This is a genomic window from Xylophilus ampelinus (genome assembly GCF_003217575.1).
GTDB classification, from domain to species: Bacteria; Pseudomonadota; Gammaproteobacteria; order Burkholderiales; family Burkholderiaceae_C; genus Xylophilus; species Xylophilus ampelinus.
The window spans coordinates 57,386-150,107 of sequence record NZ_QJTC01000006.1 but is presented as its reverse complement, the minus strand read 5'-3'; the positions used below and the strand labels follow the sequence as shown (position 1 = coordinate 150,107).

General features: G+C 68.3%; 77 protein-coding genes and 3 pseudogenes (1 of these 80 only partly in view). 45 read left to right on the top strand and 35 right to left on the bottom strand.

Going from position 1 to position 92,722, the window contains the following annotated elements; genetic code table 11:
* Positions 1–91 precede the first annotated feature (91 nt).
* The 9 genes from DFQ15_RS06285 to DFQ15_RS06245 all read right to left on the bottom strand — a co-directional run bounded on the left by DFQ15_RS06285 (position 92) and on the right by DFQ15_RS06245 (position 10,779).
* Positions 92–943, bottom strand: coding sequence for an enoyl-CoA hydratase family protein (locus DFQ15_RS06285; RefSeq protein WP_110465151.1), 852 nt, complete (start codon positions 941–943; stop codon positions 92–94).
* Positions 940–1,569, bottom strand: coding sequence for a MarR family winged helix-turn-helix transcriptional regulator (locus DFQ15_RS06280; RefSeq protein ID WP_110465150.1), 630 nt, complete (start codon positions 1,567–1,569; stop codon positions 940–942). Before DFQ15_RS06280 ends, DFQ15_RS06285 begins: the two co-directional genes overlap by 4 nt.
* Positions 1,569–2,342: an SDR family NAD(P)-dependent oxidoreductase gene (locus DFQ15_RS06275; protein ID WP_199399823.1), complete on the bottom strand. Its 774-nt coding sequence runs from the start codon at positions 2,340–2,342 to the stop codon at positions 1,569–1,571. Before DFQ15_RS06275 ends, DFQ15_RS06280 begins: the two co-directional genes overlap by 1 nt.
* A 150-nt stretch (positions 2,343–2,492) precedes the next feature.
* Positions 2,493–4,790 (bottom strand): bifunctional salicylyl-CoA 5-hydroxylase/oxidoreductase, encoded by a 2,298-nt coding sequence (locus DFQ15_RS06270; RefSeq protein WP_110465149.1) that lies wholly within the window; start codon positions 4,788–4,790, stop codon positions 2,493–2,495.
* Between the two features lie 59 nt (positions 4,791–4,849).
* The gene (gene rmuC / locus DFQ15_RS06265; protein ID WP_110465148.1) at positions 4,850–6,280 is read right to left on the bottom strand and encodes a DNA recombination protein RmuC; all 1,431 of its coding nucleotides are present in this window, start codon (positions 6,278–6,280) and stop codon (positions 4,850–4,852) included.
* Positions 6,274–7,272 carry a 2-hydroxyacid dehydrogenase gene (locus DFQ15_RS06260; protein WP_110465147.1) on the bottom strand — a complete coding sequence of 333 codons (999 nt, stop codon included), beginning with the start codon at positions 7,270–7,272 and terminating at the stop codon, positions 6,274–6,276. Before DFQ15_RS06260 ends, rmuC begins: the two co-directional genes overlap by 7 nt.
* A gap of 19 nt (positions 7,273–7,291) precedes the next feature.
* Positions 7,292–8,704, bottom strand: a complete 1,413-nt coding sequence (locus DFQ15_RS06255; RefSeq protein WP_110465146.1) for a sodium:proton antiporter — start codon at positions 8,702–8,704, stop codon at positions 7,292–7,294.
* A gap of 71 nt (positions 8,705–8,775) precedes the next feature.
* Positions 8,776–9,984, bottom strand: coding sequence for a nicotinate phosphoribosyltransferase (gene pncB / locus DFQ15_RS06250; protein WP_110465164.1), 1,209 nt, complete (start codon positions 9,982–9,984; stop codon positions 8,776–8,778).
* A gap of 366 nt (positions 9,985–10,350) precedes the next feature.
* Positions 10,351–10,779, bottom strand: a complete 429-nt coding sequence (locus DFQ15_RS06245) for a GNAT family N-acetyltransferase (RefSeq protein ID WP_374941009.1) — start codon at positions 10,777–10,779, stop codon at positions 10,351–10,353.
* Between the two features lie 249 nt (positions 10,780–11,028).
* Between DFQ15_RS06245 and pilV the strand changes: the two genes are divergently transcribed.
* The 16 genes from pilV to tolA all read left to right on the top strand — a co-directional run bounded on the left by pilV (position 11,029) and on the right by tolA (position 26,852).
* The gene (gene pilV / locus DFQ15_RS06240) at positions 11,029–11,640 is read left to right on the top strand and encodes a type IV pilus modification protein PilV (protein WP_110465144.1); all 612 of its coding nucleotides are present in this window, start codon (positions 11,029–11,031) and stop codon (positions 11,638–11,640) included.
* Complete coding sequence (locus DFQ15_RS06235; protein WP_324998170.1) at positions 11,637–12,653, top strand: PilW family protein; 1,017 nt, start codon at positions 11,637–11,639, stop codon at positions 12,651–12,653. Before pilV ends, DFQ15_RS06235 begins: the two co-directional genes overlap by 4 nt.
* Positions 12,650–13,300: a pilus assembly PilX family protein gene (locus tag DFQ15_RS06230; RefSeq protein ID WP_233504304.1), complete on the top strand. Its 651-nt coding sequence runs from the start codon at positions 12,650–12,652 to the stop codon at positions 13,298–13,300. The genes DFQ15_RS06235 and DFQ15_RS06230 overlap by 4 nt, the downstream gene beginning before the upstream one ends.
* A gap of 17 nt (positions 13,301–13,317) precedes the next feature.
* The gene (locus tag DFQ15_RS06225) at positions 13,318–17,850 is read left to right on the top strand and encodes a pilus assembly protein (protein ID WP_146228663.1); all 4,533 of its coding nucleotides are present in this window, start codon (positions 13,318–13,320) and stop codon (positions 17,848–17,850) included.
* 6 nt (positions 17,851–17,856) lie between these two features.
* Positions 17,857–18,333, top strand: a complete 477-nt coding sequence (locus DFQ15_RS06220) for a type IV pilin protein (RefSeq protein ID WP_110465141.1) — start codon at positions 17,857–17,859, stop codon at positions 18,331–18,333.
* Entirely contained in the window at positions 18,321–18,914 is a 594-nt protein-coding gene (locus tag DFQ15_RS06215) for a GspH/FimT family pseudopilin (RefSeq protein WP_110465140.1), read from the top strand. Before DFQ15_RS06220 ends, DFQ15_RS06215 begins: the two co-directional genes overlap by 13 nt.
* Positions 18,898–20,004, top strand: coding sequence for a bifunctional diaminohydroxyphosphoribosylaminopyrimidine deaminase/5-amino-6-(5-phosphoribosylamino)uracil reductase RibD (gene ribD / locus DFQ15_RS06210; protein ID WP_110465139.1), 1,107 nt, complete (start codon positions 18,898–18,900; stop codon positions 20,002–20,004). The genes DFQ15_RS06215 and ribD overlap by 17 nt, the downstream gene beginning before the upstream one ends.
* A 75-nt stretch (positions 20,005–20,079) precedes the next feature.
* Complete coding sequence (locus DFQ15_RS06205; protein WP_110465138.1) at positions 20,080–20,817, top strand: riboflavin synthase; 738 nt, start codon at positions 20,080–20,082, stop codon at positions 20,815–20,817.
* On the top strand, positions 20,814–21,932 hold the full coding sequence (gene ribBA / locus DFQ15_RS06200) for a bifunctional 3,4-dihydroxy-2-butanone-4-phosphate synthase/GTP cyclohydrolase II (RefSeq protein ID WP_110465137.1): 1,119 nt from the start codon (positions 20,814–20,816) through the stop codon (positions 21,930–21,932). Before DFQ15_RS06205 ends, ribBA begins: the two co-directional genes overlap by 4 nt.
* A 5-nt stretch (positions 21,933–21,937) precedes the next feature.
* Positions 21,938–22,402 (top strand): 6,7-dimethyl-8-ribityllumazine synthase, encoded by a 465-nt coding sequence (gene ribH / locus DFQ15_RS06195; RefSeq protein WP_110465136.1) that lies wholly within the window; start codon positions 21,938–21,940, stop codon positions 22,400–22,402.
* Entirely contained in the window at positions 22,399–22,956 is a 558-nt protein-coding gene (nusB, locus tag DFQ15_RS06190) for a transcription antitermination factor NusB (protein ID WP_110465135.1), read from the top strand. The genes ribH and nusB overlap by 4 nt, the downstream gene beginning before the upstream one ends.
* Positions 22,953–24,149, top strand: a complete 1,197-nt coding sequence (locus DFQ15_RS06185; RefSeq protein ID WP_374941007.1) for a pyridoxal phosphate-dependent aminotransferase — start codon at positions 22,953–22,955, stop codon at positions 24,147–24,149. Before nusB ends, DFQ15_RS06185 begins: the two co-directional genes overlap by 4 nt.
* 20 nt (positions 24,150–24,169) lie before the next feature.
* Positions 24,170–24,589, top strand: a complete 420-nt coding sequence (locus DFQ15_RS06180) for a YbgC/FadM family acyl-CoA thioesterase (protein ID WP_110465134.1) — start codon at positions 24,170–24,172, stop codon at positions 24,587–24,589.
* On the top strand, positions 24,586–25,281 hold the full coding sequence (tolQ, locus tag DFQ15_RS06175) for a protein TolQ (protein ID WP_110465133.1): 696 nt from the start codon (positions 24,586–24,588) through the stop codon (positions 25,279–25,281). The genes DFQ15_RS06180 and tolQ overlap by 4 nt, the downstream gene beginning before the upstream one ends.
* 24 nt (positions 25,282–25,305) lie before the next feature.
* Complete coding sequence (locus DFQ15_RS06170) at positions 25,306–25,755, top strand: biopolymer transporter ExbD (protein ID WP_110465132.1); 450 nt, start codon at positions 25,306–25,308, stop codon at positions 25,753–25,755.
* 41 nt (positions 25,756–25,796) lie between these two features.
* Positions 25,797–26,852 carry a cell envelope integrity protein TolA gene (tolA, locus tag DFQ15_RS06165; RefSeq protein WP_199399825.1) on the top strand — a complete coding sequence of 352 codons (1,056 nt, stop codon included), beginning with the start codon at positions 25,797–25,799 and terminating at the stop codon, positions 26,850–26,852.
* A gap of 162 nt (positions 26,853–27,014) precedes the next feature.
* Here tolA and acnB read toward each other — a convergent pair whose 3' ends face one another.
* The 5 genes and pseudogenes from acnB to DFQ15_RS06140 all read right to left on the bottom strand — a co-directional run bounded on the left by acnB (position 27,015) and on the right by DFQ15_RS06140 (position 32,727).
* Positions 27,015–29,612 carry a bifunctional aconitate hydratase 2/2-methylisocitrate dehydratase gene (gene acnB, locus DFQ15_RS06160; RefSeq protein WP_110465130.1) on the bottom strand — a complete coding sequence of 866 codons (2,598 nt, stop codon included), beginning with the start codon at positions 29,610–29,612 and terminating at the stop codon, positions 27,015–27,017.
* 69 nt (positions 29,613–29,681) lie between these two features.
* Complete coding sequence (locus tag DFQ15_RS06155; protein WP_110465129.1) at positions 29,682–30,305, bottom strand: hypothetical protein; 624 nt, start codon at positions 30,303–30,305, stop codon at positions 29,682–29,684.
* Positions 30,306–30,378: 73 nt separating this feature from the next.
* Entirely contained in the window at positions 30,379–31,392 is a 1,014-nt protein-coding gene (locus tag DFQ15_RS06150) for an HpcH/HpaI aldolase/citrate lyase family protein (protein ID WP_110465128.1), read from the bottom strand.
* A 128-nt stretch (positions 31,393–31,520) separates the two neighbouring features.
* Positions 31,521–31,694, bottom strand: a pseudogene (locus tag DFQ15_RS18185) (trans-aconitate 2-methyltransferase); the annotation flags it as partial.
* 46 nt (positions 31,695–31,740) lie between these two features.
* Positions 31,741–32,727 carry a malate dehydrogenase gene (locus tag DFQ15_RS06140; RefSeq protein WP_110465126.1) on the bottom strand — a complete coding sequence of 329 codons (987 nt, stop codon included), beginning with the start codon at positions 32,725–32,727 and terminating at the stop codon, positions 31,741–31,743.
* A gap of 255 nt (positions 32,728–32,982) precedes the next feature.
* Between DFQ15_RS06140 and DFQ15_RS06135 the strand changes: the two genes are divergently transcribed.
* The 11 genes and pseudogenes from DFQ15_RS06135 (at position 32,983) to DFQ15_RS06090 (ending at position 42,747) form a co-directional block, all read left to right on the top strand.
* Positions 32,983–33,777 carry a GntR family transcriptional regulator gene (locus DFQ15_RS06135; protein WP_110465125.1) on the top strand — a complete coding sequence of 265 codons (795 nt, stop codon included), beginning with the start codon at positions 32,983–32,985 and terminating at the stop codon, positions 33,775–33,777.
* Between the two features lie 140 nt (positions 33,778–33,917).
* Positions 33,918–34,352, top strand: a complete 435-nt coding sequence (sdhC, locus tag DFQ15_RS06130; protein WP_110465124.1) for a succinate dehydrogenase, cytochrome b556 subunit — start codon at positions 33,918–33,920, stop codon at positions 34,350–34,352.
* A gap of 15 nt (positions 34,353–34,367) precedes the next feature.
* Positions 34,368–34,733, top strand: a complete 366-nt coding sequence (gene sdhD, locus DFQ15_RS06125) for a succinate dehydrogenase, hydrophobic membrane anchor protein (protein ID WP_110465123.1) — start codon at positions 34,368–34,370, stop codon at positions 34,731–34,733.
* A gap of 5 nt (positions 34,734–34,738) precedes the next feature.
* On the top strand, positions 34,739–36,547 hold the full coding sequence (sdhA, locus tag DFQ15_RS06120) for a succinate dehydrogenase flavoprotein subunit (protein WP_110465122.1): 1,809 nt from the start codon (positions 34,739–34,741) through the stop codon (positions 36,545–36,547).
* Positions 36,548–36,583: 36 nt separating this feature from the next.
* Complete coding sequence (locus DFQ15_RS06115; RefSeq protein WP_110465121.1) at positions 36,584–37,288, top strand: succinate dehydrogenase iron-sulfur subunit; 705 nt, start codon at positions 36,584–36,586, stop codon at positions 37,286–37,288.
* Positions 37,288–37,548 (top strand): annotated as a pseudogene (locus DFQ15_RS17710) (FAD assembly factor SdhE); the annotation flags it as partial. The gene DFQ15_RS06115 and the pseudogene DFQ15_RS17710, both read left to right, overlap by 1 nt.
* Before the next feature lie 105 nt (positions 37,549–37,653).
* A complete protein-coding gene (locus DFQ15_RS06110; protein WP_233504310.1) occupies positions 37,654–38,964 on the top strand; it encodes a citrate synthase in 1,311 nt (436 codons plus the stop codon).
* Positions 38,965–39,306: 342 nt separating this feature from the next.
* Entirely contained in the window at positions 39,307–40,428 is a 1,122-nt protein-coding gene (locus tag DFQ15_RS06105) for an S-(hydroxymethyl)glutathione dehydrogenase/class III alcohol dehydrogenase (protein ID WP_110465119.1), read from the top strand.
* A complete protein-coding gene (locus DFQ15_RS06100; RefSeq protein ID WP_110465118.1) occupies positions 40,421–41,335 on the top strand; it encodes an alpha/beta fold hydrolase in 915 nt (304 codons plus the stop codon). The genes DFQ15_RS06105 and DFQ15_RS06100 overlap by 8 nt, the downstream gene beginning before the upstream one ends.
* The gene (fghA, locus tag DFQ15_RS06095; protein ID WP_110465117.1) at positions 41,332–42,213 is read left to right on the top strand and encodes an S-formylglutathione hydrolase; all 882 of its coding nucleotides are present in this window, start codon (positions 41,332–41,334) and stop codon (positions 42,211–42,213) included. The genes DFQ15_RS06100 and fghA overlap by 4 nt, the downstream gene beginning before the upstream one ends.
* Positions 42,214–42,270: 57 nt before the next feature.
* A complete protein-coding gene (locus tag DFQ15_RS06090) occupies positions 42,271–42,747 on the top strand; it encodes a ribonuclease HI family protein (protein WP_259292618.1) in 477 nt (158 codons plus the stop codon).
* Positions 42,748–42,999: 252 nt separating this feature from the next.
* Here DFQ15_RS06090 and DFQ15_RS06085 read toward each other — a convergent pair whose 3' ends face one another.
* The 9 genes from DFQ15_RS06085 to DFQ15_RS06055 form a co-directional block, all read right to left on the bottom strand.
* A complete protein-coding gene (locus tag DFQ15_RS06085) occupies positions 43,000–44,088 on the bottom strand; it encodes a PA0069 family radical SAM protein (RefSeq protein WP_110465115.1) in 1,089 nt (362 codons plus the stop codon).
* A gap of 131 nt (positions 44,089–44,219) precedes the next feature.
* Positions 44,220–44,702: a hypothetical protein gene (locus DFQ15_RS17000; RefSeq protein WP_146228662.1), complete on the bottom strand. Its 483-nt coding sequence runs from the start codon at positions 44,700–44,702 to the stop codon at positions 44,220–44,222.
* 149 nt (positions 44,703–44,851) lie between these two features.
* On the bottom strand, positions 44,852–45,079 hold the full coding sequence (locus tag DFQ15_RS16995) for a hypothetical protein (RefSeq protein WP_146228661.1): 228 nt from the start codon (positions 45,077–45,079) through the stop codon (positions 44,852–44,854).
* A 488-nt stretch (positions 45,080–45,567) separates the two neighbouring features.
* The gene (locus DFQ15_RS06080; protein ID WP_110465114.1) at positions 45,568–46,758 is read right to left on the bottom strand and encodes a multidrug effflux MFS transporter; all 1,191 of its coding nucleotides are present in this window, start codon (positions 46,756–46,758) and stop codon (positions 45,568–45,570) included.
* Between the two features lie 82 nt (positions 46,759–46,840).
* A complete protein-coding gene (locus tag DFQ15_RS06075; protein ID WP_110465113.1) occupies positions 46,841–47,794 on the bottom strand; it encodes an NAD(P)H-dependent flavin oxidoreductase in 954 nt (317 codons plus the stop codon).
* 81 nt (positions 47,795–47,875) lie between these two features.
* The gene (locus tag DFQ15_RS06070; protein ID WP_110465112.1) at positions 47,876–49,696 is read right to left on the bottom strand and encodes an acyl-CoA dehydrogenase; all 1,821 of its coding nucleotides are present in this window, start codon (positions 49,694–49,696) and stop codon (positions 47,876–47,878) included.
* 111 nt (positions 49,697–49,807) lie between these two features.
* Positions 49,808–50,752 (bottom strand): electron transfer flavoprotein subunit alpha/FixB family protein, encoded by a 945-nt coding sequence (locus tag DFQ15_RS06065; protein WP_110465111.1) that lies wholly within the window; start codon positions 50,750–50,752, stop codon positions 49,808–49,810.
* Between the two features lie 17 nt (positions 50,753–50,769).
* On the bottom strand, positions 50,770–51,519 hold the full coding sequence (locus DFQ15_RS06060; RefSeq protein ID WP_110465110.1) for an electron transfer flavoprotein subunit beta/FixA family protein: 750 nt from the start codon (positions 51,517–51,519) through the stop codon (positions 50,770–50,772).
* Between the two features lie 253 nt (positions 51,520–51,772).
* On the bottom strand, positions 51,773–52,726 hold the full coding sequence (locus tag DFQ15_RS06055; RefSeq protein WP_110465109.1) for a histone deacetylase family protein: 954 nt from the start codon (positions 52,724–52,726) through the stop codon (positions 51,773–51,775).
* 47 nt (positions 52,727–52,773) lie between these two features.
* Between DFQ15_RS06055 and DFQ15_RS06050 the strand changes: the two genes are divergently transcribed.
* From DFQ15_RS06050 to DFQ15_RS06015, 8 genes and pseudogenes are all read left to right on the top strand, one after another.
* Positions 52,774–53,694, top strand: coding sequence for an AAA family ATPase (locus tag DFQ15_RS06050; RefSeq protein WP_110465108.1), 921 nt, complete (start codon positions 52,774–52,776; stop codon positions 53,692–53,694).
* A 7-nt stretch (positions 53,695–53,701) separates the two neighbouring features.
* A complete protein-coding gene (locus DFQ15_RS06045) occupies positions 53,702–54,670 on the top strand; it encodes a DUF58 domain-containing protein (protein ID WP_110465107.1) in 969 nt (322 codons plus the stop codon).
* The gene (locus tag DFQ15_RS06040) at positions 54,664–56,769 is read left to right on the top strand and encodes a transglutaminase family protein (RefSeq protein ID WP_110465106.1); all 2,106 of its coding nucleotides are present in this window, start codon (positions 54,664–54,666) and stop codon (positions 56,767–56,769) included. Before DFQ15_RS06045 ends, DFQ15_RS06040 begins: the two co-directional genes overlap by 7 nt.
* A gap of 245 nt (positions 56,770–57,014) precedes the next feature.
* Positions 57,015–57,950, top strand: a complete 936-nt coding sequence (gene mltB, locus DFQ15_RS06035) for a lytic murein transglycosylase B (protein WP_110465161.1) — start codon at positions 57,015–57,017, stop codon at positions 57,948–57,950.
* Between the two features lie 119 nt (positions 57,951–58,069).
* Entirely contained in the window at positions 58,070–58,840 is a 771-nt protein-coding gene (msrA, locus tag DFQ15_RS06030) for a peptide-methionine (S)-S-oxide reductase MsrA (protein ID WP_110465105.1), read from the top strand.
* Between the two features lie 106 nt (positions 58,841–58,946).
* Entirely contained in the window at positions 58,947–59,174 is a 228-nt protein-coding gene (locus DFQ15_RS06025) for a hypothetical protein (RefSeq protein ID WP_110465104.1), read from the top strand.
* 275 nt (positions 59,175–59,449) lie between these two features.
* Positions 59,450–60,791: pseudogene (locus DFQ15_RS06020) on the top strand (DEAD/DEAH box helicase).
* Positions 60,792–60,941: 150 nt separating this feature from the next.
* Positions 60,942–62,729 carry a disease resistance family protein gene (locus tag DFQ15_RS06015; RefSeq protein ID WP_146228660.1) on the top strand — a complete coding sequence of 596 codons (1,788 nt, stop codon included), beginning with the start codon at positions 60,942–60,944 and terminating at the stop codon, positions 62,727–62,729.
* A gap of 81 nt (positions 62,730–62,810) precedes the next feature.
* Here the strand turns inward: DFQ15_RS06015 and DFQ15_RS06010 are convergent, their stop codons facing one another.
* Positions 62,811–65,039, bottom strand: a complete 2,229-nt coding sequence (locus tag DFQ15_RS06010) for a penicillin-binding protein 1A (RefSeq protein WP_110465160.1) — start codon at positions 65,037–65,039, stop codon at positions 62,811–62,813.
* Between the two features lie 236 nt (positions 65,040–65,275).
* On the opposite strand from DFQ15_RS06010, the gene DFQ15_RS06005 reads away from it, so the two are divergent.
* From DFQ15_RS06005 to DFQ15_RS05985, 6 genes are all read left to right on the top strand, one after another.
* Positions 65,276–66,508, top strand: a complete 1,233-nt coding sequence (locus tag DFQ15_RS06005) for an MFS transporter (RefSeq protein WP_199399822.1) — start codon at positions 65,276–65,278, stop codon at positions 66,506–66,508.
* Positions 66,481–66,978, top strand: a complete 498-nt coding sequence (locus DFQ15_RS17530; protein WP_199399821.1) for a hypothetical protein — start codon at positions 66,481–66,483, stop codon at positions 66,976–66,978. The genes DFQ15_RS06005 and DFQ15_RS17530 overlap by 28 nt, the downstream gene beginning before the upstream one ends.
* Positions 66,975–68,387, top strand: coding sequence for an HlyD family secretion protein (locus DFQ15_RS06000; protein ID WP_267896148.1), 1,413 nt, complete (start codon positions 66,975–66,977; stop codon positions 68,385–68,387). Before DFQ15_RS17530 ends, DFQ15_RS06000 begins: the two co-directional genes overlap by 4 nt.
* Positions 68,384–69,955, top strand: coding sequence for an efflux transporter outer membrane subunit (locus DFQ15_RS05995; RefSeq protein ID WP_110465102.1), 1,572 nt, complete (start codon positions 68,384–68,386; stop codon positions 69,953–69,955). Before DFQ15_RS06000 ends, DFQ15_RS05995 begins: the two co-directional genes overlap by 4 nt.
* Positions 69,952–70,341 carry a DoxX family protein gene (locus DFQ15_RS05990; protein ID WP_110465101.1) on the top strand — a complete coding sequence of 130 codons (390 nt, stop codon included), beginning with the start codon at positions 69,952–69,954 and terminating at the stop codon, positions 70,339–70,341. The genes DFQ15_RS05995 and DFQ15_RS05990 overlap by 4 nt, the downstream gene beginning before the upstream one ends.
* A 367-nt stretch (positions 70,342–70,708) precedes the next feature.
* The gene (locus DFQ15_RS05985) at positions 70,709–74,824 is read left to right on the top strand and encodes a non-ribosomal peptide synthetase (RefSeq protein WP_158529011.1); all 4,116 of its coding nucleotides are present in this window, start codon (positions 70,709–70,711) and stop codon (positions 74,822–74,824) included.
* A 109-nt stretch (positions 74,825–74,933) separates the two neighbouring features.
* On the opposite strand, the gene DFQ15_RS05980 is transcribed toward DFQ15_RS05985, so the two are convergent.
* Both DFQ15_RS05980 and DFQ15_RS05975 read right to left on the bottom strand, forming a co-directional pair.
* Positions 74,934–76,427 (bottom strand): GGDEF domain-containing protein, encoded by a 1,494-nt coding sequence (locus tag DFQ15_RS05980; protein WP_158529010.1) that lies wholly within the window; start codon positions 76,425–76,427, stop codon positions 74,934–74,936.
* Between the two features lie 141 nt (positions 76,428–76,568).
* Positions 76,569–77,744 (bottom strand): aminotransferase-like domain-containing protein, encoded by a 1,176-nt coding sequence (locus DFQ15_RS05975; RefSeq protein ID WP_110465158.1) that lies wholly within the window; start codon positions 77,742–77,744, stop codon positions 76,569–76,571.
* Positions 77,745–77,925: 181 nt separating this feature from the next.
* Here DFQ15_RS05975 and DFQ15_RS05970 point away from each other — a divergent pair, with 181 nt between their 5' ends.
* Positions 77,926–79,170 carry a sensor domain-containing diguanylate cyclase gene (locus DFQ15_RS05970; protein ID WP_110465098.1) on the top strand — a complete coding sequence of 415 codons (1,245 nt, stop codon included), beginning with the start codon at positions 77,926–77,928 and terminating at the stop codon, positions 79,168–79,170.
* Positions 79,171–79,337: 167 nt separating this feature from the next.
* Here DFQ15_RS05970 and DFQ15_RS05965 read toward each other — a convergent pair whose 3' ends face one another.
* From DFQ15_RS05965 to DFQ15_RS05950, 4 genes are read right to left on the bottom strand one after another with little or no spacing between them, the layout of a single operon-like run.
* Complete coding sequence (locus tag DFQ15_RS05965) at positions 79,338–80,057, bottom strand: amino acid ABC transporter permease (RefSeq protein ID WP_110465097.1); 720 nt, start codon at positions 80,055–80,057, stop codon at positions 79,338–79,340.
* The gene (locus DFQ15_RS05960; RefSeq protein ID WP_110465096.1) at positions 80,054–80,749 is read right to left on the bottom strand and encodes an amino acid ABC transporter permease; all 696 of its coding nucleotides are present in this window, start codon (positions 80,747–80,749) and stop codon (positions 80,054–80,056) included. The genes DFQ15_RS05965 and DFQ15_RS05960 overlap by 4 nt, the downstream gene beginning before the upstream one ends.
* Positions 80,750–80,803: 54 nt before the next feature.
* Positions 80,804–81,634 (bottom strand): transporter substrate-binding domain-containing protein, encoded by an 831-nt coding sequence (locus DFQ15_RS05955; protein WP_110465095.1) that lies wholly within the window; start codon positions 81,632–81,634, stop codon positions 80,804–80,806.
* The gene (locus DFQ15_RS05950) at positions 81,631–82,602 is read right to left on the bottom strand and encodes a prephenate dehydrogenase (RefSeq protein ID WP_158529009.1); all 972 of its coding nucleotides are present in this window, start codon (positions 82,600–82,602) and stop codon (positions 81,631–81,633) included. The genes DFQ15_RS05955 and DFQ15_RS05950 overlap by 4 nt, the downstream gene beginning before the upstream one ends.
* A 77-nt stretch (positions 82,603–82,679) precedes the next feature.
* Between DFQ15_RS05950 and DFQ15_RS05945 the strand changes: the two genes are divergently transcribed.
* Positions 82,680–83,573 (top strand): LysR family transcriptional regulator, encoded by an 894-nt coding sequence (locus tag DFQ15_RS05945; protein ID WP_110465093.1) that lies wholly within the window; start codon positions 82,680–82,682, stop codon positions 83,571–83,573.
* On the opposite strand, the gene DFQ15_RS05940 is transcribed toward DFQ15_RS05945, so the two are convergent.
* Complete coding sequence (locus DFQ15_RS05940) at positions 83,570–85,696, bottom strand: prolyl oligopeptidase family serine peptidase (protein ID WP_110465092.1); 2,127 nt, start codon at positions 85,694–85,696, stop codon at positions 83,570–83,572. The genes DFQ15_RS05945 and DFQ15_RS05940 overlap by 4 nt on opposite strands.
* A 167-nt stretch (positions 85,697–85,863) precedes the next feature.
* Here DFQ15_RS05940 and nth point away from each other — a divergent pair, with 167 nt between their 5' ends.
* Entirely contained in the window at positions 85,864–86,508 is a 645-nt protein-coding gene (gene nth, locus DFQ15_RS05935) for an endonuclease III (protein WP_110465091.1), read from the top strand.
* A gap of 216 nt (positions 86,509–86,724) precedes the next feature.
* Positions 86,725–88,119: a GntP family permease gene (locus DFQ15_RS05930; protein ID WP_110465090.1), complete on the top strand. Its 1,395-nt coding sequence runs from the start codon at positions 86,725–86,727 to the stop codon at positions 88,117–88,119.
* Positions 88,120–88,378: 259 nt separating this feature from the next.
* Here the strand turns inward: DFQ15_RS05930 and cobT are convergent, their stop codons facing one another.
* From cobT to DFQ15_RS05910, 4 genes are all read right to left on the bottom strand, one after another.
* A complete protein-coding gene (gene cobT / locus DFQ15_RS05925) occupies positions 88,379–89,470 on the bottom strand; it encodes a nicotinate-nucleotide--dimethylbenzimidazole phosphoribosyltransferase (RefSeq protein ID WP_110465089.1) in 1,092 nt (363 codons plus the stop codon).
* A complete protein-coding gene (locus DFQ15_RS05920) occupies positions 89,467–90,951 on the bottom strand; it encodes a cobyric acid synthase (protein ID WP_110465088.1) in 1,485 nt (494 codons plus the stop codon). The genes cobT and DFQ15_RS05920 overlap by 4 nt, the downstream gene beginning before the upstream one ends.
* 70 nt (positions 90,952–91,021) lie before the next feature.
* The gene (locus DFQ15_RS05915) at positions 91,022–91,870 is read right to left on the bottom strand and encodes an NYN domain-containing protein (protein WP_110465087.1); all 849 of its coding nucleotides are present in this window, start codon (positions 91,868–91,870) and stop codon (positions 91,022–91,024) included.
* 107 nt (positions 91,871–91,977) lie between these two features.
* Positions 91,978–92,722: the 3' portion of an aminotransferase class I/II-fold pyridoxal phosphate-dependent enzyme gene (locus tag DFQ15_RS05910; protein ID WP_110465086.1), read on the bottom strand. It continues 281 nt past the right edge of the window; 745 of the gene's 1,026 nt are visible here — the last part of the coding sequence; its start codon lies beyond the right edge, outside the window; its stop codon occupies positions 91,978–91,980.

The following is a 92,722-nucleotide window of genomic DNA, read 5'->3' as shown; positions in this document are numbered from 1 at the left end:
CCTGATCTGGTCATCTTTGTAGTTTCCTGGACTTGGAAACTCATGGATAACCATTCGTCAACTTAGTTCGGCTTATTTTTGAGACACCACACTAGTTCCCCTCGAACACCGGCCGCAGCTTGTCCACGAAAGCGCGGTAGGCCCGCTCGAAGTCGCCGGTCAGCATGCAAAGCGCCTGGGCCTGGGCTTCTGACTCGATCGCCTGATCGACCGTCATCGCCCATTCCTGGTGCAGCATCGTCTTGGTGATGCCGTTGGCGAAGGTGGGGCCGGCGGCGATGTGCTGCGCCAGCTTCTGCGCCTCGGCCGTCAGCGCGTCGGGCTCGAACACACGGTTGAGGAAACCCCAGCGCTCGGCTTCGTCGCCGGGCAGGGAGCGGCCGGTGTAGAGCAGTTCCGACGCGCGGCCCTGGCCCACGATGCGCGGCAGGATGGCGCAGGCGCCCATGTCGCAGCCGGCCAGGCCCACGCGGTTGAACAAGAACGCTGTCTTGCTGCGGGCCGTGCCCAGCCGCAGGTCCGAGGCCATCGCCAGGATCGCGCCGGCACCGGCGCAGACGCCGTCGATGGAAGCGATGATGGGCTGCGGGCAGTGCCGCATCTCCGACACCAGCGCGCCGGTCATGCGGGTGAACATCAGCAGCTCGGGCGCCTTCAGCGCCACCAGCGGACCGATGATCTCGTGCACGTCGCCGCCCGAGCAGAAGTTGCCGCCGGCGCCCTGCAGCACCACCACGCGAACGTCGGTCGCGTAGCGCAGGCGGTGGAACAGGTCGCGCAGCTCGGCGTACGAGTCGAAGGTGAGCGGGTTCTTGCGCTCGGGCCGGTTCAAGGTGACGGTGCCGACGCCGCCCTCCACCTGCCACAGGAAATGGGTGGCGGCGTAGTCGGCCAGCGTCTGGCGGTTGCCGGCGACGAGGGCCGGGTCGATGCGGTCGGTCATGGGGCGGGTCTCCTGCGGGAGGATGCGGTCTTCTTCTTGGCTGCGGTGGCAGCGGTGGCGGTGGTCGGTGCGGCGGCGGGCTCTGCCGCGAGATCGGCCTGGTGCTGCGCCAAGTGCACCCGCAGCCGGCCGAGCTGGCCGTAGAGCAGATCCTTGTCGCCGGTGCCCAGGCCCCGGAACATGGCGGTGAGCCAGGTCTCGTGCTCGGCGGCCATCGCGGCGAATTCGGTGCGGCCCTTGGGCGTGAGCGCCACGCGCCAGGAGCGGCGGTCTTCCGGGTCGTCCACCCGGGTGACCAGGCCTTCCTTTTCCAGCTGGTCGGTCAGGCCGGTGATGTTGCCGCCGGTGACCATCAGGTAGCGCGAGAGCGCGTTCATCCGCAGCCCGTCGGGATGGCGCTCCAGCTGGGCCAGGTAGTCGAAGCGCGGCAGCGTGGTGGCGAAACGCGCCCGCAGGTGCTGGCGGATCTGCTGCTCGATCTGGGTGCTGCAAGCCAGCAGGCGCAGCCAGATCTTCAGGTCGATATGGTCGTCGGCGACGGCGCGCGCCTCGTGGCCGATGCGCTCGTCGTCGAGCACCGGGACCAGCTGCAGTTTCGTGGCGTTCACCGGGGAATTGCGGGCCATCACATCACCTCGCCGCCGGAGACGGAAATCGACTGGCCGGTGACCGCCGCCGCGCCGTCGCCGCAGAGCCAGGCCACCGTGTCGGCCACCTCGGCGGGCGACACCAGCCGGCCCTGCGGGTTGCCGCGCACGAACTCGGCCTGCGCCTCGGCCGTGCTGCGGCCGGTCTTGGACGCGACGCGGGCCACGCTGTCGCGCACGATGTCGGTGTCGGTGTAGCCGGGGCAGACCGCGTTGACGGTGATGCCCTTGGCCGCCAGTTCGAGCGCCAGCGAGCGGGTCAGGCCGATCACGCCGTGCTTGGCCGCGGCATAGGCGGCCACGTAGGCGTAGCCGCGCAAGCCCGCCGTGCTCGCGACGTTGACGATACGGCCCGCGCCCGCTGCGAGCAGGCCGGGCAACGCTGCCTGGATGCAGGTGAAGGTGCCGGTCAGGTTCACCGCCAGCATGCGCTGCCAGTGGGCCGCGTCCATCCGGTGGAAGGGCACGCTCTCGGCCTGCCCCGCGTTGTTGACCAGGATCGCGACCGGGCCGGCCGTGGCCCGCGCGGTGGCGAAGGCCTGGGCCACGCTGTCGGCGGAGGTGATGTCGCAGGCGACCGGCAACGCCCGTGCCGATGCCGGCAGCCGCGCGGCCAGCGCCTGCAGGGTGTCGAGGTTGCGGCCCAGCAGCGTGAGCACCGCGCCCTCGGCCGCCAGCCGCTCGGCGATGGCCGCGCCGATGCCGCGCGCCGCGCCGGTGATGACCGCGTGGCGGCCTTGAAGAGAAGCCATCGCTATCCGCCTTTTAGATATAGGGCAAGGTGCGTGCATGCGCACCGGCATCTACCAGGGGCACCGTGGAACCGGCTTTGCCGGGCCACCGGTGCCGCCCCCTGCAAGGGGGTAGGCGAAGACACGCAGTGCGCAGCCTGGGGGTGTGCGTCATCCTCTGCGCTCCAGGTTGCGCTCCAGCTGCACCTTGCCGGCCTGGTACTGCCTGGGCCAGGCCACGTCGAACCAGCCGATGCGCGCCGCCTCGTTCAGCGTCCAGGCCGGGTTGGCCAGGTGCGGGCGGGCCACCGCGCAGAGGTCGGCCCGGCCGGCGGCTACGATGCTGTTGACATGGTCGGCCTCGGAGATCGCGCCGACCGCGATGGTCGCGATGCCCGCCTCGTTGCGCACCCGGTCGGAGAACGGCGTCTGGAACATGCGGCCGTAGACCGGCTTCTCCTTCTTGCTGACCTGGCCCGACGAGCAGTCGATCATGTCGGCGCCGGCCGCCTTGAAGGCGCGGGCGATCCGCACCGCGTCGTCGGGCGTGATGCCGCCCGCGACCCAGTCGTGCGCCGAGATGCGGACCGACATCGGCTTTTGCTCCGGCCAGGCGGCGCGCATCGCAGCGAACACTTCCAAGGGGTAGCGCAGCCGGTTCTCCAGCGAGCCGCCGTAGTCGTCGGTGCGCTGGTTGGTCAGCGGCGAGATGAAGCTGCTGAACAGGTAGCCGTGCGCGCAGTGGAACTCCAGCCAGTCGAAGCCGGCCTCGTCGGCCCAGCGGGTCGACTGCACGAACTCGGCCTGCACCCGGTCCATGTCCTCGCGGGTCATGGCGTGCGACCAGTCGCTCACGCCGTCGAGGTACTGCTGCGGCGAGGCGGACAGCAACCGCCAGCGGTCCGCCTCGGGCAGCGGCTGGTCGATGCCGTCCCAGGCTAGGCGCGTCGCGCCCTTGGCGCCGGCGTGGCCGAGCTGGAGCGCCATCTTGGCGGTGCCGTTGGCATGCGCGAAATCGACGATGCGCTTCCAGCCGTCGCGCTGGGCCACGTTCCACAGGCCCGGGCAGCCGGGCGTGATGCGGGCGTCGGGCGAGGGACAGGTCATCTCGGCGAAGACCAGGCCCGCGCCGCCCATGGCACGGGCGCCCAGGTGCATCAGGTGGAAGTCGGCCGGCAGGCCGTCGACGCAGGAGTACTGCGCCATCGGCGAGACGACGACGCGGTTCTTCAGCGTCACGCCGCGCAGGGTGAAGGGGGTGAACATCGGCGGCACCGCGCGCTGGGTGGCGCCGCGCTGCAGGCCGGCGCGCTGGGCGATCCAGTCCTCGTAGCGCTCCACATAAGCCTTGTCGCGCAGCCGCAGGTTCTCGTGGCTGATGCGCTGGCTGCGGGTCAGCAGCGAATAGGCGAACTGCTCGGGCGGCAGGCTGGCGTAGCGGTCGACGTTCTCGAACCACTCGGTCGAGTTGCGGGCCGCGTTCTGGATGCGCAGCACCTCGATGCTGCGCACCGCTTCGTAGTCGGCCAGCGCGGCCGTCAGGTCGCCCGGCTGGCGGCCGATGCAGCGGGCCAGCTCGATCGCATCCTCCAGCGCCAGCTTGGTGCCCGAGCCGATCGAGAAGTGCGCGGTGTGGGCCGCGTCGCCCATCAGCACCACCGGCGCGTGGCCGTTGTGGTGCACCCAGTGCCGGCAAACCACGCGCGGGAAGCGGATCCACTGGGCCGAGCCGCGCAGATGGGCGGCGTTGGAGATCAGCGGGTGGCCGTCGAGCTGGTCGGCGAAGAGCTGCTCGCAGAAGGCGATCGCGTCTTCCTTCTCCATCGTCTCCAGGCCGGCGGCGCGCCACACGTCCTCGGGCGCTTCGACGATGAAGGTCGAGGTGCTGTCGTCGAAGCGGTAGGCATGGGCCTGGAACCAGCCGTGCTCGGTCTTGGCGAAGGCGAAGGTGAAGGCGTCGAACAGCTTGTGGGTGCCGAGCCAGACGAAGCGGCACAGCCGCAGGTCTATGTCGGGCTGGTAGGTGGCGGCGTACTTGGCGCGGATGCGGCTGTTGAGGCCGTCGGCGGCGATGACCAGGTCGGCGTCGGCATAGGCGGTGTCGTCCTGCACGTCGGTCTCGAAGACGAGTTCCACGCCCAGCTGCTCGCAGCGCGCCTGCAGGATGTTGAGCAGGCGCTTCCTGCCGATACCGCAGAAGCCGTGGCCGCCCGAGCGCACGCTGTGGCCCTGGATATGCACCTCGATGTCGTCCCAGTGGTTGAACGCGTCGAGGATCTGCGCCGCGGTGACCGGGTCGGCCGCCTGCAGGTTGCCCAGCGTCTGGTCGGAGAACACCACGCCCCAGCCGAAGGTGTCGTAGGGCCGGTTGCGCTCCACCACCCGGATCTCGTGCCCCGGGTTCTGCAGCTTCATCAGGAGCGCGAAATACAGGCCCGAAGGGCCTCCACCGATACAGACGATCTTCATGGCCGACGGTCCTCCAGGGACGGGGAAAACCGCCAATCTACGGACAATTAGTTTAGGTGTCAACCAATTGGCGTCTTGCCGCGGCCGGCCGCGGCAGGCGGTATACCGGATATCGGCGGGTCTTCGTCGGGCACGGCGTCGGCGGCGCCCATCGGCAGCAGGCCCTGGGCCTGCGGCTCGGGCAGCGCCTCGACATCGCGCAGCGCGCGGCGCATCACGTTGCTCCGGGTCTGGGCGCGGTCGAGCGTGTTGAGCACCGTCTGGGTCTGCTCCTTCACCTTGGAGAGCACGTCGCCGAACTTCTGGAACTCGGTCTTGACGGCTCCCAGCACCTGCCACACCTCGCTGCTGCGACGCTCCAGCGCCAGGGTGCGAAAGCCCATATGCAGCGAGTTGAGCATCGCCAGCAGCGTGGTCGGCCCCGCCAGGGTGATGCGGTGTTCGCGCTGCAGCGCCTCGACCAGCCCGGGCCGGCGCAGCACCTCGGCGAAGAGCCCTTCGGTGGGCAGGAACAGGATCGCGAAATCGGTGGTGTGCGGCGGCTCGACGTACTTCTCGGCGATACCGCGCGCCTCCAGCCGGATGCGCGTCTCCAGGCCGCGCGCTGCCGCATCGGCCGCCACCGGGTCGGCGCGCTGCTGGGCGTCGAGCAGGCGGGCGTAGTCCTCGTTGGGAAACTTGGCGTCGATCGGCAGCCACACCGGCACGCCGTCGGCACCGCGCCCCGGCAACCGGATCGCGAAATCGACGGTGTTGCGGCTGCCGGGCCGGGTCGCCACCTGCGCGGCGTACTGGTCGACCGACAGCACCTGCTCCAACAGCGAGGCCAGCTGCGCCTCGCCGAAGATGCCGCGGGTCTTGACGTTGGTCAGCAGGTGCTTGAGATCGCCCACGCCCTGGGCCAGCGTCTGCATCTCGCCCAGGCCCTTGTGCACCTGCTCCAGCCGGTCGGCCACCTGGCGGAAGCTCTCGCCCAGGCGGGCCTCCAGCGTGGCCTGCAGCTTCTCGTCGACGGTGTGGCGCATCTCGTCCAACTTGGCGGCGTTGCTGGCCTGCAGCTGGGCCAGCTGCGCCTCGAGCGTTGCGCGCACCTCGGCCATGCGGCGCGCATTGGCTTCTGAGACGCCCTGCAGCTGAGTGCTGAGCGTGTCGGCCAGCGTCTTCTGCAGCAGGGAGAGCTGCTGGGCGAAGGCGTCCATCTGCGCACTCTGGGTGCGGCCGGCCTCGGCCCCCTGGCGGGTCAGCGTCTGGGTGAAGGTGGCGAAGGCCTGGGCCAGCTCTTGGCGCGACTGGCGGAACTGGTCGGACAGCTCCTGCCGCAGGGCCCGCTCGCTGCGCTCGGCCCGGGCGTTGGCGGCGTCGATCGTATCGTGGATGTCGCTGCCGTCGCCACCGGGGCGGCGCAGCAGCAGGACCAGCAGCATCGCGACCGTGGCTGCGCCCGCTGCCAGCAGGGCCCAGGCGGCCAGGTTCAGTTCTCCGTTCAACATTGCGGATCAGCCTTCGGGCGGAGCAAGGTGTTCACCGGCGTCAGCGGCCCGCGGCCGTCGAAGAAGGCGATCAGGTTGTCGGCCGCCAGCGCGGCCATCGCGCGGCGGGTGCCGGTGGTGGCGCTGGCGATGTGGGGGGTGAGCACCACGTTCCGCAGCGCCAGCAGATCGGGGTGCACCGTGGGCTCGCCCTCGAACACGTCGAGCCCCGCGGCGGCGATGCGGCCTTCGCGCAAGGCCGCGGCCAGCGCCACGTCGCAGACGATGCCGCCGCGGGCGATGTTGACCAGGGTGGCGGTCGGCTTCATCTGCGCCAGCTCGGCCGCGCCGATGGCATGGTGCGACGCGGCGCTGTAGGGCAGCACCAGCACCAGATGGTCGGCGGTCTTCAGCAGCGCGTCCTTGCCGACGTAGCGGGCCCCGCACTCGGCCTCCAGCGCGGGCGAGAGCTGCGAGCGGTTGTGATAGACCACGTTCATGCCGAAGCCGTGCGCGCCGCGTTTGGCGATGCCCTGCCCGATGCGCCCCATGCCCAGGATGCCGAGGGTGCTGCCGTGCACCTCGGCGCCGGAGAACATGTCGTAGCGCCAGCGCTTCCACTCCCCCCGACGCAGGAAATGCTCGCTCTCGGTGATGCGCCGGGCGGTGGCCATCAGCAGGGCGAAGCCGAAGTCGGCGGTGGTGTCGGTCAGCACGTCGGGCGCGTTGGTGCCCTGCACGCCGGCGGCGGTCATCGCATCGACGTCGAAGTTGTCGTAGCCCACCGCCATGTTGGCGCAGATGCGCAGCGCAGCGCAGTCGGCCAGCAGCGCCGCGTCGATCCGCTCGCTGCCGGTGGTAAGCACGCCGTGTTTGCCCTGCAGGCGCGCCTTGAGGGCGGCGGCGTCCCAGACCGCGTCGGACTGGTTGTGCTCCACCTCGAAGTGCTGCTGGAGCCGTTCGATGGTCTCGGGAAACAGTGCGCGGGACACGAGGATGGCGGGTTTGGACATGAGGTGATCTCCTTGTGCGTTACGCGTACCAAATGACCGTGACCAGGGCGAAGAGCGGCAGCAGGACGGCGCACGACCAGCCCATGTAGCCGAAAAAGCCGGGCATGCGGATGCCGCGACTCTCGGCGATCGCCTTGACCATCAGGTTGGGCGCGTTGCCGATATAGGTGACGGCGCCCATGAAGACCGCGCCGGCCGAGATGGCGGCCAGCGTCGGCGCCAGCGCGGTCATCAGCACGGCCGGGTCGCCGCCGGCGGTGTTGAAGAACACCAGGTAGGTCGGCGCGTTGTCGAGAAAGGAGCTGAGCACGCCGGTCGCCCAGAAGTACATCGCCGGGCTTGGCGTGCCGTCGGCCCGGGTGACCGCGGCCATCACCGCGCCGAAGGGTCCTTCGGCGCCGGCGCGCAGCATCGCGATCACCGGCACGATGGTCAGGAAGATGCCGGCGAAGAGCTTGGCCACCTCGGCCATCGGCGCCCAGTCGAAGCGGTTGTCGGCGTGCACCCGGGCCGGCGTGATCCCCAACGAGACGAGCGCCACCACCACCAGCCCGGCGTCGCGCAGCAGCCCCGGCAGCCCCACCGGCGTGCCGAACACGTCGAACACCACCGGCGACTTCCAGGCGCCACTCATCAGCACCAGCCCGACGACGGCCGCCAGCAGGCCCAGGTTGGCGCCGCCGTCGATGCCCAGGCGCCCGGTGTCGGGCGTCGGGTCGTGCGGCAGCACGCCTTCGCGGCGATGGAACCAGCGGTCGACCGCATGGTGCAGCGCCAGCAGCACCGCCACCACGAACAGCGTCTGCCCGCCGATGTGCCGCAGCGTCCAGAAGAAATCGACCCCCTTCAGAAAACCCAGGAACAGCGGCGGATCGCCCAGCGGGGTGAGCGCCCCGCCGGCGTTGGAGACGATGAAGATGAAGAACACGATGCCGTGCACCCGATGGCGCCGGTCGTCGTTGGCCCGGACGAAGGGCCGCAGCAGCAGCATCGACGCGCCGGTGGTCCCCATGATGCTGGCCAGCACCGCGCCGAGGGCCAGGATACCGGTGTTGAGCGCCGGGCTGCCGCGCAGGTTGCCGCGGATGTGGATGCCGCCCGCCACGGTGAAGAGCGCGGTCAGCAGCAGGATGAAGGGGATGTACTCGGCCACCAGCGCATGCACCAGCTGCACGCCCGCCGCCGACAGGCCGAAGACGGCCGCGAACGGCACCAAGAACAGCAGCGCCCAGCCGGCCGACACCTTGCCGAAGTGGCGGTGCCAGAAGCCGGGTGCCGCCAGCGGCACCAGCGCGATCGACAGGAGCAGCGCGGCGAAGGGCGCGGCCCACCAGAGCGAGAACGCGGTGCCGTCGACTTCGGCCGCCGAAGCCGCGCCGGGCCCCGCAAGACCAGCGCAGGCCGTCCCCAGCGCCCGCGCGCCGAATTTCAAGCAAAAAATGCCTGCAGCCGGCGCCGCACGCCGATCAGCCGCTATCGAAAACGTAGCATCGGCCACACCGGTCAGGCGACTGCCAAGTCGGGCTCGGGGATCTCGAACACCTGGCGCAGGTAGGCCAGGTACTTCTCGTCGTCGCACATGCCCTTGCCCGGCGTGTCGGAGATCTTGGCCACCGGCTGGCCGTTGCAGCGCACCATCTTGATGACGATCTGCAGCGGCACGTGGTCGGGCGGGTCGCCCAGGTCGTTGGTCAGGTTGGTGCCGATGCCGAAGGCCAGCTGGCAGCGGCCGCGGAACTGCTGGTAGAGCGCGATGGTGCGCGGCACCGTGAGACCGTCGCTGAAGATCAGCACCTTGGTGTGCGGATCGACCCGGTTCTGGCGGTAGTGCTCGATCAGCCGCTCGCCCCAGGCGAACGGATCGCCGCTGTCGTGGCGCGCGCCGTCGAAGAGCTTGCAGAAGTACATGTCGAAGTCGCGCAGGAAGGCGCTCATGCCGTAGACATCCGACAGCGCGATGCCCAGGTCGCCGCGGTATTCCCTGGCCCAGGTCTCGAAGCCGAAGACCTGGCTGTCGCGCAGCCGCGGGCCGAGGGCCTGGCAGGCCTGCAGGTATTCGTGGGCCATGGTGCCGAGCGGCGTGATGCCCAGCTGCATCGCGAGCAATACGTTGCTGGTGCCGGCCAATTGGCCCTGCGGCCCGGTGCCGAGCCGCTCGGCCAGCGTGCGCAGCAGCTCGCCGTGCCAGGCGCGGCTGAAGCGGCGGCGGGTGCCGTAGTCGGCGATCTTGAGCGTCTCCAGGTCGGTGCCCTGCAGCTGGGCGATCTTGGTGGCCAGCCGCTGCCGGCCGCCCTCCAGGCCGGCACCCGGGCGGGTGTTGCGGAAATAGACCTCGTTGACGATCGCCAGCACCGGGATTTCGAACAGGATGGTGTGCAGCCACGGGCCTTCGATCGAAATATCGATCTCGCCCGAGGGCAGCTCGGTGATGCTGATGTTTCTGGCGTTGAGCTGGAACAGGCCCAGGAAATCGACGAAGTCGCTCTTGATGAAACGCATCGAGCGCAAGTAGTCCAGCTCGGCCTCGGTGAAGCGCAGGCTGCACAGGCTCTCGACCTCGCGCCGGATCTCGTCGGCATACGGGGCCAGGGCGACGCCCGGGTTGCGGCACTTGAAGCGGTACTCGGCATGCGCCCCCGGGAACTGGTGCAGCACCACCTGCATCATCGTGAACTTGTACAGATCGGTGTCGAGCAGGCTGGCGATGATCATGGGCAGGTCGGCCGGTGCGCCGAGCGGAGGGGCGAAGCATTCCATTCTGGCATCGAAGCAGACGACACTAGCCGACAGGGCGCGGGCAGCACCGTCTCGATGATCCAGGTCGGTGGAGGCCGGCATGGGCTGGTTCCGCTGCACCGAGGGCTTCGTCCTGAACGACCAGCCGACCGACATCTCGTAGACGTGGCGCACCTGCACCGGCACCTGCGGACGAGCCGGGCCGGGGTGACGGGGTTCTGGCGCATGTCGGGAGGTTTCCTGTCGAGAAGGCCCCCCCGGCGACAGCCCGACCGCTACAAATTCAATAGCTGCAGGTCGGCAGGGGGCGCCAGCTGCGGATACTTTTTCTCTCGAAAATGGTTAGACGACGTTGCGCTTCATGCGGATCTCTTCCAGCCGTTTCACGCCTACGAGGGCCGTGCGCAGCGTGGTCATCTCGCGCTTGAAGCCGGCGAGTTCGAAGAAGCGGAGAGCGCGCTCGTCGCGCAGCTGGACCCACGCCGTGACCTGCGTGCAGCCTTCGTCCTCGAGACCTTCGCGGGCGGCGTCCCACAGGGCCAAGCCGACGCCCTGGCCCTGGTGCCGGGGCAGCACATGCAGCGCCCAGATTTCACCGACGGTGGGCCTGGTCTTGGGATCGCGGGAGCGGTCGAAGCCGACGAAACCGACAAGTTCGCCGTCGTCGTCCGCTACCTGGATCTGCGGCTCCCCGAGTTCGATGGCCTCCTGCCAGAAACGCACTTGGCGCGGCGCCATCGGCTGGTCGGACTCCAAATGCTGGTGGTGGATGGAAGCGACGGCGGCGGCGTCGGAAAGCTCGGCAGGACGGATCGTGGACACGGGATGGACAGACGGAAAAAGTAACAAAAAGCCCCGTTCGCACGACACGCGAAGGCAAGGCACGGAATGTATGGCAACACACCGTCCCGCTGCACGGATATCCACGCGGGACAGGCGGCACAGGTTGCGGTGCAATGCAGGACGACAATTGAGATTATCTTCTGTCGTGCCCCCTGACGCCGTATTACAGCCCCTCCTATGCTCCATTCACCTACGCGTAGACACGCCGCCGGCTTTTCACTGGTCGAGGTTCTGATTTCGGTCGTGATCCTGTCCTTTGGCCTGCTGGGCATGGTCGGCCTCCAGGCGACCTCGTTGCAGGCCAACCGCGAAGCACGTCTGCAGGCCAGCGGTTCCGAGCTGGCCCGCGAAATGGGTGAACTGATGCGCGGCAATGCCGACGCGTTCTTCGATCCCGTTACGAAGGTTTCCCTGGGTACATCGCCTTACTATTTCACCGCATCATCTCCCACACTCACTGCACCCGCTCCCTCCACATGTCTCAACGTGGGCGGCACACCGTGCGTCAACTCTACCGCTATCGCCAATGCGGAAATTACGGATTGGCTGGCGCGCGTCAAAGACGAATTGCCCGGCGCGCGTGTAGAAATATGCTTAGACAGCACCCCATTTTCCGGAAGCGGCACGCCTGTCTGGGGATGCAGTGCGGCTAACGGCCTGCCCACTGTCAAGATCGGCTGGACACGCAATTCCTTCAAGCGTGCCAGTGTTCAGGACTCGGGGCAGTCCTTCGATTTCGCCTCTACCCCGGGCGTCGTATTCACGGTAGACATCGGTCTAGACAAATGATGCAACAGCCCTCCGCTTTACGCCGTTCGCGCGGCATGACCTTGATCGAATTAATGGTCGCCATGTCGATCGGCCTGGTGATTGCCCTTGCCGCCATGGCGGCGCTCAGCGTCGCTCGCCGCGGCTTCACGACGGTCGATTCTGCTTCCCAGCTGCGTGACAATGCCAGGTACACCCGGGACATACTCAACCGGTTGATCGTGCAGGCAGGGTTCGTGGGTGTCAAGTACTCCACGCTATCGCGCAAAAACGATGCGAACCTGGATCCGAATCCTCCGCCCAATATCTATGGCTTCAACAATGCAAAACCGGATGTCTCGAATGGCTTGACCGCATCCACCGCGAGCGGCGTCGTCAACAACAGCGACGTTCTCATCCTGCGTTATCAGGCCGAAGTCGGGGTGCCAACAGCGTCCGGTGCAGCCGTGGTGGATCAGAGCATGGTTACCTGCTCGGGTGACACCCCCGGAGCCGCCCCATCGAACCGAGACAACCGTATGGTCAGCATCCTCTATGTGGGTACTGGCAGCAGCGGGGAACCGGCGCTGATGTGCAACGACGCCAACGACGACAGCGCGTCCATCACGAAGCCGGGTCAACCGTTGGTGGAAGGCGTCGAAAGCTTCCAGGTGCTCTACGGCATCGATGGCGTCACACCGGGCGCTCCCACTCCCAAAACCGTCACGGTGGGCGGCGTAACCATGCCCAACAAGCCCAACATCGCCGACCGTTACCTCCGTGCCGACCAGCTGACGGTCACCAGCGGTACCCCGGCATCCAACCAGATCGAAACCTACAACAACTGGCGGCGGGTGCGAAGCATACGGCTGGGCATAGTTTTGCGCGGCGCCCCCAACTCCGCGCAAGAGTCCAGCACCCCTGCCATGAATCCCTTCGGCGCAGCCGCCAACTTGGGCGACAACGCCACCATCCTGCCTGCCGGCACCGATGGCCGGCTGCGTCAAAGCATCACGTTCACCGTGCATCTGCGGAATTACCAAGACCTGATATGAATACAGAAACTTCTCTGCTTTTGCCGGCACGGTTTCCCATGAATCGGAAAGGCGCCAGTCCTAGCGGCGAAACCGGCATGTCCTTAATCATCGTTCTGATGATTCTAGTCGTGGTTTCACTCATCGGTATCAACGCAGCGCAGATATCCACATTGGCCGAGCGCACGACCCGCAACGACCGCTATACCCAGATCGCATGGGAAAGCGCAGAGTCAGGCTTGGTCGATGCCGAATTCGATATGCGCAACACCCGACAGAATATTTTCGGCATTTCGGGTCAGACTCCTACCGACATTACAAAATTTCAGACAGGCTGTGGGACCAGTGGTGATTCAGAGGGGTTATGCCAGTTGCCCGCTTTAGTGACGGATAAACCTGCGTGGCTCACGGTGGACCTGTCCGCAGCAACCAATACCATCACCTTCGGCGGACAGACTGGCAGAAGTTTTCCCTCGGGCAGCGGCGCTCAGCCTTATAAAAACCCCAACTATCTGATTGAAGCCATTCCTGACAACGGCGACGGCAATAGAGACCGCTCCGAGAAAATGCGGGGATATGTATTTCGGGTGACCTCTATGGGGTTTGGTCCCGGCAGCGCCCTCAGACCGGCGAATCAAGCCGTGGTCCAGATGATATTCCGAAATTAAATTTTAGGTTTTGAACCATGAATACCGTATCTTTCGACCAACAATCCCTAGGCCACCACGCCACTGTACGTCTGCTATTATCTCCGATTCGCCGCTTCCGCTGGCTGATAGCCATGTCAGTCCTGGTCTTTTGTGCGCTGTATTCGCTTTTTGCTAATAGCCAAGCATTCATCGCCTATAAAACGGTTTCATTATCCTCGGTACCGCTCTATGCAACCGCCGCTGGCGACAAGCCTACTATGGCACTGGCATTATCGGTAGAGTACCCGACGGTTGGTGCCCAATACGTACGGGACGACGGAATCGCCAACAATCCGCTTGATGCGACATATTCAAATCTCAAAGACTACCTTGGATATTACGATGCAGAGAGCTGTTACAACTACAACGACACCCCCACCGAATCGCCTGCTGCTGGCCAGACTACTGCGGATTACAAGCGTTTTGACCGTGTGGGCGTTGCATCGAGCCATCGGTGCACGGACGGATTCAGTGGGAACTTTCTGAACTGGGCGTCCAACTCCGCAGTGGATATGCTCAGGCTATCCCTTTCCGGAGGAGATCGCTACATTGATAATGCGAACCTGACCGTTCTTCAACGTGCCGTCCTCCCCAATGGCGATCCTATTTGCATGTGGAACAGCACTAATTTTCCCGCCAAGCAACTCCAAAAAGACGGAGGGGGGGCCGGGCAATATTGGGGTGCGGTACCTCGGGCCATGGTAACGGCGGCCAACGGAAGCGACATCTGGATTGCCAATACGTTGAATCAGATTTATTTCGGCACATCTAACACCGGCGACTGCAATAACACCGGCGCCTATAATTTATCAGTAAAACCACCCCCCGGACCTATACAACCCACCATCACGGCAAACCCTTATTCCACACCGGCAAACGCACTTACAACTTTTGGTGGCACCTATTGTGCCGACGAGAACGGAACGTGTGCATTTACCGGTAGAAAAGAAGTGCTATACGGAGCATATAACGCAAGCACTCGCACAGGCGGATGGCTAACTTATGTTGCAGACAATGGCGCTAGCTGTTCCAACGCCACCGTCAATCAAGACCCTATTTATGGCCTTGCAAAAAAATGCTATGTCAGGCCATTTACGGGCACGCTTCCCGTACAAGCTAACGGCTTGAATTCCGACGGCTTCTTCTATGCACGCGTCAGTGTCTGCAACTCTGACAGTTCGGGGCAATTGCTGGACATCCGCGATTATGGCACAGACGCTGACGGCAAGCGCCCTTATTGCACGCGATATCCTTCGGGCTCCTATAAACCAACCGGTGTCATTCAAAAATATAGCGAGCAAATTCGCCTCGCGGCATTCGGTTATCTCTTGGACCAAACCGCAAGCTACAACAACGGACGCTACGGCGGCGTATTGCGTGCCCCGATGAAATATGTGGGCCAGAAAACCTTCGACATCTACGGGCAAGAGAATACCGTGGCGGGCGGCAACCCTAATGCGGAATGGGACGTCACAACGGGTATTTTCAACAGCAACCCGGACAATGACGGCACCCAAACTCCTAACATCAGCGGTGTTATCAACTATCTCAATAAATTCGGCCGTACCGGTCCTGTTCCAGGGCGCTACAAGATATACGACCCACTCGGCGAGCTATACTACGAAAGTCTGCGTTATCTACAAGGGCTGGACCCTAGTCCCGACGCGGTCGCCGGGGCGAATATGAGCACAGCGACAGGTAAAAGCTATCTTGACGGTTTCCCTGCCTATACCAAATGGACAGGCACAACTACCACTTCCAATCTGGATCCATACAAGGATCGCAGCTCGGCAGGTGATTATTCTTGCCTGCGGAGCAATATCGTGGTGATCGGAGATATACATACCCACGACGGCAACCGATTTCCTGCCTCCAATCCTGCTAAGAATATTGTAAGTGCTACGGATTGGCGAACCGTCGTTCAAAATTTCGAACGAAACATCACCTCATCCTATATCGACGGCCAAGGGGCGCTGCAGAGCACGGGCAACCCGAACGGCGCCAACAATGCGGTACCGCGCGCTTCTGCAACCAGTGCGATCATGGGCGCCGCTTATTGGGCACATACCCACGATATCCGCAGTACCTCGTGGACCGATCAGCCCGACAAACAAAGACCCGGCTTACGGGTTAAAACCTTCACATTCGATGTGAACGAGTACGCCGAGTCATCAAACCGCAACAATCGTCGCTATAGCAACCAACTTTTCATGGCCGCCAAATATGGCGGTTTCCAAGCAGATCCTTCCAACCTCAATGCGGCTCCATACAACATCAAAGGCAATCCATTTCTGCAGCAAGATGGCCTCAATGAAAATAATGTTTGGCAAAATCCAAACCAACCGGGAGAAGCGGCTTCTTATTACCTGCAGAGCGATGCAAAGCGTGTTCTGAGCGCTTTCGATGCAATCTTCGGCCAAGCCGCGCAAAATGCGCGCAGTATTGCCGGCAATGCATCCCAAGGCAAGAATTTGACTACCGATGGAGGTTTCACCTACCAAGGCTCATTCGATTCCTCCGACTGGTCTGGTGATTTGCAGGCGTACCAGATCACGCTCAATGACGAAAATAAGGTCACAACCTCCTCAACTGCCACTTGGTCGGCGTCAGAGCGGCTGCTATCCCTCGGCGCTAGTGCTGCAACATCGCGCAACATCGTGGTCGGCAACAAGGGTCCTGCGCCGGCAAGCCAAGCATCCAATTTTGCTGTAGGGGCCATTGAGGCTTCGTTGAAAGTAGACCTTGGCAAGCTCTCACCGCTTTCGACTCCCGATATGCTGGCCGATCAGCGGCTGGCGTATTTGCGAGGTGATCGATCCTTGGAGACCACCACTTTCAGAGTGCGTAAAAGGATTTTGGGAGATATTATCAACTCCGGCGTTTCTTATTCAGGCGCTCCAGTCACCAATATTGCGACACCGGGCTATGCCGATTTTTACAACAATAACAAAAGCCGCGTTCCAACCGTTTTTGTAGGGGCGAACGACGGCATGCTGCATGCTTTCAATGCGACCGTCAACCAGCCGGATTCGGGTAAGGAGCTTTTTGCATACATTCCGAGCTGGATGGGTCCGAAGCTGGCAGCCTTGACTTCCAAAACCTACAATGCGAATCATCAAAGCTATGTCGATGGAAGCTCTGTTGTTGCCGAGGCGCAAGTGGGCTCCGCAGGCGCTGCATCCGACTTTAAAACGATACTCGTAGGCAGTACCGGTGCAGGCGGGCGGGGGGTGTTCGCGCTGGATGTCACGAACCCATCGGCGTTCTCCACTGCCAATGTAATGTGGGAATTCACGGGTTTGAATGATCCTGATATGGGCTATGTTGTCGGCAAGCCGCAGATCCTCAAACTCCAGACTAATGCGATCGCAAGCACGCCTGTCTACAAGTACTTTGCAGCAGTTGCAAGCGGAGTTAACAATTCGCTCGCCGATGGTACGAATCTCGCCAATGCCACTGGTGCACCCGCGCTGTTTTTGTTGGATATCAGCAAGCCGGTCGGCACCGCGTGGGCCCTGAACTCCAATTACTTCAAAATCAGCTTGCCGATACCCTCCTCCACCCAGTGGACGACGACTGCACCGGGGCTTTTGAATTTCAGTCCGGTGTTGGATCGATTCGGCGCAGTTTCGTCGATTTTCATGGGTGATCTTCTAGGCAATCTTTGGAAGCTGAACTTTAAGAAACTCAATCTTCAGGGCAGTTCCGACTGGACAATGTCGAAACTCTCCGCCTATGTAAAAAATGCTGCATCGGTCAATACGCCAATTCCGCTCTTTATTGCTACAGATGCTTCAGGTCTCACACAGCCGATAACCGTGGCACCACGGCTGTTTTCTGGTGAGGGCGATGACATCACCTACGTCGCATTCGGCACAGGAAAGTATCTGGAATTCAGCGATCGATCTTCGGCAGCCCAACAATCAGTTTATGCGGTCTTAGACGACCCCAGTAGCAACACCGTGGACAACACGACAAGTGCTATAGCGGGTCGCGGTCGCCTGCAGGTCGGCGTTGTGGATACGTTAGGTAAAACCGTCAACGTTTCGGCTTTCCGGTGGGGGCGGCCGGCTAGCGACGGCGATACCGCTAGGCGTGCAGGTTTCTATTTCGATTTTCCGACGACAGGTGAGCGTCAGGCCAGCGATGGCCTGGTGTTTGGCGACAACTTCGTGTTTGGAAGTTTAATTCCGAGTGCAGTAGGCAGCCAGAACACCTGTGGGGCGGATGAAGGGAGCGGCAAACTTTGGAGTGTCAACATAGACAAAGGCAATGGCAGTTATACTCGCTCTACTGTTGGCTTGCTGGGCACACCTACGCTGCAAATTATTCCTAATTCCTCTAATTCCTCTAATTCCACCTCCGGTTTGACGCAAAAAGACAACACGGGCAGGCAAACGCGTACCGTGGCCGCCCATGCCAACGGAAATGGATCATTGGGAATCATGGGGGGAGGAGACATGAAAATGGATATAACCGTCGGACGCCTCAGCTGGCGTCAAATCAACAACTACCAGAACCTGAAATAAATCGCCATGGCTTACCACCGAGAATCTTCCCGTGGTTTCACATTGATCGAAGTGATGATTGTTGTAGCAATCATCGCCATCCTCGCCAGTATTGCCTATCCATCCTATGCGGAGTCGGTGCGCAAAGGCCGGCGCGCGCAGGCACGTTCTGCACTGGTAGAGCTTATGCAGCAACAGGAGCGATACATGACCCAGCGCAATACATACATGGTATTTTCAACTGCAGCCGCAGCAGCTGTAGCCGGCGCGACTTTCAAAGTGTATTCCGGTGACAGCCCGACCAACCCGGCATATTCTCTTACGGCAAATGTCTGCCCGGTCGACAGTAATGGCAATCAACCGGATGCCACCGTTTGCATCAAGCTGATAGCAAGGCCCAACACACCTGATCCCAAATTAACCGAAATAAATCTTACAAGCACTGGCATCAAGGATTGCATCTTGAATGCCGGCTTTACGGACAAGAAAATATGCTGGCCTTAACTATCCGGCCCCATCGCCCGGCGGGCCTCACACTGATTGAGGTAATGGTGGCGCTTGCTATCGTGGCGATCTTGGGCCTGGTGGCGGTGCCCAGCTTTGTCGCTTACCAGCGCAATTCGGAACTAAGCAGTGCAGCGAACTCGCTTTTATCGGCAGTCACCATGGCACGTTCGGAAGCAATGAAGCGCAATCTCAAGGTTCTAGTGGTTCCCTTTTCGGAAAACTCATGGGCATCGGGTTGGAAGGTCTTCGCCGATAACAATAAGGACGGCACGTTTAGCCTCGGCGATGACGTCATCGCTCAGCGCGATGCGCTCTTACCCAGCTATTTCGCCACGCCGGTGGGCACTAACAATGCGGCAGCTGGCACTCCAGGCGGACCTTATCTCATGTTCGACGGTTCGGGTTATGCCGCCAATCGAGGAGCGGGATCCGTCTACAACCTGTCGATCCAGTTTTCAAGAACGGACGATACCTCTCCTCGACAGAAGCGATTCCTTATCGTTGCAGTCACGGGCAGAGCCAGGGTATGCACGCCTACTGTTGCTAACGACGCTCTGTGCAATGCCAGCAATTTATAATACAGCGCCGCAGGCACTGGTCCAAGCGCTCTCGCTTGCTGCCGCTTCCCCCTGGCCCGGCAGCGGTCGCGCGCGAAATGGGTGCGTGGTCGTGGCGAAGAACGGCACCGTTGCGGGAACTGGCTCGACAGGTTTTATGGATCGGTCCTCTGCCGAAATCCAGGCACTGAATGAATGCCTAGGCATTGCGGGCTCTGCTTTGGGTGCTACCGCTTATATCTTGGTGGAACCAGAATCCGATGAGGTCTGCGGTGCATTGGTTGGCGCCGGCGTCAAGCGGGTGGTTGTATCACTCGAGCATCCTGAGCCTTCGCTGGCAGGCCACGGTATTGCAAGACTACGAGCTGCAGGCGTCGAGGTTCAGGTAGGTGTCGGTGCTCGCGAAGCACGGCAACTGAACCTGGGACTTATTAGCCGGCTGAAACGTTTACGTCCCTGGGTGCGGTTGAAGACCGCTATTTCTCTGGATGGTACTACTGCACTATGCAATGGTAGCAGCCAGTGGATTACGGCCCAGGCGGCCCGTGCCGATGTCCATACCTGGCGCGCGCAGGCATGCGCGGTGATCACCGGCGTGGGAACGGTGCACGCTGACGATCCATGCTTGGATGTTCGGTTGGAGCCGTCCACCCGCCAGCCTGTTCTGGTGATTGTGGACAGCCGGCTGGAAACGCCCGTGGCTGCAACATTGTTTGGCGTCCAAAACCGCAGTGTTTGGATCTATGCGGCCACAGCCGACGCCGCTTCCAGAATAGCGCTGGAACGGCGCGGAGCTACCGTCACCTTGATGCCGGACCGTCGCGGAAAAGTCGACCTCGCCGCCATGTTGCAGCACCTGGCATCGCGTGGCATCAACGACATCCACGTAGAGGCGGGCGCAAAACTAAATGGATCATTGGTTCACGAAGCCCTCGTAGACGAATTCCTCGTCTATGTAGCACCGAAACTGGTGGGCGAAGGCAGGCCCTTGGCCGCCTTTGGTCCTCTGGCCGATCTGACACAGGCAACGCAACTTGCGTTCCGGTCGGTCGACCTGATTGGAGAAGACCTTCGGATTTTGGCGCGCGTGGTAGGCACAGACAATTTTTGAAACCATATGGCACGCACAGCGCGTGCCGACGTCCTGTCATCGGAAGAGATACCCAATCCCTGCGAAAATATCCGGATGTTCACCGGAATCATCACTGGCGTGGGGCGCATAGGCGCCGTGGAAGACCTGGGCAGCGCGTCGCAGCCGCGACAGCAGTTCGGCAAGCGTCTGACGCTGGAAGCCCCGCCGGGCTACCTGGACGACGTGGGGCTCGGCGACAGCATCGCGCTGAACGGCGCCTGCATGACGGTCACCGGCTTCGATACTGCGGCGGGCCGGTTCACGATCGACATCTCGGCGGAATCGCTCGACAAGACGGCGGGGCTCGACGGCGTCGGCATGCCGATCAACCTCGAAAAAGCGCTGCGCGCCCACGACCGCCTCGGCGGCCACATCGTGTCGGGGCATGTGGACGGGATCGGCACGGTGCTGCGTTTCGCGCCCGTCGGCGAAAGCCACGATCTGCAGATCGAGGCGCCGGCGCTCCTGGCGCGCTACCTGGCCTACAAGGGCTCGATCGCGGTCAACGGGGTGAGTCTTACCGTCAACCGGGTGGACGACGTGGCCGACGGCACAGCCGTGGTGCACATCAACCTGATCCCGCACACGGTACAGAATACGGCCCTGCACGCGCTGCGGGCCGGCAGCGCGGTCAACCTCGAGATCGACACGGTAGCGCGCTATGTGGAGCGCATGCTATCGGTGGCCGCACTGCCCGCCGCGGTTCCTGTGGTCGCTGTGACATCGGGGCTCGCGGCCGCCGCTCCTTCACCTTCTACTTGCCTCCAGGCCCCGGGCCTGTCTCCCGCATGAGTGCCCTGCACCCCGTTTCCGTCTCGCCCGTAGAGGAGATCGTCGCCGAGCTGCGCGCCGGCCGCATCGTCATCCTGGTGGACGAGGAAGACCGCGAGAACGAGGGCGACCTCGTCATCGCGGCCGATCATGTCAGCGCCGAATCGATCAACTTCATGGCCCGGCATGCGCGCGGGCTGATCTGCCTGACGCTCTCACGCGACATATGCGAGCGGCTGCAGCTGGCGCCGATGGTGGCGCGCAACGGCACCAAACACGGGACTGCCTTCACCGTGTCGATCGAGGCGGCCGAGGGGGTGACCACCGGCATCTCCGCTGCCGACCGGGCCCGCACGGTGCAAGCCGCGGTGGCGCGCGATGCGCAGGCCAGCGACCTGGTGCAGCCCGGCCACATCTTTCCGCTGCAGGCGGTCGACGGCGGCGTGCTGATGCGTGCCGGCCATACCGAGGCCGGCTGCGACCTGGCCGCGATGGCCGGTTGCAGCCCCGCATCGGTCATCTGCGAGGTGATGAACGACAACGGCACGATGGCGCGCCTGCCCGACCTGCAGATCTTCGCGGCGCAGCACGGGCTGAAGATCGGCACCATCGCCGACCTGATCGAACACCGCAGCCGCCACGACTCGCTGGTCGAAAAGATCGGCAGCCGCACGCTCACCACCACGGCGGGACCTTTCACCGCCAATGCGTTTCGCGACAGGCCGAGCCGGGGCGTGCATCTGGCCCTGGTGCGCGGCGAATGGTCGCCCGACGACGTGGTACCGGCCCGGGTGCACGAGCCGCTGTCGGTACTCGACGCGCTGGAGGTCGACCGCAACATGCACAGCTGGACGCTCGACGCCAGCCTGCGCCATGTAGCCGCCGAAGGCCGCGGCGTGGTGGTGCTGCTGAACTGCGGCGAAAGCGCGGCCGACCTGCTCGCGCAGTTCGAGGGCACCGCCCGCGCCGCCCAGGCACCCGAGCGCGGCCGCATGGACCTGCGCGCCTACGGCATCGGCGCGCAAATACTGCGCGAATGCGGCGTGCGCCGGATGAATTTGCTCGGCGCGCCGCGCCGCATGCCCAGCATGACGGGCTACGGCCTGGAGCTGGTCGGTTATCTCCAGAAGGACTGAACAAGATGTTGGGTGCAGACAAAGGCCGGGGTGCGCATGCCGACGGCCGCAAGCTTTCGATCGGCATCGTGCAGGCCCGCTTCAACGCCGGCATCACCGATGCGCTGGCCGCGGCGTGCCGGGCCGAGCTGGTCGCGCTGGGCGTGGCCGAGAAGAACATCGAGCACGTCCTGGTACCGGGCGCGCTCGAAGTACCGCTGGCCCTGCAGGCGATGGCCGCCGCCGGCCGGCACGACGCGCTGGTCGCGCTGGGCTGCATCATCCGCGGCGAGACCTACCACTTCGAACTGGTGGCCAACGAATCGGGCGCGGGTGTGACCCGCGTGTCGCTGGACCACCGCCTGCCGATCGCCAATGCGATCCTCACCACCGAAAACTTCGAACAGGCCGTGGCGCGCCAGACCGAAAAGGGTCGCGATGCGGCGCGGGTCGCCGTCGAGATGGCGAACCTGCTGGACACACTGACATGACCGAAGAAAAAGCCATCCCCGCCGTCGATGCCACTGCGGCCCCCGCTGCGCCGACCAAGAAGCTCGGCACCACCAGCACCGGCGCCCGCAAGGCGTCCGCCAAGCCGCCGCGCAGCCGGTCGCGCGAGTTCGCGCTGCAGGCCCTCTACCAATACCTGGTGGGCCACAACGAACCCGCCGCGATCGACCACTTCACCCGCGACCTGTCGGGCTTCCACAAGGCCGACGCGGTGCACTACGACGCCCTACTGCACGGCTGCATCGCCGACGTGGACCTGCAGAACGGCCTGATCGAGCCGCTGCTCGACCGCAAGCTGACCGAGCTGTCGCCGATCGAGCACGCGGTGATGTGGATCGGTGTCTACGAGTTCCGCAACTGCCTCGACGTGCCGTGGCGGGTGGTGATCAACGAGTGCATCGAGCTGGCCAAAGAGTTCGGCGGCACCGACGGCCACAGGTACGTCAACGGCGTGCTGAACGGCCTGGCGCCGTCCCTGCGCGCCGCCGAGGTCGCGGCCGATCGTTCGCGCAACGGCGGTACCGCCTCCGCATGAGCGGGCCGCTGCGAATCGCCCGCCGCGCCGAGAAGATCGAGCCCTTCTACGTGATGGAAGTGGCCAAGGCCGCGGTGGAGCGCGCCCGCGCCGTGGCCGACAGCGCGCAGCCGATGATCTTCCTCAACATCGGCGAGCCGGACTTCACCGCGCCGCCGCGGGTGCGGGAAGCGGCCGCCCGTGCGGTGCAGGCCGGCACGACCCAGTACACCCCGGCGATGGGCCTGCCCGCGCTGCGTGAGCGCATATCGCACTGGTACGCCGAGCGCTTCGGCATCGAGGTACCGGCACGCCGCATCGCCGTGACGGCCGGCGCCTCGGCCGCCCTGCAGCTCGCCTGCCTGGCGCTGGTGGATGTCGGCGACGAGGTGCTGATGCCCGATCCCAGCTACCCGTGCAACCGGCATTTCGTGAGCGTCGCCGAAGGCACGGCGGTGATGGTGCCGACAACCGCCGCGGACCGGTTCCAGCTCAACGCCGCGCAGGTCGAGGCCGCGTGGACGGGGCGCAGCCGCGGCGTGCTGCTGGCCTCGCCCTCCAACCCCACCGGCACCTCGATCCACCCCGACGAGCTGCGCCGCATCCATGCAGCGGTGCAGGCCCGCGACGGCGTCACCATCGTCGACGAGATCTACCTGGGCCTGAGCTACGACGCCACCTTCGGCCAGTCGGCCCTGGCGCTGGGCGACGACATCGTCAGCATCAACAGCTTCAGCAAGTACTTCCACATGACCGGCTGGCGGCTCGGTTGGCTGGTGGTGCCGGATGCGCTGGTGCCGGTGGTGGAGCGGCTGGCCCAGAACCTCTTCATCTGCGCCAGCGCCGTGGCCCAGCATGCGGCGCTCGCCTGCTTCGAGCCCGACAGCATCGCCGAGTACGAACGCCGCCGGGCCGAATTCAAGGCGCGCCGCGATTTCTTCATCCCGGCGCTGGCCGCCGCCGGCCTGCCGGTGGCGGTGATGCCCGACGGCGCCTTCTACGCCTGGGCCGACTGCACCGATGCCTGCAAGCGCCTGGGCGTGGCCGACAGCTGGGAGCTGGCCTTCGCCCTGATGGACCACGCGGGCATCGCGGTCACGCCGGGCCGCGACTTCGGCAGCGCCGGCACCGCGCAGCACATCCGCTTCTCCACCGCCAGCTCGATGGCGCATCTGCAGGAAGCGGCGGCGCGGCTGCAGGCGCTGCTGGCGTAGTACCTGCACCGCGCATCGCCATGGCCTTCTCGTTTCCGATCCGGGTCTACTGGGAAGACACCGATGCCGGCGGCATCGTCTTCTATGCGAACTACCTGAAGTTCTTCGAGCGTGCCCGCACCGAATGGCTGCGCTCGCTCGGCCACGGCCAGCAGCGGCTGCGCGGCGTCACCGGCGGCATGTTCGTGGTGCTGGAGACGCAGGTGCGCTACCGGCAGCCGGCGCGGCTCGACGACGAACTCCTTGTAACAGCGCACCTGCAGGACCACCGCGGCGCGTCGCTGACAATCGCCCAGCAAGCCTTCTGCACCACGATGGCCCACGGTGCCGACGCGCCGACGCTGCTGTGCGAAGGAACCATTCGCATCGGCTGGGTCGAAACCTCTACACTGCGGCCCGCGCGTATTCCGCCGCAACTCCTGGAAGTCCTCAAGAAATGAACCAACAAGACATGTCCATCCTGCACCTGGTACTCAATGCCAGCTGGGTGGTGCAGGCCGTGATGCTGCTGCTGATGGGCGTCTCGATCGCCAGCTGGGCGGCGATCTTCCGCAAGCTCTTCGCGCTGCGCCGCATCAAGGCGCTCAACGAGGATTTCGAGCGCGAGTTCTGGTCGGGCACCAGCCTGAACGACCTGTTCGCCGCCGCCGCGTCCAACGCCAAGAACGCCGGTCCGATGGAACGCATCTTCGCGAGCGGCATGCGCGAGTACCAGAAGCTGCGCGAGCGCCGCGTGGCCGACACCGGCACCCTGCTCGACGGCGCGCGCCGCGCGATGCGGGCCAGCTTCCAGCGCGAGATGGACACCGTCGAATCCAGCCTGTCGTTCATGGCGACCGTCGGTTCGGTGTCCCCCTACGTCGGCCTGTTCGGCACCGTGTGGGGCATCATGCATGCGTTCACCGGCCTGTCGGCGATGGCCCAGGTCACCCTCAGCACCGTGGCCCCCGGCATCGCCGAGGCGCTGGTGGCCACCGCCATCGGCCTTTTCGCCGCGATTCCCGCGGTCGTGGCCTACAACCGGTTCGCGCGCGACATCGACCGCGTCTCGATCCACCAGGAGACCTTCATCGAGGAGTTCTCCAACATCCTGCAGCGCAATCTCGGCGCGCAATCGGCGTCGGGCCACTAGGCCCCGCGCCCCGAAGGAAATACGATGCCCGCCATGGCTTCCCGCGGCCGCGGCCGCCGCACCATCAACGAGATCAACATGGTGCCCTTCATCGACGTGATGCTGGTGCTGCTGATCATCTTCATGGTCACCGCGCCCCTGATCACGCCGAGCACCGTCGACCTGCCCTCGATCGGCAAGGCGAACAAGCAACCCGACCGGGTGATCCAGATCGTGGTCGGCAAGGACGAGACCCTGCAGATCAAGACCGCCGACCGCACCGCGCCGACCACGATGCGCGACGTGGCCAACGCGGTGCGCCAGGCCGATGCCACCGCCACGACGGCGACCGCCGCCGCGGCCGGCAGCGCGACCAGCGCGGTAGTCATCAGCGCCGACCGCAGCGTGAAATACGAGACGGTGGTGAAGGTGATGGACACGCTGCAGCGCGCGGGCGTCCAGCGCGTAGGCCTGTCGGTGCAGCTGGCGCCCTGAGCGGCGCACCGCACGGCCCCGGCACCCGACGACATTCCATGCTGCACCCCTCCCCCGAACGCAACCCCTTCGCCCCGCCGGAACCCGACGGCACCCCGCGCGCCGTGGGCCTGGCGGTGCTGGCCCACCTGGCGCTGCTCGCCGCCCTGACCTGGGGCGTGAACTGGAAGACTGCGTCCGACAGCCCGGCCGTCGAGGCGGAACTGTGGTCGGCCGTGCCGAAGCAGGCCGCGCCGCGCGCCGTCGAGACGCCGGTGCCGCCCGCGCCACCGCCGGTCCCGCGGCCGCCGGCGCCCGAGCCGCCGCCACCGGCTCCTCCACCGCCGCCCGCCCCGGATCCCGCGCCCGCGCCGCCGCCCGACACCCGCGACGCCGACATCGCGATGCAACGCCAGAAGGAACTGCGCGAGAAGGAGAAGGAGCGCCAGCTCCAGCTGGAACAGGCCCGGCAGCAGAAGCTCAAGGAACAGCAGCTGAGGGCCGAGAAGGACAAGGCCGAAAAGCTCGCCAAGGACAAGGAGGCCCGTGAGAAGCAGGCCCAGCTCGACAAGCAGAAGGAGCAGGAGCGGCTGCAGGACGAGAAGCGCGAGAAGATCGAGAAAGCCGAAAAGGAAAAGGCCGACAAGGAAAAAGCCGAGAAGCTCGCGAGGGAAAAGGACGCCCGCGAGAAGCAGGCCCAGCAGGACAAGGCGAAGCAGGCCAAGGCCGAAGCGCAGGCCAATGCCCAGCGCGAAGCCGACCGACAGGCCAACCTGAAGCGGCTGCAGGGCATAGCGGGCGCCACCGGCGGCGCCACGGCCACCGGCTCCGACCTGCGCTCCTCCGGCCCCTCGGGCGGCTATGCCGGCCGGGTGGCGGCCAAAGTCAAGCCCAACATCGTCTTCGCCGACGACGGCCCGGGCAACCCGCGGGCCGAGGTCGAGGTGCGGGCCGCGCCCGACGGCACCATCGTCGGCCGCCGGCTCAGCAAGTCGAGCGGCAACCCCGCCTGGGACGACGCGGTGCTCAAGGCGATCGACAAGACCGATACGCTGCCGAAGGACATCGACGGCCGGGTGCCCTCCTCGCTCCTGCTGGTGTTCCGGCCAAAGGACTGATCCTCAGCCATTTTCTGAATAAAAAGGGGCTGTAGCCGGCGATCCACGCGGACCTATAGCTATCATTTTTGTAGTGAACATGAAAAAAGCCCGCTGGCGTCGCCAGCGGGCTTTTCGCCTGGTGCCCGGCGCCGGGCGCCTGTGCGCCCGGCAGCTGCCCGGTCAGGCCGGCACGGTGGCGGCGGCTTCCTGGAAGGAGGCGATCTTGTCGAAGTTCAGGTACTGGTAGACCTGGCTGCTGTTGGCGTCGAGCACGCCCATGTCGGCCATGTACTCTTGCTTGGTCGGGATCCGGCCCAGCTTGGAGCAGATCGCCGCCAGTTCGGCCGAGCCCAGGTACACGTTGGTGTTCTTGCCCAGGCGGTTCGGGAAGTTGCGGGTGCTGGTCGACATGACCGTCGCGCCTTCGCGCACTTGTGCCTGGTTGCCCATGCACAGCGAGCAGCCGGGCATCTCGGTCCGCGCGCCGGCGGTGCCGAAGACGCCGTAGTGACCTTCGTCGCTGAGCTTCTGCGCATCCATCTTGGTAGGCGGCGCGATCCACAGCTTGACCGGCATGTCGCGCTTGCCTTCGAGCAGCTTGGAGGCTGCGCGGAAGTGGCCGATGTTGGTCATGCACGATCCGATGAAGACCTCGTCGATGTGCGCGCCGGCCACGTCCGACAGCGTCTTCACGTCGTCGGGGTCGTTCGGGCAGGCCACGATCGGCTCGTGGATGTCGGCCAGGTCGATTTCGATGACCGCGGCGTACTCGGCGTCGGCATCGCCTTCGAGCAGCTGCGGGTTCTTCAGCCAGGCTTCCTGGGCGGCGATCCGGCGGCCCAGGGTGCGGGCGTCGGCATAGCCCTCGGAGATCATCCAGCGCATCAGGGTGATGTTGCTGTTGATGTACTCGATGATCGGCTCCTTGTTGAGCTTGACCGAGCAGCCGGCGGCCGAGCGCTCGGCCGAGGCGTCGGACAGCTCGAACGCCTGTTCCACCTTCAGGTCGGGCAGGCCCTCGATCTCGAGGATGCGGCCCGAGAAGATGTTCTTCTTGCCCTTCTTTTCGACGGTCAGCAGGCCGGCCTTGATCGCGTACAGGGGAATCGCGTTGACCAGGTCGCGCAGCGTCACGCCGGGCCGCATCTTCTCGCCCTTGAAGCGCACCAGCACCGATTCGGGCATGTCGAGCGGCATCACGCCGGTGGCGGCCGCGAAGGCCACCAGGCCGGAGCCGGCGGGAAACGAAATCCCGATCGGGAACCGGGTGTGGCTGTCGCCGCCGGTGCCGACGGTGTCGGGCAGCAGGAAGCGGTTGAGCCAGCTGTGGATCACGCCGTCGCCCGGGCGCAGGCTGATGCCGCCCCGGGTGCTGATGAACTCGGGCAGTTCGTGGTGGGTCTTGACGTCGACCGGCTTCGGGTACGCCGCGGTGTGGCAAAACGACTGCATCACCAGGTCGGCCGAGAAGCCCAGGCAGGCCAGGTCCTTCAGCTCGTCACGGGTCATCGGGCCGGTGGTGTCCTGGCTGCCGACCGAGGTCATGCGCGGCTCGCAGTAAGTGCCCGGGCGCACGCCCCGGCCTTCGGCCAGGCCGCAGGCGCGGCCGACCATCTTCTGTGCGAGCGAGAAGCCCTTGCCGCTGTCGGCAGGGTCGTGCGGCAGGCGAAACAGGGTCGAGGGCGGCAGGCCGAGCGCTTCGCGCGCCTTGGCGGTCAGGCCGCGGCCGATGATCAGCGGGATGCGGCCGCCGGCGCGCACTTCGTCGAACAGCACGTCGCTCTTGACGGTGAATTCGGCGACGACCTGGCCGTCCTTGAGCGCCTTGCCTTCGTAGGGGCGCAGTTCGATCACGTCGCCCATGTTCATCTGGCTCACGTCGAGCTCGATCGGCAGTGCGCCGGCGTCCTCCATCGTGTTGTAGAAGATCGGGGCGATCTTGTTGCCCAGGGTGACGCCGCCGAAGCGCTTGTTCGGCACATAGGGGATGTCTTCGCCGGTGAACCACAGCACCGAGTTGGTGGCCGACTTGCGGCTGGAGCCGGTGCCGACCACGTCGCCCACGTAGGCCACCAGGTTGCCGCGGGCGCGCAGGTCCTCGATGAACTTGATCGGGCCGCGCTTGCCGTCTTCCTCGGGCGTGATGCCGTCGCGCTTGTTCTTCAGCATGGCCAGGGCGTGCAGCGGAATGTCGGGGCGACTCCAGGCGTCGGGGGCGGGCGACAGGTCGTCGGTGTTGGTCTCGCCGGTGACCTTGAAGATGCTGACCGTCAGGCTCTGCGGCACCTCGGGGCGGCTGGTGAACCATTCGGCGTCGGCCCAGCTCTGCAGCACGGCCTTGGCGTGCGCGTTGCCGGCGTCGGCCTTTTCCTTGACGTCGTGGAACTGGTCGAACATCAGCAGCGTCTTCTTCAGGCCTTCGGCCGCGGCGGGTGCCACCTCCGCGTCGCCCAGCAGGTCGATCAGCGGGCCGATGTTGTAGCCGCCGAGCATGGTGCCCAGCAGTTGCGTCGCCTGGACGCGGCTGATCAGCGCGGTCTTCTCGGTACCGTGGGCCACGGCGGCGAGGTAGCTGGCCTTGACCTTGGCCGCGTCGTCCACGCCGGCCGGCACCCGGTGCGTCAGCAGGTCGAGCAGGCCGTCGGCGTCGGCGGCGTCGGCGGCGTCGGCGTGCTTGATGCGCTCGATCAGGTCGGCGGTCTGCTGTGCCGACAGGGGCAGCGGCGGGATGCCGAGCGCCGCACGCTCGGCAACATGGTCACGGTAGGCTTGCAACATGCTGGTTTTCTCCGGGGGTTTGATTTTTCGAAGCGGGCCGCGCGTGGGCGGCCCGTCGGTGGATTTCGCTTACTTGGCGGCTTCCGCGCCGTCGGTCCTGGCCGGCTCCGCGGGGTCGAGCAGGCTGCGCTGCGGGCGCTTCTTCATCTCTTCGGCCATCGCGGTCTGCTGCGGGCTCTGGCATTCGTCGGCCAGGCGCTCGCCCAGCTTCTGGCTCATCAGCATCGACTTGTTGCCCAGTTGCAGCCACATCGCGCCGGCGCGCGGGTCTTCCAGACGGATCGCGCCGGTGCGGCTGTCGACCGGGTGCATCCGGTAGCGGACCTTGGCGGTGCGCACGGTGAAGAAGCCCGGCTTATTGGCATCGGGCGTGATCTCGACGTTGGCGCCCAGCTCGCATTTGATCGGGCCGGAATGCACGCGCTGCGCCACGGCCAAGTCGGCCTCGGACAGGGTCACGTTGGTGTCTTCGCTGACCGGGGTGACTTCTTCCACGGCCTTGGCGGCGGAGCGGGCGATCTTCGGACGTGGTTTCGGCTTGACCTTGCGGGCCGCGGCGTCGGCCGTTGCGGCAGGCTTGGCCGCCACCTTGGCGGGCGCGGCGGCTTTGGGCCTGGTGTCGGCGGCCTGGGCCAGGGCGATGCCGGGGGCCGCCAGGGCGACCAGGGTGCAAGCGATGAGGGTGTTCTTCATGGGGTTTCCAGAGATGGCGGGTGGTGGGAAATGCGGGGCGGGATGAAAGACGAAGTGGGTGGAGAGACAGGGATCAGGCGACCCCGCCGGGCGTGGCCACGAACCAGGGCCGCGCCTCGGCGGGGAGTGTCGCGCCGGTGCGGTGGGCACGCTCCAGCAGTTGCCAGAAATGGCGATAGCTGGCGCGGTCGTGCAGATGGCCCGCGAAGCTCACAGGCGCCCAGTCGGCTCGCTGGGCCGCCAGCATGATGCGGACGGCGGTGTCGACTTCGCGCGCATCGGGCGCGAAGGCTTCGAGGATCGGACGGATCTGCGCCGGATGGATGCTCCACATCCGGGTGTAGCCGAATTCGCCGGCGGCCCGCCGTACCGCGCGGCGCAGGGCGTCGGCATCGCCGAACTCGGTCACCACGCAATGCGACGGCACCTTGCCGGCGGCGTGCGCAGCGGAGGCGATCGCCAGCTTGGCCCGCACCACCAGCGGATGGGTGAACTGGCCGGCGGCGCCCATGCCGTCGGCCGGAATCGCCCCGGCGTGGGACGACACGAAATCCATCAGTCCGAAACTGAGCGATTGCACCTGCGGATGGGCCGCGATGTCGAAGGCACGGTGCACCGCGCCGGGCGATTCGATCAGCACCTGCAGCGGCAGGCCGGCCGCACCGGCGGCATCCAGAGCCCGCGCCGCACGGTCCACGTCGGCGACGGACTCGACCTTGGGCAGCATGGCATGCACCAGCCGGTGCCCGGCGCGGCCCACGATGGCCGCCACGTCGGCGTCGAACGCCGGGTGGTCCACCGCATGCACCCGCACCGCCACGCGGGCGCCGACATCGGCCGCGAGCGCCAGGCCGGCTACGAGGTCGGCATGCTCGGCCTCGCCGCCCACCGGTGCGCCGTCTTCGCAGTCGAGGGTCACGTCGAAGGGACAGACGCCGAACTCGGCGGTCATCTCGGCCTGCAGCTGCAGGCTCTTCTGCATACGCTTCTCGACGCCGCTGTAGTGGTCGCACACCGGCAGCGCCACGGCACCGGCCTGCGCACCGAGCAGCACCTGCCGGGGATGGGACGCGGGCACTGCGCTCATGCAGCGCGCTGGGCGACGAGGAACATGCGCGGGAAGGCGAGCAGGCGCTGTCCATCCGCACGCACCGGGCAGGCGGCATCGATGCGCCGGGTGTACGCGGCCAAGTGGCCGGACCGCAGGTCCGGCGGAAGGCGGGCGGCGGGAAAGCGGCGCACCAGCAACTCGGTCGAATTGCCGGGCCCGCAGCCGAGATCGACGACGCGGCGCGGCGCCTCCAGCGGCACACGCGCCAGCAGTTCGGCGGCCCTGCGGGTGCGCTCGTCCTCGAACTGCCGGTAGAGCAGGGGATTCCAGTCGCTCATGTCGAAGGGATGCTTTTGGTGCCGCGTCGAAACAACCCGGACCGGTTTACAGCAGGTGCTTGACGCCGGCCTGCTCGTCTTCCAGTTCCTTGAGCGTCTTGTCGATCCGCTCCTGGCTGAAGGCGTCGATCTCCAGGCCTTCGACTATTCTGTACTTGCCGCCGTCGGTGGTGACCGGGAATCCGAAGATCACGTCCTTCGGAATGCCGTACTCGCCGTTGGACGCAATACCCATCGTGACCCACTTGCCCTGCGAGCCCAGCGCCCAGTCGCGCATGTGGTCGATGGCGGCGTTGGCGGCCGACGCGGCCGACGACAGGCCACGGGCTTCGATGATCGCGGCGCCGCGCTTGCCGACGGTCGGCAGGAAGGTGTCGGCATTCCAGACCTGGTCGTTGATCAGGTCCTTGACCGCCTTGCCGCCGGTGGTGGCGAAGCGGTAGTCGGCGTACATCGTGGGCGAGTGGTTGCCCCAGACGGTCAGCTTCTCGATGTCGCCGACCTTGGTGCCGGTCTTGGCCGCGATCTGGCTGGCGGCGCGGTTGTGGTCCAGGCGCAGCATGGCGGTGAAATTCTCGCGCGGCAGGCTCGGGGCGCTCTTCATCGCGATGTAGGCATTGGTGTTGGCCGGGTTGCCCACCACCAGCACTTTGACATTGCGGCTCGCGACCTGGTCGAGGGCCTTGCCCTGGGCGGTGAATATCTGGGCGTTGGCGGCCAGCAGGTCGGCGCGCTCCATGCCGGGGCCGCGTGGGCGGGCACCGACCAGCAGGGCATAGTCGGCATCCTTGAAGGCGACCAGCGGATCGCCGGTGGGCACCACGCCGGCCAGCAGCGGGAACGCGCAGTCTTCCAGTTCCATGATCACGCCCTTGAGCGCCTTCTGGGCCTTCTCGTCCGGGATCTCCAACAGTTGCAGGACGACGGGCTGGTCCTTGCCGAGCATTTCGCCGGAAGCGATGCGAAACAGTAGGGCATAGCCGATTTGGCCTGCGGCGCCGGTGACGGCTACCCGGACGGGGGTCTTGCTCATGAGGGAAAGCTCCTGGATAGGGGATGAAAACGGTGCCCTGCCGCCTGTGTCCGCTCACGCCTCTTCGTCGATTCCAAGATCTGTCTCGGGTGCCGCGTGGCCGGCCAGGACAACTCGCGAGTGTACTGCCGTTTCCCGAACACCGGTCAATTTGTCTTATGTCTTATATAAGATATGATCGGGCGTGTCGCACGCCCCCGCATCGCGCCGGCGCGCTCCCACGGCGCGCATGGTCAGAGCCCACATTTTCCGCCCATGCATTCCCTCTCGCCGAACGCCGCTACCGCCGTGCCCGAGCCTGCGCCGCCGCAGGCCGGCACTCCCGCGTTCAGCCCGCTCTATCAGCAGATCAAGGGCCTGATTCTGCAGAGGCTGCAGGCGGGCGACTGGAAACCGGCCGAGGCGATCCCGAGCGAGATCGAGCTGGCCGCCCGCTTCCGGGTCAGCCAGGGCACGGTGCGCAAGGCGATCGACGAACTCGCGGCCGAGAACTTGGTGGTGCGTCGCCAGGGCAAGGGCACCTTCGTCGCCACCCATTCCGAGCGCCAGGTGCGCTACCGCTTTCTCAAGCTGGTGCCCGACCGCTCCAGCGACGGCTCGCCCGAGCCGGTGCAGGCCGACCGCAAGGTGCTCGACTGCAAGCGCATCCGCTCCTCGGCCGAGATCGCCCGCACCCTGCGCCTGAAGGCCGGGGAGCCGGTATTGCAGGCGCGGCGCATACTGTCGTTTTCGGGCGTGCCGACGATCTTCGAAGAACTGTGGTTGCCCGGCCAGCCCTTCAAGGGCCTGACGGCGGTCCGCATGGAGGAGCACCGCGGCCCGACCTATGCGCTGTTCGAGCTGGAATTCGGTGTCCGCATGGTGCGGGCGTCGGAGAAGCTGCGGGCGGTCGCGGCCACCGCCGAACAGGCCGGACTGCTGCAAGTGCCGCAGGGCAGTCCGCTTTTGAGCGTCGAGCGGCTGGCCTTCACCTACAACGACACGCCGATGGAACTGCGCCGCGGCCTGTACCGAACCGAGGGCTACCACTACCGCAACGACCTGAGTTGAGCCGGTCCGCACCCAGCCGCTTTTGCCGCGGAACTGTCAGGTTCCGCAAGCGTGGTCTTCGGGTGTAGTGCATTGCAATAGAATTTTGGGCTGTCTGCACCTGCCGGACGACGGACCCGATACCTCCACGAAAGCCCCCCATGCCAGAGCTAGCCAAGAAGCGGCCCGAGTTCCGCAATATCAATGCGTTCACCGATCTCACGACCTACCGGCTGCCCGCCGCGGGCTGGGTTTCGATCCTGCACCGCGTCAGCGGCGTGATCATGTTCGTGCTGATGCCGTTCATCATCTGGATGTTCGACGCGTCGGTGTCTTCGGAAATCTCGTTCGCCCGCTTCAAGCTGGCCTTCAACATGGGTGTGGGCTACGTGCCCGGTTTCTTCTTCAAGCTGGTGGCGCTGGCCCTGATCTGGGCGTACCTGCACCATTTCATCGCTGGCGTCCGCCACCTGTGGATGGACGTCGACCACCACGCGGTGGAAAAGACGAAAGGCGCCAATACCGCCGTCGCCGTACTGGTCCTGAGCCTCGGCCTCACGCTGGTGCTGGGCGCCAAGCTGTTCGGCCTGTACTGATCCAGGAGCACAAGAATGTCTGTCAACTATGGCTCCAAGCGCGTCGTCGTCGGTGCGCACTACGGTCTTCGCGACTGGATCGCCCAGCGCGCCACCGCGATCATCATGGCCCTCTTCACCGTCGTGGTGCTGGCCCAGGTCCTGCTGACCCGCGGCCCGATCGGCTACGACCGCTGGGCGGGCATCTTCTCGGCCCAGTGGATGAAGGTGCTGACCTTCGTCGTGATCGTCGCCCTGCTCTACCACGTGTGGATCGGCATGCGCGACGTGCTGATGGACTACGTCAAGCCCGTGGTGCTGCGCCTCGTCCTGCAAATCTTTTCCATCGCCTGGCTGGTCGGCTGTGCCGGCTGGGGCATCCAGGTGCTCTGGAGGCTCTAAGAAAAATGACCTACTCCACGAAAAACATCACCAAGCGCAAATTCGACGTCGTGATCGTCGGTGCCGGCGGTTCCGGCATGCGCGCATCGCTGCAACTGGCGCGTGCCGGCCTCAACGTCGCGGTGCTCTCCAAGGTCTTCCCGACCCGCTCGCACACCGTCGCGGCGCAGGGCGGCGTGGGCGCGTCGCTCGGCAACATGAGCGAGGACAACTGGCACTACCACTTCTACGACACGATCAAGGGTTCCGACTGGCTCGGCGACCAGGACGCGATCGAGTTCATGTGCCGTGAAGCGCCCAAGGTGGTCTACGAGCTGGAGCACTTCGGCATGCCGTTCGACCGCAACCCCGACGGCACGATCTACCAGCGACCGTTCGGCGGCCACACCGCCAACTACGGCGAGAAGCCGGTGCAGCGCGCCTGCGCCGCGGCAGACCGCACCGGCCACGCGATGCTTCACACGCTCTACCAGAAGAACGTCGAGTCGCACACCCAGTTCTTCGTCGAATGGATGGCACTCGACTTGATCCGCGACGACGACGGCGACGTGGTCGGCGTGACCGCGCTCGAGATGGAAACCGGCGACCTGCACATCCTGCAGGCCAAGACCGTGCTGCTGGCCACCGGCGGCGCGGGCCGCATCTTCCAGGCATCGACCAACGCCTTCATCAACACCGGCGACGGCCTGGGCATGGCGGCACGCGCCGGCATCCCGCTGCAGGACATGGAGTTCTGGCAGTTCCACCCGACCGGCGTGGCCGGCGCCGGCGTACTGTTGACCGAAGGCTGCCGAGGCGAAGGCGCGATCCTGCTCAACAGCAACGGCGAACGCTTCATGGAGCGCTACGCGCCCACCCTGAAGGATCTGGCGCCGCGCGACTTCGTCTCGCGCTGCATGGACCAGGAGATCAAGGAAGGCCGGGGCTGCGGTCCGAACAAGGACTACATCCTGCTCAAGCTCGACCACCTGGGCGCCGAGACGATCCGCAAGCGCCTGCCCTCGGTCGAGGAGATCGGGCACAACTTCGCCAACGTCGACATCACCCGCGAGCCGATCCCGGTGGTGCCCACCATCCACTACCAGATGGGCGGCATCCCGACCAACATCAACGGCCAGGTCGTCGTCCAGAACGCGGCCAACGAGAGCGAGGTCGTCAACGGCCTGTACGCGGTGGGCGAATGCTCCTGCGTCAGCGTGCACGGCGCCAACCGCCTGGGCACCAACTCGCTGCTCGACCTGCTGGTGTTCGGCCGCGCGGCCGGCAACCACATCGTCCAGTACAACGACAAGTTGAAGGAGCACAAGGACCTGCCTGCCACCTCGGCCGACCGCACCCTGGCGCGCCTGAACCAGCTCGAGGCATCCACCGACGGCGAATACGCCCAGGACGTGGCGGCCGAGATCCGCGCCAGCATGCAGCAGCACGCCGGCGTGTTCCGCCAGCAGGTCAGCATGGACGAAGGCGTGACCAAGATCGCCGCGCTGCGTGACCGGGTGGCGGGCATCACGCTCAAGGACAAGTCGAAGGTGTTCAACACCGCACGCATCGAGGCGCTGGAAGTCGACAACCTGATCGAGGTGGCCCAGGCCACGATGGTATCGGCGGCGGCCCGCCACGAATGCCGCGGCGCCCACACGGTCGACGACTACGAGCGCCCGGCCGACGACGCGGAGTTCCCGCTCGGCCGCAACGACGCCGAGTGGATGAAGCACACTCTGTGGCACAGCGCGACCAACAGCCTGGCCTACAAGCCGGTCCGCATGAAGCCGCTGACCGTCGATACCGTGCCGCCCAAGGTCCGGACGTTCTGAACGCCCGGCCCCAGAACAAACCTGCGAGAAGACAACATGCAAAAGCGCACATTCAACATCTACCGCTACGATCCGGACAAGGATTCCAGGCCCTACATGCAGACCATCGAGATCGAACTCGACGGCAACGAACGCATGCTTCTGGACGCCCTGATCAAGCTGAAGGCGGTCGACCCGACCATCGCCTTCCGCCGCTCGTGCCGCGAAGGCGTCTGCGGCTCGGACGCGATGAACATCAACGGCAAGAACGGCCTGGCCTGCCTGACGAATCTTCGCACCCTGAAAGACCCGATCGTCATCAAGCCCCTGCCCGGCCTGCCGGTCATCCGCGACGTGATCGTGGACATGACCAACTTCTTCACCCAGTACCACTCGATCAAGCCTTACCTGGTCAACGACACGCCGCCGCCCACCAAGGAACGGCTGCAGTCGCCCGAGGAGCGCGAGGAACTCGACGGCCTGTACGAATGCATACTGTGCGCGAGCTGCTCGACCAGCTGCCCGAGCTTTTGGTGGAACCCCGACAAGTTCGTCGGCCCCGCCGGCCTGCTGCAGGCCTACCGCTTCATCGCCGACAGCCGCGACGAGGACACCGGCGCCCGCCTCGACAACCTCGAGGACCCGTACCGCCTGTTCCGCTGCCACACCATCATGAACTGCGTCGACGTGTGCCCGAAGGGACTCAACCCCACCAAGGCGATCGGCAAGATCAAGGAACTCCTGGTTCGCAGGACGGTGTGATGCAGACGACGGCGGACGACGCATTGCTCGACGAGCGGGCCCTCAGCAAGCTGCACTGGCGCTGCCGGCGGGGCCTGCTGGAAAACGACCTGCTCATCGAGCGCTTCTTCGCTCGCCACGAGCAGACGATCACGGTGCGGCAGGCGCGCGGCCTGGGGCTGCTGATGGACCTGTCGGACCACGACCTGCTCGACCTGGTGCTGCGCCGCAAGAATCCCGAGGGCGCGCCGGCCGAGGCGCCCGAGGCACGCGAGGTGCTGGACATGTTGAGAGTCCGATCGGCCTCCCCGCCCCTTGCAGACCACCGATTTCAACGAGACGCTCCGAACGGGATTCCCGCAACGGGCACCAACCAAGGAAAGCACATGAAGCTAGCGGACAACAAAGCCACCCTGTCGTTCAGCAACGGCAGCCCGAGCGTGGAGCTTCCGGTTTACCAGGGCAGCATCGGCCCGGAGGTCGTCGACATCCGCAAGCTCTATGCGCAGACGGGCATGTTCACCTACGACCCGGGCTTTCTTTCCACGGCGGCGTGCCAGTCGGGCATCACCTACATCGACGGCGACAAGGGCGAGCTGCTCTACCGCGGCTACCCGATCGAGCAGCTGGCGCAGAACTGCGACTACCTCGAGACCTCGCACTTGTTGCTCTACGGCGAACTGCCGGACGCCGAGAAGAAGGCCGACTTCGAGAGGCTCGTGACCAACCACACGATGGTCAACGAGCAGATGCAGTTCTTCCTGCGGGGCTTCCGACGCGACGCGCATCCGATGGCGGTCATGACCGGCCTGGTGGGCGGCCTTTCGGCCTTCTACCACGACAGCACCGACATCAACAACCCAGAGCACCGCGAGATCTCGGCGATCCGCCTGATCGCCAAGATGCCGACGCTGGTCGCCATGGCCTACAAGTACGGCATCGGCCAGCCTTACATGTATCCGCGCAACGAACTCAGCTACGCCGGCAACTTCCTGCACATGATGTTCGCCACGCCGTGCGAGGAATACAAGGTCAGCCCGGTGCTCGAGAAAGCCCTGGACCGCATCTTCATCCTGCACGCCGACCACGAGCAGAACGCCTCCACCTCCACCGTGCGCCTGTGCGGCTCGTCGGGCACCAATCCGTTCGCGGCCATCGCGGCCGGCGTGGCCTGCCTCTGGGGTCCGGCCCACGGCGGCGCCAACGAGGCGGCGCTCAACATGCTCTACGACATTCAGAAGGCGGGCGGCGTCGAGAAGATCGGCGAGTTCATCAAGCAGGTCAAGGACAAGAACTCCGGCGTCAAACTGATGGGCTTCGGTCACCGGGTCTACAAAAACTACGACCCGCGCGCCAAGCTGATGCAGGAGACCTGCAAGGAAGTGCTGGGCGAGCTGGGCCTGGAAAACGATCCGCTCTTCAAGCTGGCCATGGCCCTCGAGAAGATCGCCCTGGAGGACGACTACTTCGTGCAGCGCAAGCTCTACCCGAACGTCGACTTCTACTCGGGCATCGTGCAGCGCGCGATCGGCATCCCGGTGCCACTGTTCACCGCCGTGTTCGCCCTGGCGCGCACCGTCGGCTGGATCGCCCAGCTCAACGAGATGATCGGCGACCCCGAGTACAAGATCGGCCGTCCGCGCCAGCTCTTCGTCGGCTCCGAGCGCCGCGACGTGCAGCCGCTCGACAAGCGCTGATCCTGCTGCGGCTTTCGGGCCGCATGCACCGAGGCCCGCCGCGTGCGGGCCTTTTCGTTTCCGGATGCATCGCCACGCGGCGAAGGCGACAAGCCCGCTTGCTACACATTCAATAGCTAGAGGCCGGCGCAGTAAGCCGGCTACAGGCACATTTCGCTTGTAATTCCGGCCTCGTCTGGCCTGTGCTGGCAGAAGGCGACCGCCTACCGAACTTCCCCACCGGGAAATCCGCCGCGCGCGTCGGGATAAGCTGGTGGCCGCTACGATGGGCTTCTGCACCGAACGCCCGCCAGCGTGCTCCGCTGCCACCCGCACCTCATTCCACTCCACCCCGTACTTCCCATGAAAACCAAAGCCGCCGTCGCCTGGCAATCGGGCCAGCCCCTGACCATCGAAACCGTGGACCTCGACGGACCGCGCTTCGGCGAAGTGCTGGTGGAACTCAAGGCCACCGGCATCTGCCATACCGACTACTACACCCTGTCGGGCGCCGATCCCGAGGGCATCTTCCCGGCGATCCTGGGACACGAAGGCGCGGGCATCGTGGTCGACGTCGGCCCTGGCGTGACCACGCTCAAGAAGGGCGACCACGTCATTCCGCTCTACACGCCGGAGTGCCGGCAGTGCAAGTTTTGCCTGTCCCGCAAGACCAACCTGTGCCAGCTGATCCGCGGCACCCAGGGCAAGGGCCTGATGCCCGACGCCACCAGCCGCTTCAGCCTTGCGGCCAATCCGATCTTCCACTACATGGGCACCAGCACCTTCAGCAACTACACGGTGGCGCCCGAGATTTCGCTGGCCAAGATCCGCGAGGACGCGCCCTTCGACAAGGTCTGCTACATCGGCTGCGGTGTCACCACCGGCATCGGCGCGGTGCTGTTCACCGCGCAGGTGGAAGCCGGCGCCAACGTGGTCGTCTTCGGTCTGGGCGGCATCGGCCTGAACGTGGTCCAGGGCGCCAAGATGGTGGGTGCCGACAAGATCATCGGCGTAGACCTGAACCCCGAGCGCGAGGCGATGGCCCGCCAGTTCGGCATGACCCACTTCCTGAATCCGAAGGACATCGAGGCGGCCGGCGGCAACATCGTCGAGGCGATCCAGCAACTGACCGACGGCGGCGCCGACTACAGCTTCGAATGCATAGGCAACACGAAGGTGATGCGCCAGGCGCTGGAGTGCACCCACAAGGGCTGGGGCCGCAGCATCATCATCGGCGTGGCCGAGGCCGGTGCCGAGATCAGCACGCGACCGTTCCAGCTGGTCACCGGCCGCAAGTGGGAAGGCTCGGCCTTCGGCGGCGCCCGCGGCCGCACCGACGTGCCGAAGATCGTCGACTGGTACATGGAAGGCAAGATCAGCATCGACCCGCTCATCACCCACACCATGCCGCTCGAGGACATCAACAAGGGCTTCGACCTGATGAAGCGCGGCGAATCGATCCGCGGCGTTGTTCTGTATGACTGAAAGCCTGGGCACCCTGCGCCGGGTGCGGGCCGGCGTGCTGGACGTCGCCTTCCATGAGAGCGGCCCGGCCGACGGCACGCCGGTCGTGCTGCTGCACGGCTTTCCGTACGACGTGCAAGCCTACGCCGAGGTGGCGCCCCTGCTGGCCGCCCGAGGCTGCCGGGTGGCGGTGCCCTACCTGCGCGGCTGCGGCCCGACGCGGTTCGTCGACGCGGCCACGCCCCGCTCGGGCGAGCAGGCGGCCCTGGGCCAGGACCTGCTGGCCCTGCTCGACGCGCTGGCGATGCCCCGCGCGGTGCTGGCCGGCTACGACTGGGGCGGCCGCGCCGCCTGCATCGTGGCGGCCCTGCAGCCCGAGCGCTGCGCCGCCCTGGTCTCCTGCAACAGCTACAACCTGCAGCACATCGCCAGCGCGCTGGAGCCGGCCGCGCCCGAGCAGGAAGCGCGGCTCTGGTACCAGTACTACTTCCACGGCGACCGCGGCCGCGCCGGCCTGCAAGCCCATCGCGCGGCGCTCTGCCAGCTGCTCTGGCGGATGTGGTCGCCCACCTGGGCCTTCGACGACGCGACCTTCGCGCGCAGCGCGGCGTCGTTCGACAACCCCGATTTCGTGTCGGTGGTGATCCACTCGTACCGCCACCGCTACGGCCTGGTCGCGGGCGACCCGGCCTGCGCCGCCACCGAGGCCCTGCTGGCGCAGCAGCCCGCCATCGGCGTGCCCACCATCACGCTCGACGGTGCCGACGACGGCGTGATGGCCCTCGGCGGCACCGCCGACCACGGCCACCATTTCACCGGCCCGCGCGAGCACCGCGTCGTGCCCGGTGCCGGCCATAACCTTCCGCAGGAAAAGCCGCAGGCGTTCGCCGACGCGGTGGCCGACCTGCTGCACGGCTTGCGTCCATGACCGACACCACCGACACCGGCACCGCCGCCTTCACCCTGCGCTCGGCGCACCGCTGCTTCGACGGCACCCAGAGCTTCTACGAGCACGCCTCCGGCACCGTCGGCCTGCCGATGCGCTTCTCGGTCTTCCTGCCGCCGGCGGCGCGGCACGGGCCTGTGCCCGCGGTGGTCTACCTGGCCGGCCTGACCTGCAACGAAGAGACTTTCCCCACCAAGGCCGGTGCCCAGCGCCGTGCCGCCGAACTGGGCCTGGCCCTGATCGCGCCCGACACCAGCCCGCGCGGCGCCCAGGTGCCGGGCGAGGCCGACAGCTGGGATTTCGGCGTCGGCGCAGGCTTCTACCTGGATGCGACCGAAGCGCCGTGGGCCTTTCATTGGCGGATGGAGAGCTACCTGCTCGACGAGCTGCTGCCGCTGCTGCAGGCCGCGCTGCCGATGGCGGCCGACAAGCTGGGCATCTTCGGCCATTCGATGGGCGGCCATGGCGCGCTGACGCTGGCGCTGCGGCACCCGGGCCGCTTCCGCTCGGTATCCGCCTTCGCCCCCATCGCCGCGCCCACCCAATGCGCCTGGGGCGAGAAGGCCTTCGTCGGCTACCTGGGCGCCGACCGCAGCACCTGGGCCGCGCACGACGCCAGCGCGCTGATGCAGGGGCTGTCGGTGGCACCGTACCCGCAGGGCATCCTGGTGGACCAGGGCCTGGACGACAAATTCCTGCACCAGCAGCAGTTGCGCCCCGAGCTGTTCGAGGTCGCCTGCGCCCAGGTCGCGCAACCGCTGACGCTGCGCCGACACGCGGGGTACGACCACGGCTACTACTTCGTCTCGACCTTCGTCGACGACCACCTGGCGCACCACGCGGCGACGCTCTGCGGCTGAGCGGTGGCGGCACCCGCGGCCGACCCGGCCGGCCTGCGAACGCCTTCGACGGCCATCGTGTCTCACGACACGGCGGCGGTACACCCAGCGGGCGCCCCGCTCTGGTGGACCCTCCACTGCGACGGCAGCGCGATGCCCAACCCCGGCCGGATGGGCCTGGGCGCGGTGCTGGTCGCGCCCGACGGCGAGCGGCACACTCTCTCGCGCCTGGCACCCGGCACCGGCTGCAACAATGAAGCCGAGCTGCGCGCCTTGATCGCCGCGCTGGACGAAGCCCGCGCCCATGGTGCCACGGCCGTGCGCATCCACACCGACAGTGGCACCGTGGTGGCGCACCTGGGGCCTGCGGCTCCCGCCCCCATCGCGCACCTGGCAGACGCGTTCGCCGACGCCCGCACGCGCCTCGCCGCCTTCGCCCCGGCCGACCTGCGTTGGATTCCCTGCCACCGCAACGCGGAGGCGGATGCACTGGCACGCGCCGCACTGGGTCTGCCGCCCCGGTCGGTCGCCGTGGCGCGCAAGCGAAGACGCTGAGGGCGGATGCCGGGCAGCATGCAGCGCGCGCCGGGCGCCGCCGGCATCACCCGCGCCCTGTCGCACAGCGAAGGCTGGCTGCTGCGGACGCGGCGCGCCATCATGGGCCGCGTGCTGGCTCTGCCGGCGGTGCGCATCGCGCGGGACAGCCGTAGGATCGGCAGCCGATTCGCTATTTTTTTAATAGTTGACGGCCGGCGTTCCGCAAAGGCTTACGGATTAGCGGGCCGACATCTGCGGGCCGCAGCGTCATCAGAACAGGCTGCCCTGCCCTTGCGGCCCCGGCGGGCGAAACTGCTGGATGTCCAGCGCGATGCGCTGGCGGCTGAAGCCAAGCCGGTGGGTGGCCTTCTCGAAGCGTTGGCGAATCAGGTCGGCCCAGAGGCCGCCGCCCTTCATCCGGGTGGCGAAATCCGCGTCGTAGTCCTTGCCGCCGCGCATGTCCTGGATGCGGGCCATGACCCGTGCGGCGCGGTCGGGGTAGTGCACCTGCAGCCACTGCTTGAACAGCGGCGCCACCTCCCAGGGCAGCCGCACCACGGTGTAGAACGCGCTCTGCGCGCCGGCCTCGCGTGCGGCGGCCAGCACCTGCTCCATGTCCTCGGTGATGAACGGAATCTGCGGCGCCACGCTCACCCCCACCGGAATGCCGGCCGCGACCAGCGTGCGGATCGTGCGCAGCCGGCGGTGCGGGGCGGCGGCGCGCGGCTCCAGGATGCGGGTCAGCCGGGCGTCCAGCGTAGTGATGGTGATGTAGACCGCCGCCCGGTTCTCCGCGGCGGCGGCGCCCAGCAGGTCGATGTCGGCCTCGACCGCGCTCGACTTGGTCACCAGGCCGAACGGGTGGCGGGCCTCGTGCAGCACCGCGATCGCCGCGCGGGTCAGCCGCAGCTCGCGCTCCACCGGCTGGTAGCAATCGGTCGCGGTGCCGATCGCGATGTGGCTCGGCCGGTAGCCGGGCCGTGCGATCTCCTGGCGCAGCACCGCGGCCAGGTTGCGCTTGGCGATGATCTTGGTTTCGAAATCCAGGCCCGGCGACAGGTTGAGGTAGCTGTGCGTGGGCCGGGCGAAACAGTAGATGCAGCCGTGCTCGCAGCCGCGGTACGGATTGAGCGACGCGTCGAACGGGATGTCGGGGGAGTCGTTGCGGCTGATCGCGCTCTTGCAGTCCTCGAAGCGCACCTCCGTCGGCGACTGCGCGGGCCGGTCGGCCTCGAGCGCGTCGATCGAGCCCCAGCCGTCGTCGTAGGCATCGCGTTCGGCCGATTCGAACCGGTGCGCGATCCGCGTGGCCGCGCCGCGGCCCTTGAGGGCATGGAGGGGGATGGTGACGTCGGACATGGCGGCTCGGCTGCTGTTCAAATATAAAGCACCCTGCGCCGCTGTGCTGTTCGCGCCCGAGAGTGGCATGCGTGCGCACCGGGCCCTGCCTAACCGGATGCGGGCCGGCCGAAGCACCGGACCGATGCAGATCAACAGCCTGCGTTCGCGCGTGTCGCACCGAGGCGGCCGGATGCACCAGGATACTCGAAGACGTCGAAATCGATGTACGAGGGCTCGCCATCGGAAAACAGGCGCTCGTGAATTTCCAGTTCGTATCGGAGCGAATTTTCTCTTTGGCGAAATTCATGCGAGGCATTTTCGTTCATTCCCCCGGCCAGTGCCTCCACGAGTTCATCTTGCAGCCTGTATGCCCGGCTTCTCCATTCATCCAGCACTGAACTCTGTTCCAGACGAAGGGCGCGGCTCAGAAGCCCGATCACATTGACGAAAGTTTCGTTTTCCGTGGCATCGATGCTTTCCAAAGCCACTCCGCGACGGCTGAAGTCTTGAAGAAAACCTCTACCTGCGCGCATCGCGGTTGAAGCATTAGATACGGTACGTCCGGCTACATCGGATCGCGCACGCAGCGAGAAAGTGCTGCCGGACAAACACCCTGTACGCATATTTCCCATTGAGCACTCCCTTCGCTGAAGGCGTATTTTTATCAAGCGAGCGGTACCACGACGTGCCGGCCTGCGAAGCGCCGTGGCAGAATTCGAAACAAGACCGAAACCTGTGCGCAAGACCCGCGCTACGATCTGCGCCAGGATCGTGGATCCGATCAACGACCTGTGGCAGGATATTCAATCGAATCCCATTCGGGCGACGACCTTCCGCTATCGGGAGGTGTGCGTTCGAATGCCGCCATTTGCTCTCGAAGGTCATCTGCTCTCAGGGTTAATATATTCAGATCATTTTCGTTCAGACCCATGACCCGCGCCGCCGCGATTTCACCCTGCAACTCATACGCAGGGCCTAAAATCAGCGCCAGCTCGGGGCTCGCCACCATGCTATTTCCACGGGTTAGAAGTTGGTTCACGACGTTATATAACGCGTCGGCCCTTGCAAGGAGATTTTCCGTATCAAGCTCTGGCGAGTTCACCGTTCGGCGGCGAAGATTTCGAAGAGGGCCTCCACGCCCGGGCATCGAATTCGAACCGCCCAGCACCGTATCCTGGGATATATCGGATAGGCCAGTCGGCGAACGGACATTGGAAGACACGCCTCCTGCACATATGTTTCCCATAAAAAACTCCTTTCGATCAAAAGAAGTTTTTTATGGGATAAAACCGCCAGGTAATGCCGGTGTGCGAATCGCCGCGCCGGAATGCGAAAAACCAGAATGAAACCCGTTGTGTGCGGCACGGCCCCTCGGCAAGCGAATGCAGGGAACGGATCGCCGATATGCCGCTCGCCGTGGGACGACCCGCGCGGCACGCAGATCGTCGGGCTCGGGGCAGCGGTCGTGCCGTCCGCGCCTGCGCCATTCGGCGCGGCCTATCGGTCCGCGGCGGTCCTCGACAAAGTGCACCGTGCCACCACCGCCGCCAGCACGGCACAGGCAGCGATACCTGCCAGCATCGGCCGCGCCGTACCGTCCACGAACAGCCCCACCACCGCGATCACCACCGCGCCGGTCGCGAACTGCAGGGTGCCCATCAGCGCCGAGGCGGTGCCGGCGATGCTGCCGTGGGCGTCCAGCGCCAGCACCGCGGTGGTGGGCACCACCAGGCCCAGGAACCCGTAGCCGACGAAAAGCAGCGCGGCCATCACCAACAGGTGGTCGACACCCGCCAAGTGCACCGCCAAGCCCGCCAGCATCGTGGCCGCATAGCCGGCCACGGCGAATCGCACCACCGGTACCAGGCCGAAGCGGGCCGTCAGCCGGCCGGTGAACTGCGACGCGCCGATGAACGACACCGCGTTCACCGAGAAGGCGATGCTGTACATCCGCGGGCTCAGGCCGTAGTGCTCGATCAGCACGAAGGACGAGTTGGCCAGGTATGCGAAGAAGCCCGAGATGCCGAAGGCGCCGATGAACACCAGCCCCAGGAAGTGCGTATCGCGCAGCAGCAGGCCGTATGCGGCCAGGGCGCTGCCGACGCTGCTCTCCACCCGCTGGGCGGGCGGCCGGGTCTCGGGCAGGCCGGTGGCGATCAGCGCCAGGCCGGCGATGGCCGCGGCGGTCACCGCCCAGAACACCGCGCGCCAGCCGGCCGCCTCGATCAGCAGGCTGCCGGTGAGCGGCGCCAGGATCGGCGAGACGCTGAAGACCAGCATCAGCAGCGACATCAGCCGTGCCGCGTCGGGGCCGGTGTGCAGGTCGCGCACCACGGCGCGGGGCACCACCATGCCGGCGCAGGCGCCCAGGCCCTGCAGGAAGCGAAAGCCGATCAGCGTGTGCACGTCGGTGGCCAGCGCGCAACCGACGCTGCCGGCGCCGAACAGCATCAGGCCCACCACCAGCGGCGCGCGGCGGCCGACCATGTCGGAAACCGGCCCGTAGACGATCTGACCCAGGCCGAGCGAGATGAAGAACGCCATCAGGCTCATCTGCACCGCGCCGGCGTCGGCCCCCAGCGCCTGGCCGATGGAGGGCAGTGCCGGCAGGTACATGTCGATCGCGAACGGGCCGATGGCCGAGAGCAGGCCGAGCACGAGCGCGGTGCGAAAAACGGATGAAGTCATGGGAAACGGATCTGACGGGATAAGAGGATGCCGGCGTGCGGGACGCCGCGCGGCGCAAACGGGTGACGAGCTGCGTGGGCGACTAGCCCAGCAACCGGCCGCGGGCGGCCTGGTACTCGCTGCGCAGCCGCGCGACCAGCTCGGCGGCGGGCACTACCTTGTCGACCGCGCCGATGCCCTGGCCGCAGCCCCAGATGTCCTTCCAGGCCTTCTTCGCATCGCCGCCGAAGTTCATCTTGCTCGGGTCGCTCTGCGGCAGGTTGGCGGGGTCGAGGCCGGCGGCCACGATCGAGGGCGCCAGGTAGTTGCCGTGCACGCCGGTGAAGAGGTTGCTGTAGACCACGTCGTCCGAGTCGCCGTCGACGATCGCCTGCTTGTAGGCGTCGCTGGCGCGCGCCTCGTCGGTCGCGATGAAGGCCGAGCCGATGTAGGCGAAGTCGGCGCCCATCGCCTGGGCCGCCAACACCGCGCCGCCGGTGGCGATGGCGCCGCTGAGCGCCACCGGGCCGTCGAACCACTGGCGGATCTCCTGGACCAGGGCGAACGGGCTCTTCACCCCCGCGTGGCCGCCGGCGCCGGCCGCCACCGCGATCAGGCCGTCGGCGCCCTTCTCGATCGCCTTGTGGGCGAAGGCGTTGTTGATGACGTCGTGCATCACCACGCCGCCGTAGGCGTGGATCGCCTCGTTCACGTCGGTACGAGCGCCCAAAGAGGTGATGACCAGCGGCACCTTGTACCTGGCGACCAGTTCCATGTCGTGGTCGAGCCGGTCGTTGCTCTTATGCACGATCTGGTTGATCGCGAACGGCGCGGCGGGCCGGTGGGGATGGGCGCGGTCCCAGGCGGCGAGGCCCTCGGTGATCTCGGCCAGCCAGTCGTCGAGCTGCGCCGCCGGGCGGGCGTTGAGGGCGGGCATCGCGCCGACCACGCCCGCGGTGCACTGGGCGATCACCAGCTGCGGATTGCTGATGATGAACAGCGGCGAGGCGATGACGGGCAGCGTCAGGCGGTCGAGGGGCGCGGGAATGTGGGGCATGGGTCTCTTTTATGGATAAAAAAGGGCTGCAGCCGGCATGCGGCACCGACCACCAGCTATGTTTTTTATAGCATCTGCCGATCAGAATGCATCGAGCGGCATCGCCAACACGCTGGCCGCGCCGTCGACGATGCTGTCGCGCAGGCCCGGCGCGCGGGTGAGGATGTGGCCGGCGTAGAAACGCGCGGTGGCGATCTTCGCCCGCACGAAGGCGGTGTTCTCGTCCCGGGCGAGACCGTCCTCGGCCACCAACAGCGCGCGCGCCAGCTGCCAGCCGGCGACCAGGTTGCCGGCCAGCATCAGGTAGGGCACCGAGCCGGCGAAGACCTCGTTGGGCGTGGCGCGGGCGTTGTCGACCACGAAGCCGACTACGTCCAGGTAGGCCAGGCGCGCCGCGTGCAGGTGGCGCAGCACCTCGGCCGCGGCGTCGCTGGCGCGGGCGGCCAGCGCGGCCTCGGTCTGCTCGATCCGGGCCGCGATGGCGCGGGCGGTGCGGCCTCCGTCGCGCGCCGTCTTGCGGCCGACCAGGTCGTTGGCCTGGATCGCGGTGGTGCCTTCGTAGATGGTGAGGATCCTGGCGTCGCGGTAGTACTGCGCGGCGCCGGTTTCCTCGATGAAGCCCATGCCGCCGTGCACCTGCACGCCGAGGGAGGTGACCTCCAGGCTCATCTCGGTCGAGAAGCCCTTGACCAGCGGCACCAGGAATTCGTAGAAGGCCTGGTGCTGCGCGCGGCTGTCGGCGTCGGTGCCGTGGTGGGCGGCGTCGTGGGCGGCGGCGGCGGCGGTCGCCATCGCGCGGCAGCCTTCGGTGAAGGCGCGCATCGTCATCAGCATGCGGCGCACGTCGGGGTGGTGGACGATGGTCGCGCTGTGCGGCAGCGAGCCGTCGACCGTACGCCCCTGCACCCGGTCCCGGGCATAGGCCGCCGCCTTCTGGTAGGCCCGCTCGGCCACCGCCACGCCCTGCACGCCGACGGCGAAGCGGGCCGCGTTCATCATGATGAACATGTACTCCAGGCCACGGTTCTCCTCGCCGACCAGGTAGCCCACGGCACCGGGCCCGGCGCTGTCCGCAATGCTCGCCGCGAGGCCGTCGCCGAACTGCAGCACCGCGGTGGGGCTGGCCCTGATGCCCATCTTGTGCTCGATGCTGATGCACCGCACGTCGTTGCGGGCGCCCAGGCTGCCGTCTGCCTCGACCAGGAACTTGGGGCAGACGAACAGGCTGATGCCCTTGACGCCCTCCGGCGCGCCGGCCACCCGGGCCAGCACCAGATGGACGATGTTCTCGGACATGTCGTGCTCGCCCCAGGTGATGTAGATCTTGGTGCCCGAGACCTTGTAGCTGCCGTCGTCCTGCGGCTGCGCCTTGGTGCGCACCAGCGACAGGTCGCTGCCGGCCTGCGGCTCGGTCAGGTTCATCGTGCCGGTCCATCGGCCGCCGACCAGCTTCTCCAGGTAGACCGACTTGAGCTGCTCGCTGCCGGCGGTCAGCAGCGCCTCGATCGCGCCGTCGGAGAGCAGCGGGCACAGCGCGAAGCTCAGGTTGGCCGAGTTGAGCATTTCGACGCAGGCCGCGCCGATGGCCTTGGGCAAGCCCTGCCCGCCGACGTCGGCCGGGTGCTGCAAGCCCTGCCAACCGCCCTCGGCGTACTGCCTGAACGCCTCCTTGAAGCCGGGCGTGGCGATGACCGCGCCGTTCTTCCAGAACGACGGGTCGGTGTCGCCGACACGGTTGAGCGGCGCGACCACGTCGTGGTTGAAGCGGCCGCATTCCTCGAGCACCGCGCGTGCGGTGTCGAGGCCCGCATCCTCGAAGCCCGGCAGCGCGGCGATCTGCTCGATCTGCGCCAGGTGCTCGAGGTTGAACAGCATGTCTTGGAGGGGTGCCTGGTAGCTCACGGGCTTGTCCTGGTTGCGCCCGTGCGACCGGCGGCCGCTCGGGGCATTGTCATGGCGGAGGGCCGGCGGGTGGAAAACGGCGTCTAGGAACGCCGTTCGGAGCGTAGAGCGTCAGAGCGCGGCGACCAGTTCCGGCACCGCCACGAAAAGGTCGGCCTCCAGGCCGTAGTCGGCCACCGAGAAGATCGGCGCCTCGGCATCCTTGTTGATCGCGACGATCACCTTGGAGTCCTTCATGCCGGCCAGGTGCTGGATCGCGCCCGAGATGCCGGCGGCGATGTAGAGCTGCGGCGCCACGATCTTGCCGGTCTGGCCCACCTGCCAGTCGTTGGGCGCGTAGCCCGCATCGACCGCGGCGCGGCTCGCGCCCAGGCCGGCGTTGAGCTTGTCGGCCAGCGGCGTCAGCACCTCGTCGAACTTCTCGGCGCTGCCGAGTGCCCGGCCACCCGAGACGATGATCTTGGCGGCGGTGAGATCCGGACGGTCGCTCTTGGTGACTTCGCGGCCGACGAAGCTGCTTTTGCCGCTGTCGGCCACGGCCTCGGCCTTCTCGACCGTCGCGCTGCCGCCTTCGGCCGCCGCCGGGTCGAAGCCGGTGGTGCGCACGGTGATGACCTTGGTCTTGTCGGCGCTCTGCACGGTGGCGATGGCGTTGCCGGCGTAGATCGGGCGCTCGAAGGTGTCGGGGCTGTCGACCTTGGTGATGTCGCTGATCTGCGCGGCGTCGAGCCTGGCGGCCACGCGCGGCGCGACGTTCTTGCCCGCGGCGGTGGCCGGGAACAGGATGTGGCCGTAGCTGCCGGCCCCGTTTCCCGCCAGGGCCAGCACCTGCGCCGCGACGTTCTCGGCCAGGCCTTCGGCCAGGCTCGGGCCGTCGGCCAGAATGACCTTGGTCACGCCCGCGATCCTGGCGGCGGCGTCGGCCGCGGCCTGGGCGCCGGCGCCGGCCACCAGCAGGTGCACGTCGGCGTCGCAGGCGATGGCGGCGGTCACGGTGTTGAGGGTGGAGGGCTTGATCGACTGGTTGTCGTGTTCCGCGATGACGAGTGCGCTCATGTTGTTTTCTCTCTTCCTCAAATCACTTTGGCTTCGGTCTTGAGCTTGTTCACCAGCGTGGCGACGTCGGGCACCTTGATGCCGGCGCCGCGCTTCGGTGGCTCGGAAACCTTGAGGGTCTTCAGGCGGGGCGTCACGTCTACGCCCAGGTCCTCGGGCCTGACGACGTCGAGCTGCTTCTTCTTGGCCTTCATGATGTTGGGCAAGGTGACGTAGCGGGGCTCGTTGAGGCGCAGGTCGGTGGTGACGATCGCGGGCAGGGTCAGCGCGATGGTTTCCAGACCGCCGTCGACTTCGCGGGTGACCGTGACCTTGTCCGCGGTCGCTTCGACCTTGCTGGCGAAGGTGGCCTGCGGCAGGTCGGCGAGCGCGGCCAGCATCTGGCCGGTCTGGTTGCTGTCGTCGTCGATTGCCTGCTTGCCGAGGATGACCAGCTGAGGCTGCTCCTTGTCGACCAGTGCCTTCAGCAGCTTGGCGACGGCCAGGGGCTGCAGCTCGGCGGTGGTCTCGACCAGGATGCCGCGGTCGGCGCCGATGGCCATCGCGGTGCGCAGGGTTTCCTGGCATTTGGTGTCACCGCAGCTGACCGCGACGATCTCGGTGACGATGCCCTTTTCCTTCAGGCGCACCGCTTCCTCTACCGCGATCTCGTCGAAGGGGTTCATGCTCATCTTGACGTTGGCGATGTCCACGCCGCTGCCGTCGGATTTCACACGGACTTTCACGTTGTAGTCGACTACCCGCTTGACGGGGACCAAAACCTTCATTGCTGCGGCTCCTGTGAGGATGGTGGGAATCGGGGATATGCGATCGATTCTATGCACATCCGCGTTTCGTTAAGCGTCCACTTAACCAAACACGGACGATCGACCTGCGCCCATCGGGGGCGACCGGCGCCGGGGCATACAAAAGCACGGTCGTTCTTTTTTCATTATAGAGAGGCCGCGGCAGGGCATGTACCCTCATGTTTCCACCCCTGCGCGCGGCACGCCGGCATGCGCCGACGCCGGGCTTCCCGCCTCAGATGTCGGCCAGGACCCGGATGTGCTGCTCGACGCTGCGTGCCAGCGCGTCTAGGTGGTAGCCGCCCTCCAGGCACGAGACGATGCGACCCCGCGCGTAGCGCCGGGCGATGTCCTTGACCCGGCCGGTGATCCAGGCGAAATCCTGGTCGGTCAGGCCGAGCTGGCCAAGGTCGTCCTCGCGGTGGGCGTCGAAGCCGGCGCTGACGAACACCATCTCGGGCTCGAACGCTTCGAGCCGCGGGATCCACATCATCTCGATCAGTTCGCGCACATCCATGCCGCGGGTATAGGCCGGCACCGGCAGGTTGAGCATATTGGGGGCCGGGTGGTCGGTACCGGAAAACGGATAGAGCGGATGCTGGAAGATGCCGACCATCAGCACCCGGTCGTCGCCGGCGAAGATGTTCTCGGTGCCGTTGCCGTGGTGCACGTCGAAGTCGACGATCGCGACGCGCCCGAGGTGGTGCACCTCCAGCGCATGCCGCGCCGCCACCGCCACGTTGTTGAAGAAGCAGAAGCCCATCGCCCTGGCGGCCTCCGCATGGTGGCCCGGCGGGCGCACCGCGCAGAAGGCGTTTTCCAGTTCGCCCGACAGCACCGCGTCGGTGGCGGCCACCGCGGCACCGGCCGCGCGCAGGGCGGCATCGACGGTGTGGAGGTTGAGGCGGGTGTCGGGATCGATCGCGGTATGCTCGGGGCCGCCGGCGGCGACGTCCTCGGCCAGGCGGTCGGTCATGCCGCGCAGCCGGTCGAGGTGCGCCACCGGGTGGGCGCGGACGATCTGGGACTGGCTGGCCAGCGGCGCCTCGCGGCGCTCCAGCGCATCGGCCACGCCGGTCAGCAGCAGGCGGTCCTCGATCGCATCGAGCCGGGCCGCGCACTCGGGGTGCCCGGCGCCCATGTCGTGCTTCCAGCAGTCCTTATGGGTGAAGTAGCCTGTTTTATTCACGTCTCTTCGGACTGGCGTCCTCTTTTTTCAGCTAACGTCGGTGCCCTATGCAGACACAGCGGAAACTCCAGGCCCTGCTGGGCCAGCTTAACACGGTGATCGTGGGCAAGACCGACCAGGTCCGCGACTGCGTGGCATGCCTCATGGCCGGGGGCCATCTGCTGATCGAGGACGTTCCGGGCGTCGGTAAGACCACGCTGGCGCATGCGCTCTCGCGCACCTTCGGCCTGCAATTCTCGCGGGTCCAGTTCACCGCCGACCTGATGCCCGGCGACCTGGTGGGCGTGTCGGTCTACGAGCGCGGCCGGGAAGGCTTCGTATTCCACCCCGGCCCGGTCTTCGCCCAGGTGCTGCTGGCCGACGAGATCAACCGCGCCAGCCCCAAGACGCAGAGCGCATTGCTCGAAGCGATGGAAGAAAAGCAGGTCACGGTGGAGGGCGAGACGCGGATGCTGCCGCAGCCCTTCTTCGTGATCGCCACCCAGAATCCGCACGACCAGCTCGGCACCTTCGCGCTGCCCGAATCGCAGCTCGACCGGTTCCTGATGCGCATCTCGCTCGGCTACCCCGACCGCGCCGCCGAGCGGGTGCTGCTGGCCGGCGAAGACCGGCGCGAGATGCTCGACCACCTGCGGCCCTTGCTCTCCACCGAGGAGCTGGTCGCGATCCAGCAGGAGGTGCTGGCGGTGCATGCGTCGGAGCCGCTGCTCGACTACCTGCAGTCGCTGCTGGCCGCCACCCGCTCGGGCCGCTGGTTCCTGCAGGGGCTTTCGCCGCGCGCCGGGCTGGCGGTGCTGCGCGCCGCCAAGGCCCAGGCCCTGCTGGCCGGCCGCGACTACGTGGCGCCCGACGACCTGCAGGCCATCCTACCGCAGTGCGTGGCGCACCGGCTGGTGCCGGTGGGCAATGCCGGCCGGGGATCGGTCGAGCAGGTGCGGGCGATGGTCGAGGCGGTGGCGCTCAGCTAGTACGGCCATGACCAAGCAGCCCCGCACCGGCCGCGTCAACGCCTGGTTCCTGGCGCGGCTGCCGCGGCAGGACACGCAGGTGCTGACGCAGCGCAACGTCTACATCCTGCCCTCGCGCGCCGGCCTGGCGCTGGCGGCCACGCTGCTGGTGCTGCTGGTGGCGTCGATCAATTTCGAACTGAACCTGGGCTACCTGCTCACCTTCCTGCTGGCCGGCGCCGCCTTGGTCGGCATGCACCTGGGCCACGGCACCCTGCGCGGCCTGACGCTGCACCTGGTGCCGCCCGAGCCCGCCTTCGCCGGCAGCGCCGCCACGCTGGAAGTGCAGTTGGCCAGCGAGCGCGCCACCCCACGGCATGCGGTGTCCCTCGCGGTGCAGGGCAGCGACGCCCGCGCCTGGACCGACGTGCCGGCCGGCGGCCAGGCCACGGTGCGCATCGCCTTCGAGGCGCCCGCGCGCGGCATCCACCCGGTGCCGCCGGTGACGGCCGAGACGCGCTTCCCGATCGGCAGCTTCCGGGTCTGGGCGCTCTGGCGGCCGGCGTCCGAGGTGCTGGTCTACCCGGCGCCCGAACTGCCGCCGCCGCCGCTGCCCACCGGCGAGCCGCGCGCCGGCACAGCCGCGCTGCAGATGCATGCCCACGGGCCGGGCGAGATCGACGGGGTGCGCGCCTACCAGCGCGGCGACCCGGTGCGGCTGGTGGTGTGGAAGAAAGCGGCCCGCGCCATCGCCGCGGGCACCGACGACCTGGTGAGCCGCGACACCCACCAGTCGCAGCAGCAGGACCTCTGGCTCGACCATGCGCAAGCCGGCACGACCGACATGGAGACCCGGCTCTCGCGCCTGTGCTCCTGGGTGCAGCAGGCCGAGCGGCTGGGTGTGCCCTACGGCCTGCGGCTGCCGGGCCTGCAGATCGCGCCGGCGCACGGCGCGGCCCACCAACGGCGCTGCCTGGAGGCCCTGGCCCGATGCTGAACCCGTTCGCCCGGCCGCTGGCCGCCGCGGCCGCCCTGCCGCGCGACAGCCGCGACACGCTGTTCCTGCTGGCGGTGCTCGCCTGGGTGCTGCTGCCGCAGGTGGCCTACCTGCCGCTGTGGGCCAGCGCGGTGGCGGCGCTGGCGCTGCTGTGGCGCGCCCGGCTGGCCTGGCGGGCCGATCCGCTGCCGGGCCGCTGGTGGCTGCTGGGGCTGGTGGCGGTCTGCACAGGCGCCACCCTGCTGACACACAAGACCATCCTCGGCCGCGAGGCCGGCGTGACGCTGGTCATCATGCTGCTGGCCTTGAAGACGCTGGAGCTGCGCGCCCGGCGCGACGCGATGGTGATCTTCTTCCTGGGCTTCTTCGCGATGCTCACCAACTTCTTCGTTTCGCAGTCGCTGCCGGTGGCCTTCGCGATGGTGGTGGCGCTGTGGGGCCTGCTGAGCGCGCTGGTGCAGGCCCACATGCCGGTCGGCCGGCCGCCGCTGGCCGCAGCGGCCCGCACCTCGGCACGGATGATGCTGCTGGGTGCGCCGATCATGCTGGTGCTGTTCTTGTTTTTCCCGCGGGTGGCGCCGCTCTGGGGCGTGCCGGACGACCAGACCCGCGGGCGCAGCGGCCTGGCGCAGGACATGGAGATCGGCAATATCACCAGCCTGGCGCTCGACGACGGCGTGGCGATGCGGATCCGGTTCGACACGCCGGGCAACACGCCGCCGCCGCAGCAGGACCTGTACTTCCGCGGACCGGTGCTCTCCACCTTCGACGGCCGGCGCTGGCGCCCGCTCTCCGCCCGGGGCGCGAACGGCGAGTACGCGCCGCGCTGGCAGCAGCCCGGCCCGCTGCAGGTGAGCGGCACGCCGGTGCGCTACGAGGCCACGCTGGAGCCCAGCCGCCGCACCTGGCTGCTGACGCTGGACGCGGCGCCGGAGAAGCCCGAGGGCGTCGAGGCCTACCGCAGCGCTGACCTGCAATGGACCGCGCTGCGTCCGGTCAACCAGCTGCTGCGCTACAAGGCCGAGAGCTTCACCGATTTCCGCCACGGTCCCGAGCGGCGCATGCCGGCGATGCGCTACTTCACCGAGCTGCCCGAGGGCTTCGACCCGCGCACCCGCGCCCTGGCCGCCGAGCTGCTGGCGCAGGCGAAGGCCGATCCGCAGTCGGCAGCGGGCGGCGACCCCACCGCGGCCCTGGTGGCGGCCGCGATGCGCCGGCTGCGCACCGGCGGCTACACCTATACGCTGGAGCCGGGCATCTACGGCCGGGAGACGGCCGACGAGTTCTGGTTCGACCGCAAGGCCGGCTTCTGCGAGCACATCGCCTCGGCCTTCGTGGTGCTGATGCGGGCCGCCGACGTGCCGGCCCGCATCGTCACCGGCTACCAGGGCGGCGACCTGAACGCGGTCGACGGCTACTGGACGGTGCGCCAGAGCGACGCCCACGCCTGGGCCGAGATCTGGCAGGCCGGCCGCGGATGGATGCGGGTCGATCCCACCTCGGCCGTCTCGCCCGACCGGATCGGCCAGCTGGTCCGGCTGCCCGCGCCGCAGGGCGCGTTCGCCGGAGCCTTCGGCGCGGTGATCGGCGAAGGCATGGTGCAGCAGCTGCGCGCCGGCTGGGAGGCGGTGAACAACCGCTGGAACCAGTGGGTGCTGAACTACACGCAGGAGCGCCAGTTCGACCTGCTCAAACGGCTGGGCTTCGGCGCGCCGGATTGGCAGGACCTGGCCCGCATCCTGGCCGGCCTGGTGGCTGTGACCAGCATCGCCGGCGCCGTCTGGGCGACGGTGGCCCGGCGCTCGCACGACCCGTGGCTGCTGCTGCTGGCCCGCGCCCGGCGCCGGCTGGAGCGGCTGGGCCTGGCGCTGCCGCCGCAGATGCCGCCGCGCGCGATGGCGGCCGAAGTGCAGCGCGCCTTCGGCAGCGACGGCGCGGCGGTGCAGACCTGGCTGCTGCGGCTCGAATCGATGCGCTACGGCCGTGCCGATCCGGCGTCGCAGCGCGGCGCGCTGGCCGCCCTGCGTCGCGAATTCGGCGCGCTGGCCTGGCCCGCCGTCCGCGCGGGCACCGCCGCCCTTTCCTCCTCCGGCGCCTGACCGCGCCGCCCCCCTCCTGCTCGACCCGACCCGTGCCCCTTACTCCCCGCTCCCTGCCGGACGACCGCCGCCCCGCGCTGCGCCGCATCGCCGCCGCCACCCTCGCCACCGGCCTGGCCGGCATCGCGGCGGGCATCGGCCTTCCCGGCGACGCGAGGGCGCAGGCCGCAGCCCATTCCAAGCCCGCGCGCCGGCCGGCCGCCCCGCCGCCGCCGCCGGTCTTCTACGCCGACCAGGCCGAGGCGATGCAGTTCGCCGACGACCTGGCCGCCCGCCGCGACCTCGACCGCGACCGCGAATGGGTGCGCCAAGCGATCGGCCAGGCACAGTTCCTGCCCACCGTACCGCGCCTGATGATGCCGGCGCCGCGCGGCACCACCAAGAACTGGCGGGTCTACCGCAGCCGCTTCGTCGACCCGGTCCGAATCCGGGCCGGCGTGCGCTTCTGGCAGGAGCACCGCGACGCGCTGGCCCGGGCCGAGCGCACCTACGGCGTGCCGGCCGAGATCATCGTCGGCATCATCGGGGTGGAGACGGTCTACGGCCAGCAGGTAGGCACCTTCCGGGTGATGGACGCGCTCTCGACCCTGTCCTTCGACTTCCCCGCCGCCCATCCGCGCGCGGCCGAGCGCATCGCCTTCTTCCGCGGCGAGCTGGAGCAGTTCCTGAGTCTGTCCAACCGCGGCAATTTCGACCCGTTCGCCCTGCGCGGCAGCTATGCCGGCGCGATGGGCCTGCCGCAGTTCATGCCCTCGAGCTGGAGCAAGTACGCGGTCGATTTCGACGGCGACGGTCGCATCGACCTGTTCGGCAGCCCGGCCGACGCGATCGGCTCGGTCGGCAGCTACTTCAAGGCCTTCGGCTGGAAAACCGGCATGCCGACGCACTACCCGGTCGCCTTCGACGCCGAACGGCTCGACAAGGACGCGCTGCTCGCGCCCGACATCCTGCCCACCTTCAGCCCCGCCGCCTTCGCCGCCAAGGGCGCGGTGCTCGACGGCGCGGCGCGCGAGCACGCCGGCCCGCTGGCGCTGGTCGAGCTGCAGAACGGCGCCGACATGCCGACCTACATCGCCGGCACCGAGAACTTCTACGTGATCACCCGCTACAACTGGTCGAGCCACTACGCGCTGTCGGTGATCGAGCTGGGTGCGGCGGTGTCGGAAGCGCTCGGGCGCTGAAACCGGCGCGCCGGCCGGCGCGTAAGGGCCTGGCGCACCCGGCTGAACTTCGCCGCCGGGCGATGCTCCAACCGTCTCCCGCCCGCCGTTCGCGCCACCGTGGCGCAGAAAGACCTGCCATGCCGCTCCCACGCCATGCCAAGCCCGCCACATACCGCTCCGCTCGCCCCGGCTTGGCCGGCTCCAAATCGCTCGTGGCGTCGGGGCTTATCGCGCTGGCGGCGTGGGCGTATTTCGGCGGCAGCGCCGCGGCGGCCGAGAAAGGGGTGAAGCTGCCCGCGCCGACGGTCGATATCCCGCTGGTCGCCGCCGCAACGCCCGCCCGGACCGCCACCGCGGTCTTCGCCGGCGGCTGCTTCTGGGGCGTGCAGGCGGTGTTCCAGCACACGCGGGGCGTGCTCAATGCCGTATCGGGCTATGCCGGCGGCGCGGCCGAGACGGCGCGCTACGAGGCGATCGGCAGCGGCCGCACCGGGCATGCCGAGGCGGTGAAGATCACCTACGACCCTTCCAGTATCAGCTACGGCCGACTGCTGCAGGTGTACTTCGCGGTGGCGCACGACCCCACCCAGCGCGACCGCCAGGGGCCCGATACCGGCACCCAATACCGATCGGCCATCTTCTACCAGGACGCCGAGCAGAAGCGGATCGCCGAGGCCTACATCGCGCAGCTCGATGCCGCCCACGCGTTTCCGGCCCGTATCGTCACCGTGCTGTCGCCGGTCGGCCAGGGCTTCTTCCCGGCCGAGGCCTACCACCAGGACTACGCCACCCGCAACCCGCAGTCGCCGTACATCGCCCGCTTCGACCTGCCGAAACTGGCCGAGCTGCAGACCCTGATGCCCGAGGTGTACCGGGCCACGCCGGTGCTGGTGGCCCAGGGCGTCTGAGGCCCGCGGCGGGCGCCCGGCGGTTTCGCGTATCGTCGGCGGCTCGGCGCCCGCGGTGGGCGCCCTCGGCAGCCGCAGGCGCTGCCCTTTCACACGAGGATTTCCGATGGCGCGCGCCAACGACTGGGCCCGGAAGGTGTTGGCGATCGCCCGCGGCGGCAACCCCGCGGCCGCTATCGCCCAGATCAAGGTGGCCCCCACCGTCAAGGACCTGAAGACGCTGCAGAAGGACGTGGCGGCGGCGCACCTGCTGGGCCGCTGGCCCGACCTCGACACGGCCATCGCCGACAACCTGGACGCACTGTCGGCGCCGCGGCTGCACCGCTCACCCTGATCCGCATCCGATAGGGCTCAAACCGTTTTTCCGCGCTGGCTTCTTGCTATAATTTAAATAGCATGCCGTTTTCCGGCGGATGCACGGGGCACCCAGCCGCTCCTGCGAACGGGCGGGGCGATGTCTCACCCGACGACCAAGCCCTTGGCCTTGGCCTTGTAAAAGCTGGCCTCCGATCCTCGCTGCACACTCGGGGTCGCTCGCCAGGGTTCTTTTCACATCTTCCGTGGCGGCTAAAACCGTTCTTTCTTTGCATGTCGGAAATTCTTTCTCCCATGTCCTTCGAAGCTCTCGGCCTGTCCGCCTCTCTCGCCAACGCGGCCGGCATCCGGGGGTTCGGCGAACCCACGCCGATCCAGGCGGCGGCGCTGCCGGCGGTGCTGCAGGGACGGGACGTGCTGGGGATCGCGCAGACCGGCTCGGGCAAGACCGCGGCGTTCGGCCTGCCGCTGCTGCAGATGCTGCAGGACGCCCGCGGTCGCTATCCGCGGGAGGCACCGCTGCGCCTGCGCGGCCTGGTGCTGGTGCCGACGCGGGAACTGGCGGTTCAGGTGGGCGACGTGCTGCGCGGCCTGGCGCACGGGTTGCCGCACCGCACGAAAATCGTAGTGGCGGTGGGCGGCGTCTCGGCCAATCCGCAGATGATGGCCCTGCGCGGCGGCGCCGACCTGCTGGTCGCGACGCCCGGCCGGCTGCTCGACCTGCTGGAGCAGAAGGCGCTGCGGCTCGACGCTGTGGTGACGCTGGTGCTGGACGAGGCTGACCGCCTGCTCGACCTGGGCTTCGCCGACGAGCTGCAGCGCATCCTGGCGCAGCTGCCGTCGGCGCGGCAGAACCTGTTCTTCTCCGCCACCTTCCCGAAGGGTGTCGATACGCTGGCCGCCGCACTGCTGCGCGACCCGGTGCGAGTCGAGGTCGTGCCCGAGCCCGGCAGCGCACCGGCCATCGTGCAGCGCGCGATCCAGGTCGACGCATCGCGGCGCACCCAGCTGCTGCGCCACCTGGTGAAGCAGGAAGGCTGGGGCCGCGCCCTGGTCTTCGTCGCCACCAGGTACGCCGCCGAGACGGTCGCCGACAAGCTCTACAAGAACGGCGTCTACGCCACCGCCTTCCACGGCGACCTGAGCCAGGGCGCCCGCAGCCAGGTGCTGGCCGAATTGAAGGCCGGGCGCTGGGACCTGGTCGTCACCACCGACCTGGCCGGCCGCGGCATCGACATCGCCCGATTGCCGGTAGTCGTCAACTACGACCTGCCCCGCTCGGCGGCCGACTACGTCCACCGCATCGGCCGCACTGGCCGCGGGCGAAGCCGGCCTGGCGGTGAGCTTCGTCAGCGCGGAAACCGAAGCGCATTTCCGGCTGATCGAAAAGCGTCAGGGGCAGCCGGTTCCACGGGAGCAGGTGGCAGGCTTCGAGCCGGTCGACAGGCGAGCGCCTGGACCCGACGCATCCGGTCCAGGCGAGCCTTCCGTACCGGGACCGGGCGGCACCGGGCGCACGCGGCCGAAAAAAAAGGACAAGCTGCGCGCTGCGTCGGCTGCCGGCCCGCAGTCGACGGACGAGGCAGAACAAGACAGCCAGGACGACTCTGCCGGTCGCAGGGGCGGGTGTCTGTGAAAAACATGCGCAGCCCTCCTTGACCGGCGGAGCCGTTTCGCATTTCTCGAGACAATTTCGCATGCGGCCTCCGTGTGCGCAGACGAAACAGGACCATGCCCTTCCGACCGGTGCCGACGGATCCGCACCGCCCATGCAAGGGAGCCCGCCATGCCCGATATTCGCCCCGTCACCCCCGCAGGCCGCCCGATCGATCAAGATCTGCCGGAAGAACGCGCCGAAACGAGCGCTCGCCCGCAGGCACGCGCATCTTCGAGTTTCCCTTCTACCAGCTCACTGATGGCGTTCTTCCGATACCGAGGCCGCCCCCCTCGCCACCAGCGGGAAGGAGATGCGGGCGCCAGCACGTCCGAGCCCACGCGAGAATCCGCACGAATGCCGACGCAGGGGAATGCGTCCGGAAATACGAACGCCTATTTCGGTACACGTCGAGACCTGACGCGCAGTCCGGGGCAGCGATGGACGGAAATTCCGGGCCTGCCGTGGCGGTCGGAGAACGACGGCGACATCGACCTGTGGGAATCATCACAGGTTTCTCCTGGTGAGAATCAGCCGACGCGCAGCATGGCATCGCGGGACATGATGTTCCCGCAACAGATAAATGAGTGGGCACGCGAATGCGCAACGGACTCGGATAACTGGTACGACGGCTGGATGTCGCAGGTCCGAAGGCTCCACGGAATCGAGCCTGATGCGCGTCTGGCACTTCAGCAGACGGCCGGCATACTCAAGTCGGTGGAAGATAGGCAGAACCCCCAGCTGAATTTGCAGTTCGTTCCGATTCCCCGCTTTCCCCCGAATCTCTCGCCTCTTGCGCATTTGCAGCACATCTCCATCGCGGGCGGTGGCCTGCAGTCGCTTCCGGAATCGATCGATACGCTGCAGGATCTGCGCTCGATGAATTTGAGTCGCAACCCGTTGCGGGCTTTGCCGGACTCGCTGGCGAACCTTGCCAACTTGAACACATTGCTGATCGTCGGCAGCCCTTTGCTCACCGCGCTGCCCGACAACCTGGTGCGCCGCGATGCGACCGGCGCGCTCCAGGGCCTGGTCAACCTGGAAGCACTGACTTTGATAGATACGGGCCTGACGGCACTGCCACGCTCCGTCATGCGCATGAGCAAGCTGAAGACGCTGACTTTGAGCAAATCCCCCATAGAGGACCTTCCGAACGATATCGACCGTCTCCGACAATTGCAGACCCTGCAGCTGGACAGCACCCCGATCGCATGGATCCGACCCTCGGTCGCACAATTGCCGCAGTTGAGAAATCTCAGCCTGCGCAACTGCAGAGAGTTGCGCAGCCTGCCCGAAAATATCGGCGATCTCCAGGCGCTGAGATTCCTGGATCTGACCGGCTGCTACCGGTTGCAAACGCTTCCGCCCTCCCTCGCCCACTTGCGTCCCGATTGCGAAATCCGGGTACCGCCGCGGCTGCAGGCGGAGCTCCACCTGCTCCGTGCCCCGGCGCCTAGCGTAACGCTTGTGAACCCGGCTGTTCAGGCCCGACTGGAGCAGATCGATTCAGCCAGTCAGTGGATGATGGATCTGGTGATGTCCGACGAAAAAAACCCTTTCCTCCACGGTTGCCCTCCCTTCCTGCCCGCCCCCGCCACGGGCGACCCGCGCATGACACTGGGCGACATACCCGCCGTGCGCACCATGCTCACAGAAAGCGGTTACATGGAAAAGCGAAACGCGCTGGAACACAACAGCAGCATGCGGAATTTCCAGACGGATACACCTCTCAATGTCGCCAGTCTCGGGGCGGCGGTGACGATGTGGCGTGCGCGCGAAATGGCGATCGCCCGAAACCCCTCCCTGGTAGAAATTTTTCCGCACCTGCCGGTCGATCTACCTCCCAATTTGCAGTGCCCGGACGTTCCCCGGCCACCGCTGGCCTTGCCGAACCCGCAGGAACAGGTAACCCTGGATTGACATGACGGTGGCACCCCATAGGGCATGCGGCACAGGAGACCGCAACGCGCGTGGAGACAGAATCCGGCAGAAAGATCCGCGCTAGAAATTGCCCTCTCGTGGACTTGTAGAAGGCACGACCACCGCGGGTTCGGCGGCCAGCAGCGGGCCGACATTCTGCCGGGGGGCCTGCTGCTCGGACAGCGGCACCGTCGCCTCCACCGGCGCCACCGGGCGGCTGCCGACCTGCGGATCGACCGCACCCATCGGCCCTTCGCCGGAGCCGGCGGGCGGCCAGGCGCCGTTGCCGATCTGCTCGGGCGTGAGCGGTATCGGCTCGGCGGGCACGACCGGCGGCGCCCGCGGCGCGTCCAGCACCGCATCGCCGTCGAGCGCCTTGGCCCGGAGGGAGGCCTGCATGAAGTCGCCCACGATCGGCAATGCGCTGCGGGCACCCTGGCCCCAGGAGTCGGCCATCGTGATGCGGCTGTCGTTGAAGCCGACCCAGGCGCCCATCACCAGCGTCGGGTGAATCAGCATAAACCAGCCGTCGGTGTTGTCCTGGGTGGTGCCGGTCTTGCCGGCGACGTCGCCGCGCACGCCCCAGCGCGAGCGGATCGCGCCGCCGGTGCCCTGATCGACCACGCCGCGCATCGCATCGAGCAGCGTCTGCGCGGCGGCCTGCGCCAGCGCGGGCTCGGGCACTGCGGGCCGGAACTGCTCAAGTACCTGGCCGTTGCGGTCCTCGATCCGGTCGACCAGCATCGGCTCGATATAGCTGCCGCCGTTGGCGATGCTGCCATAGGAGGCGACCATTTCCTTCAGCGTCACCGGGCTGGTGCCCAGCGCCAGGGACAGCACCTCGTCCAGCTTGCTCTGGCGCACGCCCATCGCCCGCGCGGTCTGCGCGACGTTGGCCGCACCTACCCGCGCCATCAGCTGCGCGGTGATCGTGTTCTTGGAATAGACCAAGCCCTCGCGCAGCGTCATCGGCCGGTAGCTGGGCTCGCCGCCGTCGCTGGGTCGCCAGATCTGGCCGCCGCCCAGGTCGATCTCGACCGGCGCGTCCCTCAGCGTCTCGTTGGGGCCGATGCCCTGCGCGAAGGCGGTGCCGTAGACGAAGGGCTTGAAGGTCGATCCGGGCTGGCGGCGGGCCTGCGCGACGTGGTCGAACTGGTCTTCCTCGAAGCCACGGCTGCCCACCCAGGCGCGCACCTGGCCGTTGCGCGGGTCCAGCGCCATGAAACCGGCCTGCAGCCGGGCTTTTTCCTCGCGCAGGGCCTGCATCGCGTCGGCGTCGGCCAGCACCTGCCGGATGGCCGCGGCGTCGTCGGCACCGGCGTCGCGGGCGGCCTTGTAGGGCGCGCTGTCGCGCAGCACCGCCTGCACCACCGGCTTGTTGGCGGTCCAGGCGCGGGGGCCCCACATCGCGGTGGCCGATTTCTGCAGCTGGTCCGTCTGGCGCTGCACCGCGCGGTTGGCGAAGTCCTGCAGCCTCGAATCGATGGTGGTACGCACCCGCAGGCCGTCGGTGCCGATGTCGTAGCCGTTGCGGTCGGTCCAGTCGATCAGCCAGCGGCGCAGCTGGCGGGCCAGGTGCGGCGCGGGGCCGACCGCCTCGGTCTGGCGCTCGAAATCGACCTTCAGCGGCTGCTTCTGCAGCGCGGCCAGTTGCTCCGGCGCGAGGTGCCCGCGCTTGGCCATCTGGGCCAGCACCGTATTGCGGCGGTCGGTCGCGCGCTGGGGATTGGTCACCGGGTTGTAGTAGCTGGTGCCCTTCAGCATGCCGACCAGGGTCGCGCTCTGCAGCGGGTCGAGCGTGGCGGCCGAGGTGTCGAAATAGGTGCGCGCCGCCATCTCGATGCCGGTGGCGTTGTAGAGAAAGGGAACGGTGTTGAGGTAGGTCTCCAGGATCTCGTCCTTGGAGTAGGCGGCCTCGATCTTCAGTGCGGTGATCGCCTCCTTGGCCTTGCGGTTCAGGCTGCGGGCGCGACCGATCTCTTCGGGATACAGGTTGCGCGCCAGTTGCTGGGTGATGGTGGAGCCGCCCTGCAGGTCGCCGCTGACCGAGCGGAACACCGCGGCCACGGTGCGCTTGGGGTCGATGCCGTGGTGGTCGTAGAAGCGGTGGTCCTCGGTGGAAATGAGCGCGGCGACCACGTGCGGCGACACCTTGGCCAGCGGCACCCATTCGCGGTTGGCCCGCCGGAACTCGGCCAGCACCTTGCCGTCGGCCGACAGCAGCACCGCCGGCCGCTCGTCGCGCGCCTTGCGGATGTCGCCGATGCTGGGGGTGAACGGGATCAGCAGCAGCACGTAGAGCAGCACCATCGCGGGCAGCAGGGCCAGGCTGATCCACGGATGGCGGCGCACGGCCAGCGCGGCACCGCGGGCGCCGGCGGCCAGCGCCGCCCACGAGCGGGAGAAGGGGTTGTTTTTCACGGGCGCATCTTAGGCGTCCCAGGTAACGGAGATGTAAGCCGCGCGCCACCGGCCGGCGCCGCGTGCGCGCGCGGCGGAGGATTTGGTTTCACGCCGGCCGCCGTCTTCGACTAGATTGGCCGGCTATGCCCCGCCCCCCGGCCCCCGCCCCGGCCGCCTACGAATTCAAGCCCCACGAGCGCGCCGCGATGCCCGGCTCGCCCGCCACGCCCGACCATCCCACCGCGCGGCGGGTGGCGTATTTCGCGGCCGGCATCCTGCTGGGGCTGACCGGCGGCTTCGGCAACGCTCTGATCACCGCCAACCTGGCCAACATCCAGGGCGCCCTGGGCATCTACAGCAACGAGGCGAACTGGCTCACCACCGCCTATCTGATGACCAGCATCTGCATGAACATGCTGCTGATCAAGTTCCGCCAGCAGTTCGGCCTGGGGCTGTTCATCCGCATCTTCCTGGGTGCATACGTGGCCCTCACCTTTTGCCACCTGCTCGCGCACAGCTATGCCACCGCGGTGGCGGTGCGGGCGGCCAGCGGCATAGCGGGCGGGGCGCTCAGCACGCTGACGCTCTTCTATTTCATCCAGTCGATGCCGGCCAGGTGGCGGCTGCGCGGCATCGTGCTGGGCGTGGGCGTGCCGCAGCTCGCGACGCCGCTGGCGCGGCTCTTCTCGTCGGACCTGCTGTCCTTCGGCGCCTGGAACACGCTCTACCTGTTCGAGATGGGCCTGGCCCTGCTGTCGCTCGCCGCGGTGATGCTGGTGCGGCTGCCGCCCAACGAGCGCTTCCAGTCGTTCGAGAAGCTCGACCTGCTCACCTTCGCCCTCTTCGCGCCGGGCATGGCCCTGCTCTGCGCGGTGCTGGCCCAGGGCCGCATCGTCTGGTGGACCGAGGCCGCGTGGCTGGGCTGGGCGCTGTGCGGTGCGATCGTGCTGCTGGCCGCGGCGATGCTGGTGGAGCACAACCGCGCCAATCCGCTGCTCAACACCCGCTGGCTGGGCAGCGGCGACATCCTGCGCTTCGCCCTCGTCGCCACCCTGCTGCGGCTGCTGCTGTCGGAGCAGACCTTCGGCTCGGTCGGCATGCTGACCGCGCTCGGCATGGGCAACGACCAGCTGGTCGGACTGTTCGCGGTGATCGCGGTGGCGACGGCCGCGGGCATCGCGGTCAGTGCGCTCACCATCGACCCGGCGCACCTGGGCCGGCCGATCCTCGCGGCGATGGTGCTGATCGCCATCGGCAGCTTCATGGATGCGGATGCCACCAACCTCACCCGTCCGCGCGACCTGTACCCGAGCCAGGCGCTGCTGGGCTTCGCTGCCACGCTCTCTTCATGGGGCCGGCGCTGCTGGTGGGGCTGACCCGGGCGCTGCGCAAGGGGCCGTCGCACCTTGTCAGCTTCTCGGCGCTGTTCAGCATCACCCAAAGCCTGGGCGGGCTGGCGGGCGGCGCGCTGCTGGGCAGCTTCCAGATCGTGCGCGAGAAATTCCACTCCAACCTGCTGGTGCAGGGCATCACCCTGGCCGACCCGCTCGACGCCGCGCGGGTCGCCGCCGGCGCGGCCGCCTACGGCCGGGTACTCGGCGACGGCACGCTGCGCCAGGCCGAAGGCGCGGTGCTGCTGGCCCAGCAGGCCACCCGCGAGGCCAACGTGCCGGCCTTCAACGACGTGTTCCTGCTGACCGGCGTGGCCGCCTGCGCCACGGTCGCCTGGATCGGCTGGCTGATGCTGCGCCAGCGCGCGCGGGACCGCGCCGCAGCAGCGCCGCCCGCCGGGTCCGCCGTACCCACTGCCGCGCCGCCCACCCCCACTCCGAAGACATCCGCATGAACGCCCCCCGGCCCCCGGCGGCCTCCACGCCCACGCCTTCCGCGCCGCGGCAGGTGGAGGACCACACCCGACTCGAAGAACCCGCCGAGGCCCCGGCCGACCGGGCGGAAGCCGCGCGCGAGGACATGCCGGTGGAGGCCCGGACATCGGCTCCTGCGCCTCCGCCTCCGCCTCCGCCCCCGCCCCCGCCCCCGCCCGCGCCACCGGCGGCCGCACCCGCCCCCGTCACGGCGGCATCCACCGGATGGGCGCCGCCACGTGCGGGGCTCACCGGCACCGTCGCCACCGTCGTCCTGGCGCTGGCCGGCGTGCTGGTGGTGCTCTACGCCTGGCGGCTGCCGCCCTTCACCACCGCGCTGCAGAGCACCGACAACGCCTACGTGCGCGGCCAGACAACCATCGTCAGCCCCCAGGCCAGCGGCTATGTGGCCGAGGTGCCGGTGCAGGATTTCCAGACGGTCGAGGCCGGCCAGGTGCTGGTGAGGATCGACGACCGCATCTACCGCCAGCGGGTGGAGCAGGCGCAGGCCACGCTGGAGGGCCAGATCGCCGCGCTCGACAACTCCGCCCAGACCCGCCGCTCGCGCGAAGCCACCGTGGCCTCGCAGGTGGCGGCGGTCGGCAACGCCCGCGCCCAGCTGGCCCGCGCCCGGGCCGACCTGCAGCGGGTCGACGCGCTGGTCGCCGACGGATCGGTCTCGCTGCGCGAACGCGACCAGACGGTGGCCGCGCTGCGCGAGGCCGAGGCCGCGGTGGCGCAGGCCCGCGCGGCCGGCGAGATCGCGCGGCAGGACGTGCGCGCCGTCACCGTCGGCCGGGCCGGACTGGAGGCGGGGGTGGAGGGCGCCCGCGCCGCTCTGGCCTTGGCCGAGATCGACCTGGCCAACACGGTGGTGCGGGCGCCGCGCGCCGGCCGACTGAGCGAGGTGGGCGTGCGCACCGGCCATTACGTCACCGCCGGCACCCAGCTGATGTTCCTGGTGCCGGCGCGGCTCTGGATCATCGCCAACTACAAGGAAGCGCAGACCGCCGCCATGGCGCCCGGCCAGCCGGTGCGCTTCCGGGTCGATGCGCTCGACCGGGCCGAACTGACCGGCCGGGTCGAGCAATTGGCGCCCGCCGCCGGCTCGGAGTTCTCGGTGCTCAAGGCCGACAACGCCACCGGCAACTTCGTGAAGGTGGCCCAGCGCATCGCGGTACGGATCGCGATCGACCCCGGCCAGCCGCTGGCGGCCCGCCTGCGGCCGGGCATGTCGGTGGAGACGATGGTCGATACCGCCGGCGGGCCGCGCACGGCCCCGGCGCCCGCCAACGGCAGCGCAGCGGAGCCAGGCGCTTCCGCCGGGACGCCCGGCACCGGCGCGGCCCCGCCGCCCGCTGCCGTCCCGGCATCGGGGGCCGCGCGGTGAAGCGACAGTCCGTCGTGGCGGTCGCGGCCGCCGCCCTGCTGGCCGCCTGTGCCGGCCCCTCCGTCCCGCCGGTGCCGCCCGATACCGCGGTGCAGCCGCCGGCCGCCTGGCGCGGTACCGGCGACAGCCCCGCGGTGCCGGCCGATCCCGCCTGGTGGCGGGCCTTCGGCGACCCGGTGCTGTCGCGGCTGGTCGAAGAGGCCCTGACCCGCAACACCGACGTCGCCGCGGCCGCCGCCCGCGTGGCCGAGGCGCGGGCGCAGGAAGCGCTGGCGCAGGCGCAGCGCGCGCCGCAGCTCGACATGGGCGCCACGGCCACCCGGGCCCGCAGCCGCAGCGCGGTGACCGGGCAGCCGGTCGAATCGACCACTGCCCAGCCGCAGTTACAGGCCGCCTACGAGATCGATCTGTTCGGCCGGCTGGCCGATCTGCAGGCGGCGGCACGCGCCGGCTACCTGGCCAGCGCCACCGCCCGCGACGCGGCCCGCCTGAGCGTGGCCGGCGCCACCGCCAGCGGCTACATCACCCTGCGCAGCCTGGACGCGCGGGTGGAGGTGGCCCGCCAGACGCTCGCCGCCCGTGCCGACGCGCTGCGGCTGGCCCGCTCCCGGGCCGAGGCGGGCTACACCTCGCAGCTCGAACTGCGCCAGGCCCAGGCCGAGTACGAAGCCGCCGCGCAATTGCTGCCCCAGCTGGGCCTGGCCGTCACGCGGCTGGAGAACGCGCTGCGCCTGCTGCTGGGCGAAGCGCCGGGCGACGTTCCGCGGGGCACGCCGCTGCTGGCCCTGGTGCCGCCCCGGGTGCCGGCCGGCCTGCCCGCCGACCTGCTGCGGCAGCGCCCCGACCTGGCCCAGGCCGAGTACACGCTGGCCGCGAGCGACGCCAACCTGTGGGTGGCGCGCAAGCAGTTCCTGCCGCAGGTGCGGCTCTCGGGCACCGCCGGCCTGCTGCTGGTCAACTCCCTGCAGGACCCGACCACGCTCTGGACCCTGGGCGGCAGCGTGCTGGCACCGATCTTCAGCGGCGGCCGCCTGCAGGCCCAACTCGACACCGCCGCCGCCCGGCGCGACCAGGCAGCCTTCGCCTATCGCAAGACGGCGCTTACCGCATTCCGCGAGGTGGAGGACGCGCTGGCCGGCACCGCCCGCCTGGCCGAGCAGGCCGACAGCCTGCAGCGCCATCGCGACCTGCTGGCCGAGACCCTGCGCCTGGCCACCAACCGCTACCGCGCCGGCTACGCGGGCTACCTGGAGCAGCTCGACGCCCAGCGCGGCCTGCTGGGCGCCGAGCTGACGCTGCTGCAGACCCGCGCCGATCAGCTGAATGCGGCGGTGGCCCTGTACCAGGCGCTGGGCGGCGGCTGGGCACCGTCGGCGGGCGAAGCGCCGCAGCCGGCCTGCGGCTCGCCGCGGTCGCCCGCCAGGGCTGCGGCGGCTACCGGGGCCATGTGCTCGACGACAGTCCCGGCCCATCGGCGGCCTGCGCTACTGCATGAACGGCCTGGCGATGAAGTTTTGGGCCGCATGACGCCGCGGCCCGTGCGCTACCCGCCAGGCGCCCGCCGATGAGCCGCGGCCGCGCGGCCGGTGTGGCCATCGTGTTCCTCTGGTTCTTCCTGGGCGGCATCGCGCACTTCGTCTTCACCGAGGCCGAGATGCGCATCGTGCCGCCGTGGATGCCCTGGCCGCGCGCGGTGGTGCTCTGGTCGGGCGTGGCCGAGCTGGCGGGCGCCGCCGGCCTGCTCTGGCGCCCGACCAGGCAGGCCGCGGGCTGGGGCCTGGTGCTGCTCACGCTGGCGGTGACGCCCGCCCACCTCTACATGCTGCGGGCACCCGAGCTGTTCCCGGGCGTGCCCTACTGGGCGCTGGTGCTGCGGCTGCCGGTGCAGGTGGCGCTGCTGGCCCTGATCGTCTGGAGTACGCGGTCCGTACCGCGGTCACTCTCCAGAAAATGACCGTCCGGGCCGGTGAGAGACACCGGCGCCCGGCTATCCGACAAATGGCAGCCTCCTGCCGGAGCACCGGCGGCCATGGTGGGTCTCCCCTGCAGGTCGGCCGCGGCCGGCGGTTGCATGCAAACTGCTAAACGATCAAAAAATTAACTTCAGTCACTTTGGGGACATTTGGCTTGTCAATGCACCCATTATCTGGAATATTCATCGGACCTTAAATGCGGTTGCGGTGCTTCCGGCCGACCGCACGAGCCGATCGGGCCGGGCGCGAACGGATCTACGAGGGGCTCTGTCCATGAACTCTGCGCTCGTGCATCCGCAAAACCAGACGCCGCCGGCCGCAGCCTGCCCGTTGCCCGAGATGCCTGCCATGCACCCCCTCGCATCGGTGCAGCAGGTGATCTGGTTCGACCAGATGCTCCATCACGACATGCCGTGCTACAACATCGGTACGATCTTGCATCTGGATGGCGAACTCGACCCGGCGCTGCTGGAGGCCGCGATCCACGAGGTCGCCCATGCCCACGACGGACTGCGGCTGAGGCTGCACCGCGATGCCGATCTGGCCGTGCAGCAGGTGATGCCGCGCATCGACTTCGAGCTGCCCTGCCACGACTTCTCGGCGCATGCCGACGCCGAGGCCCGCTCGGAGCAGCACCTGAGGGCCGTTTTCGGCACGCCCTTCGCGCTGCATGGCGCGCGCCTCTGGGCATCGCAGCTGGTGCGCATCGGTCCGACGCGCCACCACTGGCTGTTCTACGGCCACCATGTGATCCTGGACGGATTCAGCTGCACCCACGTGGTGGCGTTGGTGCTCGCAAGTTACCGGCGCCGGGTCCGGGGCGACGTATCGGCATCGCCGGCCGGCACGTCGTACCGCGAGTTCCTGGCCGACGACCGGGCCTACCTGGACTCGCCCCGCTACAAACGCGATGCCCAGTTCTGGAACGAACGCTTCTCCCGGATGCCCGCTCCGCTCCTGATCGCGGACCCGGCCCGGCGGGGTGCGCAGGCGGTGCGCGTACCCTCGGTACCGTGGGAGATCGACCGCGGTCTGTATGCGCGGCTCGAGACCTTCGCCGCCGCCGCCGGCGGCTCGGTGCCGCACTGCCTGCTGGCCCTGATAGCCGTGCTTTTTTCCCGCACCCATGCCACCGACGAGGTAGTGATCGGCGTGCCGGTGCACAACCGCACCGCACGGGACAGACTGACCCTCGGCATGTTCTCGTCGGTCATCCCGGTCCGCATCGCCGTCGACCCGGACCGGCCATTCGCCCTGCTGATTCGGGATGTCGCCGCCGAGCTGCGAAGCTGCTACCGCCACCAGCGTTATCCGGTCGCCGACCTCAACCGCACGCTGAACCTCGCCCGCCACGGCCGCCCGCAACTCTTCGACATCACCCTGGCCATGGCGAGTTTCTCGGGGCTGGTCGAGCAAAGCACGCCGGCCTGGACCGCTTTGTACCTGCACAACGGCTTCGAGCAGACCCCGCTGGCCCTGCGCCTGTGCGACTACAACCCCGGCGAGCCCGTGACGCTCGAGTTCAACCACAACGTCGCATTCCTGGACCGTGCCGCTGTGGAGGTGATACGCCGGCGTTTCGAACACCTTCTGCATGCGGTGCTGGCAGACGGTGGTGCGCAGCCGGCTGGCGCGCTGGCGCTGCTCGATCCCGCCGAACGCGAGCAGGTGCTGGTGCACTGGAACCACACGGTACCGGCGCGCTCAGCAGGGCTGTGCATACACCAACGGTTCGAGGCCCAGGTGCGCCGAACGCCGCAGGCCACCGCCCTGGTCCACGGCGCGCGGACGCTCAGCTACCACGCGCTCAACACGCGGGCCAACCTCCTGGCGCGGCAGTTGCGCGCGCAGGGCGTAGGCCCCGACCGCCTGGTCGCCCTGTGCCTGGAGCGCAGCCCGGCGCTAGTGGTGGCGATCCTGGCCGTGCTCAAGGCCGGCGGCGCTTATGTGCCGCTGGATCCGGCCCATGCGTCGGCGCGGCTGGGCGCCATCCTCGACGACAGTCAGCCCGCCATGCTGCTGCTCGACCACACCGGCCGCAGCGCCGTGGGCGAGATGGCCGACCGTTTCACCGTGATAGACGTGCAGGCCGACGACGCGGACGACGGCCTGGACGACGCGGACGACCTCCCACCGGGCGGCCTGGACCCGCACCACCTGGCCTACGTGATCTACACCTCGGGCTCCACCGGCCAGCCCAAGGGCGTGATGGTCGAGCATGCCCAGGTCGCCCGGCTCTTCGACGCCACCCGCGACCGCTTCCGCTTCGACAGCCAGGACGTGTGGAGCCTGTTCCACTCCGTCGCCTTCGATTTCTCCGTGTGGGAGATCTGGGGTGCGCTGCTGCACGGCGGCCGCCTCGTGGTCGTGCCGACGGCCATCGCGCGCGCGCCGGACGCGTTCTACGAACTGCTCTGCGAACAAGGCGTGACCGTGCTCAACCAGACACCCAGCGCGTTCCGGCAACTGGCGGCGGCGCGAACGCAGAGCACGCGCGCGCATCGCCTGCGCTGCGTGGTCTTCGGCGGCGAGGCGCTGGAGCCGCACACGCTCAAGCCCTGGTTCGCGCGCAACGATCCGGCGGCGACGCAGCTGTTCAACATGTACGGCATCACCGAGACCACGGTGCACGTGACCTGCCACGCGCTCCAAGCGGGCGATGCGGACCGCGCGGGCTTCAGCCCCATCGGCGTGCGGCTGCCGCACCTGCGCATCTATATCCTGGACGCCCGCATGCAGCCGGTGCCGATCGGCGTGCAGGGCGAGCTCTACATCGGCGGCGGCGGCGTGGCCCGCGGCTACCTCAACCGGCCGCAGCTGACGGCCGAGCGCTTCCTCGACGACCCCTTCGTGCCCGGCGCCCGCCTCTACCGCAGCGGCGACCTGGGCCGCTGGCTGTCCGACGGCAGCATCGAATACCTCGGCCGCAACGACCAGCAGGTCAAGATCCGCGGATTCCGCATCGAGCCCGGCGAGATCGAGGCGCGCCTGGCCCAGGTGCCCGGCGTGCGCGAGGTGGTGGTGCTGGCGCGCGAGGATGCGCCCGGCGATGTTCGCCTGGTGGCCTACTACACCGGCGCGGACACGCTGCAGGCCGATGCGCTGCGCCAGCACGCCGCCCAGGGACTGCCGCCGTACATGGTGCCGGCGGCCTACGTGGCGCTGGCGGCACTGCCCCTGACGCCCAACGGCAAGCTCGACCGCAAGGCGCTGCCCGCGCCAGAAGACCAGGCGTTCGCGCGCAGCGCCTACGAGGCGCCCCAGGGGCCGGACGAGCAGGCCCTGGCCACCCTCTGGGCCGAGCTGCTGGGGATCGACCGCGTCGGCCGCCACGACAACTTCTTCGAACTCGGCGGACATTCCCTGCTCGCCGTGCGGATGGTCGCCCGGCTGCACGGCACACTGGGTGTGGAAGTGGTCCTGGGCAAGCTGTTCGCGAATGCCCGGCTGCTCGATTTCGCTTGTTCAATCACGGAAGCCCGCCAGGCCGCGCTGCCTCCGCATCTCACCGCGTTCCGGCGCACCGGCCGGGCGCAGCCGGTGTTCTTCGCCAACCCCGGGGGGGGCGAGGTCGGCTACATACGGGGGCTGCTGCCGGGCATCGACGCCGATATTCCGGTCTACGGCCTGACTGCCATCGGCTTTCTAGCGGGCGAGCGGCCACTCTACTGCGTGCAGGAGATGGCCGCAGCCTACCTGGACGCGATACGGCATGTCCAGCCGCACGGCCCGTACCGGCTGGCCGGCTGGTCGGCTGGGGGAACGGTCGCCTACGAAATGGCGCACCAGCTGCTGGCCGCCGGTGAAGCCGTCAGTTTCATCGGCCTGATCGACACGCCCAGCCCGTCGGCCTACAGCGCCGGTTTTACGCGCCAGGGGCGCGGTGCCATACCGCCGATCGCCGTCCTCGGCGACCTGCTGAAATGCGAGCCGCACCTTCTGCGCGCCCGGCTGCACGGCATGGCCGTGTCCGGCGACAGCGTACACCTGGACATCGCCACACAGGTAGCCAGACTGCTGCCCGCCGATCTGCCCCCCGAAAATGCCATGCGCCACCTGGCCGTATGGCACGGCATGCTGTCCGCGCTCGGCCACTACATGCCGCCGCGGCTGCCCGTCACCCTGACCCTGTTCGCGGCGGCGCAGGAGCGCAAGATCGACCGGACGCGCAACGGATGGGCGCATCTGGTGGAACGCGAGATCCACATCACGGTGGGGGGCGACCACCTGTCCATGATGGACCCGCTGCATGCCAAAGACCTGGGCGGCAGGATCAGCCAGGCCCTTGCCGGCGGACCGCCGGCCGACCAGGTCCTTTCCAACGCGGTGTCCTGTGCGCCCGGCATCGAGATAGCGCAGGACACGGCGGCCCGTACGGTCCCGCAGCCGGTGTATGCAGCACCCGTGTCGGCCGGAGGTGCGCTCGCGGGCGGACCTGGCCCGGACGGGTGCCCATCGAACTGAGCCGCTGCCCACGAAGGCATTCCATCCCACAGGTCGGCATGGTCTCCATCGGCCCCCGCCGCGTGCCGCTGCGGCCTGTACACATCGAGCGCACGCGCACCGAGGGGCTTCAAACCGCCGGCTCGGATACCGGCTCGGACACCGGCGCGGCGTCCGGCTGCGCCGTCTCTGCCCGGGCGAAGGCGAAGCCGGTGCTGCCCTGCTTGGCCGCGTACATCGCCTCGTCGGCCAGCTGCAGCAGGGTGTCGTTGACCCGGCTGTCGTGCGGTGCCACCGCGATGCCGATGCTGACCCCCACGTCCACCCGGGTGCCGCACGCCAGCCCGATCGGCCGCTTCACGCTCTCGACGATCTGCGCCGCGATCTCGCCGGCCCGCTGCCGGTCGTCGGTGATCAGCAGCAGCGCGAACTCGTCGCCGCCCAGACGTGCCACCGTGTCCGAATTGCGGATCGCGTGGTGGATGCGCTTGGCGGCCACCTGCAGTACCTGGTCGCCGGCGGCGTGGCCCCACGTGTCGTTGACCGCCTTGAACTTGTTCAGATCCATCACCATCACACAGTAGCCGCGGCCGAGCGTCTTCAAATTCTGCGAGGCGGTGTGCAGGTTCAGCTCGAAGAGGCGCCGATTGGCGAGCTTCGTCAGACCGTCCTGGAACACCACCGTCTCCAGCGGCGCCACGATCCGATGCGTCACCCGGTACACCGTGAAGACCGACAACAGCGCGCTCAGCAGCACGAAGGTGCCGGTCAACCGCTCCAGCTGCCTGAAGGGTCCCATCACCGGCCGGAAGGATTTGCCTACCAGCGCCACCACGGCGGTCGGGTCGGCGGCGCCGCCCAGGTTCAGCGTCAGCATGCGGAAGTTCTCGTCCTGGGCCCGCAAGGTCCAGAAGCCTTCGGGCGCGTGTTCGATCTGGGTGCGGGTGGTCGTCTGCGCCTGGGGATCGAGCGACGAGGCATGCACCCGCCAGCTGCCGTCTGCGTTGCGCGACATGAAGACGAAATCCAGGTTGGTCATCTGCTTGAGCTCGACCGCGGCGGCATCGTCGATCTCGAAGGCGAAGACGAGCCGGGCGGTGGGCATCGGCGTGCGTACCGTCGCATGAATCCACTGGTAGAGCACGCTGCGCTGTTCGTCCACCCGCAGCGGCAGCAGTTTGGACAGACGCATGTCGCCTTCACCCACCTTGGCGGCCAGCACGTCGCGACGCAGCGCGCCGAAATCGGCCGGCTCCAGCGACCCGTCGGACGTGGACCGGGCCACCACCCCGCCCTTCAAGTCCGCCAGCACCACCAGATTCGCGCCCATGCGCAGCATCTGGTTCTTGAGCGCCGACTCGACCGTCGCCGGGTGGCTGTTGGTCACCGCCTCCCGAAAGCCGAAGTCCTTGGCCACCAGGTCGGTCGCCTGCGAGAGATACTGGGTGCGCTGGGCCAGGGCGAACTGGAACACTTGCGCGCCGGATTCCAGCTCGTTGTCGAGCGTGCCCATCGCGATGCTGCGATTGGCGTAGCGCATCGACACGAAAGCCGCCACCTGGAACGCCACCAGCAAGGGAACCAGGAAAAAGATCAATCGCTTTTCCGAAGTCTGGATCTTCATGGGCCGCATTTTAACCAGGGTTAAAATATCGCGGCGTTCTGGCGGATCGGGCCGTGCGCTACGCCCCGCAGCGCGCGATCGCCACCGGCATACGGGCGGCGGGCAGGCCGAGCACCCGTATCGCCCCGCCCGCCCCTTGCCCTACAGCGCGCGCTTGAGCCGCGCGATGCCTTCCTCGATCCGCGCGATATCGGCGGTGGCGAAGCTCAGCCGGAGCGTCGCGACATCGGGATTTGCCGCGAAGAACGGTGCACCCGGCACGAAGGCGACGCCCTGCTCGATCGCCCGTCGGGCGAAGTCGCGCGCATCCTGCCCGGCGCCGGTCAGCGCCGCCCAGAAGAAAAGCCCGCCGCGCGGCCGGGTGAAGGCGATCGCGTCGCCCAGTTCGCGCTGCAGCGCCGCGCCCATCGCGGCGGCCCGCTCGCCGTAGACCTCGCGCACGCGGGCCAGCGTCGCCGGCATGCGGCCGCTCTTGAGGTACCGCGCGGCGGTGGCCTGGGCGAAGGTGCTGGTGTGCGCATCGCTGAACTGCTTGCACATGGTGGCGTTGCCCAGCATCGCCGCCGGGGCGATCATCCAGCCGACCCGCAGGCCGGGGCTCAGCACCTTGCTGAGGCTGCCGCAGTGCACCACCCAGTCGCGGCTGCCCGGCACCTCGGCGGTCAGGGCCAGGATGCTGGGCGGCGGCGGCTCGCCGAAATACAGGTCGCCGTACGGGTCGTCCTCCACCACCAGCACCCGGTGCTTGCCCGCCAGCTCCAGCACCTTGCGGCGGCGCTCCAGGTTAAGCAGTGCGCCGCTCGGGTTGCCGAAGGTGGGGATCAGGTAGACGAACTTCGGCTTGTGTTCGACGATCAGCCGCTCCAGCGCGTCGGTCCGCACGCCTTCGGCATCGACCGGCGCGCTGACCAAGTCGGCGCCGTAGAGCCGGAAGCACTGGATCGTGGCGAGGAAGGTCGGGCCTTCGACGATGACCTTGTCGCCAGGGTCGATCAGGGTCTTGCCGATCAGGTCGAGCGCTTGCTGGCTGCCGGTGGTCACGATCAGGCCCTGCGGCGCGACCTCGACGCCCTTGGCTGCCATGAAGGCGCTGAGCTGTTCGCGCAGCGGCTCGTAGCCTTCGGTGGCGCCGTACTGCAGCGCGCCCGGTTCTTCCGCGATGGCGCCGGCGCTGGCTTCCTGGATGCCCTGCACGTCGAACATCGCGCTGTCGGGAAAGCCGCCGGCGAAACTGACGATGCCGGGCTTGCCGAGCAGCTTGAACAGTTCGCGGATCGCGGAGGTCTCCACGTTCTGGAGGCGGGAGGCGAAGGGCAATGACATGGGGGGGGGCGCGCTCGGTGGATGGAAGGACTATGGTAGCCAAGCCCGCGCCGGCCGGCCGCGCCCCGGAGGTTCGGCGTGCGCTGTCAATACCGGAACTGCGATACGTCGCGGCCCGCGCGGCCGGGCTAATATGCGCCGAAAGCCGACTCGGCCCTACCGACCTGCCCACCGCATGGCTGCTCCACCGCCCGAATTCTTCCAGATGCTGCCCAGCGCCGTCATGGTGATCGCCGACGGACGGGTGGTCCGGGTAAACCCGGCCTGCCTGGCACTGCTGGAGGCCGGGCGCGAAGAGCAGTTGATCGGCTGCGATGCGCTGGATTTCGTGCATCCGCTGAACCAGACCCGCTCCCAGCACCGCAACTCGGGCCTGCAGGCCACCGACCTGCCCGACACCCCCACCAGGATGCGGGCCCGCACCTGCCGCGGGAATCTGCGGATGCTGCTGATCTGCAGCAGCACGATCGTGCACGAAGACGCGCCGGCGGTCCTGGTGAGCGCGATGGACATGACCGGCCTGAGAGACATGGACGCCCGGCTGCGCGAGAGCGAGCGCAGCTTCCGCGAACTCTTCGAGAACATGCAGGACGTCTACTACCGCACCGACGCCCAGGGCGTGGTGCTCACCGTCGGCCCCGCGGTGCGCCGGGTGCTGGGCCAGGAACCCGAGGACATCATCGGCCGCAAGGCCGAAGCCTGGTACCCGACCGCCGCCGACCGCGACGCGCTCAAGCAGGCGATCATGGTGCGCGGCGAAGTGTCGGATTTCCCGGGCCAGATGGTGCGCAAGGACGGCCGGGTGATCGACATCTCGATCAGCAGCCGGGCGCTGCGCGACGCGCAGGGCAACTTCGCCGGCGTCGAAGGCCTCTGGCGCGACGTGACCCAGCGCAAGAACCTGGAGCGCGAGCTGCAGCGGATGGCGCACACCGACACCCTCACCGGCAGCGCCAACCGCCGCGCCTTCCTGCAGCACGCCGAATCCTGCCTGGCCCGGTACCGGCAGGGCGGCACCTGGTTCGCGCTGATGATGATCGACATCGACCACTTCAAGGCGGTCAACGACCGCTTCGGCCACCAGGAGGGCGACCGGGTGCTGGTGGATTTCGTGCAGAAGCTCAACTCCCACATCGCCGGCACCGACATGCTCGGCCGGCTCGGCGGCGAGGAGTTCGGCATCGTGCTCTACCGCGCCAACGAACAGGAGGCGATGCGTGCCGGCCGCCACCTGCTGCGCCAGGTGGCCGAGCTGCCCCTGCCCCACGACGAGGGCTGCGGCATGCAGTGGCTGACCGCCAGCATCGGCATGGCGGGCGTGACCGACGCCGACCTGCACCTGAGCAACCTGCTGGAGCGGGCCGACCGGGCGCTCTACAAAGCCAAGCGCGAGGGGCGCAACCGCATCGTCCTGGGCTGACCCCCAGGCTCCGCGCCGCGTGTCTTCGCCAACCCCCTCGGGGGGGGGCGATAACGGTGGCTCGGCAGCGGGGCGTGGGGCGTGGGGCTCGGCTTACGAGCGACGCGAATGTTTGCTATTTATTTGATAGCTAGAGGTCGGCATTCTGCGCCGGCCGCAGGCACTTTTTATTCGAAAGCCGGCTTTGATTGCGCACCGGGCACCTCGCCGCGCCGGCGGCCGATGCGGCGTTCCACGCCGGCCACGGCCCGGCCGAGCAGGAAACACAGCGCGAAATAGCTGGCGGCCAGCAGGGCGTACACCTCGAAAGGCCTGGTGAGCAGCTGGCCGTTGATCTGGTAGGCGGCGTTGGTCAGTTCGTCCACGCCGATCACGTAGGCGAGCGAGGTGTTCTTCACCACCACCACGAACTGGCCGAGCATGCTCGGGATCATGTTGTAGAGCGCCTGCGGCAGAACGATGCGCCGCAGGATGGTGCCGGGCCGCATGCCCAGCGCCCGGGCCGCCTGCACCTGCCCGCCGGGCAGCGCCACGATGCCGGCGCGCACGATCTCGCCCAGGTAGGCGCTTTCGTAGACGACCAGCGCCCCCAGCATCGTCAGCGGGGCGCTCACGGCGCGGCCGGTGAGGTAGGGCACCGCGAAGTAGACCCAGAACACCACCAGCAGCAGCGGCAGCCCGCGGATCGCGTTGGCGTACAGCGCCGCCGCCCAGGCCACCGGCCGGTGCCGCGAGGTGCGCGCCACGCCCACCAGCACCGCCAGCGGAAACGACAGCGCCAGCGCGGCCACCGCCAGGACCAGCGTCATCGCCAGGCCGCCCGGCGGCCCCTGCGGGTACTGGCCGACCAGCAGGATCGGACCGTAGTCGCGCAGGATCTCGATCACCGCCCGCCCCTCCTCGCGGCCAGCACCCGGCGCTGGGCCCAGGCGCCCGTGCCCATGATCAGCCAGGAGCCGGCCAGGTAGCAGACCGAGGCGATCAGGAACACCTCGAAGGTGCGGTAGGTCTCGTTCTCGATCTGGCGGGCAGCGTGCATCAGGTCGGCAACGCCCACCGTCATCGCCAGGCTGGTGGCCTTGAACAGCGCCAGGGTTTGGTTGACCATCGGGCCGAGCGCGGCGCGCATCGCCTGCGGCAGCAGCACCAGCCGCAGCGTCTGGCCGTAGGTCATGCCCAGCGAACGCGCCGCCGCTCCCTGCCCCCGCGCCAGGGAGCGCAGGCCGCTGCGCAGGTCCTCGCTCATGTAGGCCGCGGCGTAGAGCGTCAGAGCGATGCAGGAAAGGAAGAATTCGCCGTCGTGCCGGTTGATCCAGCGCTGCCAGACGGTCGGCAGCAGCTGCGGCACGCCGAAGTACCAGACGAAGATCTGCACCAGCCCGGGCACGTTGCGGTGGTACTCGACGAACAGCGCCACGCCGCGCTGCAGCCAGCGCGACGGTGCGGCCCGCGCGGCCGTCAGCGCCGCCGCCACCCCCAGCGCCAGCACCCAGCTGATGGCGAACAGCTGGCCGGTGACGCGCAGCCCGTCCAGCAGCAGCGACACGTTGTCGGGGTTCGACAGCAGCAGGTCGCGCATCGGTGGAGCGGAGGCGGGGTGGCGGTGGGGATCGGGCGCGCGGCGGCCGGCCGCTTACTGGGCGAAGGCCGAGATCGGCGTCAGCTTCTTCTCGCGTTTGAAGGCGAAGCGGGTGTCGGGGCCGTACCAGCGGTTCCAGATGCCGTCGATCTCGCCTTCCTTCTCCATCGCCTCCAGTGCCTGGTCGACGGCGGCCAGCAACGCCGGCTCGTCCTTCTTCACCCCGAGCGCGGTCGGCTCCCAGGCCAGGCTGTCGTCGATGAAGACCGCCTCGCCCTTCGACTCGGCCAGGTAGCGCAGGCCGGCGGTGTGCGAGGTGGAGAAGCCGTCGACCTTGTCCTGCATCAGCGCCAGGAAGGCCGAGGGGCCGTCCTGGTAGGTGACGATGGTGGTCTTGGGCAGGCCGCGGCGGGCGAAGATCTCGGTGGTGGCGCTCTTGACCGCGCTCACCCGCTTGTCGGCCAGCTGGGCGAAGCCGGCGATGTGCGCGTCCTTGCGCACCATCACCCGGATCGGCACCTGGTAGTGGGCCGAGGTGAAGGCCACCTGCTGCGCACGCTCCTTGGTGTAGCCGAGCGCGGCCGAGACCAGATCGACCCGGCCGGTGGAGAGTTCGGGAATCCGCTGCTCGATCGACAGGCCGCGGTGCTCCAGCTTCAGTCCCATGCGCCGGGCGATGGCGGCGCACATGTCGACGTCGAAGCCGACGATCCGGCGCGTCTTCGGGTCTTGGAAACCGAGCGGCTCGGTGCTGGTCAGCGTGCCGCAGACCAGGGTGCCGCGGGCCTTGATGTCGGCCAGCTGGTCGGCCCGGGCGCAGCCGAAGGCGGCCAGCAGGACCAGTGCCGTGCCGAGCGCGCGGCGGGTGGGTGCGAAGGATGTCATCGGGGCTCCTGGGTGAGGGACGGAACGGAGGACACGCGGGAGACCCGCGCCACGGTGGTCGCACGGCCGGCGGCGCAAGCGGCCACCGCGGCACCGTGGAACTGCCGCGCGTCGGCGAACGCGGCCGACAGGCCGGCGCCGTCGCCCCGCAGCAGGTGGCGGCGGATCAGGCCCAGCGCGTCGCCCAAGCGGTCGATCTCCGCCACCAGCGGCGCGCTATTGTGGACCGCGATGTCGGCCCACAGCGCCGGATCGGAGCCGCCCAGCCGGGTGAAGCCCTGGAAGCCGGTGCCCTGGTAGGCGAGCCACGCTTCGGCTTCGGGCCGCGCGGCCAGGCTGTGCAGGTAGGCGTAGGTGAGCAATTGCGGCAGGTGGCTCAGGGCGGCGTAGATCCGGTCGTGCTGCTCGGCGGGCATCCACGCCACCTGCGCACCCAGCCCGGCCCAGAAGGCGGCCGCGCGGGCTTCGGCCTGGCTGTCGGCGCGCCGGGCCGGCGTGATCACGCAGCGCTTGCCCTGGAAGAGGCCGGCCTCGGACGCATCCCAGCCGTGCTGCGCCTTGCCGGCGATCGGATGGCAGGGGACGAAGCGGGCCATCGCCGCCGCGCCGCCCGCCTGCAGCGCGGCCACCACCGGCGCCTTGACGCTGGCCACGTCCACCACCACCGCCCGGCCCGCGCCGATGGCGGCGGCATGCGCGGCGATGCAGTCGAGCAGCGCCGCCACCGGCTGGCACAGCACCACCAGATCGTGCCGGTCGAACAGGCTGCCGGGGTCCTGCACGATCTCGTCGATCCAGCCTTCGGCCAGGCGCGCCTGCAGCAGCGGCAGGTCGATGTCGCACGCGGCGATGCGGCCGCCGAAGCCGCCGGCCCGCAGCGCACGCACCACCGATCCGCCGATCAGGCCCAGCCCGCAGACGGCTACGCTGCCGTTCGCGGGAATGCCGAAGTGTGCGGAGCCTTTCATTCGCACCAGTGTCGTCTGCGGGATGCCGGCAGGGCCAATGCCAAAATGGCGCGCTCCCATAACACGAGGTTAAGCCTATGAACCTGCGGCAGATCGAGGTATTCCGCGCGGTGATGCGGGCCGGCAGCATCTCGGGCGCGGCCGCCCTGCTCCATGTGTCGCAGCCGGCGGTGAGCCGGCTGGTGCGCTACCTGGAGGTGAAACTGGGCGTGACCCTGTTCGAGCGCACCGGCGGCCGGCTGCACCCGACCCCCGAGGCCCATGCGCTGAAGCGCGAAGTCGACAGCGCCTGGCGCAGCATCGACCGGGTGCGCGGCTACGCCGAGCAGCTGCGCCACGGCGTGGCCGACACGCTGCGGATCGCCTCCAACCTGAGCACCGGGCTGGACCTGGTGCCGCGGGCCATCGCAGACATCAAAAGCACCATGCCGCAGCTGCACATCGCTGTCGAGATCGCCACCCAGGTGCAGATCACCGACCAGCTACTGAGCGGTGCCTGCGACATCGGCGTGGTTTCCTTCGTGCAGGCCCACCACCCGTCGTTGAGGGCGCACCCGATCGGCACCGGCGCGGTGGTCTGCGCGATGGCGCCCGGCCACCCGCTGGCGGCCGAGGCGGCGATCACCCAGGAGATGCTGCAGCGCCCCGACCTGATCTCCTTCGGCCACGACACGCCGCACGGCCGGCTGCTGGACACGGTACGTGGCGCCGCCCACCCGCCCGCCGCACCGACGGTCGAGGTGCGCTACGCCTACGTCGCCTGCCGCATCGCCGCCAGCGGCTGGGGCGCCGTGCTCACCGACGACCGCACCGCCCGCCACAACGGCGGCGCCGGGCTGGTGGTACGCCCCCTGGCCGAGCCGCAGCACTACACGGCCTACGCGATGAGCAGCGCCGAGCGGCCGCTCTCCAGCGCCGGGCGGGAGATGGTGCGGCTGCTGGCGCGGCACTGGGAGGGCGCTGCAGGCTAGCCCGCCGTGCCTCCCGCCGAGGCCGGCCCTAGCTGCTGCCACAGGTACGCGAACTCCAGCGCCAGCAAATGCGCCCGCTGGGCGTTGTCGGCGGCGCCGCCGTGGCCACCTTCGGTGTTCTCGTAGTACAGCAGGTCGTGGCCCTGCTCCAGCATGCGGGCCGCCATCTTGCGGGCATGGCCGGGGTGGACCCGGTCGTCGCGGGTGGAGGTGGTGAACAGCACCCGCGGATAGCGCACGCCGGCGCGCACCCGGTGGTAGGGGCTGTACCGCGAAAGAAAGGCCCAGTCGGCCGGGTCGTCGGGATCGCCGTACTCGGCCATCCACGAGGCGCCGGCCAGCAGCGTGTGGTAGCGGCGCATGTCGAGCAGCGGCACCTGGCACACGACGGCGTTGAACAGATCGGGCCGCTGCACCATCACCGCGCCCACCAGCAGGCCGCCGTTGCTGCCGCCCTGGATACCCAGGTGCGCGGGCCGGGTGATCTTGCGGGCGATCAGGTCTTCGGCGATGGCGATCAGGTCGTCGTAGCTGCGCTGCTTGTTCTCGCGCAGGGCGGCCTGGTGCCAGTCGGGGCCGAACTCGCCGCCGCCGCGCAGGTTGGCGACCACGAACACGCCGCCCTGCGCGCACCAGGCGCTGCCGTAGCTGGCGGCGTACCAGGGCGTCAGCGGCTGCTCGAAACCGCCGTAGCCGTAGAGCAGCGTCGGGTTGCGGCCGTCGGCCTGCGCACCGCGCGGCCAGAGCACGAAATACGGCACCCGGGTGCCGTCGGCCGAGGTGGCGAAGCACTGCTCGGCCCGCATGCCGTCGGCATCGAAGCGCGCGGGGCCTGCCTTCAGCAGGGTTCGCCGGTCGTCCGCGGTCGTGGCCAGGTAGAGCGATCCGGGCGTGGTGAAGTCGGTGTACGACAGCAGGTAGTGCTCGGCCAGCGGGTCGTCCGCCAGCAGCGGATCGTGCAGGCCGGTCACGCCCAGCTGGCCGGGGAACGGCGCCTCGACGGTGCGGCCGACGAACTCGCCGTTGCCGCCTTCGCGGTGCCACGCCTCGACCCGCGAGGCGACGTTGTCCATCACCTGCAGCAGCAGATGGTCGCCGGTGGCGGTATAGCCGGCCAGCGACCGGGTGGCGGTGGGCGTGAAGAGCGGCCGGGCCGCCTGTTCGCCGCGCAGCCAGGCGTCGGCATCGGCGACCAGCAGGGAGCCGGCGGGGAAGGTGCGGCCATCCAGGTCCAGCGGGCTGCGCAGCTCCAGCAACAGCGTGTCGCGCAGGAATTCGACCATCGCGTCCTCGGGCACGTCCATCTTCTTCGGGTCGGCCGCGGTGGCGGCCGGGCCTTCGGCCAGCCAGACCTCCTGCCGGTAGAAATCGAGCATGCGGCTGAACACCGTGCGCTCGTAACCCGGCGTGCGGTCTACGCCCACGCCCACGCCCACGTCGGTCACCGCGCCTTCGAACACCGTCTGCGCCTGCGCCAGCGGCGTACCGCGGCGCCAGCGCCGGATGGTGCGCGGGTAGCCCGATTCGGTGAGCGAGCCCGGCCCGAAATCGGTGCTGACGTAGACCGTGTCGGCGTCGATCCATTCGACGTCGGACTTGGCCTCGGGCAGCGCGAAGCCGCCTTCCGCGAACTGCAGCGTGTCGAGGTCGAACTCGCGCACCACCGTCGCGTCGGCCCCGCCGCGCGAGAGCGACACCAGGCCACGCCGGTAGTCGGGGCCGAGCAGGCTGGCGCCGCCCCAGACCCAGTTCTCGTTCTCGGCGCGGGCCAGCGCGTCCAGGTCGAGCAGCACCTGCCACGCCGGCTCGGCCCGGCGGTACTCGGCCAGCGACGTGCGGCGCCACAGGCCGCGGCGGTGCTGCTCGTCCTGCCACAGGTTGTAGAACCAGTCGCCCCGGCGCACGACGCCCGGGATGCGGTCCTTCGCCTCCAGGATGGACAGCAGCCGGGCGCGGGTGGGGGCGTATTCGGGGCGGGCCGTCAGCTCCGCCTCGGACAGCGCGTTGCGCTCCCGCACCCAGGCCATCGCGCGCGCGCCGTCCACCTCCTCCAGCCAGAGGTACGGGTCTTCCGGCTCCGGGGCGGTGGCGGCGGTGGAGAGGGGCGCGGTGGTCTGGGTCATGGCTTCCTTCGGTCGGGTACGGTCGGGGTGCGCGGCGGCGCAACCGCAGATTTCATCACGACCGGCGACAGGCCGATGTGCCCGCGGTTGTCCGACCGGGCGACCCCCGGGGCACCGCGCTGCGGGACAATGGGCGACCCATTCCGACTCCCCCAGAACGCATCGCCATGAAGATCGCACAGATCGAGCCCTTCTTCGCCACTCTGGAGGCGGCCAACCCCACGCCCGAGACCGAGCTGGAGTACGCCAGCCCCTTCGAGCTGCTGGCCGCGGTGCTGCTCAGTGCGCAGGCGACCGACGTGAGCGTCAACAAGGCCACGCGCCGGCTCTACCCGGTCGCCAACACGCCGCAGGCGGTGCTCGACCTGGGGCTGGAACCGCTGGAGGGCTACATCAAGACCATCGGCCTCTACCGCACCAAGGCAAAAAATCTGCTGACCACCTGCCGGATGCTGGTCGACCGCCACGGCGGCGAGGTGCCCCGTACCCGGGAGGAGCTGGAGGCGCTGCCCGGCGTCGGTCGCAAGACCGCCAACGTGGTGCTGAACGTGGCATTCGGCGAGCCGACGATGGCGGTCGATACCCACATCTTCCGCGTCTCCAACCGCACCGGGCTGGCGCCGGGCAAGACGCCGCTGGCGGTGGAGCTGAAGCTGCTCGAGCGGGTGCCGGCGCGCTTCATGGTGCATGCGCACCACTGGCTGATCCTGCACGGCCGCTATGTCTGCCAGGCGCGCACGCCGCAGTGCTGGCGCTGCAGCGTGGCCGCATGCTGCGACTACGAACCCAAGACGCCGGCGCCCGACGCCTGAGGCCGCCCACCGGCCGGGATTTCGATAAAAAGTGCCTGTAGCCGGCGCGCAACGCCGACCTCAAGCTATCGAAATGATAGCAAATGCATCCTGGGTCGCCCCACGACCCTGCCGCGGGTCTCCCGCCCGGCCTCCCGGCACGCCGCAGGGGCCGCCGCCCGACGCCCTCGCCCGAATTCCAATAGCATCGTTCTTCCTGCCACGACTGCGCCGCCCATGAATTCCCAAGATATCCAACTGCTGGCGACCGCGCTTGTCAGCGTGCTGGCGCTGGTCGCGCTCATCGTGTCGCGGCTCAGGCTGCATCCGCTGCTGGCGCTGCTGATCGTGTCGTTGGCCACCGGCCTCGTCACCGGCATGCCGCTGGAGAAGGTGGTGCAGGCCGTCTCCGGCGGCGCGGGCAAGACGCTCGGGGCGGTGGGGCTGGTCGTCGCGCTGGGCGCCATGCTGGGCAAGCTGCTGGCCGACTCCGGCGTGACCGACAGCGTGGCCAACGCCGTCATCCGCCGCGCGTCGCGCCGCGCCCTGCCCTGGGCGATGACCGGCGTCGCATTCGTCATCGGCATTCCGATGTTCTTCGAGGTGGGACTGGTGGTGCTGCTGCCGCTGGTCTTCGGCGTGGCGCGCAAGCTCGAAGCCGAGGAGAAAGGCAGCGGCTCCGCCTACGTGTACGTCGGCGTGCCGGTGATCGCCGCACTGGCCGCGATGCACGGCCTGGTGCCGCCCCACCCCGGCCCGCTGACGGCCATCGCCACGCTGAAGACCAGCGTCGGCGCGACGATGCTCTACGGCTTCGTCGCCGCCATCCCGGCCATCGTGCTGGCCGGGCCGGTCTACGGCAACTTCATCGCCCCGCGCCTGGCGGTGCGGCCCGACGACGCGCTGATCGCCCAGTACGCGCCCGACGCCGCCGGCACCGATGCGGCCGCGTCGCAAAAGTCGCCACCGGGCATCGGCCTGGGCGTGCTGACCGCGCTGGCCCCGGCCCTGCTGATGCTGCTGCACGCGCTGGGCGAAGTGGTGCTCGACAAGGGCTCGGCCCTGCTGAAGGTGGCCGGCTTCGTCGGCAACCCGATCGTCGCGATGCTGATAGGCGTGGTGTTCGCGGTGCTGGTGCTGCGCCCCGGTCGGCCCGAGGCGGTGCGCAAGGCGCTCGGCGACAGCGTCAAGCCGATCGCCAACGTGCTGCTCATCATCGCCGGCGGCGGCGCGTTCCAGCAGGTGCTGACCGATGCGCACGTGGGCGACGCCATCGTCTACATGAGCCACCAGTTGGCCCTGTCGCCGCTGCTGCTGGGCTGGCTGATCTCGATGCTGCTGTCGGTCTCGACCGGCTCGGCCACCGTCGGCATAGTGGGCGCGGCGGGCCTGCTGGCGCCGCTGGCGGCCGCGGGTGCCGCGTCGATCAACGCGCCGCTGCTGGCGCTGTCGATCGGCTGCGGATCGCTGTTCTTCAACTACGCCAACCACGCCGGCTTCTGGCTGGTGAAGGAGTCGTTCGGTATGACGATGGGCGAGGCGACGAAAACGATCTCGGTGGTGCAGTCGATCGTGTCGGTGGTGGGGCTGGCGATGGTGATGGTGCTGGATCTGCTGCCGCCGCTGGTGTGAGCACGCGCATGTCTGCAACGGCCGGCGCCGCGGATCCGTGCGTGTGCAGCCGGTGCCGGCAGGCGTGCCGGGCGTCGTTTCAGCAGTCGAGCGGGCGCGGGCACCGGCAGCGACCGGAGAGGGGGGCGGCACAGCCTCCCATGCAGAGCGCGCCGCCGGCGAGAGCCGGCACGCCCCATCGCCCGAACCGTCGAACTTCACGGGTCATGTGGAATGTCCGGCAATCGAAAGCACCGGTTCTACCAGAGCCGGTCGGCGCTCACGACCCTTTCCCGGACACCCCCGCGCTCTCGAAGCTCGCCATCTCCGCCAACACCGCACAGGCCGACTGCAGCAGCGGCCAGGCCAGCGCAGCGCCCGATCCTTCGCCCAGGCGCAGGCCCAGGTCCAGCAGCGGCTCTGCGCCCAGGTGCTGCAGCATCGCGGCATGCGCCCGCTCGCCGGAGCGGTGGGCGAAGACGCAGCGCTGCAGAACGTTGGGCCGCAGCATCTGCGCGACCAGCACCGCGGCGGTGGTGATGAAGCCGTCGACCAGCACCACGCGGCGCTCTTCGGCGGCCTGCAGCACCACGCCGACCAGCGTCGCGATCTCGAAGCCGCCGAAAGCCGCCAGGGCCTGCAGCGGACGGGCGGCATCCGCATGGCGCTGCAGCACCCGCTCCAGCACGGCGGCCTTGCGGGCGATGCCGGCGGCGTCGAGGCCGGTGCCGGCCCCAGCGCAGTCGGCGGCCGGCAGGCCGGCCAGGCGGGCCAGCAGCAGGGCCGCGGCCGAGGTGTTGCCGATGCCCATCTCGCCCAGCAGCACCACGTTGCCGGGCAGGGCCTGCACCAGCGCGATGCCGTGGCGCACGGCCTGGGCGCACTGCGCGTCCGACATCGCGGTGGCCAGGCTGCTGTCGGCCGTACCCGGGCCGATGCGGCGGTCGATCAGGCGCACGAAGGCGCTGTCGCCCGCATCCGCGGCCGCCGCGGCGGTGCATGGCTCGCGCACGCCGCAGTCCACCACCGTCAGCGCGATGGCGTGTTGACGCGCCATTACGCTCACCGCAGCGCCGCCGGCGATGAAGTTTCGCACCATCTGCCCGGTCACGTCGCTCGGGAAGGCCGAGACGCCCTGCGCCGCCACGCCGTGGTCGGCCGCGCAGACGACCATCTGCGGCTGCCGCAGCGACGGCGTCTCGCTGCCCAGGATGCAGCCCAGCCGCAGCGCCAGGCCCTCCAGTCGGCCGAGGGAGCCGAGGGGCTTGGTTTTCCGGTCGATGCAGCGCTGCAATGCGGCCGCCAGCGCCGCATCGTCGAGCGATACGATGGCGGGCAAGGAGGCTTCGAAGGACGTGAGGTCGTCGGTCATGGAATCGAAGAAAGTGATGGTTGAAATGCCGGCGGCAGCAGCCCCTGCAGCACGCCGGGCGCGAAATGGCGGTCGATGAAATCGGCCAGGCCGTCGAAGACCGCGTCGAGCGTCGGCGCCCGCGCGCCGAAGAGCGCCCGCAGCACCGCCGCGTCCTCGAACAGGCCGTGCAGGTATACGCCCAGCACGTTGCCGGCCGTGTTCTGCCAGCCCAGGCCGTCGGGCAGCACCGGACGGGCCACGTCGCCGGCACCGGCCATCGCCGGATGCTCGGCGGTACGGCCGTGGCGGATTTCGTAGCCCGTCACCGGCATGCCGGCCAGCGCGGCCCAGGGGCCGCACACGTTGCTGCCGAAGCCGGTGGCGCGGTGGCGCACCGTCTTGTCGGGGTCGAACACCGTCACCAGCGGCAGCAGGCCCAGGCCCGGTCCGTTGCCGTCGATGCCGTGCGGATCGACCAGCGCCTCGCCCAGCATCTGCAGCCCGCCGCAGATGCCAAGCACCCGGCCGCCGCGGGCGGCATGCCCGGCCACCGCCCGGTCGAGGCCCTGGGCGCGCAGCCAGTCCAGGTCGGCGGCGGTGTGCTTGGAGCCGGGCAGCACCACCCAGTCGGCACCATGCAGCGCGGCCGGTGAGCGGGCCCAGACCAGGCGCACGCCCGGCACGCTCTTCAGCGGCTGGAATTCGTCCAGGTTGCTGATCCGTGGACAAGCCACCACCGCGATCGTGGTGTGCACCGCGCCGGTGGCGCTGGCGCCGTCGTCGAACACGCCGTCTTCCTCTGGCAGGCCGTGCTGGCGCCACATCGGCAGGGTGGCCAGCAGCGGCACGCCGGTGAGTGCCTGCAGCTGCGCCGGCCCCGGCGCCAGCAGCGACGCATCGCCTCGGAACCGGTTGAGCACGAAGCCGCGCAGCAGCGCCCGCTCTTCGGCCGGCAGCAGCGCCCAGGTGCCGTAGAGGTGGGCGAAGGCGCCGCCGCGGTCGATGTCGGTCACCAGCAGGCAGGCGGCATCGGCATGCAGCGCGGTGCGCATGTTGACGATGTCGTCGTCCTTCAGGTTGATCTCGGCGGGCGAGCCGGCGCCCTCGATCACGACCACGTCGTGCTCGGCGCGCAATGCATCCAGCGCGGCCGACACCTGCGGCCAGACGCTGGCGCTGCGGCCGGGCCACGGGCGCTTCGACAGCGCGGCATCGACCTGCCCCAGCACCACCACCTGGCTGCGCATGTCGCCCTCGGGCTTGAGCAGCAGCGGGTTCATCCGCACGTCGGGCGCCACGCCGGCGGCCAGCGCCTGGAAATACTGGGCGCTGCCGATCTCGCCGCCCGCCACCACCCGGGCGTTGTTGCTCATGTTCTGCGCCTTGAACGGCGCCACGCGCAGGCCCTGCCGGGCGTACCAGCGGCAAAGCGCGGTCGCCAGCCAGCTCTTGCCGGCACCGCTGGTGGTGCCGAGCACCATGACGCAGCGGGCGGTCATGCGGCGGACGCAGGCGGCGGGGACACGGCTTCGGCCATGTCCGCGGGCGGTCGGTGCCCGCACACGGCGTTCATGCCTTGAGCCGCAGCAGACGGCCGGTCTCGCCCATGGTCACCTCGATCATGTCGCCCATCGCCCGCACCATCGACGGGAAGTCGGCATGGCCGTGCTCGCGCGGGTCGAAGGCCGGGTCGAGCCGCTTCATCATGTGCCACACGCCGCCCTTGCTCACCCAGGGATCGCCCCGGGTGTCTGCCAACAGCCGCACCGCGCGGCAGAGCAGCTCCGCCGCCGGGTCGGCGTCGGATATCGTGCGCGCCGCGGGTTGCGGCTCTGCGTCGGCGGCCGGGGCGCCGGCTTCCTCCGCCGCAGCAGCAGCCGCCGCCGCGGTGGCCATCAGGGTGTCGTAGTAGCGGAACTCGTGACAGCTCTTGGCCCAGTGCCGGTTGGTGGTGCGGCGCATCCCCACGCCCACCAGGGCGCGGCCGGCGGCCTTGATCCGCTGCGCCACCGGCATGAAGTCGCTGTCGCCGCCGACGATCACCACGGTCTCGATGTGGCCGAAGCGGTGGATGTCCTCGGCCGCCTCCAGGCACAGGCGGATGTCGGCCCCGTTCTTGGCCGACGCCCCCGGCGGGAACAGCTGCACCAGCTCCACCCCGCCCTGCAGCAGCGCGTCGCGGTAGCGGCCGTAGAACTGCCAGTTGCAGTACCCCCGGTTGATCGCCACCGGCCCGAACGACGCCGCCAGCTCCACGATCGCCCGCACGTCGACCAGCGGCTCCTGCAGCTTGAAGCGCCCGTCGGGCCGGCCATAGGCGCCCTCGCCGTAGCGGTCCTCGAAGAGGCTGGCATGCAGGTTCTCGAAATCCCAGTAAAGGGCGACGGAGCGGTTGTCATCGCGGTCGGTACGGAGCAAGGAGTTCTCCAAAAAAGGGTGGGGCCGGCGGTGGATTGTCGCGTTGTCGGCCGCAGATCTTGCCGTGCGTGCACGATCGGGTGCAGCGGTGGGTCGTGGCCGACGGCTCATCCGGCCTGCCACGCGGCCCGCAGCGCGTCCTGCGCCGCCGGCGATTGCACCGACAGGCGGGCATGGCCGGGCAGGCCGAAGGACGTGCCGTCGCGCAGCTGGATGCCGGCCCGGCGCAGCGCCGCGGCGCGCGCGGACGACAGCGGCAGCCGCGCGCAGAAGAACGGCGTGTCGCTGGGCAGCACCGTCCAGCCCAGGCCGTCGCAGATCGCCTGCTGCCGGGCGTTCCAGGCCCGCAGGGTTTCGAGGCTTTCGGCCAGCCAGAGCTGGGTGGTGTCTTCGCACCAGGCCTGCAGCAGGGCCACGCCGTGCGCGCCGACGGGCCAGGACGGGGAGAGGCCGTAGAGCCCGGCGATGGACGCCTCCGCGCCCGTCGGGGCGATGGCGTAGGCGGCGCGCAGGCCCGTCAGGCCCAGGGCCTTGTTGGGCGACCAGAGCTGCCAGGCGCGGTCGAGGTCGGCCGGCGCCCAGGCCGAGCGACCGGACAGGCGCAGCGGCGCGTAGGCCCGGTCGAGCACCAGCAGGTCGTCGGGGCCGGCGGCGGGCACCGGATCCGACGTGCCGCGCGGGCTCGACGGATCGCAGGCCCAGACCAGGACCGGCACCGCACCGGCCCGGGGCATCGGCGCCGATGCCGACGCCGTGTCCGCGCGGTACACCGCCATCCGCCAGGCCGCGGCGGCGGTGGCGTAGTCGCCGTAGGCCAGTGTCGGGATACATGCCTGCCGGATGCCGCGCTGC

Excerpts from the sequence above, each read along its gene's own strand:
- mltB (WP_110465161.1), top strand. The coding sequence starts at position 57,015 with ATGCAGTTCGCCGACGACCTGGCCGCCCGCCGCGACCTCGACCGCGAC.
- DFQ15_RS06045 (WP_110465107.1), top strand. The coding sequence starts at position 53,702 with ATGACCAAGCAGCCCCGCACCGGCCGCGTCAACGCCTGGTTCCTGGCG.
- DFQ15_RS06015 (WP_146228660.1), top strand. The coding sequence starts at position 60,942 with ATGCCCGATATTCGCCCCGTCACCCCCGCAGGCCGCCCGATCGATCAA.
- DFQ15_RS06005 (WP_199399822.1), top strand. The coding sequence starts at position 65,276 with ATGCCCCGCCCCCCGGCCCCCGCCCCGGCCGCCTACGAATTCAAGCCC.
- DFQ15_RS05960 (WP_110465096.1), bottom strand. The coding sequence starts at position 80,749 with ATGCGCGACCTGCTGCTGTCGAACCCCGACAACGTGTCGCTGCTGCTG.
- DFQ15_RS17530 (WP_199399821.1), top strand. The coding sequence starts at position 66,481 with ATGGGGCCGGCGCTGCTGGTGGGGCTGACCCGGGCGCTGCGCAAGGGG.
- DFQ15_RS06260 (WP_110465147.1), bottom strand. The coding sequence starts at position 7,272 with ATGTCCAAACCCGCCATCCTCGTGTCCCGCGCACTGTTTCCCGAGACC.
- DFQ15_RS06215 (WP_110465140.1), top strand. The coding sequence starts at position 18,321 with ATGCTGGCCTTAACTATCCGGCCCCATCGCCCGGCGGGCCTCACACTG.
- DFQ15_RS06270 (WP_110465149.1), bottom strand. The coding sequence starts at position 4,790 with ATGAAGATCGTCTGTATCGGTGGAGGCCCTTCGGGCCTGTATTTCGCG.
- ribD (WP_110465139.1), top strand. The coding sequence starts at position 18,898 with ATGCCAGCAATTTATAATACAGCGCCGCAGGCACTGGTCCAAGCGCTC.
- DFQ15_RS06060 (WP_110465110.1), bottom strand. The coding sequence starts at position 51,519 with ATGAAGGTTTTGGTCCCCGTCAAGCGGGTAGTCGACTACAACGTGAAA.
- DFQ15_RS06225 (WP_146228663.1), top strand. The coding sequence starts at position 13,318 with ATGAATACCGTATCTTTCGACCAACAATCCCTAGGCCACCACGCCACT.
- DFQ15_RS05945 (WP_110465093.1), top strand. The coding sequence starts at position 82,680 with ATGAACCTGCGGCAGATCGAGGTATTCCGCGCGGTGATGCGGGCCGGC.
- DFQ15_RS06135 (WP_110465125.1), top strand. The coding sequence starts at position 32,983 with ATGCATTCCCTCTCGCCGAACGCCGCTACCGCCGTGCCCGAGCCTGCG.
- DFQ15_RS06100 (WP_110465118.1), top strand. The coding sequence starts at position 40,421 with ATGACTGAAAGCCTGGGCACCCTGCGCCGGGTGCGGGCCGGCGTGCTG.
- DFQ15_RS06105 (WP_110465119.1), top strand. The coding sequence starts at position 39,307 with ATGAAAACCAAAGCCGCCGTCGCCTGGCAATCGGGCCAGCCCCTGACC.
- DFQ15_RS06000 (WP_267896148.1), top strand. The coding sequence starts at position 66,975 with ATGAACGCCCCCCGGCCCCCGGCGGCCTCCACGCCCACGCCTTCCGCG.
- pilV (WP_110465144.1), top strand. The coding sequence starts at position 11,029 with ATGCTCCATTCACCTACGCGTAGACACGCCGCCGGCTTTTCACTGGTC.
- DFQ15_RS06065 (WP_110465111.1), bottom strand. The coding sequence starts at position 50,752 with ATGAGCGCACTCGTCATCGCGGAACACGACAACCAGTCGATCAAGCCC.
- DFQ15_RS17000 (WP_146228662.1), bottom strand. The coding sequence starts at position 44,702 with ATGGGAAATATGCGTACAGGGTGTTTGTCCGGCAGCACTTTCTCGCTG.
- DFQ15_RS06170 (WP_110465132.1), top strand. The coding sequence starts at position 25,306 with ATGCCCGCCATGGCTTCCCGCGGCCGCGGCCGCCGCACCATCAACGAG.
- tolQ (WP_110465133.1), top strand. The coding sequence starts at position 24,586 with ATGAACCAACAAGACATGTCCATCCTGCACCTGGTACTCAATGCCAGC.
- ribBA (WP_110465137.1), top strand. The coding sequence starts at position 20,814 with ATGAGTGCCCTGCACCCCGTTTCCGTCTCGCCCGTAGAGGAGATCGTC.
- ribH (WP_110465136.1), top strand. The coding sequence starts at position 21,938 with ATGTTGGGTGCAGACAAAGGCCGGGGTGCGCATGCCGACGGCCGCAAG.
- DFQ15_RS06150 (WP_110465128.1), bottom strand. The coding sequence starts at position 31,392 with ATGAGCGCAGTGCCCGCGTCCCATCCCCGGCAGGTGCTGCTCGGTGCG.
- DFQ15_RS06040 (WP_110465106.1), top strand. The coding sequence starts at position 54,664 with ATGCTGAACCCGTTCGCCCGGCCGCTGGCCGCCGCGGCCGCCCTGCCG.
- DFQ15_RS06185 (WP_374941007.1), top strand. The coding sequence starts at position 22,953 with ATGAGCGGGCCGCTGCGAATCGCCCGCCGCGCCGAGAAGATCGAGCCC.
- fghA (WP_110465117.1), top strand. The coding sequence starts at position 41,332 with ATGACCGACACCACCGACACCGGCACCGCCGCCTTCACCCTGCGCTCG.
- DFQ15_RS05970 (WP_110465098.1), top strand. The coding sequence starts at position 77,926 with ATGGCTGCTCCACCGCCCGAATTCTTCCAGATGCTGCCCAGCGCCGTC.
- DFQ15_RS06285 (WP_110465151.1), bottom strand. The coding sequence starts at position 943 with ATGACCGACCGCATCGACCCGGCCCTCGTCGCCGGCAACCGCCAGACG.
- acnB (WP_110465130.1), bottom strand. The coding sequence starts at position 29,612 with ATGTTGCAAGCCTACCGTGACCATGTTGCCGAGCGTGCGGCGCTCGGC.
- nusB (WP_110465135.1), top strand. The coding sequence starts at position 22,399 with ATGACCGAAGAAAAAGCCATCCCCGCCGTCGATGCCACTGCGGCCCCC.
- sdhC (WP_110465124.1), top strand. The coding sequence starts at position 33,918 with ATGCCAGAGCTAGCCAAGAAGCGGCCCGAGTTCCGCAATATCAATGCG.
- rmuC (WP_110465148.1), bottom strand. The coding sequence starts at position 6,280 with ATGTTGAACGGAGAACTGAACCTGGCCGCCTGGGCCCTGCTGGCAGCG.
- DFQ15_RS06235 (WP_324998170.1), top strand. The coding sequence starts at position 11,637 with ATGATGCAACAGCCCTCCGCTTTACGCCGTTCGCGCGGCATGACCTTG.
- DFQ15_RS06080 (WP_110465114.1), bottom strand. The coding sequence starts at position 46,758 with ATGACTTCATCCGTTTTTCGCACCGCGCTCGTGCTCGGCCTGCTCTCG.
- DFQ15_RS16995 (WP_146228661.1), bottom strand. The coding sequence starts at position 45,079 with ATGGTGGCGAGCCCCGAGCTGGCGCTGATTTTAGGCCCTGCGTATGAG.
- DFQ15_RS05930 (WP_110465090.1), top strand. The coding sequence starts at position 86,725 with ATGAATTCCCAAGATATCCAACTGCTGGCGACCGCGCTTGTCAGCGTG.
- DFQ15_RS05920 (WP_110465088.1), bottom strand. The coding sequence starts at position 90,951 with ATGACCGCCCGCTGCGTCATGGTGCTCGGCACCACCAGCGGTGCCGGC.
- DFQ15_RS05985 (WP_158529011.1), top strand. The coding sequence starts at position 70,709 with ATGCACCCCCTCGCATCGGTGCAGCAGGTGATCTGGTTCGACCAGATG.
- msrA (WP_110465105.1), top strand. The coding sequence starts at position 58,070 with ATGCCGCTCCCACGCCATGCCAAGCCCGCCACATACCGCTCCGCTCGC.
- sdhD (WP_110465123.1), top strand. The coding sequence starts at position 34,368 with ATGTCTGTCAACTATGGCTCCAAGCGCGTCGTCGTCGGTGCGCACTAC.
- DFQ15_RS06220 (WP_110465141.1), top strand. The coding sequence starts at position 17,857 with ATGGCTTACCACCGAGAATCTTCCCGTGGTTTCACATTGATCGAAGTG.
- DFQ15_RS06140 (WP_110465126.1), bottom strand. The coding sequence starts at position 32,727 with ATGAGCAAGACCCCCGTCCGGGTAGCCGTCACCGGCGCCGCAGGCCAA.
- DFQ15_RS05990 (WP_110465101.1), top strand. The coding sequence starts at position 69,952 with ATGAGCCGCGGCCGCGCGGCCGGTGTGGCCATCGTGTTCCTCTGGTTC.
- DFQ15_RS05940 (WP_110465092.1), bottom strand. The coding sequence starts at position 85,696 with ATGACCCAGACCACCGCGCCCCTCTCCACCGCCGCCACCGCCCCGGAG.
- DFQ15_RS06025 (WP_110465104.1), top strand. The coding sequence starts at position 58,947 with ATGGCGCGCGCCAACGACTGGGCCCGGAAGGTGTTGGCGATCGCCCGC.
- DFQ15_RS06085 (WP_110465115.1), bottom strand. The coding sequence starts at position 44,088 with ATGTCCGACGTCACCATCCCCCTCCATGCCCTCAAGGGCCGCGGCGCG.
- DFQ15_RS06110 (WP_233504310.1), top strand. The coding sequence starts at position 37,654 with ATGAAGCTAGCGGACAACAAAGCCACCCTGTCGTTCAGCAACGGCAGC.
- sdhA (WP_110465122.1), top strand. The coding sequence starts at position 34,739 with ATGACCTACTCCACGAAAAACATCACCAAGCGCAAATTCGACGTCGTG.
- DFQ15_RS06230 (WP_233504304.1), top strand. The coding sequence starts at position 12,650 with ATGAATACAGAAACTTCTCTGCTTTTGCCGGCACGGTTTCCCATGAAT.
- DFQ15_RS06075 (WP_110465113.1), bottom strand. The coding sequence starts at position 47,794 with ATGCCCCACATTCCCGCGCCCCTCGACCGCCTGACGCTGCCCGTCATC.
- DFQ15_RS05955 (WP_110465095.1), bottom strand. The coding sequence starts at position 81,634 with ATGACATCCTTCGCACCCACCCGCCGCGCGCTCGGCACGGCACTGGTC.
- cobT (WP_110465089.1), bottom strand. The coding sequence starts at position 89,470 with ATGACCGACGACCTCACGTCCTTCGAAGCCTCCTTGCCCGCCATCGTA.
- pncB (WP_110465164.1), bottom strand. The coding sequence starts at position 9,984 with ATGATCATCGCCAGCCTGCTCGACACCGATCTGTACAAGTTCACGATG.
- DFQ15_RS06205 (WP_110465138.1), top strand. The coding sequence starts at position 20,080 with ATGTTCACCGGAATCATCACTGGCGTGGGGCGCATAGGCGCCGTGGAA.
- DFQ15_RS06280 (WP_110465150.1), bottom strand. The coding sequence starts at position 1,569 with ATGGCCCGCAATTCCCCGGTGAACGCCACGAAACTGCAGCTGGTCCCG.
- nth (WP_110465091.1), top strand. The coding sequence starts at position 85,864 with ATGAAGATCGCACAGATCGAGCCCTTCTTCGCCACTCTGGAGGCGGCC.
- DFQ15_RS05950 (WP_158529009.1), bottom strand. The coding sequence starts at position 82,602 with ATGAAAGGCTCCGCACACTTCGGCATTCCCGCGAACGGCAGCGTAGCC.
- DFQ15_RS06275 (WP_199399823.1), bottom strand. The coding sequence starts at position 2,342 with ATGGCTTCTCTTCAAGGCCGCCACGCGGTCATCACCGGCGCGGCGCGC.
- DFQ15_RS06155 (WP_110465129.1), bottom strand. The coding sequence starts at position 30,305 with ATGAAGAACACCCTCATCGCTTGCACCCTGGTCGCCCTGGCGGCCCCC.
- DFQ15_RS06050 (WP_110465108.1), top strand. The coding sequence starts at position 52,774 with ATGCAGACACAGCGGAAACTCCAGGCCCTGCTGGGCCAGCTTAACACG.
- DFQ15_RS06010 (WP_110465160.1), bottom strand. The coding sequence starts at position 65,039 with ATGGTGCTGCTCTACGTGCTGCTGCTGATCCCGTTCACCCCCAGCATC.
- DFQ15_RS06115 (WP_110465121.1), top strand. The coding sequence starts at position 36,584 with ATGCAAAAGCGCACATTCAACATCTACCGCTACGATCCGGACAAGGAT.
- DFQ15_RS06180 (WP_110465134.1), top strand. The coding sequence starts at position 24,170 with ATGGCCTTCTCGTTTCCGATCCGGGTCTACTGGGAAGACACCGATGCC.
- DFQ15_RS05980 (WP_158529010.1), bottom strand. The coding sequence starts at position 76,427 with ATGAAGATCCAGACTTCGGAAAAGCGATTGATCTTTTTCCTGGTTCCC.